This window comes from Haemophilus influenzae, assembly GCF_900475755.1.
Lineage (GTDB): Bacteria > Pseudomonadota > Gammaproteobacteria > Enterobacterales > Pasteurellaceae > Haemophilus > Haemophilus influenzae_D.
Genome location: NZ_LS483411.1, coordinates 692,056 through 807,398 on the forward strand (window position 1 = coordinate 692,056; position 115,343 = coordinate 807,398).

Sequence of the window (115,343 nt, forward strand, 5' to 3'; positions counted from 1 at the left end):
CGTTGCTAATATAGATTGATTAAATTTTTTCATTTGGAACCCTTTGTTATAAATAAAAATTTGGGCAATTGTAAAGCCAGAATCTATTGAGTGCAACTATTTTTATTAGAGCTACGATCAGTTAGCAGGAGTTTTTTGCATTTAATGGATTGTTTTGTTCAATTTTTGTCATTTATGGGGAACAAGAAAAATGATAAAATGTGCCAAAATATTCATATAAGGAAAAGAAAATGACCGTAAAATGCAAAGCAGAAGAATCCTTAACTTGTAGCTGTGTTGATGTAGGCACAATTATTGATGGCTCTGACTGTACCGTAGAAGTACATCAAGTTTATAACACAGAAGCTGATGCCAATGCAGCGCTTGAACGATTAACAAAGAAAGCGCGCAATACAGAAAGCGATCCTTGCGAAATTAAAAGCGAAATCGTGGCAGTTGAAAACGGCGTTCAACTAAATGCTTCTTTCACTTTTAGTTGCCAAGCAGAAGCGATGATTTTTGAACTGGCGAATCGTTAAAAACAATTAAAAATTTGACCGCACTTTTATTGAATTAGAATAGTGGACGTTTTAAAAATACGCACTATGAAAACGATTTTTAAAACGTCCACAAAATTTAATATCCCTCTTCTTGCATATTCGGCAAAAATTCCGCTTGCTGAATACGCTTTACTTCCGTACGAATTGAACCATCTGAATATAGCTCAATTTCACGCCAACCAGGCTGTAAGGTATCAAGAGAAAAATACTGGCAATCAGGTTTAAATTGAATACAAGTTGCTGGCGTTGCCATCACTTGATAACCATTCCATTCACTGTTTACTTCTTGATGAATATGCCCATACAAAATAGCTTTCACATTAGTAAAAGGCGAAAGCACTTCTGCCAATTCGTGAGAATTACGAAGATTATGTTGATCAAGCCATGCGGAATTAGTTGGTAATAAATGATGGTGTAATACAACCAACGTATAGCGTTCAGGATTTTTTTCTAAGGTTTCTTTTAATAAATCGAGTTGATGTTGGCTTAGTTGTCCGTGCGGTACACCGTAAACTTGGCTATCTAACAATACAGCTTGCCAATGTTCGCCCAATAGAAGATGTTTTGCCGCGTTCATTGGTGGTTGATTTAAAAATTCTGCCATTTTAGGCTGAAAATCGTGATTTCCTGGAATCCAAAATACGGGTTTATTGAAAGGCTTCATCATTTCTACAAAACGAGTGTAACCTTCATCACTACTATCCTGCACCAGATCGCCTGTAGCAAGAATCACATCAAATTGGTTATTTTCTTGCTGAATTTCCTTTAATACTTGAGCAAAACTTGCTTGTGTATTTACCCCCAATAATTCCGCACTTTCATCTTTAAATAAATGGGGATCCGTAATTTGTAATAATTTAATAACAGGCTTTTCCGCCTGATAAACAAACGTATTTTTCATTAATGCCCCCTAACTACATTTCCAACTTTGTTGTAACTGAGCATAATTTAATTGAAGCCACTGCAATCCAATCACTGCAATGCCATTATCAATTTTCCCCTCGCACATCCATTGATACGCCTGTTCACGTTTTACTACCTGTACTCGAATATCTTCATTTTCTTCAGCCAAACCGTGAATACCTTTTGCTTGTGAGCTATCCACTTCGCCTGCAAATAAATGAATCCGCTCCACTATGCCACCTGGGCTATCCCACACACTTAAACAATGCGTTAAATTTTTGACTTGAATTCCCGCTTCTTCTTCACTCTCACGCAAAGCAACTTCTTCTGGCTTTTCGCCTTTTTCCACCATACCCGCAATTAGTTCAAGTAACCAAGGCGAACGATTAGATTCTGGATGATAAGCCGCACCAATACGAACTTGTTCGACTAAAATCACAGAATCTTCTTTTGGATCATAAGCGATAACTGCTGAGGCGGCACCTTTAATCAGTAATTCTCGGGTTACGATGCCACTTTGCCCTCCAGCAAAAAGTTTATGTTTAAATTGGATTTGTTTAAGTGTGAAAAAACCTTCATACAAAGTTTGTTCGCCCAATATTTCTATATCTTGTTGGCTAAAATGTTGAATTTCTGACATCTGTTTTCTCCAAAACTGAACGCAAAATCATACGCTTAAAAGACTACAAAAAAATAGAAGGTTTCCACTTTTTGTTGAAAGTTTGAAGTGAGTCACAAAATAAAATACCGTGATAATTTATCAATAATCACGGCATTCTTTTTTCAGAAGTATGTAAGATAATGTTTTACTCCATTTTTACAAAACAGATATTCTACAAAACCTTACTCACAATTTTTCCATCAGCCACTTGAGTTGTAATGAAATCCCCTTGATTGACATCTTTCACACTAACAATGGCTTTACCTTGTGGGTTTTCCGCAATGGAATAACCTCTTGCCAATACTTTCAACGGGCTTAAGCTATCCAGTTTTCCGCATAACGTTGCCAGTTTATTTTGACGCTCCGTCACTTGGCGATTTACGCAAAAATTTAACCGCACTTTTAGCTGCTCTAAGCGTTGTTGATGACGTTGCACTCGATATGGCAATGGATTTTGTTTTAAACGAACAGAAAGTGCGGTGAATTTTTGTTGTGTATTTTCAAACTGACGCAACATTGCAAGTTGCAAGCGATGCGTAAGCTGTGCATTTTTCGCTTGTTGAACACGTAACTGATTCTGTGGATGCTGATTGTGTAATCTTAAGGTTAGCTGTTTCAAACACTGGCTTTTTCGCGTAAATAAACGATCAAATGCCATATCTAAACGTTGCTGTTGATGGCGAAGTTGTTGCAATAATTCATCTTGATTACGACTAACTAACTCAGCCGCTGCGGAAGGGGTCGGCGCACGAAGATCTGCCACAAAATCGGCAATCGTCACATCTGTTTCGTGTCCCACCGCACTGATAATGGGTAAGGTTGAACGAAAAATCGCTCGCGCCACGTTTTCTTCATTAAAACACCAAAGATCTTCTAATGAACCACCACCACGCCCAACAATTAATACATCCACTTCTTGTCGCACATTAGCAAGTTCAATCATTTGCACAATTTCTGCTGTCGCCTCTTTACCTTGAACTGCAGTGGGATAAATAACAACTTTTAAACTTGGATCACGGCGTGCCAAAATATGCAAAATATCTTGCAATGCCGCACCTGTAGAAGAAGTTATAATCCCAACGGCTTTACTAAAGTGCGGTAGATTTTTCTTGAGATTTTGAGCAAACAATCCCTCCGTAGCCAACTTCATTTTTAACGCTTCAAATTGCTGTTGCAATAATCCCTCGCCAGCTGGGTGCATAGAATCAATAATAAGTTGATAATCGCCGCGAGGCTCATATAAACTCACATTGGCACGCACAAGCACTTGCATTCCATTTTGTGGACGAAAAGCAACACGCAAATTTTTCATACGAAACATCGCACAACGCACCTGTGCATTTTTATCTTTCAGCGTTAAATACCAATGCCCAGACACAGGTTGGGTAAAATTGGAAATTTCCCCCGTCAGCCAAATTTGGGAAAAATGCCCCTCCAACATCTGACGTGCGGCAGAGTTGAGTTGAGAGACGGAATAAATATTGTCTGACATATTATTCAATTAACACCCAACCATCATCAACCCAGTTACAAATTGAATCTAACAGCAAATCCATTGAGGTTTTAGGATCTTCGGTTTTATTCACTAAACTTGATAAAAATGCCCAATCTAAACTTTCGCCGTCAGATAAGCGTTTTAATACTTCGCTCTCAATTACATTAAGTTCATCTAACCATTCGCCATTCGCATAAATTCGCAGCGGATTTTCGGTGTAAAGCAATTTACAATTGTTGTCTTGAGAAAGGAACGCGCCATCTTCTTCTAAAATTGACCGCACTTCATCTGGATCGCACATTTCATCAGAAACCAATAACTCATAACGACGAGAACTCACCGCACTTGCCACAGCTTGTTTAAATAACGTATCAAAAGCTTTTGAATTAGCCAATTTATCTAATAAAAGCTGTTTCATTGCTTGAATATTTTCATCTGCCAGTTTACCTGTACGTTGTTCAGATTGGCTTAAACGTAGCGGCAAATCAAATTCACTTAAATTCAAATCAGGATCTTGATGACAGAAACCTTTGCTTACGCTATCAATCAAATTGCTTAAATTTGGATAACGCAAGCCAAAAGAAAAGGTTAAACAATCATCTTCAGCCACGCCATAATGTGCCATACGGGCTGGAATATACAAAATATCGCCTGGATTCATTACTTCATCAATGACTAATTCGCCCATATCATCAAAAATTCGGATCGATTGATTTGGTTTAAATTCAGTGCTTGCATCACACCATTTACCCACTTGCCAACGACGATGACCATAGCCTTGCACTAAAAATACATCATATTCATCATAATGCTTGCCGACAGAGCCACCTTTCGGGGCGTAAGACACCATAATGTCGTCACGTTGCCATTGAGGAATAAAGCCAAATTTGTTCCAAAGTTGCCCTAATTCAGGCGACCATTGCTCCAAATTTTGAACTAATACCGACCATTTTTCTGGTAACTTTTGGAAATCCTTTTCGCTTAAAGGGCTAAAAAAAACTTTCCAATTATCATCAGAAAATGTCTTTACTAAACGAGCAGTAACATCTTCATTTTGTGCAAGTTCAATAATATCTTGTGGCTCAAACTGCCCAACAATTTCAGGTAAACCGTTACGAATTACAAGTGGCTTTTTCTGCCAATAATCACGTAGAAAAATTTCTGGCGTGATATGTTCAGGTAAACAAAAATCAACAGATGAAAGTGCGGTCATTTTTAAGCTCCTTTTTCTTTATTTTTAGCGGCAGCTTGTTCTGCTGCACGTTTACGGCGAATTTCTTTCGGATCAGCAAGTAATGGACGATAAATTTCAATACGATCGCCCTCTTTTAATACATCAGTCAATTTTATTGGACGACTGAAAATCCCAATTTTATTTGTACTCAAATCAATCTCTGGAAATTGGCTTAAAATCCCCGATTGCGTAATCGCCGTTTGCACGGTGATTCCTTCATCAACTTGAAAAGATTTCAAATAATAACGTTCGGGAAAAGCATAAGCGATTTCAATGTTAATCTGATTCATTTTTACTTCTTCATTAAAAAATTTTAACCATTATAACGGAAAAGTGCGGTGACTTTTAATGATAAATCACGTGCAATAAATTACCCCTTTGTTTCCGCCTTATAGATTGAGAATTTAAGGCTTTTTCGCTACAATACGCCACTATTTTTTACATCATCAAATAAAAATGTCAGAAATAAAACTCATTGTTGGTTTAGGCAATCCTGGCGAAAAATATGCCGATACACGCCATAATGCAGGCGAATGGCTTATTGAACGCTTGGCACGTCGTTTTAATGTTTCGCTAAATCCTGAAAATAAATTCTTTGGAAAAACTGTCCGCACTTTATTGAATGGAAAAGAAGTACGCCTTTTAGTGCCAACAACTTTTATGAATTTAAGCGGTAAAGCAGTTGGCGCATTGGCAAGTTTTTATCGTATTAAACCTGAAGAAATTTTGGTTATTCACGATGAACTAGATTTGCCTGCTGGCACAGCAAAACTCAAACAAGGCGGTGGGCATGGAGGGCATAACGGCTTAAAAGATATTGTGGCTCAATTAGGCAATAACAATAATTTCTACCGTTTACGTATTGGCATTGGGCATCCTGGCCATCGTGATTTAGTGGCAGGTTACGTCTTAAATAAACCATCTCCAGCAGATCGCGATGCACTTGAAAAAGTGCTAGATGAAGCCACTGATTGTGTGGAAATGATTTTCAAAGATGGAATGGTCAAAGCGACCAATCGTTTAAACAGTTTTAAAATTTAAAAGTGCGGTTAGTTTTACAACCGTTTTACTCAAAATAAGGGAAAAATTATGGGATTCAAATGTGGTATTGTGGGATTGCCAAATGTGGGCAAATCTACTCTTTTTAACGCACTCACTGAAGCAGGTATTGAAGCCGCAAACTATCCATTCTGTACTATCGAGCCAAATACGGGTGTCGTGCCAATGCCAGATCCGCGTTTAGATGCATTGGCAGAAATCGTTAAACCTGAACGCGTATTACCAACCACGATGGAATTTGTGGACATTGCAGGCTTAGTTGCGGGAGCAAGTAAAGGCGAAGGCCTGGGTAACAAATTCCTCGCTAATATTCGCGAAACCGATGCGATCGGTCACGTCGTACGTTGCTTTGAAAACGACGATATTGTACACGTTGCAGGGAAAATTGACCCACTTGATGATATTGATACCATCAATACCGAATTAGCTTTAGCTGACTTAGACAGCTGTGAACGAGCGATCCAACGTTTACAAAAACGTGCTAAAGGTGGCGACAAAGAGGCTAAATTTGAACTTTCCGTTATGGAAAAAATCCTCCCAGTGCTTGAAAATGCAGGAATGATTCGCTCAGTTGGATTAGACAAAGAAGAATTGCAAGCAATCAAGAGTTACAACTTCTTAACTTTAAAACCAACAATGTATATCGCAAACGTAAATGAAGATGGTTTTGAAAATAATCCATATTTAGATCGCGTTCGTGAAATTGCCGCAAAAGAAGGGGCGGTGGTTGTTCCTGTATGTGCAGCGATTGAATCTGAAATTGCAGAACTTGATGATGAAGAAAAAGTCGAGTTTTTACAAGATTTAGGCATTGAAGAACCGGGATTGAACCGCGTAATTCGTGCGGGTTACGCACTTTTAAATCTTCAAACTTATTTCACTGCTGGCGTAAAAGAAGTACGAGCTTGGACTGTTTCAGTTGGCGCAACCGCACCAAAAGCAGCCGCTGTAATCCACACCGACTTTGAAAAAGGCTTTATCCGAGCAGAAGTTATTGCTTATGAAGACTTTATCCAATTCAACGGTGAAAACGGTGCAAAAGAAGCAGGTAAATGGCGTTTAGAAGGTAAAGATTACATCGTACAAGATGGCGATGTAATGCACTTCCGATTCAACGTGTAAAAATATATAAAAAAATAACCGCACTTTTGACGCATAAATCAAGGTGCGGTTTATATTTTATAAAAGGAATATTATGTCATCTATTAAATATCGTCCAGAAATTGATGGACTACGTGCAATTGCTGTTATTTCAGTCATTATTTATCATCTTAATGAAAACTGGTTATCTGGTGGTTTTCTTGGGGTGGATATTTTCTTTGTTATTTCTGGTTTTCTGATTACGGGTATTATTATCACAGAAATTCAACAGAATTCTTTTTCGTTTAAACAATTTTATACTCGACGTATTAAACGAATTTATCCTGCTTTTATTACAGTGATGGCATTAGTGTCTTTCATTGCGTCTGTTATTTTCATTTATAATGATTTTAATCAATTAAGAAAAACCATTGAATTAGCTACAGCTTTCTTATCTAATTTCTATTTAGGTTTAACACAAGGTTATTTTGATTTAAGCGCAAATGAAAATCCTGTGTTACATATTTGGTCATTAGCCGTAGAAGAACAATACTATCTTATTTTTCCACTTATCCTAATTTTAGCTTATAAAAAATTTAGAGAAATTAAAGTATTATTTATTATAACGCTAATTTTGTTTTTTATTTTACTTGCCACCTCTTTTATTCCAGCTAATTTTTACAAAGAAGTATTGCATCAGCCTAATATTTATTATCTCTCTAACCTAAGATTTCCAGAATTACTTGTAGGATCTTTGTTGGCAATTTATCATAATCTTTCAAACAAGGTTCAATTGAGTAAGCAAGTAAATAATATTCTGGCTATCTTAAGTACATTACTATTATTTTCCTGCTTATTTTTAATGAATAATAATATTGCATATATTCCAGGTATTACTTTAATTCTTCCTTGTATTTTTACAGCATTAATTATTCATACCACATCACAAAATAACATCATTAAATTATGTTTATCTAATAAAGCAATAGTGTTTATTGGGAAAATCTCTTATTCCCTTTATTTATACCATTGGATTTTTATTGCTTTTGCTTATTACATTACTGGAAGCAAGCAGATTCAAGGCATTACAGTTTTAATTGTTGTTATATTAACTATTATTTTTTCTATCACAAGTTATTATTTAATTGAGCAACCTATAAGAAAATCAAAATTAAACTTTAAACAGGCATTTATCTATTTTTATCTAATTCCATCTCTTTTTATTATTGGTTATAACACTTATGAAAGAAAACAGATTAGAAAAGAAAAAGAACATATTGAACAAGATGTTTTATCTGTTAATTTAGAGAATAACTTCCCAACTACAGTTTTAACAATAGGGGATTCTCATGCTGGTCATCTTACTTATTTTTTAAAATATCTTGGTAAGCAAGAAGGATGGAAGTCAACTATTTTAAGCATAACTGATGGGAAGGATTGTTTTGTTTTAGTGGATAAAAGCAATAGAATAACATCTGAGTGTCAAGAGTTATTTGATGAGATTAATTCACCTAAATATAAAGCTATTTTTATTTCTGGATTTTATGATTTAAGAATGGGAGGACAACCTGTTCCAAGATTTAACGCAGAATCAGCTATTATTCCTAACTTCAAAATAAGATTTAGGGAAACAATAAAATTACTTGCTAAATCAAAATCGGTTTATATCTTTGCAAATAACAGTTCTATTAGCAGATCACCTATTCGTGGATATTTACTAGAGAAATATGGACTTGAAAAGTATTTAGAACCAATTCGTAGAATGGGCGATATTGATGCGAGTAACAAAATCATTCACGATTTAATCAAAGATATTCCTAATGTTTATTGGGTAGATGCTCAACAGTATTTACCAAAAGATAGCGTTATGGCAGAAGGAAAATACTTATATGGAGATCAAGATCACTTAACAAATTTTGGTGCTTACTATATGGCAAAAGAATTTAGTAAATATCAACGAGTGATGACACCTGAACAAGTGAAAAAACTCTACGAGTAGAAACTAAAAGCGTTGAGCTATTTGCCCAACGCTTTTTTATATTTACCTAAGTTCATCAACTAACTTCTCACCAATAGGTTTTCGCCATCCAATCAGCAATTCTGGTAGTTTATCTTGAGAACAATCATATTTCCAAACCCATTTAATTAATTCATCCAAAGTGCGTTTACTCGCAACAATTTCAGGGGATAAACCTGCTGGTGTTAAGCTATTCACTTTTTCTTGTAACAATCGAATTGTTTTTTTATAACGAGGATCTTCAGAAATACGTTCAATAGGTTTTGGGTAATCATTAGGCGAAACACGTCTTACTTGAGCAAGTAATTGTAAAATCTTTTTACCACGCACGCGTACTTCATTTTCAGTTAATCCCATTTCCAACATTTCAGATGTATTACGTGGATTATTTTTTGCCACTTTCCAAAGATTATCGGATTTCACAATATAAGAAAGTGCTAAATCACGCTCTATTGCGACGTTTTGTCGCCACTGAGCCAAAATTCTTAAACGAGACAATTCAAATGGATTTAATTTCCAAGCATTTGGAATATCTAAATACGCTTTTTCTGAATCTCGCTCTTGTAATTTATGTGTTTTAGCAAGAGCCAGTTCGCAATCATCTCTTACTGCTTGTTCCCAAGGTGTTTTCGCTAACTCTTTTTCAAGAATATGATAAAGCGGTAACAAATACCAAACATCGCCTGCGGCATACTGAAGTTGAATATCAGAAAGGGGGCGTTTAATCCAATTGGTGCGAGTTGCACCTTTATCGATTTCTACATTTAAGTATTGTTGTGCTAATTTTGCCAAGCCTGCTGATGTGCCCAGCCCAATAAAGCGTGCCATAATTTGCGTATCAATCATTGGGCGTGGAAGCTGATCAAATTCTTGTAAGAAAACCAATAAATCTTCACTACAAGAATGTAAGATTTTTAATACCTTAGGGTTGGATAACAATGCGACAAAAGGCGAAAAATCCGTAATCGCTAAAGGATCAATTAAAGAGACGCGCTCGCCATCATAAAGTTGGATTAATCCCAACTTAGGAAAATAAGTGGAAACACGCATAAATTCAGTATCTAAGGCGACCGCACTTTGCTGCTGAGCCAAATTACAAATTTCCAATAGCGAAGTATTATCCGTAATGACTGTAAAGTGCGGTGGATTTTGACATTCTTTTATCATAGTGATTTTTTATTTGAAAAGAACAAAAATGGGATATTGCTATCCCATTTTGACATTAATGTTTTGGACGTTTTGCGATCTCTTCATCGCGTAAAACCCGACGTAAAATCTTGCCAACATTAGTTTTTGGTAGTTCGTCTCGGAACTCAATTTCTTTTGGCACTTTATAGCCTGTGAGATATTGACGACAATGGTTGCGAAGTTCATCACGAGTTAAACTATCGTCCTTTTTCACCACAAAGATTTTTATCGTTTCGCCAGAAACTGCGTGAGGAACACCAATTGCCACAGCCTCAGCCACTTTGTAATTCAGCATAACGACATCTTCAATTTCATTTGGATAGACATTAAAGCCAGAAACCAAAATCATATCTTTTTTACGATCCACAATGCGTAAACTATATGATTCATCCATAATGACAATATCGCCAGTTGCCATCCAACCGTCTTTTAACACTTCACTGGTTGCTTCAGGTCGTTGCCAATAACCTCGCATTACTTGATCGCCTTTCACCCATAATTCGCCAGCTTCGCCAATTTTTGCATCAGAGCCATCATCTTTAATGATTTTTATATCTGTATTTGGCACTGGCACACCAATAGTGCCATTATGTTTCACAACATTAATCGGACAAGCAGAGATCAATGGCGAACACTCCGTCATTCCATAACCTTCAATGATGTTACAGCCCGTTAATTCGTGCCAACGTGTTGCTACAGACTGTTGAATAGCCATACCACCACCAACAGAAAGTTTCAACGCAGAAAAATCAACTTCTTTGAAATTTTCATTATTTAACAAGGCATTAAATAAGGTATTTACACCAGTGATTGCTTCAAAACGGTATTTTTTCAACTCTTTCACAAATCCTTCAATATCTCTCGGATTAGTAATTAAGATCGCCGTGACGCCTAATTCCAAAAATAATAAGCAGTTTACCGTTAAGGCAAATACGTGATAAAGAGGCAAGGCTAAAATAGCTGAACGAGTGCGAGAATGATCGCCAATAAATGGCTCTGCAATCCATTTTGCTTGGAATACATTGGTTATAATATTTCCGTGCGTCAGCATTGCACCTTTCGCCACGCCTGTTGTGCCGCCTGTGTATTGTAAAAAGGCTAAATCCTCACGCGATATTTCTGGACGAACATATTGGCGATATTTACCAATACTCAATACTTCACGGAATGTTACTGCGTGCGGTAATTTGTATTTCGGCACGAGTTTTTTCACATATTTCACAACAAAATTAACCAAAGTACGTTTACCAAATGAAAGTTGATCGCCCATTCTGGTAAGAATAACGTGTTTGACATTAGTATTGAAAACAACTTTTTCTAAGGTAGAAGCAAAATTTGATACCACGACAATCGCCACCGCACCACTATCTTGCAACTGATGTTCTAATTCTCTCGGTGTATAAAGAGGATTGACATTTACTGCAATTAAGCCAGCACGCAAAATACCAAAAAGTGCGATGGGATATTGCAGTAAATTTGGCATCATTAATGCCACGCGATCGCCACGTTGAAGTTTAAATTCATTTTGCAAATACGCGGCAAATGCACGACTGCGTTCTTCTAATTTACGGAAAGTAAGTACTTGCCCCATATTAATGTAAGCGGGGCGATCTGGATGTTCACGCACTGCTTTGTCGAACATATCCAAAATAGATTCATATTTTGAGGTATCCAAAAATTTTTCAGAACCTTCTGGATAATTTTGAAACCAAATTTTTTCCATTTTTTATCCTAATTTGTTGGAAAATCTTTAAGATTTTATCATTTAATTCAAATAATAGTGAATTTCAGGCTGAACATACCAAGGGCGATGTCTCCATCTAAAAAATCCCCAATCATCGTCTTCATCCCAATCATCTGTTGGATACTCATAGATGGTACTGAGTGTCCAAATACGGTATTTATCCGCTTGAACAACAGGATAAGTATAATCAGCTTGTTCTATTTTGCCTTTCTCTGTTCCTGCTAATTGACCACCCACCGTAATATAGCGTTCTTTTAAATTTTCAGGCTCCACAAAACCGTTGAAATAGACGATAAAGCGACCATCGGATTGAAATTCAACAAATGGTTTACCTGAAATTGATGATACGGGTAAACTTAACACTTCAATTTTTGTTTGATTTGCTAAAACGGTAGTATTGACAATTTTTCCTCCAAGTCGAACCGTTTTACAATGGCAGGTTAAATCCTGAGGAGAAATCTCGCGATAGGAATTAATAGAGAATCGCTCTTTTTCTAACCCTTTTGGTGGTGCAATACAGCCCGTTAATCCGAAACAAAGTGCGGTAAAAAATAAGGTTATTTTTCCTTTCATTTTCTATTCTCCTATTATTTAAACTTATTCACGTCCTGGTAATTTTTTCCAAGTAACCTCGTTTCGCAAATAAATCGGTTTAATCTCTAAAGCTGAAATTGTGCGTTTTTGCAAAAATTCTACTCGCGCAAGTTCTAACATATATAAGGCATTAGGTAATTCTATATCTGAGCCAGTTAGATTTTTTTCAGTAAATTGAGAATAAGCAGCCCAACCAGTCCCAACTCTAAATGCGTTATCATTTTGAAGCTGGTTAATTGCTTGTTCTGGGGAACAAACTTGTTCGCTAATGATTTCTCGCCATTGAAAAAACTCTGCGAAATCTGACCGCACTTTTTCTCTCACTAATTGAGAAAAATAGACTTCATTCATTCTGGCATCAATTGCGGCAACAACATTTTCTGCTTGATGTAATTCAAATGCCGCCTGTGCCATTGCGGTTAAATTTGAAACTGGAATCACAGGTAAACCCGCCCCAAACGCTAAACCTTGTGCAATCCCAGCACCAACACGAACTCCAGTAAAACTACCTGGGCCACGCCCAAAGGCAAGCGCATCAACTTGATTTAAACCGACCCCCGAATTTGCCAAAATTTCATCAATCATAGGCAAAATTCGTTTAGTATGAGTGCGTTGTGCAAGTTCATTAATATGTGTTTTTTCGCCACGATGAAATAAGGCGACTGAACAGGCTTCAGTAGAAGTGTCCAACGCCAATAAAGTTAAATTTTGCATTATTTATTCTCGTTTATTTATTTTGTAAGAATTGTATCACTTTGTTGAGATCACGGGTACGACTTGAGTTAGGTAAACTTTTCAAAAAAGTTTCGCCATAATTCCGCATTACTAATCGATTATCACAAATAATTACAACGCCACGATCTGTAACATCACGAATTAAACGTCCTACGCCTTGTTTCAAGGCAATTACCGCTTCAGGAATTTGAATGTCGTTGAATGGATCGCCACCTTGTAAACGACAATCCTCAATGCGAGCTTTCAACAAAGGTTCATCTGGCGCAGTAAAAGGAAGTTTATCAATAATGACTAAAGAAAGTGCATCGCCGCGTACATCTACACCTTCCCAAAAGCTAGAAGTTGCCACCAAAACGCTATGCGTTTCTTTTATAAATTGCTCGAGTAATTTGCCTTTTGAGGTTTCGCCTTGTAATAAAATCGAAAGATGACTTTTTTCACGGAAGTATTCTGCTAAACCACGCATCATTGAATAAGAAGTGCAAAGAACAAAGCAACGCCCTTTGTTTGCTTCAATCACGGGTAATAACATTTCGCCTAGTGAATTTAATGTATTCACTTGATTAGTATTTGGCAAATATCGAGGCACACAAAGCAAAGATTGTTCAGGATAATTAAAGGGACTATATAAAATTTTTTGTGTCGCGTTTTCAATGCCTAAACGTTGGCAGAAATGATTAAAAGTTCCCCCCACTTCTAATGTCGCAGATGTGAATATCCAAGCGGCTTCTTTCGCTTCAAGCTGAGCACCAAATTTATCTGCTACTGTCAATGGCGTAATATGTAAACCAAACTGGCGACCATTTCCTTCATACCAATAACAATAACCCACAATATTTGTTTCAGATAAACGCTTAAGCTGAATTTTAATGGATTCAACACGCTCAAAAATACTGTCTAAAGTTTGAGAACGACCAAGCGATAATTTAATTACCTCAGCTAAAAAATCTATTTTCTCTTGTAATAATTCAAAGGCTTTTTTCACCGCACTTTGCCTGTAAAGCTCACGCCAATTTCCTCGAACATTACTCCCATTACCCAGTAATAAGCGAAAATCTTGTACAACCTTCAGTAAGGTATCAGATGTTGTGCCAAGCTGTTGCATATCTTTGAGTTCTGTGCGATAGACAATATTAATATCTTTGCATAAATCAAAAAGCTGGCGTGATGTTAAAGATTGACCAAAATATTGACTGGCAATATCTGGTAACTGATGAGCTTCGTCAAAAATAATCACTTCTGCATTTGGAATAAGTTCGCCAAAACCACTTTCTTTCACAGCCATATCTGCAAAAAATAAGTGATGATTAACCACAACCAAATCAGCATTTAATGCTTTTTTACGTGCATTTGCCACATAACATTCTGAATAATTAGGACAATCTGTTCCTAAACAGCTTTCCGCCGTACTCGTCAGTTGTGGAATAATAGGACTATCTTCTGCAAGCTCAATACATTCTGTGAAATCGCCTGTTTTAGTACTATTGTTCCATTTTCGTACTTTACTTAGTTCAGCTAAAACAGACTTATCGCCAAGCACACCTTGAGCAATTACTTGATCTAAACGCTCTAAACAAAGATAGTTTGCTCGACCTTTTAGCAACGCAATTTTTCCCGTGAAATTAAGGGCTTTTTTAATAGCAGGCAGATCTCGATTAAAAAGCTGATCTTGAAGATTTTTAGATCCTGTAGAAATAATGGTTTTTTTACCAAAAACTAAAGCAGGCGCAAGATATGCAAAGGTTTTTCCTGTACCCGTTCCTGCTTCAATAACAAGGGAAGATTTATTTTGAATTGCTTTACCAACAGCATATGCCATTTCAAGTTGTTCAGTTCGAGGACGAAAACCTTTGATATTTTGGCTTAATTCGCCATTTAGTGAGAAAATATTGGCAATTTGATTTTCGTAATCCATTTAGTAAAACATATTTTTAAAGTCAATAACCGTTAAGATTGTCGCATAGAAACGCTAAATATCAAGAATAAAAATACTGCTGGTTTAAGATTACATAGAGGCTATTTTTAAAGAACGGTTATGCTTTGAATGGTTTTTGCTCAATTCAAAAGGTTAAAAATGATTTGCCATTACCTTATCTTTTGCTAGTCAGGCTAAAAGTGCGGTAAAAATTTTGGATGTTTTAAAATGAATAAAATCTTATTGAGTTTTTTCATAGATATCTTGCTTATCCCAAAAACTGGTTCTAGAATACATGGTTTATTGCAATCAATCGGGTAAGAATATGCTGGGAAATTGCTTTTCTTTTCCTGTTCGTGTGTATTATGAAGATACTGATGCAGGTGGTGTGGTGTATCACGCTCGTTATTTGCATTTTTTTGAACGAGCAAGAACAGAATATTTGCGTATATTAAATTTTACGCAACAAACCTTACTAGAGGAACAACAACTCGCATTTGTTGTCAAATCACTCGCCATTGATTATTGCGTGGCAGCAAAATTGGATGATTTACTTATGGTGGAAACAGAAGTTTCAGAGGTAAAAGGGGCTACAATCCTTTTTGAACAGAGACTGATGCGCAACACCCTGATGTTATCAAAGGCTACTGTTAAAGTAGCCTGTGTTGATCTAGGCAAGATGAAACCTGTGGCGCTTCCCAAAGAAGTTAAAGCTGCATTTAATCACTTAAAATAACTTTTCGGAGTATGCAATGACTGCAGAATTGAATTTTTTAGATCTTTTTCTAAAAGCAAGTATTGTTGTGCAACTGGTAATTGTGATTTTGATTTCTTTCTCAATCATATCTTGGGCAATTATCATTCAACGTAGCCGTATTTTAACGAATGCCTTAAAAGAAGCGCATACATTTGAAGATCGTTTTTGGTCAGGAGAAGATTTAAATAAACTTTATGAAGGGCTATCTAATCGTCGCGATGGATTAACGGGAAGCGAACAAATTTTTTGCGTGGGATTTAAAGAATTTTCACGTTTAAAACAAGTAAATCCAGACGCTCCTGAAGCGATTATTAAAGGCACAACGCGCGCGATGAATCTTGCGATGAACCGTGAGATTGAAAGCTTGGAAAATCGAGTTCCATTCTTAGCCACAGTGGCATCTGTTAGCCCTTATATTGGTTTATTTGGTACTGTTTGGGGAATTATGCACGCTTTTATGGCATTAAGTGGTGCAAAACAAGCAACATTACAGATGGTAGCACCAGGTATCGCCGAGGCCTTGATTGCCACTGCAATTGGTTTATTTGCCGCAATTCCAGCGGTAATGGCTTATAACCGTTTAAGCTTACGAGTGAACGCAATTGAGCAAGATTACGTTAACTTTATTGATGAATTTACGACGATTTTACACCGTCAAGCCTTTGGTAAAGCCCCTCACTAAAAATAGGGAAAATTGACCGCACTTTAAAGAAAAAGTGCGGTAAAAATAAGTTAAAATTTTAGAGGAATATATGGCTCGTCGTCAGCGTAAAGCAATTAAATCTGAAATTAATATTGTGCCTTTTTTAGATGTGCTTTTAGTTTTAGTGTTAATTTTTATGGCAACCGCCCCTATTATTAGTCAAAGCGTTCAAGTTGAATTGCCTGATTCTGTGCAAAGCCAAGAGGTTTCTAATGAAGATAAAGTGCCTGTAATTCTTGAAGTGGCAGGCATTGGAAAATATGCGATTTCTATTGGCGGAGAACGTCAAGAAGGTTTAACAGAAGAAATGGTTACTCAATTATCTAGACAGGAATTTGATAAGGATAATAATACGCTATTTTTAGTAGGCGGAGCTAAAGAAGTGCCTTATGAAGAAGTGATTAAGGCATTGAATTTACTTCATCTTGCAGGCATTAAATCTGTAGGTTTAATGACAAATCCCATTTAGCTAAGTAGGTAACACGTGCAAAATAATCGACAAAAGAAAGGAATCAATGCTTTTGCTATTTCTATCCTTTTGCACTTTATCTTGTTTGGCTTATTGATTTTAAGTTCACTTTATCACACCGTTGAAATTATGGGTGGTGGAGAAGGTGAAGGAGATGTAATAGGGGCAGTGATTGTTGATACGGGTACGGCTGCTCAGGAATGGGGGCGTATTCAACAACAAAAAAAAGGGCAAGCGGATAAACAAAAACGCCCAGAACCTGTTGTGGAAGAAAAACCACCTGAGCCTAATCAAGAAGAGATTAAGCATCAACAAGAAGTTCAACGACAAGAAGAGTTAAAACGTCAGCAAGAACAACAACGTCAGCAAGAACAGCAACGTCAGCAAGAAATCAAAAAACAACAAGAGCAAGCTCGTCAAGAAGCGTTGGAAAAACAGAAGCAAGCTGAAGAGGCTAGGGCTAAACAAGCTGCTGAAGCTGCAAAATTAAAAGCAGATGCAGAGGCTAAACGTTTAGCTGCTGCGGCAAAACAAGCTGAAGAAGAGGCTAAAGCGAAAGCAGCAGAAATTGCTGCTCAAAAAGCAAAACAAGAGGCGGAAGCTAAGGCGAAACTAGAAGCCGAAGCCAAGGCAAAAGCCGCTGCTGAAGCTAAAGCAAAGGCTGAAGCTGAGGCAAAAGCGAAAGCAGAAGCTAAAGCAAAGGCTGAAGCTGAGGCAAAAGCAAAAGCTGATGCAGAAGCTAAAGCGAAAGCCGCTGCGGAAGCAAAACGTAAAGCAGATCAAGCAAGCCTAGATGATTTCTTTAACGGCGGGGATGTTGGTGGCGGCAGTGCATCTAAAGGGGGAAACACTAATAAAGGTGGAACTCAAGGTAGCGGTGCTGCACTTGGCTCTGGCGATGGTGGTAAGGTTGGGGATCAATACGCAGGCGTAATTAAGAAAGAGATTCAACGTCGTTTCTTAAAAGATCCAAGTTTTGCAGGAAAGGTTTGTCGTATTAAAATTCAATTAGGTCGAGATGGCACGATCTTGGGCTATCAAAAAATTTCAGGCCCTGATGATATTTGTTCAGCGGCATTAAGTGCGGTGGCTAGAACGAAAAAAGTTCCAGCTGCGCCATCAGATGAAATTTATGAAAAATATAAATCGCCAATTATTGACTTTGATATTCGATAATTCTTTATAAAAATTTATTGTTAAATTTTAAAGGTAACAAAATGAAATTATTAAAACATTTAGTGGGCGTATTCGCGATTATACTTGCTATTACTCATAATGTATTCGCTGGTGATGAAGTACGCATTGTCATTGATGAAGGGGTTGATGGTGCGCGCCCTATAGCTGTCGTACCATTTGTTGGTTCTGCACCAGAAGATATTAGTAAAATTGTTGCAGATGATTTACGTAACAGTGGTAAGTTTAATCCTATTGCAGTGTCTCAAATGCCTCAACACCCAACTTCAGCAGCTGAAGTAAATCCTGAAGCTTGGTCGAATATTGGAATTGACGCAATTGTAATTGGACAAGTGATTCCATCGGGTAACGGTTATAGTATTACTTATCAATTAATTGATACGGTTGGTGCATCAGGTACGCCAGGGGCTGTATTAATGCAAAATAGCTATACGGTGACAAATAAATGGTTACGCTATGGTGCGCATACTGTGAGTGATGAAGTTTTTGAAAAATTAACTGGGATCCGTGGTGCCTTTAGAACTCGTATCGCTTATGTTGTGCAAAAAAATGGCGGTTCGCAACCTTATGAAGTTCGTGTAGCAGATTATGATGGCTATAATCAATTTATCGTCAATCGTAGTGCTCAACCAATTATGTCTCCAGCTTGGTCTCCAGACGGCCAGCGTTTGGCTTATGTATCGTTTGAAAATAAAAAATCACAACTTGTTGTACAGGATTTGAATTCTGGTACGCGTAAAGTAGTGGCATCTTTTCAAGGGCATAATGGCGCGCCAGCCTTTTCGCCAGATGGTTCTCGTTTAGCTTTTGCTTCTTCTCGTGATGGCGTTCTGAATATTTACGTTATGGGAGCAAATGGCGGTACGCCTACTCAATTGACGAGTGGTGCGGGTAATAATACTGAACCAGCGTGGTCGCCAGACGGAAATTCAATTTTATTTACATCCGATAGAAGTGGCTCGCCACAGGTTTATCGAATGGATGCAAACGGTGGTAGCGTAACCGCAGTGGGTGGTCGCGGTAGCGCACAAATTAGTGCAGATGGAAAAACACTTGTGATGATTAATGGTAACAATAATGTAGTTAAACAAGATCTCACAACGGGCGTTTCAGAGGTACTTAGTACATCTTTTCTAGGCGAAAGCCCAAGCCTTTCTCCAAATGGAATTATGATTATTTATAGTTCTACACAGGGCTTAGGAAAGGTGCTACAATTGGTTTCTGCAGATGGTCGCTTTAAGGCGAGCCTTCCAGGAAGTGATGGCCAAGTGAAATTTCCAGCTTGGTCTCCATACTTAACTAAATAAAAAACTCATTTAGGAGAAATCTAATGAACAAATTTGTTAAATCATTATTAGTTGCAGGTTCTGTAGCTGCATTAGCGGCTTGTAGTTCCTCTAACAACGATGCTGCAGGCAATGGTGCTGCTCAAACTTTTGGCGGATACTCTGTTGCTGATCTTCAACAACGTTACAACACCGTATATTTTGGTTTTGATAAATACGACATCACCGGTGAATACGTTCAAATCTTAGATGCGCACGCAGCATATTTAAATGCAACGCCAGCTGCTAAAGTATTAGTAGAAGGTAATACTGATGAACGTGGTACACCAGAATACAACATCGCATTAGGTCAACGTCGTGCAGATGCAGTTAAAGGTTATTTAACTGGTAAAGGTGTTGATGCTGGTAAATTAGGCACAGTATCTTACGGTGAAGAAAAACCTGCAGTATTAGGTCACGATGAAGCTGCATATTCTAAAAACCGTCGTGCAGTGTTAGCGTACTAATTCTTGGTATTTCTAATACTTGAAAAACAGGATCCATTTTTTATTGGATCCTGTTTTGTTTTCATCGTTTGTAATTTAACCAATTAGCTTGAAAGAATGAATTTATTCTTTTGATTCTAAAATAAATGCGTTATCATTAACTCATCGACACAGTGGGTCGTTAGCTCAGTCGGTAGAGCAGCGGACTTTTAATCCGTTGGTCGAAGGTTCGAATCCTTCACGACCCACCACTCTCTGATTTAGTTGTCCAGTTGGGTTGTTAGCTCAGTTGGTAGAGCAGCGGACTCTTAATCCGTCGGTCGAGAGTTCGAGCCTCTCACAACCTACCATTCTTATTTCTATTCTTCATCTCTAATTTAAATTTCTTTAATTTACTTAAATTCTTGACTATTTTTAGCGGTTATTATGGTAGAATATCCCTAAATTTTAGTCGGGCATCATTATGTTGGAAAATATTCGTATTGTTTTAATTGAAACTTCTCATAGCGGTAATATTGGTTCTGCGGCTAGAGCAATGAAAACGATGGGATTGAATCAACTTTGTCTTGTATCGCCAAAATCTATTGACGAGCAATCTTATGCACTTTCTGCAGGTGCGGAGGATATAGTCAAAAATGCAATGATTGTAAATAGTTTTGATGATGCAGTAAAAAATTGTTCGTTAGTTATTGGAACAAGTGCGCGTTTACGTCATTTGCAAAATACCTTAATTGAGCCGAGAGAATGTGCAGATAAAGTGATCGCACATAAAGGCAAGATAGCTATTGTGTTTGGTCGTGAACGTATTGGATTAACCAATGAAGAATTGTTGAAATGTCATTATCATTTGAATATTCCAGCTAATCCTGATTATTCTTCTTTAAATTTAGCAATGGCTGTGCAGTTGGTAAGTTATGAATTGCGTATGGCTTTCTTAGTTCAAAATAATAAGAAAAATTCACTTTCTTTAATAGAGAAAAACTATCCAACAGCAGATCAGTTAGCTTATTTTTTTGACCACACAGAACGTATATATCAATCTCTTGGATTTATTCAAAATCAAGGAGTTATGCGTAAATTAAAGCGTTTATACTATCGTGCGAAATTAGAGAAAAACGAATTAAATATTTTAAATGGCATGCTAAGTGCGGTTGAAAAACGAATTGATTTAACAAATGAGGATAATTGACTCAATTAGTCAGATATGTAAGTATTGCACCATTAATTTTTAGGGATTCTTTATGAAACTTACTTCAAAAGGTCGTTATGCAGTTACAGCCGTTTTGGATATTGCTTTAAATGCAGATGGCGGGCCTGTAAGCCTTGCGGATATTTCTGAACGCCAACATATTTCCTTATCTTATTTAGAGCAACTTTTTGCTAAATTACGTAAAGACGGTTTAGTCAAAAGTGTTCGCGGACCCGGAGGGGGTTATCAGTTAGGGCTACCAAGTGAACAAATTTCTGTAGGAATGATTATTGCAGCAGTAAATGAAAATATTCACGTAACGAAATGTTTGGGGCGTGAAAATTGTAAAAATGGTGTGGAATGTTTAACTCACGAACTTTGGGAAGATTTAAGTTTACGTATTGAAAGTTTTTTAAACGAGATTACCTTAGCTGAGCTGGTAAATAAGCGTAATGTAAAGCGTCAATCTCATCGTGATTTTAACAATTTGTTAGTTAATCAATAAAAAGGATAAGCCGGATATTTTTCAAATAAAAAAAGTGCGGTTATATTTAGCATAATTTAGGAGTGAAAATGAAATTACCTATTTATTTAGACTACGCAGCGACCTGTCCAGTCGATGAACGTGTTGCGAAAAAAATGATGGCGTTTCTAACCATCGATGGCACATTTGGCAATCCAGCCTCTCGCTCACATAAATTTGGTTGGCAAGCAGAAGAAGCTGTTGATATTGCACGTAATCAAATCGCTGATCTCATTGGCGCAGATTCTCGTGAAATTGTCTTTACTTCTGGCGCAACAGAATCTGACAACCTCGCAATTAAAGGTGCGGCACATTTCTATCAAACTAAAGGTAAACACATTATTACCTGTAAAACTGAACATAAAGCAGTGTTAGATACTTGCCGTCAATTAGAAAGAGAAGGTTTTGAAGTAACTTATTTGTCTCCAGAAGCTGATGGTTTAATTGATTTAGAAAAATTCAAAGCTGCGCTTCGTCCAGATACAATTCTAGCTTCAATTATGCACGCTAATAATGAAATTGGTGTGTTACAAGATATTAAAGCTATTGGTGAGCTTTGTCGTGCAAATAAAACAATTTTCCATGTGGATGCAACGCAAAGTGTTGGTAAAGTTGAAATTAATTTGGAAGAATTAGCTGTTGATTTAATGTCGATGTCTAGCCATAAACTTTACGGGCCAAAAGGTATTGGTGCATTGTATGTTCGTCGTAAACCTCGTGTACGTTTAGAGGCGATTATTCATGGTGGTGGTCACGAACGTGGTATGCGTTCAGGTACATTACCTGTTCATCAAATCGTAGGAATGGGAGAGGCATATCGAATTGCAAAAGAAGAAATGGCATCAGAAATGCCGCGCTTAAAAGCACTTCGTGATCGTTTATATAATGGCTTAAAAGATATTGAAGAAACTTATGTAAATGGTTCAATGGAACATCGTTTAGATAGCAATTTAAATATTAGCTTTAACTATGTTGAGGGCGAATCCTTAATGATGGCGTTGCGCGATATTGCAGTATCTTCTGGTTCTGCTTGTACATCTGCTAGTTTAGAGCCATCTTATGTATTGCGCGCACTTGGCTTAAATGATGAATTGGCGCACAGTTCAATTCGTTTCACATTAGGTCGTTATACTACTGAAGAAGAAATTGATTACACAATTAATTTAATGAAAGGTGCGGTAGAAAAACTTCGTGCATTATCGCCATTATGGGATATGTTTAAAGAAGGTATTGATTTAAATACCATTGAGTGGTCTGCTCACTAATATTTAGTTGCCATTATCTGACAATGGCATTTGCTAGAATTGAAAAAAGGAAAGTTAAAATGGCTTATAGCGAAAAAGTAATTGATCATTATGAAAATCCACGTAATGTGGGATCATTAGACAAAAAAGATAGCAATGTTGGTACTGGAATGGTCGGTGCGCCAGCTTGTGGTGATGTTATGCAACTACAAATCAAAGTAGATGATAATGGCATTATTGAAGATGCAAAATTCAAAACTTATGGTTGTGGTTCTGCGATTGCATCTAGTTCATTAATTACTGAGTGGGTAAAAGGCAAATCTTTAGAAGAAGCAGGGGCTATTAAAAATAGCCAAATTGCTGAAGAATTAGAATTACCGCCAGTGAAAGTGCATTGCTCTATTTTAGCAGAAGATGCAATTAAAGCAGCAATTGCTGATTATAAAGCAAAACAAGGCGAATAATGTGAAAAAGTGCGGTCAATTTTGACCGCACTTTTAGCGGTGTTTGGGGGATAGATGGGTATTACATTAACAGAAAAAGCAGCTCAGCGAGTGAAAGCCTTTTTGGATAATCGTGGTAAAGGTATTGGATTACGTTTAGGTGTGAAAACATCAGGTTGTTCTGGCTTAGCTTATGTACTTGAGTTTGTAGATGTTTTAAATTCAGAAGATCAAGTTTTTGAGCAGCACGGTGTTAATATTATTGTCGATCCAAAAAGTCTCGTTTATCTCAATGGCATTGAACTGGATTATGTAAAAGAAGGCCTAAATGAAGGCTTTAAATATAATAATCCAAATGTAAAAGAATCTTGTGGTTGTGGCGAAAGTTTCCACGTTTAAGGTAATAATCTGATGTTAAATCCTTTTCAAATTTTTGATTTACCCGTTGATTTTCAGCTGGATGAAAAAGCACTAAATGCACATTATTTAAAATTACAAAAGGCTCTACATCCAGATAATTTTGTCTCAAGTAGTGCGTTAGAACAACGCGTTGCGATGCAAAAATCAACCGAAGTGAATGATGCCTTAAAAACGTTAAAAGACCCAATTTTGCGAGCTGAAGCGATCATTGCTCTTAATACTGGTGAGCAGTTAGATCTTGAACAAAAAAGCACGCAAGATGTGGCGTTTTTAATGCAACAGTTACAGTGGCGAGAACAATTAGAAGAAGTTGAAAGCCAGCAAGATGAAAGAGCATTAAATGCTTTTGCGAAAGAAATTAAACAAGAAACTCAATTATTATTGACCGCACTTTTTGAGAGTTTGAAATCTCAAGAATGGGCGAGAGCATCTCAATACTGTGATAAATTACGTTTTACCCGTAAACTTTCTGAAGAAATTGAGCGTGTGGAAGAACGAATTTTTGAATTAGATTAAATGTAGGGGCAAATGTAATTTGCCCCTACGAGATGTGAATAAATAACACTATGCAAACTCTTGAACAGCTCACTAGTCCAGAACATTCTGCTTGGATAATCATTTCCCAATGGATTGATAACGCTCGCAATCATTGTGAAGTAATTAAAAAAGATCAATCCAGTGCGGAGCGTGAGCTTTTTACTATGCAAATGCCAACATCCTCGCCAATGGGCGCAGTAATCTATGAAACAGGTGGAATTTTAATTCATTATGGTTGGTTACGTATTTTAGGTTCTGGAAGTTTTAAATTACCGCGTGGCTTGATGGATTGGAATTTCAGTAAATCTTTTAGTGAGTCAGGCGAAAAACCAAAATATTTATTAGTTGCAGATGATGTGATTGGTGGTTATTTTGCGTTAAATGGTGGTTCGTTAGGCGATAATATTGGCAAAATTTATTACTATTCGTCAAAAGATCTTACTTGGCATAATTTAAATTTTACTTACACAGAATTTTTAGCTTGGGCATTGAATGGCGATTTAGAGGCCTTTTATCAAGGACTATTTTGGCAAAATTGGCAAGATGATGTAAAACAATTAGATGGTAATCAAATTTTTGTATTCACGCCTGATTTAAACCAAGACAGAAAAATAGCAATTGATGAACGCCAAAAACAGGAAGTCAATATTGAAACCCATTACCAAGCAAGCTTTGCAGAAAAAAATAAATTTGATTTGGCGTATTCCGCCGCATAACTAGTAGAAAAAAGTATATGGCATTATTACAAATTGCAGAACCCGGACAAACAGCGGCTCCACACCAACATCGTTTGGCGGTAGGAATTGATTTGGGAACAACTAATTCTTTAGTAGCATCTGTGCGTAGTGGAAAATCCGTGATTCTTAATGATGAACAAGATCGTAGTCTTGTACCATCAGTTGTTCATTATGGCGTTGCAGAAAAGAAAGTTGGTTTGGAAGCTTTTGAACAAGCATCACTTGATCCCCAAAATACAGTGATTTCAGTCAAACGCTTAATTGGTCGAAGTCTTGCAGATGTGCAATCTCGTTATCCTAGTTTGCCTTATGAATTTGTAGCAAGTGAAAATGGATTACCTTTAATTGTTACAGCACAAGGGCAGAAAAGTCCAATTGAAGTGTCTTCAGATATTTTGTCGCGTTTAAATCATATTGCCGAACAACGCCTTGGCGGAGAACTTTCTGGTGTTGTGATTACAGTTCCTGCTTATTTTGATGATGCTCAACGTCAAAGCACTAAAGATGCTGCGCGTTTAGTAGGGCTAAATGTATTACGTTTATTGAATGAACCTACTGCAGCTGCACTCGCTTATGGATTAGATAGTGGGCAGGAAGGCATTATTGCGGTTTATGATTTAGGCGGTGGCACATTTGATATTTCAATTTTACGCTTATCAAAAGGTATCTTTGAAGTTTTAGCAACGGGGGGAGACACTGCATTAGGTGGAGATGATTTTGATCATTTAATTGCAGATTGGGTAATAGAACAAACTAAGCTAAAACCACAAACAGCAAATCAACAGCGTGAGTTAATAACCCTTGCTAACCAAGCTAAAATTACTTTGACTAATGAAAAAAGTGCGGTTATTTCTTGGCAAGATTTTTCAGTAGAAATTTCGCGGGAACAATTCAATGAATTAATTTATCCGCTTGTAAAACGTTCATTGCTAACTTGTCGTCGGGCATTGAAAGATGCCAATGTGGAATCCGAAGAAGTGCAAGCGGTGGTAATGGTTGGCGGTTCAACTCGTGTGCCTTATGTAAGAGAACAAGTTGGCGAGTTTTTTGGTAAAACACCATTAACCTCAATCGATCCTGATAAAGTTGTGGCACTTGGTGCTGCAATTCAAGCAGATATTTTAGTCGGGAATAAAACTGATTCTGATATGTTATTGCTTGATGTTGTACCACTTTCTTTAGGCATTGAGACGATGGGCGGATTAGTGGAAAAAATTATTCCACGTAATACAACAATTCCTGTAGCTCGTGCGCAAGAGTTTACTACTTTCAAAGATGGACAAACGGCAATGACTGTTCATGTGCTACAAGGCGAACGAGAGCTAGTGGATGATTGTCGTTCTTTAGGACGCTTTACTCTACGAGGTATTCCGCCAATGGCAGCGGGTGCAGCCCATATTAGAGTGACTTATCAAGTGGATGCAGATGGTTTATTAAGCGTTACAGCGATGGAAAAATCGACAAAAGTACAGTCTTCAATACAAATTAAACCATCTTATGGCTTAACTGATGAAGAAGTAACCGCAATGATTAAATCCTCTTTTGATAATGCGCAAGAAGATTTGCAAGCACGTGAATTAGCCGAGCAGCGTGTGGAAGCAGATCGTGTTATTGAAAGCGTAATTGTTGCGTTACAAGCAGATGGGGCTGAATTGCTTAGCACAGATGAATTTCATCATATTGAAACTGTGTTAAAACAATTAATGGATGTAAAACAAGGTTCAGATCGCGATGCAATTGCACAAGGAATTAAAGCCTTGGATACTGCTACCCAAGAATTTGCAGCACGTCGAATGAATGCATCGATTAATAAAGCTTTGACAGGCAAAAATTTGTCAGATATTGAAAAACCGTAAAACTGCGGTCAGATATTAAATAATTTTGAGGAAAGTATTATGCCAAAAGTGATTTTTTTACCTAATGAAGATTTTTGTCCTGAAGGTATGGTCGTTGATGCTGCAACAGGAGATAACTTATTAGAAGTTGCTCACAATGCGGGAGTAGAAATTCATCATGCTTGTGATGGTTCTTGTGCTTGTACAACTTGCCACGTGATTGTTCGTGAAGGGTTTGATTCTTTAAATGAAACGAGTGATCAAGAAGAAGATATGCTAGATAAGGCTTGGGGATTAGAAATGGATAGCCGTTTATCTTGTCAATGTGTCGTGGGAAATGAAGATCTTGTGGTAGAAATTCCAAAATATAACCTTAATCACGCAAATGAGGCTGCTCACTAATGAAATGGACAGACGCCCAATTAATTGCAGAAGAACTTTACGATCGTAATCCAGATTTAGATCCAAAAACCGTTCGTTTTACTGATTTACATAAATGGATTTGTGAACTTGAAGATTTTGACGATGATCCGAATAAATCAAATGAATCAATTCTTGAGGCTATTTTATTAAAATGGTTAGATGAATTTGAATAATCAGAAATTTGATTGAAAAAATACCCGCACTTTGATGCGGGTATTATTTTTTAAAGGTTGTTTAATTTCATTTTTGCCATTTGTTGTTCTAATTGGCTACCACTTTGTTGTGCTTGCTCAAAGCTGTTTTTCGCCGCAACTTTATCTCCTTTTGCAATTTGGATATCGCCAGTTAAAATCGCTTTGCGAGCATTAAAACTTTCGCCTTTCACTTGGTTTAATGTGCTTAAAGCATTATCTAATTGACCCAATTGAAATTGCACCGCACTTAGACGTAATGCAACAATAGATGTTAATACTTCATCTTGAGATTGGGTTAATGCTTGGTTTAAATTTGCTTCTGCTGCTGAAAAATCTTGTTTTTCAGTGGCTTTTTTCGCTTCATCTAACAAAGCAAAGACAGCGTATGCCGTTTTGCTGTTAGCTTGCACAAATTGTTCTATATTTGCTTTTTTAGCCTGTTCGTCTTGTTGCACAGAATTAATTAAAGCATCATATTGTGCGGAGGCTTGAGCGATTTGTTCTGCTTGGTGGGCTTGCCAATAACGCCATCCAAACATACCGCCCACACCTAAGATAAAGGCGACAATAATTGTTTTGCCATTCTCTTTCCACCACTCTTTCAACTGGTTAATCTCTTGTTCTTCTTCAATGGAATAAGCCATATTTTTCCCCTTTTAAATTAAAATTGAGTTTGAATATAGTCGATTATATTCACTAAATCTAAGGTTTGCTGATCTGCACCACCTTGTAAGTGTTTAACAACGACTTGTTTATTTTGGACTTCGCTTTCGCCGATAACTAATGCTAATGTTGCACCAGATTTATCTGCACGTTTAAATTGTTTTTTAAAATTGCCACCAGAGCAGTGCAACATAGTATTTAAGTGCGGTAATTCTGAGCGTACTTTTTCCGCTAATTCAAAAGCGGCTAATGTTGTGCCTTCGCCTTGATAAACAACATAAATATCCACCGCACTTTTAACAGGAACATTTGGATTAACTTCTTGTACCAACAAGACTAAACGCTCTAATCCCATCGCAAATCCGATGCTTGGCGTTGCGTGTCCGCCAAGTTGTTCCACTAAACCGTCATAACGACCGCCGCCACACACGGTACCTTGTGCACCAAGAGCAGAGGTTACCCACTCAAATACAGTTTTGTTGTAATAATCTAAACCACGCACGAGTTTAGGATTAATTTCATATTGAATATCAACAGCATCTAATAATGAACATAATTGTTCAAAATGCTCACGGCTTTCATCATCTAGATAATCAAGTAATTTTGGCGCGTTATCCAATACTTTTTGTAATTCTGGATTTTTGGTATCCAAAATACGCAATGGATTTTTTACCAAGCGATCTTTTTCTTCATCGCTCATTAAATCTTGATGGTTTTCTAAGAATCCAACCAACGCAGAACGATAATTTGCTCGTGCTTCTAAAGAACCAATAGAGTTAAGTTGAAGTGTAACATATTGATCGATACCTAATGCTTTCCATAAACGATAGGTAAGCATGATTAATTCTGCATCGATTTCTGGATTTGCAATACCGAATACCTCAACACCTGCTTGATGGAATTGACGGTAACGCCCTTTTTGTGGACGTTCATGACGGAACATTGGCCCGATATACCATAAGCGTTGTTCATTATTATAGATCCAACCGTGTTCAATGGCTGCTCGCACACAACCTGCTGTGCCTTCAGGGCGTAAGGTTAATTGTTCATTGTTATCCCAAAATGTGTACATTTCTTTTGAGACAACATCAGTTACTTCGCCGATTGCGCGCGCAAATAATGGCGTGCTTTCTACAATTGGCATACGCACTTCCGAATAGCCATAACTATTTAATACATTGCGTACTTGTGCTTCAATCCATTGCCATAATGGAGATTCTGTTGGGGCGCAATCGTTCATACCACGAATTGCTTGAATTGTTTTTGCCACGAGCTTTCCTTAAATAATTCTGTTTTTTGGATCTTGTCGTGCGATTTTCGCACGAATTTTTGCTTCTAATTGGTTCACTATATCTTCGTTATCAAAACGCTCTTTTTGACGTTCGCCGTCAAGATAATAACCGCTTTTTTTGTTACCACCCGTTACGCCGAGATCGGAGACGAGTGCCTCGCCAGGACCATTCACTACACAGCCGATAATCGATACATCCATTGGTGTAATAATATCTTCAAGGCGTTGTTCTAGTGCATTTACTGTGCCGATCACATCAAATTCTTGGCGAGAACAAGTTGGGCAAGCAATAAAATTAATGCCACGAGAGCGAATTCTTAAAGATTTCAAAATATCAAAACCGACTTTGATTTCCTCTATAGGATCTGCCGCCAAAGAAACGCGCAGCGTATCGCCAATGCCCTCAGCTAATAACATTCCTAAACCCACCGCAGATTTTACTGCACCAGCGCGTGCGCCACCTGCTTCTGTAATGCCTAAATGTAAAGGTTGTTTAATTGCTTTAGCCAGTAAACGATAAGATTCGACCGCTAAGAATACATCGGAGGCTTTTACGCTCACTTTAAATTGGTTGAAATTTAGGCGATCTAAAATTTCTACATGACGTAATGCGGACTCTAATAATGCTTCTGGTGTTGGTTCGCCGTATTTTTCTTGCAGATCTTTTTCCAAAGAGCCAGCGTTTACGCCAATACGAATCGGAATATTTTTGTCACGAGCACAATCAACAACGGCACGGATGCGATCTTCACGACCAATATTGCCAGGATTAATACGTAAACAATCCACGCCATATTCTGCGACTTTTAACGCAATACGATAGTCGAAATGAATATCTGCTACGAGCGGGACATTCACTTGTTGTTTAATTTGTTTAAATGCTTCTGCAGCATCCATTGTTGGAACAGATACACGAACAATATCTGCACCAACACGTTCTAATGATTTAATTTGAGCAACTGTCGCTTCCACATCAGTAGTGCGAGTATTTGTCATTGATTGCACGGCAATCGGTGCATCCCCACCAATTGGTACATTTCCCACATAAATTTTTGTCGATTCACGACGCTTAATAGTTGGCTGAAAAGCTGACATTATTTTTCCTAAGGTTGTGAAAGTTTGAATTTTGCTACGCGACCATCCACTTTAAGAGGATAATTCTCGCCTTTGTAAGTGATGCGCACATTGCTTGGTGCGCCTACAATTAATGAAAATTCATTGCCATTAAAGGTTAATATTTCGCCTTGTTTATATTCTTTTTGTGCTAATACGTGACGGGCGTTATCTTTTACACTAATCCAACTGCTATTTGTCAAAATTTCAATCATTAAATCGCCTTTTGCTATAGGTAACGTTGGAGAAATACTTGGATTTTCGACCGCACTTTGAATGTCTGAAACTGATTTTTCATCGTTTTTGAGTAGTGAAACGCTATTTTCTTGTGCTATTTCTGGTAACACATTATTTGTTATTTCTACTGGTTGTGAGACTGGTGCTGCTGTTTCTGGTGCAGATTTATTACTTTCTTCTGTTGTCACAAGAGCGGTGGCAGGCTGATTGTTTTCGGTAGAGGCAACATAGCTTTGCACTAAATCATCGCGTTCTTGAGTATTTTGTTGATAACTTTGCCACCACCAAAGCCCAGTCATACCAATTACAATCACGAATACTATTGCGGTTAAACGCCCGATCCAACGATTGTGAGAAGAATATTGATTAACGGCACGGGTTGAACGTGCATTTTTCCCTAAATCATTTTTTTCGGTTTCAGCAAAAACAATATTTTCCCACACAGAATCTGGCAAACGTAAGAATTTTGCATAGCTGCGAACATAACCTTTGACAAATATAGAAGGCGTTGATTTTTGAATAAATTCATTATTTTCAAGTTGCTCTAATATAGAAGGGCGTAGCGTGATTTCTTTAGCGACATCTTCAAGAGAAAGATTTAAGGCTTCGCGTGTTTGACGAAAAATCTCACCAGGAGAAAGCACTTGCTCAGTAGTTGGATTCATAAATTTAATCAAATAATTAGGCGGTAAATAAGGGCTAAATTTTAAAGTCCAATACTTGATTTGGCAATGCTTTATTTTAGGCTATTGAATTTTTCCGCACGTTTTCCATCGATTTGACGTAATTTTTCTAATGTTTGCTGATAAATATCCATTTTTTTCGCGGAATAAGCACAAAGCGCGATATTTTCAAATGTATCTGCTTGATGATAATAATTCGGCGAATTAAGGGCTAATTCAAATTGTTGCTGGGCTTGCTCAAATTTCTTTTGACTACATAGAAACGTACCAAAATTATTATGTACATCGCCTTGTTTATGATTAAGTTTTACGGCTATTTCATACTCACGAAAGGCATTTTCTATTTGCCCTTGTTGTTGATAATAATGTGCAAGTGCTGAATGTACGAGATAGTAATTTTTATCGTGTTGAAGTGCTTTGTCTAAATTGATTTTAGCCAGTTGAGGATTATTTTGCTGAAGATAGCTCAAAGCGAGTTCCACTCGCGCTTTGGCGGCAGCTTGATGATCTAAGCTAGACGCAGATTGTGAAACGCAGGCAGAAAAAATGAAAGGGAAAATAACCGCACTTAGTTGTTTACTTATTGTTTGCATTTTTCTCCTTTTAACAGGGGCAGTCGAAATATTTAATATGCTTTAATTTGTATGAAAACATAGGGCATGTGAACTTGATTAATTCACATGCCTAGAATATTAATTAACTTCTGTTACCCCAATATTTTGTCCAAATTGGCGTTTCATTGCCGTACGTTTAGTACGATCGATCACATCTCCAGCTAGCTGTCCGCAAGCCGCATCAATATCATCGCCACGGGTTTTACGGATAATCACGGTAAAGCCATATTCCATTAATGTTTTTTGGAAGCGGTCGATACGCGTATTCGAGCTTTTTGCATAAGGTGCCTCTGGGAACGGATTCCACGGAATTAAATTAATTTTACAAGGTGTATTTTTTAATACTTCTGCAAGTTGATGAGCGTGTTCAATGCCATCATTTACATGATCGAGCATCACATACTCAATCGTCACTTTGCCGTGGTTTGCATTTGATACATTTAAATAACGATTTACTGAGTCAATCAAGGTTTTGATATTATATTTTTTGTTGATTGGCACAATTTCATCACGTAATTCATCATTTGGTGCATGTAATGAAATTGCCAGTGCCACATCGATCATTTTGCTCAAATTATCTAGTGCTGGCACAACCCCAGAAGTTGATAAAGTGACACGACGTTTTGATAAACCGTAAGCAAAGTCATCTAACATAATTTCCATTGCAGGAACAACGTTTGCGACATTTAATAAGGGTTCGCCCATTCCCATCATTACCACATTTGTAATGGGTCTAACGCCAGTTACGCCAAAGTTACCAATAATTTTAGAGGCTCGCCATACTTGACCGATAATTTCTGAAACCGTTAAATTGCGATTAAATCCTTGTTGTGCTGTTGAACAAAATGTACAAGCTAAGGCACAGCCAACTTGGGAAGATACACAAAGCGTCGCGCGATCTGCTTCGGGAATATACACAGTTTCAACTTGCTGCTCGCCCACTTGCATTGCCCATTTTATCGTGCCATCGGCTGAACGCTGTTCAACGGCAACTTCTGGGGCTTTAATTTCTGCAACCGCCTTAAGTTTTTCACGTAATTTTTTATTAATGTTTGTCATATTGTCGAAGTTATCTTCGCCAAAATGATAAATCCATTTAACTAACTGATCTGCTCGAAATGGTTTTTCGCCGAGTTCTTTAAAAAATTCGCGCATTTGTTGGCGCGTTAAATCCATTAGATTAATTTTTTTAGCGGGTGCATCTGATTGCACTGACAATAATTCTGACATTTTAGCCTCGTTATTACACATTGTGGCGATAGCATTGTGCAGGTGTTTTTATCAAAAACTCACAACGAAAAATTCGCAATTAAAAAATGAACGGCGATTGTACAGATTTGTCGCCGCATAATCTAGCGGAATTGAAAAACGATGGAAAATCTTACCGCACTTTTTTGCGATCTAGATCGCAAATATTTTCAATTACAGCGGAAAAAGTGCGGTAAAATATCAGCCTATTTTTTAAGGTGACCAATAATGTTTAAAAAAGCTTTATTTATTTTATCTTTGTGTCCTTCTTTTGCGCTGGCACAGTCTTATGTTGTGTATGATTTTACCCATAATCGAGTGTTGGAAAGCCATGCGCCTGATAGTATTCAGCCTATTGCCTCTGTAACAAAATTAATGACGGCTAATGTATTTTTAGAGAATAATAAAAATCCTAATTGTCGAATCGCAATCACAAAAGAGGATACGGATCGAATTAAAGGTACAGGAACAAAATTACCTAAAAATATTCCTATCTCTTGTAACGAATTATTGAAAGCAATGCTTGTCCATTCTGATAACTATGCTGCCCACGCGCTTTCTCGTGCAGCGGGAATAAGTCGTCGCCAATTTATTAATAAAATGAACGAAAAAGCCCATCAACTTGGCATGTATTCTACTCGTTTTCACGATAGTTCAGGGTTATCTAGCTATAATATTTCCAGCCCGATGGATTTGGTTAAACTCGCTAAATATTCATTAAATAAATCGGACATTAAACGTTTATCTAATCTTAATGCAACTTATATCCAAGCAGGGAAACACAAACTTTATATTAAAAATACTAATAAGTTAGTGCGTGATGAAATCTTTGATGCGGCAGTGAATAAAACGGGCTACATTCAAGAGTCTGGTTATAATCTCGTTTTCATTAATAAACACCTATGCAAAAATGCAACTATTGGCGTAATTAGTTTAAATAACACTTCCTCTGCGTATCGTTCTAGCTTTACTAAAAGCAAATTAGAAAAATTCGGCTGCACAGCATTAAATGGAAGAACAATTCGTGATGTAGCTGGAGAAGCTCAATATGAAGATGGCTATGATGAAGTGGGATTTAATACGCTAATTCAGCAATTATCAAAATAATGTTCATAAACATAAAAAACGCGAGATAACAGTTTGTTTTATCTCGCGTTTTTCATATTTTATTCTCAAAAGGTAAATCTATAATAATTTCAATATTCTAGACTTAATTTGATAAAAAGTCATTCTAATGACAGAAAATACCTTTATTGCTTGTATGATTAAGAAAATTTTTTGTTTTATGCTTTTTTCATAAAAGCAATACATTTTGTATGAAATAATTATAAATAAATTTATCATTTTGATAATCATTTCCATTCCAAAACAACATAAAAAGTAGTACTATTATTTCCGATGAATAATTGTTGTGCTGTTGAACAATTATTCAGGCATTCAATCTATCTTTTTTAAATAAGGACATCTTATGCGAAATTCATTCAAAATTATGACCGCACTTGCACTTGGTTTATTTGCAATGCAAGCTAACGCAAAATTTAAAGTCGTCACCACTTTTACCGTGATTCAAGATATTGCGCAAAATGTGGCAGGCAATGCAGCAACAGTGGAATCTATTACCAAACCAGGTGCTGAAATTCACGAATATGAACCAACGCCAAAAGACATTGTAAAAGCACAATCTGCCGATTTAATTTTATGGAACGGCTTAAATTTGGAACGTTGGTTTGAGCGTTTCTTCCAAAATGTTAAAGATAAACCTGCTGTGGTAGTAACAGAAGGTATTCAACCATTATCTATTTATGAAGGCCCGTATAAAGATGCGCCTAATCCACACGCTTGGATGTCGCCATCTAATGCTTTAATTTATATTGAAAATATTAAGAATGCGTTAGTGAAATACGATCCACAAAATGCAGCTGTGTATGAAAAAAATGCCGCTGACTATGCTCAAAAAATTAAACAACTTGATGAACCGCTTCGTGCAAAATTAGCACAAATTCCTGAAGAGCAACGCTGGCTTGTAACAAGTGAGGGTGCTTTCAGTTATTTGGCGAAAGATTACAATTTAAAAGAAGGTTATTTATGGCCAATCAATGCTGAACAACAAGGCACACCACAACAAGTGCGTAAAGTGATTGATTTAGTTCGTAAAAACAATATTCCTGTTGTGTTTAGTGAAAGTACAATTTCAGCCAAACCTGCACAACAAGTAGCCAAAGAAAGTGGCGCAAAATACGGCGGTGTGTTGTATGTTGATTCACTTTCTGCGAAAAACGGCCCTGTGCCAACTTATATTGATTTGCTTAACGTTACTGTATCAACCATTGTTAAAGGATTCGGAAAATAATGGACTCTTTCTCGACATCAATTTGGGTTAATGATGTAACTGTTCGTTACAACAATGGTCATACTGCAATTCACAATATGACGTTCTCACTCAATAGTGGAACTATTTGTGCATTAGTGGGTGTGAATGGCAGTGGCAAGTCCACATTATTTAAAAGCATAATGGGGCTTGTGAAGCCACAACAAGGTGAAATTAAACTTTGTGATTTGCCAATTTCCCAAGCACTGAAACGTAATTTGGTTGCTTATGTACCACAATCAGAAGAAGTGGACTGGCAATTTCCAGTGTCAGTGTATGATGTCGTGATGATGGGGCGTTATGGGTATATGAATTTTCTTCGTATCCCCAAAGCGATTGATAAACAAAAAGTTCAAGAGGCGATGCAGCGAGTAAATATTGAGCATCTTGCGCATCGTCAAATTGGCGAGTTATCTGGCGGGCAGAAAAAACGCGTGTTTTTAGCCCGCGCTTTAGCACAACAAAGTCCAATTATTTTATTGGATGAACCTTTCACTGGCGTTGATGTGAAAACTGAAAATGCCATAGTTGATCTTCTTCAACAGCTTCGAGAAGAAGGTCATCTGATTCTTGTCTCAACTCATAACTTAGGTTCTGTTCCTGATTTTTGTGATCAAGTGGTAATGATTAATCGCACGGTCATCGCCGCAGGAAAAACAGAAGATACCTTTAACCAACATAATTTGGAAATTGTATTTGGTGGGGTGTTACGTCATATTAAATTATTGGGCGAAAATTTACATAATGATGAAGATAAACGTTCTGTTACCGTCTTAACAGATGATGAAAAAGCCGTTGTATTCTATGGCGAAACTAAGCAAGATCCACCTGCGCCAACAACACAGGATTGCCATTTTGAAGATTGCCCTTATAAAAGTGCGGTTAAAAATAAGAGGGATTAGGTAATGTTAGATTTATTGCTCGAACCTTTTTCCTATGATTATATGCTCAAGGCGATGATTTTGAGTACCGCAGTGGGTGGCATTTGTGCTTTTTTGTCTTCATATTTAATGCTTAAAGGCTGGTCTTTGATTGGCGATGCGCTTTCTCATTCCGTTGTGCCTGGTGTTGCAATTGCCTATGCTTTTGCGTTGCCTTATGCACTTGGTGCATTTTTTGCAGGTATTTTTGCCGCACTTTCTATTCTTTGGATTAAATCCATTTCTAAACTGAAAGAAGATGCCATTATCGGGTTTATTTTCAGTACTTTCTTTGCATTAGGTCTATTGCTCATTTCTTTAAATCCAACCGCAGTAAATGTGCACAATATCATTTTAGGTAATATTTTAGGCATTGCTGATGAAGATATTTACCAAGTCGCAATTATTATCGGTGTTTGTTTAGTATTGCTTTTATTGTTCTGGAAAGACTTATTACTGATCTTTTTTGATGAAACACAGGCAAGAACAGTAGGGCTTTCGCCATTATTTTATAAGGTTTTATTTTTTACTTTATTAAGTGCTTGTGTGGTAGCTGCATTGCAAACTGTGGGTGCTATTTTAGTGATTGCGATGGTTATTACCCCTGGCGCAACGGCATATTTACTCACTGATAAATTCAAAACTTTGTCAATCATCGCTATTATTTTAGGCGCAGTGACAAATTTTGTTGGGGTCTATATTAGCTATTATTTAGACGGTGCCACTGGCGGTGTGATTGTGACATTGCAAACATTATTGTTTTTAGTCGCTTTCTTATTTTCACCAAAATATGGCTTACTCACACGTAATAAAAAGGCGGTAGAAAATGTTTGATTGGCTTTTAGAACCGCTACAATTTGAGTTTATGCAAAATGCCTTATTGACCGCATTGATTGTTTCGATTATCTGTGCATTACTTTCTTGCTATTTAGTCTTGAAAGGTTGGTCATTAATGGGCGATGCAATTTCTCACGCTGTATTACCTGGTATTGTACTCGCTTATTTGGCAGGAATTCCTTTAGCCATTGGTGCATTTTTCTCAGGCATTTTTTGCTCCCTTGGTGTGGGATATTTAAAAGAAAATAGTCGCATAAAAGAAGATACTGCAATGGGCATTGTATTTTCTGGAATGTTTGCCATTGGTCTTGTTATGTTCACCAAAATTCAAACAGAACAGCATTTAACCCATATTTTGTTTGGTAATGTGTTGGGTGTAAGTCATCAAGAGGTTATTCAAAGTGCGGTCATTTCTGCGATAATTTTTTGTCTGATTGTTTTCAAACGTAAAGACTTTCTGCTTTATTGTTTTGACCCAAGCCACGCCCGTGTTGCAGGGCTTTCTCCAAAAGTTTTACATTATGGTTTATTAATTCTACTTGCTTTAACCATTGTAAGCACGATGCAAGTGGTAGGTGTTATTTTGGTGGTGGCAATGTTAATTGCGCCAGGAATTACCGCACTTACGCTTACTAAATCTTTTGATAAAATGCTATGGATTGCTATTGTCAGCTCCATCACATCAAGTCTAATTGGCGTAATATTGAGCTATCATTTTGATGCCTCAACTGGTGCTTGTATCATTCTTCTGCAAGCCGCATTTTTTGTTATAGCGTTAGCTTATAGCAAGATTAGAACAATATGATTTCCTATCTTTTGAAAACGGTGCAAGCTTAATGTTTGTGCCGTTTTTATTCGATGAAATATTCTTTCAACTTCCACAAGGTATTTATTTTATATAAGCCATTCTTTATCTTATTTGATATTCCTAATATTAAATCCTTATAGTAAACCCTCACAAAAATTTTGCTTAAAAGAGAAACATCAAAATTAATAACGATAAACTCAACGCAGTGTACTTTTTAATATCTACTGTTTTAACTATTTTAAAAAAGACTTTAGATTGTTTTATTCGATTTTAGAACAAACAAAAAAGCGAATCTTTCGATTCGCTTTTTTAAGTATGCCTTCTAACAAATAATTAGAAGTAAACGCGTAAACCTACACCAACTGATTTTTCTTTTTCAGTTCTTACTTGACTCTTATTAGCATCCTTTGTAGTTGTTCTAGTTCTAGAGTAAGCACCTTCAATATAGGTTAATACTTGTTTGTGAAGTTTATGATCTATACCGAATAACACTGCGTGTTCACGTTCTTTCTCACCTTGATCTACTTTATGTTCATATTTGAAGTTACCATAGAAATTAGTATCTTCCATTAATTCATATTGGAAACCTGGAGATACGAAATAGCTTTTTTCGTGTTTAGCTTTATACTTTTTAGTTTTTGCATAGCCGCTATCTAGAGAGACTAATAAGCCTAAATCACTAAAACGGTAACCTAAACTAGCTAAAGCACCATTTACTTCTTGTTTTTTACCTTGGTAGTCGTAAGTTGTTGTTGTTGTTGTTGTTGTTGTCTTATCAGTGTCTTTATAATTTGTAAGACCGTAAGCAATAGCTACAATAATGTTGTTAGCATCATATTTTGCACCAACTTGAATTCCGTTACTGACTTCACCTACAGTTACTTCACCAGAGTTCAACCCAATACGAGGAGCCGTCTGTACATCACGTTCTTGTGCTAATAAATAATTAGCGCCTAATACTAAACCATCAATACCATTAAAAGTATAGCCAACGGTGTTACCATTAGTAGGGATATATTTTTTAGAGTTGAGAAGACCATATTCTTTATCTTCTGCGGTTGTAATTTCATCAGCAATAGTTTTTGCGCGACCAAGTTTTACTTCACCGAATGTGTTATTTCCTAAAGTAACATAAGCATATTTGGTTGCAATATCAGCGAAGTGATCTGACTTCTTTTTAGTGTAATCTGAAACAAAACGAGTTTCTAAATAACCTTGTGCATAGAAGCCGTCACCAAGGTTATGCGTTGCTTTAATATGGAAACGTGAACCCTGATTACGTAATGTACCGTGTTGCTGTTTTTGATCATCTTCAGTGCTAGTGCTTTGTTCCGCAATAACGCTTAAACGACCGCCTAATTCTACTTTAGTCCCTTCGTTGTTATAAACAACAACTGCGTTTGCTGCTGAAGCTGCGAATGCACCAACGATTAATGCTGCAAGTGTTTTTTTCATAATTTGTATTCCTTATGCTTGTTTACTATCTATGATTGAACTTTTCTCCAATAGAATTGTCCAATCGCCAAAATAGACGAGCTGCATCTTTGCAAAAAAAATTTTTGATGTCAATACTCCAAAATTTTAATTTTCTTGAAATCTGATCGAGATCACACTTTTCAAATGAATTTGATTGTTTTTTATTCTGTTTTAGGTTTAAGTATTACCTATAAATATTTTAGGTATCGAAAAATATGACGTTATATCAGTTGTATTATTCTTCTATGTACCCCATATCTTCCTCCGTGGGATTTTCTGCCCCTTTTTTTGCTAATTCATCGCAAATTTCATTTTCTCTATGCCCTGCGTGTCCTTTCACCCATTGCCAATTAATTTTATGACGTTGGATGGATTCATCTAAGGCTTTCCACAAATCTTGGTTTTTTACAGGCTTTCCAGAACTTGCTTTCCAATTATTTTTTTTCCAATTAAAGATCCATTTTGTGATGCCATTTTTCATATATTGGCTATCACTATAAAGCGTGATCAAGCAAGGTTCTTTTAATGCATTTAATGCTTCAATGACAGCGCGTAATTCCATTCGATTATTGGTGGTTTTGAAATAACCTTTGGAGAGCATTTTTTCATGTTGTTTATAGCGTAATACGGCGCCAATTCCCCCCGCCCCTGGATTACCTAAGCAAGAGCCATCAGTAAAAATTTCAATCTGTTTTTGCATAACAAAAAGGTTGTTGTGTAGAATGACAAGTATTTTAATGGAAAGAGATAGGTTGAACAAATGATTAATCCCAATCGCCAAATTGTATTAGATACTGAAACTACAGGTATGAATCAGCTTGGCGCGCATTATGAAGGACACTGCATTATTGAAATTGGTGCAGTTGAATTAATAAATCGTCGTTACACAGGTAATAATTTCCATATTTACATTAAGCCAGATCGCTCTGTTGATCCTGATGCGATTAAAGTTCATGGCATAACCGATGAAATGTTAGCGGATAAACCTGAATTCAAAGAAATTGCCCAAGATTTTTTGGATTATATTAATGGTGCGGAATTGCTTATTCATAATGCGCCCTTTGATGTTGGATTTATGGATTATGAATTTCGTAAACTTGACCTCAATGTGAAAACTGACGATATTTGTTTGGTGACAGATACGCTACAAATGGCGCGTCAAATGTATCCTGGAAAACGTAATAATTTGGACGCACTTTGTGATCGTTTAGGTATTGATAATAGCAAACGTACTTTGCACGGTGCGTTACTGGATGCCGAGATCTTGGCGGATGTTTATTTGATGATGACGGGGGGGCAAACAAATTTATTCGATGAAGAAGAATCGATTGAGTCTGAAGTTATCCATGTTGTGCAAGAAACAGTGGCAGAAGAAATAAAAAGTGCGGTAGATTTTGCACACAATTTAAAATTACTTCAACCTACTGATGATGAGCTACAAGCGCATTTAGAATTATTAAAGATGATTAATAAAAAAAGTGGAAATAATTGTCTTTGGGATAAACGATTTGGCAATGACAATGTTCATTAATCGTTTGGAATTTAAGCAGGTAAGTAAAATTTAATAAAAAAAGATTGACGAGATTTGTGTTCATCATTAAGATACGCACCACTTAGCGGAGTGGTAGTTCAGCTGGTTAGAATACCTGCCTGTCACGCAGGGGGTCGCGGGTTCGAGTCCCGTCCATTCCGCCAATTTAAAATTAATATCTTATCTCGGAGTGGTAGTTCAGCTGGTTAGAATACCTGCCTGTCACGCAGGGGGTCGCGGGTTCGAGTCCCGTCCATTCCGCCAATTAAGATAAATAAAGATAGCACCTAATGGTGCTTTTTTGTATCTGAAATTTGCTTCATCCTTGACAAAAATAAAGTAAACTTTTAAGATTTGAAGAACTAGGGAGCTGCATACTCCCTAGTATGTTGTCTTATTAGTAAGCGTGCTGGCTCACTAATAATAAAACGACAACAAGGATAATGAGTTTAATCATTTTCTTATCCTCTTCAAACGTTGCGAAAAAGCGCAACACTCGCTTTCAAGTTGTATTCTTGAAAGCGAGATTATTATAACGTTAAGTTATAGATAAATAAACAGTGTTTAGAAAGCCATAGGATTGTATCCTGTGGCTTTTTCTTTTCTTTATGAAATCATTTTTTACCAATCCTTTAACTTCCGATATAATAGCCGCCATTTTTGACAAAATAAGAGATTTTTTATGGCAACTCCAGTCGTCGCCCTTGTTGGTCGCCCGAATGTGGGAAAATCCACATTATTTAATCGCCTTACTCGTACACGAGATGCGTTAGTCGCTGATTTTCCAGGTTTAACTCGTGATAGAAAATATGGTCACGCACATATTGCTGGCTATGATTTTATTGTTATTGATACTGGCGGTATTGATGGAACGGAAGAGGGCGTAGAAGAAAAAATGGCGGAGCAATCTTTGCTTGCTATTGATGAAGCGGATATTGTTCTTTTCCTTGTGGATGCTCGTGCAGGTTTAACGGCAGCTGATATGGGTATTGCTAATTATTTACGCCAACGTCAAAACAAAATTACTGTGGTGGTGGCAAATAAAACTGATGGTATCGATGCGGATTCTCATTGTGCTGAATTTTATCAGTTAGGTTTAGGGGAAATTGAGCAAATCGCAGCTTCACAAGGCCGTGGTGTCACTCAATTAATGGAACAAGTGCTTGCGCCTTTTGCGGAACAAATGGAAAACGTTGATGAAAATGACCGCACTTCTGAGGAAGAACAAGACGAATGGGAACAAGAATTCGATTTTGATTCAGAAGAAGATACGGCATTAATTGATGATGTGTTAGACGAAGAACTTGAAGAAGAACAAGATAAAAATATCAAAATTGCCATTGTTGGTCGTCCAAATGTGGGTAAATCTACTTTAACCAATCGTATTTTAGGTGAAGATCGTGTGGTGGTTTTTGATATGCCAGGTACGACACGCGATAGTATTTATATTCCAATGGAGCGTGATGGGCAGCAATATACCTTGATTGATACGGCGGGTGTGCGTAAACGCGGTAAGGTGCATTTGGCAGTGGAAAAATTCTCCGTGATTAAAACCTTGCAAGCGATTCAAGATGCTAATGTTGTGTTATTGACTATTGACGCGAGAGAGAACATTTCTGATCAGGATTTATCTTTGCTCGGCTTTATTTTAAATGCAGGTCGTTCTTTAGTGATCGTCGTGAATAAATGGGATGGTTTGGATCAAGATGTGAAAGATCGTGTGAAATCTGAGCTTGATCGTCGTTTAGATTTTATTGATTTTGCTCGCGTGCATTTTATTTCCGCCTTGCACGGCAGTGGTGTAGGTAATCTTTTTGATTCGATTAAAGAAGCCTATGCTTGTGCAACTCAAAAAATGACGACCTCGCTTTTAACTCGTATTTTACAAATGGCAACGGACGAGCACCAACCCCCGATGATTGGCGGTCGTCGAATTAAATTAAAATATGCCCATCCAGGTGGTTATAATCCGCCGATTATAGTGGTTCACGGTAACCAAATGGATAAATTACCAGATTCTTATAAACGTTATTTATCTAATTATTATCGTAAGAGTTTGAAAATTATTGGTTCACCGATTCGTCTTCTTTTCCAAGAAGGCTCAAACCCATTTGCAGGACGCAAAAATAAACTCACTCCGAACCAATTGCGTAAACGTAAACGTTTGATGAAGTTTATTAAGAAAGCGAAACGTTAAATTCGAGATAGATAAAACTTAGACAGATTTAACCGCACTTTTAAAACTCTTTTTGGAGAACTAAAGTGCGGTTATTTTTTTATTTGTTTTGCAGAAGAAAGGTATGGCGATATTTTAAGTGCGTTGTAATAAAAATGATGAAACCGATTAAACCTAATGCTGCGCCCGTATAACCGATTTCGTTTAATCCTAAATAGGTTGTCGCAAGATTTCCAAATAATGCGCCTGCACCAATTCCTGCATTGAAAATTCCCGAGTAAATAGCCGTAGCAATATCGGTTGCATCTGGTGCAAGTTTTAGTACGCGCATTTGTAGGGATAGTCCGATACAAGAAATGCCAATCCCCCAAATAAACACAAGACAGAACATTGCTATCATTGTTTCGGTTGAAAATAACAGGAGTAATAGAGAGAACACTAATAAACCCATTGAAAAAACAATAAATTTTGTCGGCGCAAATCGGTAGAATCTGTTAAATAATAGACTTGCGGCAATACCTGAGAAACCAAAAACTAATAAAACCACAGTGGCAAAATTTGGATCTAAATGCCCTACATCAATCATGAATGGTTCGATATAAGTATAAGCGGTAAAGTGTGCTGAAATGACGATTGCCGTTGTTACATAAAGCCAAAGTAATAATGGGCGTTTTGCAAGCAAGGGTAAACTTGCAATAGAGCCAGCATTTTTACTGGGTAAATTTGGCAATAATCGAATAATTAAAAACATGATGGATAATGCCAGTGCGGCAATGATTCCAAAAGTGACCCGCCAACCGACGAGTTGCCCGACAATGCGTCCAATAGGTAAGCCTAAGATGGTGGCAAGTGCGGTGCCAATAGCGAGCATTCCTAATGCTTGAGTTTTCTTGTGTTTAGGTGCGATGCGCATCACAAGTGAAGCGGTAATTGACCAAAACACTGAATGGGCTAATGCAATACACATTCGAGCGAGAAGTAATATCCAGAAATTCCAAGCAATGACCGATAAAATATGCCCAACGATAAATATAATGAAAAGTTTGATTAGCAGGCTTTTACGTTCCATATTGCCGGTGGCAAGCATGGCTGGTAAAGACATAATTAGCACCGTCCACGCATAAACTGTCATCATTAAACCAGTATTGGCGGTTTGCATATTAAAACTTTGTGCAATATCGCTTAACATTGCAACGGGTACAAATTCTGTAGTATTAAAAATAAATCCTGCGCAAGCCATAATAAACACGCGCCACGATTGAATTTTTTCAGCTTTTAAATATAACGACATTAACGTAACTTTTCTTTAATCGCATCAATTAATTGATGGCGGAATTTTTTCGTAAAATTAATTTTATATTGTGGAGAATTGCAGTTACCAAAAAAATTGATTGGCAGGGTTAAATTTTGATAGCGTTGATCCGTAGAATTTAAATTAATATCCACATTGCATTCCATTCGATTTAAATCAATGATTCCTTTCCCTTGCCCCAAAAGTGCGGGTGTTTTTAATTCAATTTTTTCAGCAATAAGTTGATTTTGTTGGAGAAATAATTGTAAGTGAAATTGTTCAAAGCGAGTGTTTAACTCTTTGTTTTTTAACAAATCATTGTTGTAATTAATCGGGAAATATTGCGCTACCATATCCAATAGATTTACACCAAGAATTTCGCCATTTTGCGCTAAAAAATTTAATTTGCCTTGAATAAGCGAGGAAGATGAAAAGCTGAAATCAAGATCAAAATCAGCGTGTCCACTTAACACTTCTGGCAAATTTAATAGTGCGAACAAGCGTTTAACGGGGAAAGTTTTGCCTGAAAAATTGACCGCACTTTGGTTGCCAATTTGTTGATATTTCAATACAGCTAAACAATCGTTATCGCATTGTGGTTTTATATAGGTCACTATTTGTTGGTGGGCTGTGTGGGTTTCAATATAACCGATAGGCTGATTATTTAGGTTTGCATCTACAAATTGAAGTAGGGCTGATTCTGATGTTGAGAAGTCTAAATTTGCTTTATGGAAAGAAAAATGGAAAGTTTTTGTTTTTCCATAAATAGGTTTATTAAATTCAATGCGAATATGGTTTTCGCCATTCAATATTACTTTTTTTGATAAAAGCTGTTTTAACGAAAAAGGCGAAACCTCTATGGATACATTGGCAGGATTTTGTGTGTTTTGAGTTAATTTGAGCTGTTGAATATTCAGTGAATGAAGTGCGGTATTACCATACAAAAGAGGCAAAAAATTAAATTTAGCTTCAATTTTTTGAGCTGAAAATTGCGTAGTTTTTATATTTTCAAGGGAAAGTGCGGGAGAAAATAATGATAAATTGACGGATTGAACGGCAATGTTTTGTTGTGCCAGTTGTTCACTAATGGAACTTTGCACTCGATAAAGTTGAATATATAAAAAAGAAAAGATCGCCAAAGCGACGATCCCTACGACAAGCACGAACTTTTTCATTGATTATTCCTTGTCTTCGTCAATTCGACTGGCTACCGCACTTTGTTGATTTTTATATTTTGCATCTTTGCGGCTACTGTATGGTCGTTTTGCTTCGCCACTTAATACTTCAAAACTTAACGCACCAATGACCATATTTGGGCGTAATGCTAATGGTAATTTCCCTGAATTATAAAATTCCAGCACGATTTTTCCTTCCCAACCTGGGTCAATGCGGTGTGCTGTGACGTGTACCATTAAGCCTAAACGGGCTAAAGAAGAACGACCATCTAACCAACCGATAATATTGGCGGGTAATTTCACGGATTCAAGTGTTGTTGCTAACGCTAAAGTACCAGGATGCAAGAAAAATGCTTCCCCCTCTGGAATAATAATTTCATCGCTCATTACCGATTCAAGCTGGGCGGATACTTCTTCTTTCGGGCCACTTAAATCAATAAAAGGCGCAGAATGTTCACGAAATACACGGAAAGAATTACCCAAGCGAACATCAATCGTCGCACCGTTGATTTTGTCATTATTTGGACGAGGTGTTAAAGAAATAATGCCATCATCGAGATAGCGTTCAATATCAGTATCGCAAAGACGCATAAGATTTCCTATTTTTGATTCAATAAATGAAGAATTTGAGCTTTTAACATATTGATTGCAATGCGGTTTTTGCCACCGCGAGGAATGACAATATCCGCATATTGTTTAGACGGCTCAATAAATTGTAAGAACATTGGACGCACGGTTGCACGATATTGATCAATCACCGATTGTAGAGAGCGACCACGTTCTTCCATATCGCGTTGTAAACGGCGGATGAAGCAAATATCAAGTGGTGTGTCTACGAATACAGAAATATCGGCTAATTGACGTACTCTTTCGTCTGTGAGCAATAAAATCCCTTCTAAAATTACGATTCGTTTTGGTGTGAAATGCGTTGTTTCGTTGGTGCGAGTATGTTCTACATAGCTATAAACAGGCACATCTACGGCACTGCCATTTTTTAGATTTTTTAAATGTTGGATAAGTAAATCGCGATCCATAGAGTTTGGATGATCGTAATTCGTTTTTACGCGCTCAGTCATTTCTAAATGACTTTGATCTTTATAGTAACTGTCTTCAGTAATGATACCAATTTCTTGGCAGCCTAATTCATTGCAGAGTTCTTTGTGAACGGTGGAAGCGATAGAACTTTTGCCTGATGCAGATGCACCTGTGATGGCGATAATGATACAAGAGGGATTTGACATAATCGTGTTTCGATGTAAGGAAAATTCGTGCAATTATAAAGAAAAGTGCGGTGAATTTCACGTTTATTTTTTTATCCAAATTTCAAAAAGTGTGAGCTTCATCACGGTATTATTTCTATTTTTCAAGTAGGATTCGAGCATCCTATCCAATAAGGAGTATGTATTATGAAATTCAACAAAATTTCTCTTTCTGTTTCTACCGCACTTTTAGCAGCAGGATTGGCTATTTCTGGTTCTGCTAACGCTAAAGGTCGTTTAGTTGTTTACTGTAGTGCCACCAATATTTTGTGCGAAACCACCACGAAAGCGTTCGGCGAAAAATATGATGTGAAAACATCCTTTATTCGTAATGGTTCAGGCAGTACTTTTGCCAAAGTTGAAGCTGAAAAAAATAACCCTCAAGCGGATGTTTGGTTCGGCGGTACTTTTGACCCTCAAGCTCAAGCTGCAGAATTAGGCTTAATTGAGCCTTATAAATCCAAACACATTGATGAAATCGTAGAACGTTTCCGTGATCCTGCGAAAACCAAAGGTCACTATGTTTCCTCAATCTATATGGGAATCTTAGGTTTCGGTGTGAATACTGAACGTTTGGCAAAATTAGGCATTAAAGAAGTGCCAAAATGCTGGAAAGACCTAACAGATCCGCGCTTAAAAGGCGAAGTTCAAATTGCAGACCCTCAAAGTGCGGGTACTGCTTATACCGCATTGGCAACTTTCGTCCAATTATGGGGCGAAAAAGAGGCATTCGATTTCCTAAAAGCGTTACATCCTAATGTTTCTCAATATACCAAATCGGGTATCACGCCATCACGTAACTCTGCGCGTGGCGAAGCGACAATTGGGGTAGGTTTCTTACACGATTATGCTTTAGAAAAACGCAATGGTGCGCCATTAGAATTAGTTGTGCCGTGTGAAGGAACGGGCTATGAATTAGGTGGTGTGAGTATCTTAAAAGGTGCGCGTAATATTGATAATGCAAAATTATTCGTCGATTGGGCGTTATCAAAAGAAGGTCAAGAATTAGCTTGGAAACAAGGGGATTCGTTACAAATCTTAACTAACACGACTGCAGAACAATCGCCAACTGCATTTGATCCAAATAAACTTAAATTAATCAATTATGACTTTGAAAAATACGGTGCAACAGAACAACGCAAAGCCTTAATTGAAAAATGGGTACAAGAAGTTAAATTAGCGAAATAGTTTTCGTGATAATCATAGCCGTGGGTAAGTATACCCACGGCTAATTATCGTAATAGTAGTTCCCCTTTGGGGAACAGCTTTTTACTCCCCGATAGGGGAGTTTCTGTAATTATCCTAGGGCCTACTTACCCTAGGCGAAAGTCGTGTTTTCTTTACTGCGAGGTTGTATGAACGCAAAAAAACTTTCCATAATGCATTCCGCTTATTTTTGGATTATTTTATCCTTGTTGGCGTTTGCGCTTCTGCCCTCCAATGCACTTGATTACGGTTTGTTTGAAAGTACTTCAGATGAATATTTAGAGGCAATGGGTTGGGCTTCTTTCAATTTAACTTGGGCTTGGTTTCTGCCTGTTATTGTGTATGGTGCTTTGCCGTTATTGAGATTGCCACGGCAAACCCAAGCAAAAACAGAGCTATTTTTGACCGCACTTTCTGTACTGTTTATGTTTATCAGTGCGACGCTGTACAAAATTAGTATGGGCTATTCTGTGATTGTGTTGCTTGTGGGATATACCGCATTGGCGACACTTTCATTGGCAAAACTGAAAGTAATGCAAGGGGATAAGTTTATTATTGCTTCTTTACTTTGCATTATTTTGTTGATTTTCTTCTTTATTGTTTATCCAACATTGGCAATTTTCGTTTCAATGTTTTATGACGGCGATACCTTTTCGCCACAGCAAGTGATGCGTATTTTAACGCAGAGCTATATTGTTCGTGTAATTACCAATTCGCTTTTCTTATCAGGCTTTGTGGGCATCGTTTCTACTGTATTTGGTTTAGCCTTTGCACTTTATACCACACGTATCGCTCGTAGAACGGCATTTATCGGAAAAATTTTCTCTATTTTGCCAATTGTTACGCCCCCATTTGTTGTAGGACTTGGGGTTACTTTAATGCTCGGACGTTCTGGTTATGTAACAGAATTTTTAAGTGAATATTTTGGTTTTTCTAGTCATAACTGGCTTTATGGTTTTAATGGGATTGCGATTGCGCAAATTCTCGCATTTACCCCGATTTCTTTTATGATTTTAGACGGTGCATTAAAATCAGTTCATCCTTCTATTGAAGAAGCCTCTTATACGTTGCGTGCTAATCGTTATCAAACTTTCTATCAGATTATTTTTCCGTTACTGCGTCCAGCATTAGCAAATTCTTTCTTAATTGTATTCATTCAATCATTGGCGGACTTTAGTAATCCTTTAGTGTTGGGTGGCAGTTTTGATGTAATTGCCACACAAATTTATTTCTATATTGCGGGTTCACAACTTGATTATGCTTCAGCCAGTACTTTAGGTTCGATGTTGTTAATTTTCTCGTTGGCGATTTTTATCATTCAATATCTTTGGATTGGTAACCGCTCTTATGTCACTGTTTCGGGGAAATCTTATCGTGGAGATGTGCAAGAGCTGCCAAACGGCTTGAAATATACTATCATCGGTATGCTTGGCTTCTGGGTAATCTTTAATATGGCACTTTACGGTAGCATTTTCTATGGAAGCTTCACTGTAAACTGGGGCGTAGATTACACTTTAACCTTGAAAAACTATGCCATGTTATTCGGGCAAGGATTGAGCGATGGGGCGTGGCCGTCACTAATCAATACCTTAATTTATGCAGGTATTGCTGCGCCATTAACCGCATTCTTTGGATTATTAATTGCCTATATTGTGGTGCGTAAAGATTTCCAAGGTAAAAAATCCCTTGAGTTCTTAACCATGCTTTGCTTTGCCGTGCCTGGGACTGTGGCAGGGGTATCTTATATTTTAGCGTTCAACAATGCACCGCTTTATATTACGGGTACGGGCATTATCGTGATTATTTCAATGGTAATGCGTGATTTACCAATTGGTATGCGAGCAGCGATTGCAGGGCTAGGACAACTTGATAAATCCCTTGATGAAGCATCGCTTTCTTTAAAAGGGAGTTCGTGGAAAACATTGTGCTTTATCGTCTTGCCATTATTAAAACCAGCGTTGCTTTCAGCGCTTGTGACTAGTTTCGTTCGTGCAATGACGACAGTAAGTGCAATTATATTCTTAGTGACAGCAGACACTCGCGTTGCTACCGCATATATTTTAAATCGTGTGGAAGACGGAGAATACGGCATCGCAATTGCATACGGTTCTATTTTAATTGTTGTGATGATGGCAATTATTTTATTCTTCGACTGGATTGTAGGCGATACGCGTATCTCTCGTTCTAAAGCGAAAAAAATGAATTAACTCGTTAAGTTGTAGGTAAAAATTATGAGTAATAATGATTTCTTAGTATTAAAAAATATCACAAAAGCATTTGGTAAAGCGGTCGTCATTGATAATTTAGATTTAACGATCAAACGTGGCACGATGGTAACATTGTTAGGGCCATCAGGCTGTGGTAAAACCACCGTATTACGTTTAGTGGCAGGGTTAGAAAATCCAACTTCAGGTCAAATTTTTATTGATGGCGAAGACGTAACAAAATCCTCTATTCAAAATCGAGATATTTGCATTGTCTTCCAATCTTACGCACTTTTCCCGCATATGAGCATTGGCGATAACGTTGGCTACGGCTTAAAAATGCAGGGCATTAGCAAAGAAGAACGCGCCCAACGTGTAAAAGAGGCTTTAGAATTGGTGGATTTAGCAGGCTTTGAAGATCGTTTCGTGGATCAAATTTCGGGTGGGCAACAACAACGTGTCGCATTGGCTCGTGCTTTGGTATTGAAACCAAAAGTCCTATTGTTTGATGAACCATTAAGTAATTTAGATGCAAATTTACGCCGTTCAATGCGTGAAAAAATCCGTGAATTGCAACAACGTTTAGGCATTACCTCGCTTTATGTGACACACGACCAAACAGAGGCCTTTGCGGTATCTGATGAAGTTATCGTTATGCATAAAGGTAAAATTATGCAAAAAGCGCCAGCGAAAGAGCTTTATTTACGACCAAATTCTCTGTTCTTAGCAAACTTTATGGGCGAATCCAGTATTTTCGATGGAAAATTAGAAAATGGCGTGGTGGATATTAATGGCTATCATGTACCTTTAAAAGACGCTGCACAGTTTAATTTACCCGATGGCGAATGCTTAGTTGGTATTCGTCCAGAAGCAATTTATCTTGCTGCAGAGGGCAATGATGCTCAACGTTGCGAGATTAAAAGTGCGGTCTATATGGGCAACCATTGGGAAGTGGTTGCAAACTGGGCAGGAAAAGATTTATTGGTAAATTGTAAACCAGAAGATTTTAATGCCGATTTAAAACAAGCTTATGTCAATTTATCTGATCATGGAATTTTCTTATTGAAGAAAGAGTAGTATGGAATATAAAGAGCGGTGAAATTTCACCGCTCTTTTGAGATTACAATTAAGGGGAAGGATTTTCCCCTTTTTTATTTCTGTTATTAAATCGCCCAACCGGCTGCATAGAATGCAACGAGTACGATTGCAATAATCACAGTGCCTACATTTAAGCGTTTAATATCGCCACTCACAATTCTTCCAATCACTAATGCCGCAAAACCTAACATAATACCAGTTACGATGTTAGCGGTAAGCACGATAAATACTGCGCAGATTAATCCGCTCATCGCGCCAACGAAATCATCGAAATCTAATTTGCTTACGTTACTCAACATTAATAGACCAACGTACATTAATGCTGGGGCAGTTGCGTAGCCTGGCACTAAGAAAGCTAATGGTTGGAAGAAAAGCATTAATAGGAATAACACACCAACAACGATAGCGGTAATACCTGTTTTACCGCCAGCAGCTGTTCCTGCTGCTGACTCAATATAAACGGCAGCTGGTGCTGTACCGAATAAACCTGAGAATAAGCTACTGATTGAGTCTGAAGTTAGGGCTTTACCGCCATTGATAATTTGACCATCCTTATCAAGCAAGTCGGCTTGACCTGCCACTGCACGAATTGTACCAGTCGCGTCAAATACTGCGGTCATCACGAGAGCAAATACCACTGGCAAGATTGCAGGTTGTAATGCGCCTATAAAGTCTAATTGTAAGAAAAGAGAGTTTTCGCCAAAAGTTGGCATTTTGAAAATTTCTCCGCCAAATTTTACATTTGGATCAAAAATTAAACCGACGATAGTAATAGCGATAATGACCCATAAAATACCGCCTTTAATTTTCATTTTTTCAAGACCAATAATTAACGCTAAACCAATTAAGGACATCATTACTGGGAATGAAGTAAAATCGCCTAATTTTACTGGCAAGCCAGCTTGGTTGCTGACAACTAAACCAACGCCGTTTGCCGCAATTAAAAGTAAAAAAAGTCCGATACCAATGCCTGCTCCGTGAGCGATACTGGCTGGTAAATTACGCAAAATCCATGCACGGATACCTGTGGCAGAAATTAAGGTAAACACAACCCCCATTAAGAATACTGCGCCTAGGGCAACAGGAATGGCGACCTTTTGACCGATTACTAAGCTAAATGCTGTAAAAGCAGTAAGAGAAATTGCACAACCAATTGCCATTGGTGCATTTGCCCATAAGCCAATTAAGATAGAGCCTAATCCTGCAACTAAACAGGTGGCAATAAAGACAGATTCCGCAGGAAAACCTGCAGCACCGAGCATATTGGGTACCACAATTACAGAATAAACCATTGCTAAGAACGTGGTTAAACCCGCGATAATTTCTTGACGAACAGTTGAACCACGTTGTTTGAGTTCAAATGTTTTTTCTAAAGTTGGCATAGTGTTCCTTGAAGTTAAGTAAAAAATTGGAAGTAATAAGGTGCGCTATTCTACATCATAAAAATAAGAAGTAAACGTTTGCGTAAGTTTTATTTAGGGGAAAGTGCGGTCAAAATTATGAATAGTTATAAAATAATCTATTTGCTGATTTTCTCTACAAATGAGACTGCGAGTCAGCAGAAAAACTGCTATACTTGTTGCGTTTTTTAACTTGATAAAATGAAGGAAACAAAATGGCTGATTTTAATCAAATTTTAACGCCAGGCGATGTAGATGCTGGCATTATCAATGTAGTAAACGAAATTCCAGAAGGTAGCTGCCATAAAATCGAATGGAATCGTAAAGTTGCGGCATTCCAATTAGATCGTGTTGAGCCAGCAATTTTCGCAAAACCAACTAACTATGGTTTTATTCCACAAACTTTAGATGAAGATGGCGATGAGTTAGATGTGTTATTAATCACTCGCCAACCATTAGCAACGGGTGTATTCCTTGAAGCTAAAGTAATTGGTGTCATGAAATTTGTTGATGATGGCGAAGTGGATGACAAAATCGTTTGTGTTCCAGCAGATGATCGTGATACAGGCAATGCCTACAATTCATTAGCAGATTTACCTGCGAATTTAATTAAACAAATTGAATTCCACTTCAATAACTACAAAGCACTTAAAAAACCAGGTTCAACTAAAGTGACCCATTGGGGCGATGTAGAAGAAGCGAAAGAAGTGATTCGTGAGTCTATTAAACGTTGGAATGAGCGTTAATTAATAAACACATTTGATTGTAAAAGTCCCTGATTCTTTGAGTCGGGGATTTTTTATAATGAGTTTCAAGAATTTAGACAATAAAAAAACACCTTTCGGTACTTGCTTTATTTGTAAGTGGTGGGTCGTGAAGGATTCGAACCTTCGACCAACGGATTAAAAGTCCGCTGCTCTACCGACTGAGCTAACGACCCAATTAGATGATTTTAAAGTAAATTTTAAAACCTTTGGATTGGTGTTTAAATGGTGCCCGAAGCCAGACTTGAACTGGCACGCCTCGAAAGGCGAGGGATTTTAAATCCCTTGTGTCTACCGATTCCACCACTCGGGCAAATTGGAGCGGGAAACGAGGCTCGAACTCGCGACCCCGACCTTGGCAAGGTCGTGCTCTACCAACTGAGCTATTCCCGCATTTATCACTAATCAGCATTGCTGCGTGACAACGGGGCGTATTTTACGGATTTATATATTACTGTCAAACGAAAAAAATAAAAAATATTTTATTTGCTTAAAAATAACTCAAATATAGATGGTTATCATAAAAAATAACTGTGTTTTATTTAAATTTATAATTGAATATTATCTAGCAAGCTTCCTTTTGCTGCTTGTAAATATTGGATCATTGACCATATAGTTAAAATAGCGGCGATATAAAGCAAGATAATTGCTGCTATTTCCATATAGTTGTTATAACGCCATAATAATCCACCTAGTGCTAACATTTGTGCTGTGGTTTTCCATTTTCCCCACCAAGATACTGCAACTTTATTACGTTCTCCAAGTTCAGCCATCCATTCACGTAATGCGGAAATTATAATTTCGCGAGAAATCATAATAATAGCAGGAATCGTAATCCAAAGAGAGTGTTTATATTCAACGATTAGCACTAAGGCTGCAACAACCATTACTTTATCAGCAACAGGATCTAAAAAAGCCCCAAATCTTGTAGTTTGTTTCCATTTACGAGCCAAATAGCCATCAAGCCAATCAGTAACGCCAGCAATAAAGAATATGAATGTAGTAATAAAAGGGGAAGATTCGATAGGTAAATAAAATGCAATCACGAAAAACGGAATCAGAATTACGCGAAACACCGTTAGGAAAATAGGAATATTAAATTTCATAGAAATGAACCGCTCTTGGGGTTAGGGATGCATCTATTCTAAAGTATCTAAGAATATAAAAAAAGCCACATTATGTGGCTTTCTTGTAAATAATTATGGATTAAAGTTTATCTGTGTTTTGTTTTAAGTATTTTGCAACGCCTTCTGGGTTATCTTTCATCCCTTCTTTACCTTTTTCCCATTGTGCTGGGCATACATCACCGTGTTCTTCATGGAATTGTAATGCATCAACCATACGTAACATTTCATCAATGTTACGACCTAATGGAAGATCGTTTACTACTTGGTGACGAACTACGCCATTTTTGTCGATTAAGAATGAAGCACGCAGTGCAACGCCAGCTTCTGGATGTTCAATACCGTATGCTTGAGCAATTTCATGTTTTACGTCTGCTGCTAATGCATATTTAACTTGACCGATACCACCATTTTCAGTTGGAGTGTTACGCCATGCATTGTGAGTGAATTGAGAGTCGATAGAAACACCAACTACTTCTACGTCACGTTTTTTGAACTCTTCATAACGGTGGTCAAATGCGATTAACTCAGAAGGGCAAACAAAGGTAAAGTCTAACGGATAGAAAAAGATTACTGCAGCTTTTCCAGCAATGTGTTTTTTAAAGTTGAAGTTATCAACGATTTCGCCATTGCCTAATACAGCAGATGAAGTAAAATCTGGTGCTTGACGGGTTACTAATACCATAGTCATTATTCCTCTATAAAGTGAAGTTAAAATTTTGCTAAAAAAAATAGCAGTAAGATTCTAATGAAAATGACCGCACTTTTATAGTCGGTTTTGTCTATTGAAGAAATTAATTTAATTTAAAGTAAGGAAATATATGCGAGCAAAATATCATCTTTCAACAACATTTATTCATTCAGGTCGTCAGAAGCGTTTTTCTCAGGGCGCGGTAAATCCTGTATTACAGCGAGCTTCTTCATTAGTATTTGACAGTATTGAAGATAAAAAATATGCAACAAAAAATCGTGCTAAAGGCGAGTTATTTTATGGTCGTCGTGGGACGCTAACACATTTTGCGTTACAAGATTTAATGTGCGAAATGGAGGGGGGAGCAGGCTGTTATCTTTATCCTTGTGGTGCAGCAGCTGTCACTAATTCGATTCTTTCTTTTGTTAAAACTGGCGATCATGTATTGATGAGCGGAGCCACTTATGAGCCAACTCAGGATTTCTGTAATATTGTGCTGAAAAAAATGCAGATCGATACAACTTATTACGATCCACTTATTGGTGCTGATATTGCAACACTTATTCAACCGAATACAAAAGTACTTTTTTTAGAAGCACCGAGTTCTATCACAATGGAAATTCCCGATATTCCGACTATTGTGAAAGCTGCAAGAACGGTGAATCCTAATATTGTGATTATGATTGATAATACTTGGTCGGCAGGTGTTCTATTTAAAGCGTTAGAGCATGACATTGATATTTCTATTCAAGCGGGGACGAAATATTTAGTGGGGCATTCTGATATTATGATTGGTACTGCCGTTGCGAATGCGCGAACTTGGGATCAACTTAGAGAACATTCCTATTTAATGGGGCAAATGGTGGATGCGGATTCTGCTTATACGACTGCTCGTGGTATTCGTACATTGGGTGTACGATTAAAACAACATCAGGAAAGCAGTATTAAAGTAGCAAAATGGTTGAGTGAGCAACCAGAAGTAAAAACGGTGTATCATCCAGCCTTACCAAGTTGCCCCGGTCATAAATTCTTTTTACGTGATTTTAGTGGAAGCAGTGGTTTATTTTCTTTTGAATTAACCCAGCGATTAACCTCAGAGCAAGTATCAAAATTTATGGATCATTTTGAGCTTTTCACTATGGCTTATTCATGGGGAGGGTTTGAGTCTTTGATTCTTTGCAATCAACCAGAAGAAATTGCACATATTCGTCCAAATATTAAACGTAACCTTACGGGTTCATTAATTCGTGTGCATATCGGCTTTGAAGATGTAGATGAATTGATTGTAGATTTAAAAGCTGGATTTGAGCGAATTGCCTAAAAGTGCGGATAAAAAAATGCTTGTTTTACACAGGCGTTTTTTATAGGATTATTTTTGCTCTGAAACTAAACCAATTTGGGAACCGTCAGCAAAATGAATTGAAGTCCCAATAATATCGACTTGAATACTTTTTCCTTGTTGTAAGTGAGGACGAATTTGAGAAAGCACGGTTTCTTCATTGGTTGATAAGGTAACGGTTTCATTTGCTTTCGGTGCAATTGTTTTTCCAAATTGTAATGCGGGAAGATTTGCTATATAGAACGGTTGGTTATTTTCTTTATAAATAGTTAGCCATTGTGCTTCTGAAATTGCTTTATCGCTTAAATTTGTAATTTCATAAGTGATAGAAAAGGATTTTAAATCATCAGTAACAGAAACATTAGTAACTTTTATGTTTGCAACTTTTTGAAATTCTTCATTAGCTTGAGCAACTAATTCATCTATTTTTATTTGTACCTGTTGTTCTGATTGGGTGGTTGCTGGTTGTGCAGCTTCTGTTGTGGGTTGAGCTTTTTCTACAGCAGGTTGAGTTGTTTCTACTGCGGGTTTTTCAGCTTGTTTTTGCTCTTTATCGTTACAAGCGGTTAAGGTAATAGAACTTGCGATGATAGTTGCGAAAAGAAAAGATTTATTAAATTTCATTGTAAATTCCTTCATTATGTTTTATCAGCTAGGTTGTACTCACCTTTAAGGGTTATAATTATAGCTTATGTGGGTCCTTACGACAGTCTTTTCTTTTGAAAGTTCATAGAAGTTGTTTTATCATATTTTTCGTTTTCCTTAATCAACAGAGAAGCACAATGAAACATATTCATATCTTAGGTATTTGTGGCACATTTATGGGCGGTGTGGCGATGATTGCTAAACAAATGGGCTATCACGTAACGGGTTCCGATACTAATGTTTACCCTCCAATGAGCACTTTTTTAGAAGAGCAAGGTATCGAGATTATTCCAAATTATGATGTTGCACAATTACAACCTGCGCCTAACATGGTAATTGTTGGTAATGCGATGAAACGCGGTAATCCTTGCGTAGAATATGTGTTGGAAAATAATTTGAAATATACATCTGGCCCTCAATGGTTACATGATCATTTATTGCGAGATCGTTGGGTATTGGCGGTTTCTGGTACGCATGGAAAAACAACGATAACAGGCATGCTAACTTGGATTCTGGAACAAAATGGTTTAAAACCTGGTTTTTTAATCGGTGGCATTGCGGGTAATTTTGGTATTTCAGCTCGTTTAGGGGACAGTCCTTATTTTGTTATTGAAGCTGATGAATATGATACGGCTTTCTTTGATAAACGTTCAAAATTTGTACATTACAATCCGCGTACACTTATCGTAAATAACATTAGTTTTGATCATGCAGATATTTTTGATGATCTCAAAGCGATCCAACGCCAATTTCATCATATGATTCGCACTATTCCGGCAAGTGGCTTGGTATTAAGTTCGGCGAGTGAACAAAGTGCAAAAGAAACGCTGGCATTGGGATGTTGGTCTCAACAGCAATTTTTAGGCAAAGATAACGAGTGGTTTGCTGAACGTATTACAAATGATGCTTCACATTTTGCGGTCTTCCATTATGGAAAAAAAGTGGCAGAAGTAAAATGGAATGTCGTGGGACAACATAATATGCACAATGCATTAATAGCAATAGCTGCTGCTTATCATACTGGCGTTGCTATTGAAAATGCGTGCAAAGCGTTGGGATCTTTTGTAAATGCTAAACGTCGTTTAGAAATAAAAGGTGAAGTTAATGGCATCACTGTTTATGATGATTTTGCTCATCATCCAGAAGCTATTCTTGCTACGCTAACTGCTTTGCGAGATAAAGTAGGTGGCGGAGTGCGAATTCTTGCCGTGCTTGAGCCTCGTTCTAACACAATGAAAATGGGGGTTCATAAAGATGAAATTGCGCCTGCGCTTGGTCGAGCTGATGCCGTGTTTATGCTTCAACCTGAACAACTTCCTTGGGAAGTGGCAGATATTGCAAACCAATGTGTACAACCTGCTTATTGGCACGCAAATTTGGATCGATTAGTGGATATGATTGTTGCAGAGGCTCAACCTACGGATCATATTTTAGTGATGTCTAACGGCAGTTTTGGTGGCATTCATCAAAAAATTCTTGATAAACTAAAACTGAAATAATAAAAGTGCGGTTAATTTAGAAAATGTTTTTAAATGAACCGCACTTTTTATTTATCTGACTTTAATTTGTAATTCATAAAAAGGAACATTTATACAATGGCTGATCCACATATTAAATCACCGATGGATTTTTTAGATAATCTGACTGTTATTATTTACCGCACTGGTTTTGTGATAGCAGCGTTGGCTGTTCTTACAGTAAGCTGGTATCCAGATTTGTCACTTATATTTATATTAATTGCGGCAACCTGTTGTGCCTCTTCGTTACATATTTATCTCAAATCCTTCCGATTGCTTTTTCAATTTGCTACTTGGATAGGATTACTTTTTTATATTAATCATTATCCTGCTTTGGCTCTTGGTGGTGTGTTACTTACTTTAGGTGGTTTGTGTTTTAAAGAATATTTTTGTTTCCGCGTACCTTTGCTAAATTTACAGCCGATATTTGTGGCTTGCTTGTGGTTTTCATGGGTGTTAAATAATCTTATCGCATTACGCATTTTTTCTATTATTTCTGGCGTATTACTTTTCGTTTTAGCGATACAAAAATGGCGAATGCCTTTGCATTTTGATATTGGAGATAAAACTAAATATCAAATTTAGAAAAGAAAATGACCGCACTTTTATTATGTGCGGTCATTGTTTTTAGAAAGGTTTATTTAGCTAAACATTCCATGTAACTATCTGCGGTAGATTGCAAGAATGTTGCATAAGAATTTTTGCCTAAAGTGACTTTATCGCCAATTGGGTCGAGTTGTCCTACATTGACTTTAGTATTTTTCGCTAAAGACTCGATCACTTTTGGTGTAAATTGAGGCTCTGCGAATAAGCAATTTACTTTATGTTCATCAATTTCTTCTTTAATGTGTGCTAAAGTTTTTGCACCCGGAGCAACTAATGGATTGATGGTAAAGTAACCCGTTTGTTTTAATCCATAAGCATCGTTGAAATAACCATAAGCATCGTGGAAAACGTAGAAACCTTTGTCTTTTACATTCGCCAGTTGTGCTGTGATTTTTTCACTTTGTTCTGCCAAAGTGCGGTTAAAATCTGAAAGATTTTTTGCAATCAAATCTTTTTTGTCTGGGAATTGTGCAGTTAATTTATCCGCTACTTTTTGTGCAACAATTTTGCTGATAGCGGGAGAATACCAAACGTGCCAGTTTGTTGTTAAACCCTCGTGATGATCGTGATCATGATGTTCGTGATCGTGTTTATGGTCGTGATCGTGTTCGTGTTCGTGCTTATGATCATGGTCGAGTTTATGATCATGTTTGTGTTCGTTCTTATGATCGTGATCATGGTCGTGTTTATGATCATGTTTGTGTTCGTGCTTATGGTCATGATCATGATCGCCATCTTCATGGAAATGCTCGTGGTGAGCTTGAATTAATAAAGGTTTAACATCCGCAAGATCGGCAATGGTAATCACTTTTTTACGTTCAATTTGACTAATTGGCTTGTCTAAAAATGAATCAATGTCTTCACCAACCCATACTACTAAATCTGCAGATTTTACTTTTTGAATATCAGATAATTTCAAATTGTAGTCATGCGGAGATGCTCCAGCAGGCACAAGAATTTGTGTGCCAGTTACACCCTCTGCAATAGACGAAACAATAAAGCCCAAAGGTTTTACTGATGCCAATACATCGGCATTTGCCATCATTGGTGCGCTTAAAAGTGCGGTAGAAATGGCACTAATTTTTAAAAGTTTTTTCATATTTCTGTTTCCTTACTTGTTGATAATCATTAGTAAAGGGCAAAAGCCTACGCTCTTTTCTGTAAATTGCAATGATTTTATAGTGAAAAAGGGGGAAAATTTTTCATTTTTAAAGTAAATGGATTTCATTAGATAAAAAATGCACATTCATAGTTAATGTGCATTTTCAAAGGATTAAGATTTCTTCTTGAGTAATTTATCTATTACGCGAGAAACAGCAAAAAAACCAAAAGTTGCAGTTATCATTGTGGCTGCACCAAACCCGTTTGCGCAATTCATTGTGGCTGAAATTGCACAACCTTCAGTCATTTGTGGAAATATTAAAGGTTGTGTTGAAAATACCGCATCGATACTAAATTTGCGTTTTGGATTTTGGCTAAAATTGTAATCCTTGCGTAAAACTGACCGCACTTTAGCAAGGAGCGGATCTTGAATGGTTTTACTCAGATCGGCAATTTGAATTTGGGTTGGATCAGTTTGACCACCAGCACCACCAATAGTAATCACATTAATTTTGTGACGTTTACAATAAGCAATCAGCGACGCTTTAGTTTTCACATTGTCAATAGCATCAATTACGTAGTCATAGCCTCGATTGAGGTAATCTGCTTGATTTTCTGGCGAGATAAAATCATCAATAATATTGACGGTACATTCTGGGTTAATTAATTTTACTCGCTCTGACATCACTTCAGTTTTTAATTTGCCGATTGTGCCGCTCATCGCAGGAAGTTGGCGATTGATATTCGTGACGCAAATATCATCCATATCAATTAATGTGAGTTTGCCAATGCCAGATCGTGCTAAGGCTTCAACAACCCAAGAACCTACGCCGCCAATGCCAATTATGCAAATATGGGCTTGGCGTAAGTGCGCTAAGCCATCGGGTGTATAAAGTCGTCCAATACCGCCGAAACGTTGTTCGTAATTATCTATTCTAGACATTATTGTAATACCCATACTCTACCGTAGTGTTTTGAAAGCCCTGCAATATGTCCTGCTCTAGCACCGATACCACGATATAAGTCAAAGTGATGACCTTTCACTGCACCGCCTACATCAAGTGCAACCATTAAGTGTAATTTGTGTGTGCCAAGCCAGTTTCCATTATTATCAATATCTGGTACTTCGACTAAAAGTACAGAGCCAGATGGGATAACATTGCGATCTGATGCCACTGAAGCCATTGCTACAAGAGGAACGCCCGCAGAGCCTTTCACTTTGCCACTTGGATCATTTTTAAAGAAGACATAAGCTTCATTGCGCTCTAACAAGCTTTGTACACGCGATGGATTACGATTGCCCCACTCTCGAATTGCTTGAATAGACATTTTTTCTTTTGGAATTTCGCCATCTTCCACTAATAAACGCCCGATAGCCGTGTAAGGGAAACCATTTTGTCCTGCGTAAGCAAAATAGTTAAGATTGCCATCGCCAAAATCTACATAACCACTGCCTTGTACCCCAAGTAAAAAGTTTTCCAACATGGAATCGCTATATGCTAACTCTAGTCCTTTCCCCACTAATGCTCCCGCGTAAATTTGCACTCGACTTAGACGTTTTTTCACAGGCATACGATAAATTGGATTTTTAAATTGACCTTGTGGGGTATGACGAGCATAAAGTATAGGCGAATAATAGCCTGTCATCAGTACATTTTGATACCCATCAAATCCACGCATAATTTGCGGATGGATATTAAATTGAGTGAGTTCATTAATATTTGCCCCAGAAAGAACCCAATTTGTAATCTTTTCATAATTGTCGTAAAAATTGGTGGAAAGTTTACTCGAATAATTTTTTATATTGGAAAGCTGTGTTAAAAAATCGCCTTGATTTATTACCGCACTTTGGTTTTCTATGTTGGATACAGGCACAAGCGCTGCTTGCTGATAAGTCCGATTGGTATATTTTGCACCGAATTGTTGAGGATCACTACCATTTAAGGTGGTGGGAATCTGAATGTTTTTTATGTTAGAGGTACAAGACACCAAAAGTGCGGTAATAATTGAGATAGAAAAAGTTTTGAACCAAAATGGTTTACACACCGACATTTTCAATCCTAAAGTAAGCAGAAATAAGGTCGCATACGCTATCAAAATTTACAGAAAACAACCAGTGTTATTTAGTGAAATTGCTTAATAAAACTACACATTGAACATTTTATTAACAAACAATTGATAAAGTTTTGTTTAATTCTTGCAATTAAATTTGAAGCGAGTATAGTACGCCTCATCAGACGCGGGGTGGAGCAGCTTGGTAGCTCGTCGGGCTCATAACCCGAAGGCCGTCGGTTCAAATCCGGCCCCCGCAACCAACAAATTTTGAAGCCCTGATTTAGAAAATCAGGGCTTTTCTTTTTACAGTTTAACTCGCTATGATGATCTCAATTAGATCATCTTTTTCTATGCTATAATCCCTCAAAATTTTCAAAATCGGTACCTAAATGAAACAATTATTTGCAACGACTTCTCGTGGCTTTGAAGAATTATTAAAAGTTGAACTCACTGAACTTGGTGCGCAAGAGGCAAAAGTGGTTCAAGGTGGCGTTCATTATCAAGCTGATGACGAAACTTTATACCGCACTTTGCTTTGGTCACGCCTTGCTTCACGCATTTTATTTCCTTTGATTGAAACCAAGATTTACAGTGATTTGGATCTTTATGCAGCTGTTTCAGGCTTTAATTGGTTAGCGCAATTTGATGAAAGAGTTACATTCTTTGTCGATTTTAATGGAACCAACCAAGAAATTCGTCATACTCAATTTGGTGCGATGCGTGTTAAAGATGGAATTGTCGATTACTTTGAACGTCAAGGTAAAACTCGTCCCGATGTAGATAAAATTCAGCCAGACGTGCGTATCCATGCTTATTTGAATCGTGAAAATTTAGTGATTTCTTTAGATTTAAGTGGGGAAGCATTGCATTTACGAGGCTATCGTGAGGATGCTGGTCAAGCGCCTTTACGTGAAACTCTAGCGGCGGCAATTGTTCTGCGTTCAGGTTGGCAAGCAGGTTCTCCATTAGTGGATCCAATGTGTGGTTCAGGTACGCTTTTAATTGAAGCGGCACAAATGAAAGCCAAAATTGCACCGCAACTTTATCGTTTACATTGGGGATTTGATTTTTGGAAAGCGCATAATCAATCGGCTTGGGAAAAAGTAAAAAATGAAGCGATTGAGTTAGCAGAAGAAAAACAACGTGAAATTCAACCGCACTTTTATGGATTTGACCTCGATCACCGCGTATTAAAAAAGGCGCAAAAGAATGCACAAAATGCAGGTGTTTCACATTTAATTAAATGGCAGCAAGGTGATGTTGCAACGTTGAAAAATCCTGGCGTAAATGAAGTCGGTACGGTTATCTGTAATCCACCTTATGGGGAACGCTTAGGCACAACCCCAGCATTGATCGCGCTCTATTCTGTATTTGGGCAAAGACTTAAAAAAGAATTTTGTGGTTGGAATGTTTCTGTTTTTAGTAGCGAATCCACATTACTTGATTGTTTGAGAATGCGTGCCAGCCGACAGTTTAAAGCCAAAAATGGCCCATTAGATTGTGTGCAGAAGAATTATCAAGTTTCAGAACGAAAATCTGACGAAATTACCGCTGAAAATGAACTAGAATTTAACCGCACTTCGGAGGTTGCAACCGATTTTGCTAATCGATTACAAAAAAATATTAAGAAAATTAGTAAATGGGCAAAGCAACAAGGATTAGACGCTTATCGTTTATATGATGCCGATTTGCCAGAATATAATTTAGCCGTTGATCGTTATGCAGATTACATTGTTGTGCAAGAATATGCAGCACCGAAAAATATTGATGAAAATAAAGCACGTCAGCGTTTGTTAGATGCGGTTACTGCAACTTTGCACGTTACAGGTGTAGAAACGAATAAGTTGATCCTCAAAGTTCGTCAGAAACAAAAAGGTACTAACCAATATGAGAAATTAGCCAATAAAGGCGAATACTTTTATGTGAATGAATATGGCGCGCAGCTTTGGGTAAATTTGACAGATTATTTAGACACGGGCTTATTTTTAGATCACCGTTTAACAAGAAAAATGATTGGAGCGTTGGCAAAAGGTAAAGATTTCTTGAACTTATTTGCTTATACTGGTTCTGCAACTGTTCACGCTGCCCTTGGTGGTGCTAAATCGACAACGACCGTTGATATGTCCAATACTTATCTTAATTGGGCGGAGCAAAATCTTATTTTGAATGATATTGGAGGTAAACAACATAAATTAATTCAAGCAGATTGCCTTCAATGGTTAGAAAAATGTGATCGTCAATTTGATTTGATATTTGTGGATCCACCGACGTTTTCAAATTCTAAACGTATGGAAGACAGTTGGGATGTGCAACGAGATCATGTGAAATTAATGCGCAATTTAAAACGAGTTTTGTCGAATAATGGCACAATTGTTTTCTCGAATAATAAACGTGGATTCAAAATGAATTTAGTTGCGTTGGAAGAATTAGGTTTAAATGCGGTAGAAATTTCGCATAAAACGTTACCTCTAGATTTTGAACGTAATAAACAAATTCATAATTGTTGGATGATTCAACATATATAATAATTTGCCAAGTTGTAAAAATAGTCGAAAAAATAGTGAATTTTAAACAAACTGAATAAAAAACTATCGCTCAAACATTTTTTTTCAAAAAGTGCTAGACAAGATTTTATTAAATCATTAATATACGCCACCGCAACGACGCAGTAACGCGTTCGTAGCTCAGTTGGATAGAGCGTTGGCCTCCGGAGCCAAAGGTCGCAAGTTCGAATCTTGTCGAGCGCGCCAGGTCAGTGCAATAACAACTTTTAATGGTGGCTATAGCTCAGTTGGTAGAGCCCTGGATTGTGATTCCAGTTGTCGTGGGTTCGAATCCCATTAGCCACCCCATCTTATCTTTATAAGATCTGACGGCGAGTAGCGCAGCTTGGTAGCGCAACTGGTTTGGGACCAGTGGGTCGTAGGTTCAAATCCTATCTCGCCGACCACTTTATTTTGCTCTTTAACAATATATCAGACAATCTGTGTGGGCACTTGTTGATTGACTTGTTTTAAAAATATTTTTTAATTTTGAAGTCTTAATAGGTGCTTAACTGAAAATTCATAATTACTTTTTTAAGTAGTGTTTATTTATAGCTAAGCAGTATATTGAGCGATTGAACTTGAATTGAAGAGTTTGATCATGGCTCAGATTGAACGCTGGCGGCAGGCTTAACACATGCAAGTCGAACGGTAGCAGGAGGAAGCTTGCTTTCTTGCTGACGAGTGGCGGACGGGTGAGTAATGCTTGGGAATCTGGCTTATGGAGGGGGATAACGACGGGAAACTGTCGCTAATACCGCGTAGTGTCGAGAGACGAAAGGGTGGGACTTTTAGCCACCTGCCATAGGATGAGCCCAAGTGGGATTAGGTAGTTGGTGGGGTAAAGGCTCACCAAGCCTGCGATCTCTAGCTGGTCTGAGAGGATGACCAGCCACACTGGAACTGAGACACGGTCCAGACTCCTACGGGAGGCAGCAGTGGGGAATATTGCGCAATGGGGGGAACCCTGACGCAGCCATGCCGCGTGAATGAAGAAGGCCTTCGGGTTGTAAAGTTCTTTCGGTATTGAGGAAGGTTGATGTGTTAATAGTACATCAAATTGACGTTAAATACAGAAGAAGCACCGGCTAACTCCGTGCCAGCAGCCGCGGTAATACGGAGGGTGCGAGCGTTAATCGGAATAACTGGGCGTAAAGGGCACGCAGGCGGTTATTTAAGTGAGGTGTGAAAGCCCCGGGCTTAACCTGGGAATTGCATTTCAGACTGGGTAACTAGAGTACTTTAGGGAGGGGTAGAATTCCACGTGTAGCGGTGAAATGCGTAGAGATGTGGAGGAATACCGAAGGCGAAGGCAGCCCCTTGGGAATGTACTGACGCTCATGTGCGAAAGCGTGGGGAGCAAACAGGATTAGATACCCTGGTAGTCCACGCTGTAAACGCTGTCGATTTGGGGGTTGGGGTTTAACTCTGGCGCCCGTAGCTAACGTGATAAATCGACCGCCTGGGGAGTACGGCCGCAAGGTTAAAACTCAAATGAATTGACGGGGGCCCGCACAAGCGGTGGAGCATGTGGTTTAATTCGATGCAACGCGAAGAACCTTACCTACTCTTGACATCCTAAGAAGTTTGCAGAGATGCGAATGTGCCTTCGGGAACTTAGAGACAGGTGCTGCATGGCTGTCGTCAGCTCGTGTTGTGAAATGTTGGGTTAAGTCCCGCAACGAGCGCAACCCTTATCCTTTGTTGCCAGCGATACGGTCGGGAACTCAAAGGAGACTGCCAGTGATAAACTGGAGGAAGGTGGGGATGACGTCAAGTCATCATGGCCCTTACGAGTAGGGCTACACACGTGCTACAATGGCGTATACAGAGGGAAGCGAAGCTGCGAGGTGGAGCGAATCTCATAAAGTACGTCTAAGTCCGGATTGGAGTCTGCAACTCGACTCCATGAAGTCGGAATCGCTAGTAATCGCGAATCAGAATGTCGCGGTGAATACGTTCCCGGGCCTTGTACACACCGCCCGTCACACCATGGGAGTGGGTTGTACCAGAAGTAGATAGCTTAACCTTTAGGAGGGCGTTTACCACGGTATGATTCATGACTGGGGTGAAGTCGTAACAAGGTAACCGTAGGGGAACCTGCGGTTGGATCACCTCCTTACAGAAGACGAGAGACAGCGAGTGCTCACACAGATTGGCTGATAGTTGTAGACAAGATTAAAAGCGAAGCGAAAGTAACGTTGAAAATAAACGTTAAAAGATAAAAAGAAGATAGAGTATCTTTAATTGATGTCCCCATCGTCTAGAGGCCTAGGACATCGCCCTTTCACGGCGGTAACCGGGGTTCGAATCCCCGTGGGGACGCCAATTAAAGATAACTTTGTTAGATTATCTTGTTGTTCTTTAAAAAATTGGAAACAAGCTGAAAACAAGAGATTTTCGAGAGAAAGTCTGAGTAGGCAAGACAGGAAAGTGAGAGGAGGGAACTGAGAAGGAAACTCTAAAAACAAAACCTGTTTTGCATAAAATCTTGATTGAACAAAAGCAATCAAGTGTTTAGTTGAATGAAAATACGCATCAAATTGACCGTACTTTGAAGTGAAAACTTAAAGTGATTGAAAACATTTGAGGTTGTATAGTTAAGTGACTAAGCGTACAAGGTGGATGCCTTGGCAATCAGAGGCGAAGAAGGACGTGCTAATCTGCGAAAAGCTTGGATGAGTCGATAAGAGGCGTTTAATCCAAGATATCCGAATGGGGAAACCCAGTAGATGAAGAATCTACTATCAACAAGTGAATACATAGTTTGTTGAGGCAAACCGGGAGAACTGAAACATCTAAGTACCCCGAGGAAAAGAAATCAACCGAGATTTCGTCAGTAGCGGCGAGCGAAAGCGAAAGAGCCAGTAAGTGATAACAGTATGGTTAGGAGAATGTGTTGGGAAGCACAATCAAAGAGGGTGATAATCCCGTATCTAAAAACCATATTGTGGTACTAAGCTAACGAGAAGTAGGGCGGGACACGTGATATCCTGTTTGAAGAAGGGGGGACCATCCTCCAAGGCTAAATACTCCTGATTGACCGATAGTGAACCAGTACTGTGAAGGAAAGGCGAAAAGAACCCCGGTGAGGGGAGTGAAATAGAACCTGAAACCTTGTACGTACAAGCAGTGGGAGCCCGAAAGGGTGACTGCGTACCTTTTGTATAATGGGTCAGCGACTTATATTTTGTAGCGAGGTTAACCGAATAGGGGAGCCGAAGGGAAACCGAGTCTTAACTGGGCGAATAGTTGCAAGGTATAGACCCGAAACCCGGTGATCTAGCCATGGGCAGGTTGAAGGTTGGGTAACACTAACTGGAGGACCGAACCGACTAATGTTGAAAAATTAGCGGATGACTTGTGGCTGGGGGTGAAAGGCCAATCAAACCGGGAGATAGCTGGTTCTCCCCGAAATCTATTTAGGTAGAGCCTTGAGGTGACACCTTTGGGGGTAGAGCACTGTTTCGGCTAGGGGTCCATCCCGGATTACCAACCCGATGCAAACTACGAATACCAAAGAGTGATACTCAGGAGACACACGGCGGGTGCTAACGTCCGTCGTGGAGAGGGAAACAACCCAGACCGCCAGCTAAGGTCCCCAAGTCTATATTAAGTGGGAAACGAAGTGGGAAGGCTTAGACAGCTAGGATGTTGGCTTAGAAGCAGCCATCATTTAAAGAAAGCGTAATAGCTCACTAGTCGAGTCGGCCTGCGCGGAAGATGTAACGGGGCTGAAATATAGCACCGAAGCTGCGGCATCAGGCGAAAGTCTGTTGGGTAGGGGAGCGTTCTGTAAGCGGATGAAGGTTAATCGAGAGGTTAGCTGGACGTATCAGAAGTGCGAATGCTGACATAAGTAACGATAAAACGGGTGAAAAACCCGTTCGCCGGAAGACCAAGGGTTCCTGTCCAACGTTAATCGGGGCAGGGTGAGTCGGCCCCTAAGGCGAGGCTGAAAAGCGTAGTCGATGGGAAACAGGTTAATATTCCTGTACTTGGTAAAGCTGCGATGTGGGGACGGAGTAGGTTAGGTTATCGCACTGTTGGATATGTGCGTTTAAGTTGGTAGGTGGGAAGTTTAGGCAAATCCGGGCTTCTATTAAACACTGAGAGATGATGACGAGGCTCTACGGAGCTGAAGTAACTGATACCACACTTCCAGGAAAAGCCACTAAGCGACAGGCTTTACTAAACCGTACTGAAAACCGACACAGGTGGTCAGGTAGAGAATACTCAGGCGCTTGAGAGAACTCGGGTGAAGGAACTAGGCAAAATAGCACCGTAACTTCGGGAGAAGGTGCGCCGGCGTAGATTGTAGAGATTTACTCTCGAAGGTTGAACCGGTCGAAGTGACCCGCTGGCTGCAACTGTTTATTAAAAACACAGCACTCTGCAAACACGAAAGTGGAGGTATAGGGTGTGATGCCTGCCCGGTGCTGGAAGGTTAATTGATGGTGTAATCGCAAGAGAAGCACCTGATCGAAGCCCCAGTAAACGGCGGCCGTAACTATAACGGTCCTAAGGTAGCGAAATTCCTTGTCGGGTAAGTTCCGACCTGCACGAATGGCATAATGATGGCCAGGCTGTCTCCACCCGAGACTCAGTGAAATTGAAATCGCCGTGAAGATGCGGTGTACCCGCGGCTAGACGGAAAGACCCCGTGAACCTTTACTATAGCTTGACACTGAACATTGAATTTTGATGTGTAGGATAGGTGGGAGACTAAGAAGTAGTCACGCCAGTGATTATGGAGTCATCCTTGAAATACCACCCTTTAACGTTTGATGTTCTAACGAAGATTGCGGAACGCGGTCTCGGACAGTGTCTGGTGGGTAGTTTGACTGGGGCGGTCTCCTCCCAAAGCGTAACGGAGGAGCACGAAGGTTTGCTAATCACGGTCGGACATCGTGAGGTTAGTGCAATGGTATAAGCAAGCTTAACTGCGAGACAGACAAGTCGAGCAGGTACGAAAGTAGGTCATAGTGATCCGGTGGTTCTGAATGGAAGGGCCATCGCTCAACGGATAAAAGGTACTCCGGGGATAACAGGCTGATACCGCCCAAGAGTTCATATCGACGGCGGTGTTTGGCACCTCGATGTCGGCTCATCACATCCTGGGGCTGAAGTGGGTCCCAAGGGTATGGCTGTTCGCCATTTAAAGTGGTACGCGAGCTGGGTTTAGAACGTCGTGAGACAGTTCGGTCCCTATCTGCCGTGGGCGTAGGAGAATTGGTTGGGGCTGCTCCTAGTACGAGAGGACCGGAGTGGACGCACCACTGGTGTTCCGGTTGTGTCGCCAGACGCATTGCCGGGTAGCTAAGTGCGGAAGAGATAAGTGCTGAAAGCATCTAAGCACGAAACTTGCCAAGAGATGAGTTCTCCCTGTCTTTAAGACAGTAAGGGTTGTTTAAGACGAAGACGTAGATAGGTCTGGTGTGTAAGTGATGTGAGTCATTGAGCTAACAGATACTAATTGCCCGAGAGGCTTAACTATACAACGCTCAAGTGTTTTTGAGAAAAGAGCGAAAGAGAAGAGTAGACAAACAACTTAAATATAGAAGACTTAATAGAAAGGAAAAATAGAAAGAAAATCGAGTTCAGCTTGTTGCCGATAAGAAGAAGAGAGACGAAAAGCGAAAAAAGTGAAGTCGTAAAAGAGAAGAAACAAAGAGAGAAGTTATTAAAGAATTATCCCGGCGGCGATAGTGCGGTGGAACCACCTGAGACCATACCGAACTCAGAAGTGAAACGCTGTAATGCCGATGGTAGTGTGGGGTTTCCCCATGTGAGAGTAGGGCACCGCCGGGTTATCAAATAAAAATCTAAATCACATAAAAAAAGAAGAACCCCAGTCGAAAGGCTGGGGTTTTTTCTATCTTTAAATTTTAAAAAATTAGTAGAACACTCTTTGTGTCTGCCGATATCTCAATAGCAATACTGGGCAGGGATACCTCTTATCCTTACATCAGTACCTTATTTACTAAGATAGAATAAAAAATAATCAATTTGCTCTCATTATAATGAGAGTGTTTATTCCTGTAAAGGAATAAACAAACATCTTGTAAATAATGAACTTAAATCAGGAGAAAAGTGTACGTCGTTTATCTTTTGATGCGGTTGCGCGTGTTGTCGAGAGAGAAAGTGAAGAATGGCATTCTGGCGTTGAGGCACTCAAAGCAAGACATGGTGCATTAATGGATGAATTGTCTCGGATGAAAGATTTTCATTTGTTTAGTTTCAAACCCTCACAAGGGTTATTTGTAAAAGGTTTTGGTCAAGCTTTCCAAGTGAGTAATGATGATTTAGTGAGCTTTGTTTACTTGGTTGAAGGACACCAAGAATAAGTTTTGTCAACTTTTTAGGGTATTTACGTGAGGTTAGGAAAATGCGTACAACAACAGTAAAATTTTCTGCAATTACATTAGCATTATTGAGTTATTGTGGGGTCATTTTGGCGGATAGTCATCAAGAGACGACTGAACTTGATACGATTACCGTTTCTTCTCAACAAGGTGAGATGAATATTAAAGAGAAAAAAGTCGGTGAAACTGTGAAAACGGCGAGTCAATTGAAACGCCAGCAAGTACAGGATAGTCGTGATCTTGTGCGCTATGAAACCGGAGTGACTGTGGTAGAAGCTGGACGTTTTGGTTCGAGCGGTTATGCCATTCGTGGTGTGGATGAGAACCGAGTGGCAATTACAGTAGATGGCTTACATCAAGCAGAAACCCTTTCTTCTCAAGGCTTTAAAGAATTATTCGAAGGTTACGGCAATTTTAACAATACCCGAAATAGTGTGGAAATTGAGACGTTGAAAGTCGCTAAAATCGCGAAAGGTGCTGATTCTGTAAAAGTAGGTAGTGGTTCTTTGGGAGGCGCTGTACTTTTTGAAACAAAAGATGCCAGAGATTTCCTGACTGAAAAAGATTGGCATATCGGCTATAAAGCGGGCTACTCAACGGCAGATAATCAGGGATTAAATGCTGTGACTCTTGCAGGTCGCTATCAAATGTTTGATGCATTGATTATGCATTCTAAGCGACATGGACATGAATTAGAAAATTATGACTAAAATGGCAGAGATATTCAAGGGAAAGAAAGAGAAAAAGCGGATCCTTATACAATTACGAAAGAAAGTACATTAGTGAAATTCTCTTTTTCGCCAACAGAAAATCATCGTTTTACAGTCGCTTCTGATACTTATCTTCAGCATTCCTGCGGACATGATCTTTCATATAATCTTGTTGCAACAACATATATTCAGTTAGATGAGAAAGAATCTCGTCATGCAAATGATTTGACAAAACGTAAAAATGTTTCTTTTACTTATGAAAACTATAGCATAACTCCATTTTGGGATACGCTAAAATTGAGTTATTCACAACAAAAGATCAGAACAAGAGCAAGAACAGAAGATTATTGTGATGGTAATGAAAAATGTGATTCTTATAAAAATCCATTAGGGCTTCAGTTGAAAGATGGCAAAATTGTTGATCCAGAGGGAAATAAGATTACTTTAAAAGGAACAGGATTTAATACAGAAATAGTTGATAAAAATGGTAACCCATTTCCTACGACATCTGGTACTAATAATGCAGCATTTAGTAATAATATTCAGTTAGGACCTAAAGAATTTTGGTTAGATTGTTCTCTTTTTGATTGTACTCAGCCATTTACTGTTTATAACTATTAAAATGGTCAATATACGCCAAAACAAGTTGAGTTATCTGAAGAAATCACTGTCAATGGTAAATTATATAAAACAGCTAAAGAAGAAAGAGGTGTTAGGAACTATTTAATTTTACCTAATTCAAAAGGTTATTTACCATATGATTACAAAGAAAGAGATCTTGATTCAAATACAAAACAAATCAAATCAATTTGGATTTAACAAAAACATTTTCGACTTTTAATATAGAAAATGAATTATTATACGGTGCCATTTATTCACGTACAGAGAAGAAAATGGTTAATAAAGCAGGTTACGATGGGAGAAATCCTACATGGTGGGCTGATAGAATTTTAGGGAATAGTACGAATTGTAACTATAATGGACTGAAATGTCCTCGTCATGAACCTTTAACTTCTTTCTTAATTCCAGTAGAAGCGACAACCAAGTCTCTATATTTTTCAGATAATATCAAATTACACAACATGTTGAGTGTAGATTTAGGTTATCGTTATGACGATATTAAATATCAACCAGAATATATTCCTGGTGTAACACCTAAAATTGCAGATGATATGGTGAAAGGTATTTTTATTCCATTACCTAAAGGAGAAAAAGTTAAAATAGGAAATTATGAAACAACAAAAGCATTGACCCCAGAACAAATTCGTAAGAATGCGGAGGAAAATATTGCTTATATTGCACAAGAAAAACGCTTTAAGAAACATTCTTATTCTCTTGGTGCAACGTTCGATCCTCTGAATTTTTTACGAGTACAAGTAAAATATTCAAAAGGGTTTAGAGCCCCGACTTCAGATGAACTTTATTTTACCTTTAAGCATCCAGATTTTACGATTTTACCGAACCCCGTGTTGAAACCAGAGGAAGCAAAAAATCAAGAGATTGCATTAACAGTGCACGATAATTGGGGATTTGTTAGCACAAGTGTTTTCCAAACAAAGTATCGTCATTTTATTGATTTAGCGTATTTAGGTCCAAGAAATTTATCTAATTCTGTAGGTGGTCAAGCACAAGCAAGAGATTTCCAAGTCTATCAGAATGTAAACGTAGATCGCGCAAAAGTGAAAGGCGTTGAGATTAATTCTCGCTTGAATATTGGTTATTTCTTTGAGAAGTTAGATGGTTTTAATTTAAGTTATAAATTTACTTATCAAAGAGGACGTTTAGATGGTAATAGACCAATGAATGCAATTCAACCAAAAACCTCTGTTATTGGATTAGGGTATGATCATAAAGAGCAGATATTTGGTGCAGACTTATATGTAACCCATGTTAGTGCGGAGAAAGCTAAAGATACTTATAATATGTTTTATAAGGAACAAGGTTATAAAGACAGTGCAATTAGATGGCGTAGTGATGACTATACGTTGGTTGATTTTGTTACTTATGTAAAACCAGTTAAAAATGTGACTTTACAGTTTGGTGTATATAACTTGACTGACCGTAAATATTTAACTTGGGAGTCTGCTCGTTCAATTAAGCCATTTGGGACAAGTAACTTGATTAATCAACAAACAGGTGCAGGTATTAATCGTTTTTATTCACCAGGTAGAAACTATAAATTGAGTGCAGAAATTACGTTTTAATTAAACTAGAGAAAGCCTGTTTAGCAGGCTTTCTTTTTTTGCTCAAAGTTTACGGTGAGTTTTTATAAAGATTTTATTGCTTTTATCCTCATCAATGCTAAAATTCATACTCCTTGTCGTGGCTGAATTAGAGATCGGCTAGCGATGTATGTTTAACTTAATTTTTAGGAGTTATCAAATGTCTCTAAGTACGGAAAAAAAAGCAGCAATCGTTGCTGAGTTTGGTCGTGATGCAAAAGATACTGGTTCATCAGAAGTGCAAATCGCTTTATTAACTGCACAAATCAACCATTTACAAGCTCACTTTGCTGAACATAAAAAAGATCACCATGGTCGTCGTGGTTTATTGCGTATGGTTTCTCGTCGTCGTAAACTTTTAGATTATTTAAAACGTACTAATCTTGAGCTTTACACTTCAACTATCGCTCGTTTAGGTTTACGTCGCTAATTTCGATTAGGATATATACCCTAAAAAAGCCCTCAATATTGAGGGCTTTTTTTGTTATCTTGTATTAATAAAATTTTTATAAAAGTCACCGCACTTTTCTGGAGTTAAATGTAAGTGCGGTCGATTTTAGCAAATTTTATTTCACTTCCTTAAACATGATCTCACTTGGAATTACTGAACCTTGCCAGTAAAGTTCTGAGGCAACTTTTTCGGCTAATTGCATAAACGATTGGGCAATATCGCTTTCAGGTGCGGCGACAACGGGTGATAATCCCGTACGCGAAAGTATGGTAGTGGAACTAAGCTAACCAAAGAATACTAAAATTAGTATAGGGGATTATACCTATTATCTCTACATTCTTTAATGATGTATTTATCTTAATATATCTCCTATATTAAGATAAATTTTCTGTAAATTTTTTTCAAAAAAGTATATTTATGATTAATCTTGTATAATGGACATTATAGTTAGGTTTTGCCTAATTATAGTTATGATAAAGCCCGATTAGATTCAATCGGGCTATTATTTATTCTAAAATTTCTGAGATAGGCTAAATTTGATATTCCTACCTGTTCCAGAAGCCAATTCGCCTAGATAAGGGTTGTATGCTCGATTGAATAAATTATCCACTGTAATCTTAATATTCATACCTTTAATTTTTGCAGGGCTCCAAGAAAGGAATAGGTTATGTAGGCTGTATCCTCTTGAAGCTGGTAATGACCAATATGATGCTTTGGGGTCTCCAGACGATGGCGATCGATCTTGTTTTCTTACAAACTCAGCACGCCAACCTACTGTGAGATAATATTTTGGAACATTGAAACCTAAAGTAGCAGTTGCCTTTCTAGGGGGAATTTCTGCAATCCATGTTGAGGTTTTACCCCATGGGTTTCTTGGTGAGGTGTCACGTTTTCCTTTTACATAAGAATATGTTAGCTCACCAAATAAATAAGTGGATTGATAATAAGCTTCTAACTCTACGCCTTGAATAACATAACCTGGCAAATTACGATAATTTCCAATGATTTTAGGACAAACACTATTATTGGTATCTGCAGCATTGCCTACACAATTAACTCCTCTGGTTTTAAATATTTCATTTTTACCACGGTGGTAAAAATAAGTAGTTCTAAATTGAAAAGCATCATTTTCCTGAAATAGATGATTGAGAGTAATAATTCCACCCACTCTGGTTTGATTAATCATTTCTTTTTCTAAATTTAAAGAGGTTGCAGGCACAGAAGATTGCTTAGATTGCGTCTCATACTGTTCATCAATAACAGGTGCACGCCAAGTTTTACTAAAATTCGTAAATAAACTTAAATAATGATTTACATCATACTTAAGACCTAAATAATAAGACCAACCATTATAATTTTTCTGGCTATAATTATGCCCTGCAGAGATATCATTATATCGTGGCGCTAAATTTTTCTGCCCTATATTATTGATATGGTCATATCTTATCCCTCCTGTAAAGAGGAAATTCTGCCATTTTATTTGATCTTGTAAATAAAATGCTTGTGTATACTGGCGTCCAGAAGGCATATAATAAGGCTGAAAATAGCCATAATTATAGTCCACTTTTTTCACTTTACCTTTATCGTATATTAAAGTATTTCTTGTGTTTTTTAACCATTGTAAACCATACAATAGTTCATGCTCAGAAGTTTTGATATTAAAAGTACTTGTGTTATTTATATCAAAAGTAAGATCTGAATAAGCTATCCAGCTTTGATTACCTAAGCTGCTACCAAATACTGAAGATGCTTCTTTGGGACGCATATCATTTTGTATGGTTTTACTATAGCTGAATTGAGTAGATAAGTTAATCCATGGATTATTTTTAGGTAGGTAGTGGTATTTTAATGTGTAATTTTTATCTTTTTGATCTCGATAAACCAGTTTACGTTTCCAAGCAATATCAGTGCCATAACGCATTATATCATCTGAACTTGGTTTAGGTAAAATATCTCTTTTCGCTGCGAAAGGTTCCCACCCTTTATGAATGCCATAAACACTGGATAAAGTTAATAAATGTTCAGGAGTAATTTGCCAATTTACTTTTATTAATCCAGTTTTTTGATTATTTTTTGAAAAAAGAATTTTGCTATTGTCTGGTCTTTTATAATCGCCAGCATTTCTTACAGAACCAAATAATAATAAATCAATATTTTTTTGTTCATTTTGTAAAACTAGTGCAGTGCTATAAGTTTTTTGGTTATTATTGCTATTATTTCCATACTTTAACAAACCACCTATTTTCTGGTTTTCTTGCAAGAAATCCCTAGCATCCTTAGTTTCAAATTTTACAGTTCCAGCAAAACCACCATTACCATATTGAGGAGAATAATTTCCTTTATCCACAGTTACTTTTCTTAACAATTCGGGTTCAATAAAAATAGAACCCTGTTGGTATTTTTCAAAACTTTTTGTAGCTCCATCTAACTGAACTCTAACATCTTCAGCGTCACCCATTCCATTAATATTTAATGTTTGTCCGCCAGGGCGAAAACCACCTGCCATATTCACACCTGGCAAAATATTAATTAAATTCGCTGCATTGTCAGCTTGTTGTTGTTCGATATTTTTCTGTTTTAATACTGAACGACCAGGTAGTTTATTACTATCCTCGTCAGTGTTCACAATGATAGGTAATAACTCCTCTCTATTAGAATTAGAAGAATTTTGCTTTGCGGTTACATTGAGTTGAATACTTACAAAGGTGACTAATAAAAAGATACGTTTATTAATTATAATATTCATATGCCCCTTAAATCTTAATAATAATTATTTATATTTATTATAAATTTAACGATGATAAAAAACAAGATATTTTTACTTATATAAATTAATTGTAAGATGACGGATAAAAAAGATAAATGTCATAATCTATGAACAATGGATTTAGTTGTAAAAGATGTATTTAAAAATGAATTTCTAGAAAAATAGTGAGTTTACAGATAAAAATACCATATAAATGGTAAAATGACCCATATTTGATCTGCACCCAAAAAATTAGACTAAATCAGCAACTAACTAAGATGCAGATTTTTTATAGCCAAATACAACACTCTTTTCAAACAACAAGTCATCGAATTTTATATTCAAAATGGTAAAAATCATTCACTCATCCGTAAAAATTTTCAACTTGACAGCAGAACATTGCGAGATTAGATTAACCAGTTTAATCATAGTAGAATCAATGGGTTAGCTGTGCTGGGTAAGAAGCGAAATTACTCACTTAAATTTAAACTTAACGTGATACAAACGGTTAAAAATGGGCAATTTTTTGTAGAAACTTCCTGTTTATACTTTGGTATTGCTAATCAGCTTGTTATTATCCGATGGTTACAAGTCTTTGAAAAAAAGTATAAATGGCTTAATACCCAAACATGGAGGTTTCTTAAACATGGAACCTAAATACCTTAAAATTGCCATCCAAACCGAACCACTGAAGATGAACGTTTGAAATATTGGATTTTGGAGCTGGAAGCAAAGAATGTCATTCTAAAAAAGATGAAAGGCATCTTTGGATGATTAAAAACGGAATGTATTACGGTGAACGATTTGAGACGTTTGAAGAACTGGAAAAAACGCTCTAGGAGTATATTTATTATTACACCATGAGCGTATTCAGGATATACTAAAAGGACTAAGTTATGTGAATGATAGAACTCAGTCTTTGAATTAAATAAGTCTAACTTCTTGTGGAAGATCAAAGATACGGGGCATTATTGTTTATACTTTTAGTTCTTCAATTTTTCTCACATTTTCGATAGCTTGATCAGCCTCAATGCGTTGTATAAAAGCTGAAAGTTGAGTTAAGTGGCTGAAATCTATGCCTACTGCTCGACACCAATTTAGCATAATGTAAAGATACGCATCGGCAACTGAAATCGATTCGCCAAAATAGATATGGCTTTCTAAATGTTCATTTGCGACTGCAAGTTGATCTAAAATTTGCTCTACTGATAGCTGGCGAATAGTGTGTGAGAGTGTTTCGTTATCTTTCGCATAGTTTGGTAAACGGAATAGAGGCACAAAAGATTTATGAATATCCGCATTAAAAAATGCTAACCAGCGAGCGGCTTTGGCTTTATCACGTACCGTTTTGCTACCGAATAATTTTGAATTCGGATAAAGTTCATCTAAATAGTGCAAAATTGCTTGATTTTGCGATAGAACTAAATCGCCATCAACTAATACGGGTACTGCCCCGCGTGGATTCAATGATAAAAATTCAGGTGATTTAATTAACTCACGCGTGACAGCTTCAAATTCATAATCCGCATTTTCACGTATTTTTACCCACTCTAATGCCACATGTGGAACAAATGAGCACGCACCAATTAAACCATATAATTTCATAAAATACTCCTGTTGGTTTATGATCTATTGATGGAATTATACTGTTTTATACGAGGAATATCTAATTTATTGAAATTGCTTCTTACTATTTTTTTAATCGTAAAGTGAACTAATAATTTAGTTACTTTGATATATTTTTTAGAGTAATGCCTTAGATATTGATGTCAATTGAAAGATAGATTTTTATGATTTAAGCACGAAAAATAAGGATTGAGGGAGTATAATAATTACATATTTATGAGTATTTGGAATATTTGCTAATTATTTTTGAATTTATAAGATGATAGTATACGGAATGTTAATGGAGTTCATGATATATAGGTGATACCTTTAGAAGACAGAACGTTAGGATACTAAAAAAACCTTGGGACATCCCAAGGTTTTTTAGATTATCATTAAATATAATGAATTATGCACCCAAACGCTCTTTAATACGAGCTGATTTACCTGAACGTGCACGTAAGTAGTAAAGTTTAGCTTTACGTACCGCACCTTTACGTTTAACTGCGATAGAATCTACAGCTGGAGAGTGAGTTTGGAATACGCGCTCAACGCCTACGCCATTAGATACTTTACGTAAAGTGAATGCTGAGTGCAAGCCTCGGTTACGAATTGCAATAACCACGCCTTCGAATGCTTGCAAACGACGTTTGCTACCTTCAACTACCCATACTTTAACTTCTAAAGTATCACCTGGGCGGAAGCTAGGTACATTTTGTTTTAATTGTTCTTGTTCAAGTTGTTTGATAATGTTAGACATTGTTTGATCCTTTATTGATCCTAGATGTAACTGAAACTAACTGTTATGCTCGGCTTGCACCTCTTTTAACAGTTTACGTTGTTCGTCAGTCAGAGCTAGGCTTTCTAAGAGCTCAGGGCGTCGGAGCCACGTTCTTTGTAGCGATTGTTTTAATCGCCATTTCCGAATTTCTTCGTGATGTCCCGACATCAGCACGGACGGTACAGTTAATCCTTCTAACACTTCTGGTCTAGTGTAATGTGGGCAATCTAATAAACCATCTGCAAAAGAATCTTCTTCTGCGGAGGCTTGCTTGCCTAATACACCGGGAATAAAACGTGCAACAGCATCAATTAATGTCATTGCCGGCAATTCCCCACCGGTCAGAACGTAATCGCCAATTGACCATTCTTCATCGATTTCAGTTTGAATCAATCGCTCATCAATACCTTCGTAACGTCCACATACCAAAATCAATTTCTGATTTTGAGCAAGCTCGGTTACGCCGCCTTGATCGAGTTTACGTCCTTGTGGCGAAAGGTAAATCACCTTTGCGCTTTCTCCTGCCGCTGCTTTCGCAGCATGAATCGCATCCCGTAAAGGTTGCACCATCATCAGCATTCCCGGACCACCACCATAAGGACGGTCATCCACGGTTTTATGCTTGTCGAATGTAAAATTTCTAGGATTCCAACATTCTACTTGCAGAAGATTATGTTTTACGGCTCTACCTGTAACCCCAAATTCCGTAATCGCTTTAAACATTTCGGGGAATAATGAAATCACCCCTATCCACATAAAAAGCCTACTACATTACGTTTGTGCATACTTGAGATTAGAAACCAGCGTCCCAATCCACTTCAATTGTTTTCGTGGTGAGATCGACTCTTTTAACTACTTGTTCATACAAGAACGGAATTAACCGCTCTTGTTTTCCAAAAGCATCTTTGGTATTGGCTTTAACCACTAACACATCATTAGAACCTGTTTCCATCATCTCTGTTACCATTCCCATTGTATAACCTTCTAAGTTTACGACTGAACAACCGATTAAATCGTGCCAGTAATAATCGCCCTCTTCCAGTTTTGGGAATACAGATAAATCCACACCAATTTCAATATTCGCTAAAATTTGTGCTGCTTCACGATCATCAACGCCTTTTAATTTAACGATGATTTCGTGATTATGATAACGCCAGTTTTCTAATTCAATTGATTGCCATTCGCCTTTGATTTTTAAAAACCAAGGTTGATAATCAAAAATGCTTTCAGCTTGTTCTGTTGATGAATAAATACGTAACCACCCACGAATACCGTAGGTTGAGCCTAATTTGCCCACAACTTCAATATGTTGTTGTTCCATATTTCTCACCTATCTTCGTTTAAGAACTAAATCAAAAAGCAAAATTATGCTGCTTTTTGAGCTTCTTTTACCAAAGTTGCAACACGATCAGAAAGTGAAGCACCTTGAGCAACCCAGTGATTTACACGCTCAAGATTAATGCGAAGACGTTCTGCGTTACCCTGTGCGATTGGGTTGAAGAAACCTACACGCTCAATGAAGCGACCGTCACGAGGTGAACGGCTGTCAGCTACTACGATTTGATAAAATGGACGTTTTTTAGCTCCGCCACGAGATAAACGAATGGTTACCATAACCTTCCTCTAAATGTTTAATTACTAAAAGAATATTCTCAAATTCGAAAGTTATTTAAGAATATAGCTTACTTTTTTCTCTGTATATATAGACAAAAAGCCTGAGAATTTTATACTTTTCAAGCAAAATTGCAAGTTTTGTGTGCATAAAAGTAGGTTATATTCCTCTTAATTATCATTCACAATTTATTTTATTTTGCGATATAATACGAGGCATTCAGCTGTTTTAGGTTAAATTTACGCGTATAGCGGTATTTTACATTAATAAAATATCAGTTAAATGAGGTTTATTATGAAAATTGGTTTTCATTCTGTGTTAATTGGATTGGCATCATTTATTGGTGTTCAACAAGATGTCATAGCTAATCCATCTTCTCATCAATCAATATCTACTGAATCAGCTGAGGCTTTGAAGCAACAATTTTCAATAGCTTTAGCTAAACAAGACAAACAACAAATTACAAATTTACAAAAAAAACTGACCGCACTTTTTTCTTTACCTCCCCAATTTCTTGATAATCAGATCCAAATAAGCGAAAAAATCCTCACTCGCATTTTTAAAACAGATAAAAATCTCACTCCTAAATTTCTTGATTACTTATATTTTGAGCCGATAAATACTGGCGATGCTAATTTAATTCAGGAAATGAAGAAAAACTTATTGGTATCTTTTTTAGCAAATGAGCAAGCAAAAATTTATATTCGTCAAACAGATAATTCGGAGCAATTTGTTCAGGCTTTAATGGAGCGGGGAGCGAAAGCAGATCAAATTATATTATTGTCTTTGAATGCCAAAGATATATTTCAAAAAATGATTGAACAAATGCGTCAAGATTTTCCTAATCAAACTATTTTTCCGATTACTGAAAATCGTGTAAGTTTGATTACTCCTTCTTCTGAAATTAAGCCTCGCCTTGCTTTAGCAAATATGATGTTCAATCTCCAATTTAAAGGTGTGGAAGTTGATGATTTTTCGTATCTAGATCAACCTCGAGAAAATTTACAGCACAATAATGATGCAATTCGTTACAAAACCTTTCAAGCAATGCTAGAAGGTTTAAATTAATCCCTTATCAACAGGAGTTTTTATGCTTTTATCCAAAAAATCAGCCACCTTTGCACTCAGTGCATTCGCGATGCTTTTCACTAGTGCAGCTCTTGCCAAAGAAGCACCACAAGCTCACAAAGCTGTGGAATTAAGTATTTTGCACATTAATGATCACCATTCTTATTTAGAACCACACGAAACACGGATTAATTTAAATGGTCAGCAAACCAAAGTGGATATTGGTGGTTTTTCTGCTGTCAATGCAAAACTTAACGAATTGGGTAAAAAATACAAAAATCCATTAGTACTGCATGCAGGTGATGCCATTACTGGTACACTTTACTTTACGCTGTTTGGCGGTTCTGCAGATGCTGCAGTGATGAATGCAGGTAATTTCCATTATTTTACTTTGGGTAATCATGAATTTGACGCGGGTAATGAAGGGTTATTAAAACTGCTTGAGCCATTAAAAATCCCTGTGCTTTCAGCTAATGTGATTCCTGATAAAAGTTCAATTTTGTATAACAAATGGAAACCTTACGATATTTTCACAGTGGATGGAGAAAAAATTGCCATTATCGGTTTAGATACCGTGAAGAAAACAGTGAATTCCTCTTCTCCTGGTAAGGATGTGAAGTTCTATGATGAAATTGCTACCGCACAAATTATGGCAAATGCTTTAAAACAACAAGGCATTAATAAAATCATTTTACTTTCACACGCTGGAAGTGAAAAAAATATCGAAATTGCTCAAAAAGTAAATGATATTGACGTTATTGTTACTGGCGATTCACATTATTTATACGGAAATGATGAATTACGTGGTTTAAAATTGCCAGTAATCTATGAATATCCCCTTGAATTTAAAAATCCAAATGGCGAACCAGTATTTGTAATGGAAGGCTGGGCTTATTCTGCTGTTGTGGGTGATTTAGGTGTTAAATTCAGTCCTGAAGGTATTGCGTCTATTACTCGTAAAATTCCTCACGTGTTAATGAGCTCTCATAAACTTCAAGTGAAAAATTCTGAAGGTAAATGGGCTGAATTAGCTGGCGATGAACGTAAAAAAGCACTTGATACTTTAAAATCAATGAAAAGTATTTCACTTGATGATCACGATACGAAAACCGATAAGCTTATTGCTAAATATAAAAGTGAAAAAGATCACTTAGCACAAGAAATTGTGGGCGTCATCACTGGTTCTGCAATGCCAGGTGGTTCAGCAAACCGTATCCCAAATAAAGCAGGTTCAAATCCTGAAGGTTCTATTGCAACACGTTTTATTGCAGAAACAATGTATAACGAACTCAAAACGGTGGATTTAACCATTCAAAATGCAGGTGGTGTGCGTGCAGATATTTTACCAGGCAATGTGACTTTTAATGATGCTTATACTTTCTTACCTTTCGGAAATACGTTATATACCTACAAAATGGAAGGTTCGTTAGTGAAACAAGTGCTTGAAGATGCGATGCAATTTGCTTTAGTTGATGGCTCTACAGGCGCATTCCCTTATGGCGCAGGCATTCGTTATGAAGCGAATGAAACACCAAATGCGGAAGGTAAGCGTTTAGTGAGTGTTGAAGTCTTGAATAAACAAACCCAACAATGGGAACCGATTGATGATAACAAACGTTATCTTGTCGGAACAAATGCTTATGTTGCAGGCGGTAAAGACGGTTACAAAACCTTTGGTAAATTATTTAATGATCCAAAATATGAGGGCGTTGATACCTACTTACCTGATGCAGAAAGTTTCATAAAATTTATGAAAAAACACCCGCACTTTGAGGCTTATACTTCATCAAATGTGAAGTTTAATGCTTCAACTGATGCGTTACCTAAAAAATAAAATTGAAAAATAGGCTAAAAATAGCGCGTACTTAATGCGCTATTTTTGTTATTAGTCTGAGGCTTGAAGACTTCATAGATGATTGAGAATTTTAACTATTCCATATTTAGATGATTTCTCGTAGAAAATAAATTCCCTATAAAGGTTGAAAAATAGGGTAATTTATTGCGATAATCTACCCCATTTTTTGGGAGATCTTTCTATCTTCTGCATTTTTACGCAGTTTATTTTCATTAGAAATGATCGCATTTTATTTCACTTTTATTAGATAAAGAACAATGGCGGAAAAACGTAATATTTTTTTAGTAGGGCCAATGGGGGCGGGTAAAAGCACTATCGGTCGTCAATTAGCACAACAGCTTAATATGGATTTTATTGATTCCGATGCAGTGATTGAAGAGCGTACGGGCGCGGATATTAGCTGGATTTTTGATTTGGAAGGCGAAGACGGCTTCCGCAAACGTGAAGAACGCATTATTAACGAACTCACACAAATGCAAGGTATCGTTCTTTCAACTGGTGGTGGCGCAGTGCTTTCTAAGGAAAGCCGTAACTATTTATCAGCACGCGGTATTGTGATTTATTTAGAAACGACGGTGGAAAAACAATTCCAACGTACTCAACGTGATAAAAAACGTCCATTGCTTCAAGATGCAGAGAATCCTCGTCAAGTATTGGAAGATTTAGCAAAGACTCGCAACCCGTTTTATGAAGAAATTGCGGACATCACGTTGCCAACCGATGAACAAAATGCCAAAGTAATGGTAAATCAAATTGTTGATTTAATTGATAATATGACTGGACTAAATGGTTCGCTTTAAACACACCTAAGGATAAATTATGTTGTGCGTCAATGTGGAATTGCAAGAGCGTCGCTATCCTATTTTAATTGGTAGTGGCTTATTGCAAGATGAACGTAGTTACCCGATTAAACGTGGGGATCGCGTGATGATTGTAACGAATCCCACGGTTGCACAGTTTTATCTTGATACAGTTATCTATGCGTTAGAAAAACGTGGTTGCGTGGTCGATCATGTTTTATTGCCAGATGGCGAAAAATACAAAACACTTGAATCTTTAAACTTAATTTTCACCGCACTTTTGCAAGGTAATCATGGACGAGATACCACGATTATTGCATTGGGAGGCGGCGTAATTGGCGATGTTGCTGGATTTGCTGCGGCAAGTTATCAGCGCGGCGTCCGTTTAATTCAAATTCCAACCACATTGCTTTCACAAGTGGATTCTTCAGTGGGCGGTAAAACGGCGGTTAATCATGAATTAGGCAAAAATATGATTGGCGCGTTCTATCAGCCATCAATGGTTATTATTGATACGCTCACGCTTAATACCCTTCCTAAACGTGAAGTAAACGCGGGGCTTGCCGAAGTTATCAAATACGGTGCCATTTTAGATTACGAATTTTTTGAATGGCTAGAACAACATATTGATGAACTTGTCGCTTTGCATCCTGAGGCACTTCAACATTGTATTTCTCGTTGTTGCCAAATTAAAGCAGATGTGGTCGCGAGAGATGAAACAGAAAAAGGCGATCGTGCATTGCTCAATCTTGGACATACTTTTGGGCATGCCATTGAAACTCATCTAGGTTATGGAAACTGGCTTCATGGAGAAGCTGTTTCAACGGGAATGATGATGGCAGCGGCGCTTTCTGAAGAACTTGGAGATATTTCTATTGCAGATGTGTCTCGCCTTGAAAAATTACTTGCTCGTGCCAATTTGCCCACCGTATCACCGGATACAATGCAGCCAGAAGACTATTTACCGCATATGATGCGTGATAAAAAAGTTCTAGCGGGTAAATTGCGTCTGGTGCTACTCAAATCTCTAGGTCAAGCTTATGTGGCGAATGATACCGATCATACCCTCGTGTTAAATGCAATTCGTCGTTGTACTCAAACGGATTAAGATGTTACGTCCGAAAAAACAATCTTTAAAACCTAAGTTAAAACACCGTCCATTTTTAAAATGGGCGGGGGGAAAATTTCGCTTAACGGACGATATAAATAAAGCCTTTCCAAATAAAAAAAACTGCTTAATTGAGCCATTTGTGGGTGCTGGAGCAGTATTTCTTAATTCTAATTTTGAACGCTATATTTTGGCAGATATCAACCCAGATTTAATCAATCTATTCAATATTATTAAAGAAAATGTAGAGGGGTATATTGAAGCTTGTAAACCGATTTTTTTTGCTGATGATGCCAATACACCCGATTATTACTATGATAAACGTCGTCAATTCAATGCTTCTACGGATCCTTTCGAACGTTCGATTATTTTTTTATATTTGAACCGTTTTGGTTTTAACGGATTATGCCGTTATAACAACAAAAATGAATTTAATGTGCCTTTTGGGGCTTACAAAACTCATTATTTTCCAGAAGATGAATTACGTTATTTTGCGCATAAAGCGCAAAGTGCGGTGTTTTTATGCTGTGATTTTCAAAAAACTTTTGAATTTGCCGATAAAGATTCGGTGATTTATTGCGATCCACCTTATGCTCCGCTACAACAGGATACTAATTTTACTGGTTATGCGGGCAATGAGTTTGGTTTGATACAGCAACGTGCTTTGGCAGATTTAGCGAAATCTATACAAAAAGAAAAACAAATTCCGATATTGATTTCTAATCACGATACTAAATTTACCCGTGAAATTTATAACGGTGCAAAATTTAAACGGGTAAAAGTTCAACGTTCTATTAGTCAGAATTCAGAAAAACGCGTAAAAGTGAAAGAATTGATTGCGATATTTGGTGCTCGTAAATAATAAAAATAAACCGCACTTTTGTTAGTGTTTGGTTAGATGACTGTTTTCTTTAAATCATCCAGCGTATTAAAATTCTCGAAGTTGCCTTCTTCTTGCGCAAAATTTACTGAAATCCCGTCATTTTCTTTCATAAACTGTAAAAGGCGTCGTTCACCCGATGCTAAATAGTGTCGTAATTGTTCTTTTAGTTGAACGGACATTAAACAAAAAACGGGATGTTCACGTTCCTCATCGCAAGCATAAGCAATGAAAGTGCGGTGATTTTCAACCGCACTTTTAAGTTTATCTAAAAGATTAGTTGGGAAAAAAGGCGTATCACAAGGTGTAAAAAGGATGAAGTCGCTTTTTGTCTTTTCTAGGGCTGTTAGCATGCCGCTCAATGGCCCTTGAAAATCGGGCAGTTCATCGGAAAAAACAGGAAAGCCAAATTTTGCATATTCTGTTTGACTTCGGTTAGCGTTAATTGAAATATCATGAACTTGTGGCTGCAAGCGATTAATAACATGTTGAATTAAAGATTGTTTACCTAAAATCTGTAATCCTTTATCTTGCTCGCCCATTCTGCGTGCTTTGCCACCTGCCAAAATTACCGCACTTATTGTAATTGTCATATTTTAATCTATCGTTATTTCAAGTATCATTTGCCTATTTTTTACGATTAAAAAGGAAATAGCAATGAAATGTAAGCGTTTAAATGAAATTTTGGAACTTTTACAGCCTTATTGGTCTAAAGACCCAGATCTGAGCTTAATGGAAATTTTGCAAAAAATTGCCAATGAATCAGGTTTCCAAAAGCCATTACATGAATTAACCGATGAAGTGATTATTTATCAGTTAAAAATGGATGGTACAGATAAACATGAGCCAATTCCTGGTCTCAAAAAAGATTACGAAGAAGATTTTAAAACCGCATTGCTCTGTGCTCGCGGTATCATTAAATAAGAAGGAAAGCAAATGAAAAAAGTATTACTTGCGTTAGGTTTAGGTGTTAGCACGCTTATGTCTGTAAATAGTTTTGCCGCAGATTTACAAGAAGGCAAACAATATGTTCAAGTGAGCCAACAAGCTTCACAACAAAAAGAAGTGATTGAGTTTTTCTCATTCTACTGCCCACATTGTTACGCCTTTGAAATGGAATACAAAATTCCACAACAAGTCGAAGATGCTTTACCAAAAGATGTGAAATTTAAACAATATCATGTAAATTTCTTAGGTCGTCAATCTGAAAACTTAACGCGCGCTTGGGCGTTAGCAATGGCATTAGGCGCAGAAGGTAAAGTAAAGGCTCCATTATTTGAAGCAGCTCAAAAAGATGCCTTGAAATCAATGGATGATATTCGAGCTATTTTCTTATCGAATGGTGTAACCGCCGAGCAATTTGATGGTGGCATTAATAGTTTTGCAGTAAATGGTTTAGTTAATAAACAAGTAAATGCCGCAGAACAATTTAAAGTGCATGGCGTACCTGATTTTTATGTCAATGGTAAATTCCGCGTAAACCCTGAAGGGTTAAATTACGATGATTTCGTGAAAGATTATGTGCAAACCGTAAAAGGTTTATTGCAAAAATAACGAAAAATTGGTTTAATGCCAGCCCTATTTTGTAAATATTAATGAAAGAAGAGAGAATATTATGGCTGCAAGTTTTAGCGTAACGCGTCGTTTCTTTGACGACAAAAACTACCCACGTGGTTTTTCCCGTCACGGTGATTACACAATCAAAGAATCACAGGTGCTTGAGCAATATGGTCAAGCGTTCAAAGCATTGGATTTAGGGGAACGTGAGCCAGCGACTAAAGAAGAAAAAGATTTCGTCGCTTTTTGCCGTGGCGAGCGTGCAGCAGAGACTTTCTTTGAAAAAACTTGGAATAAATATCGCTCTCGTATTAACACTAAAAAACGTGTTTACACCTTATCTGGTGATGTGAGTGAAGCTGCTTCTAGCGGAGATGATTATTCCGGCGAATAAGATACATTAAATAAGGCAGGCGGAAGTCTGCCTTTTGTTTTTGAATAGCTTGTGAAATATCGCGTAATTCACGGCTGATAACTTTATTCTCCTATCTTTGTATGAAAGATTCGTCTTCATACACCCTATGAATACTAATTTCTATGCAATTACCGATTTCTCAATACAACGAACTGCTACAAAAAAAACTTGAAAAATTAACCGCACTTTTGCGTCCTTTCAATGCACCTGATATTCAAGTGTTTGACTCTCCAACAAGTCATTATCGTATGCGTGCGGAGTTTCGTATTTGGCACGAGCAAGATGATTTTTACCATATTATGTTTGATCAAGCGACCTTGCAGCGTTATCGCGTAGATGAATTTCCAATCGCTAGCACACTGATTAATCGAATGATGCAAACCTTATTACCCTTGTTAAAACAACAAGAAGTGCTACACAAAAAATTATTCCAAATTGATTACCTTAGCACCTTGAGTAATAAGATTATTGTGAGCTTGCTTTATCATAAAACACTCACTGAAGAATGGGAAAGTGCGGCTAAAAATCTGAAAGATTTACTCGAAAAGCAAGATTTTAATGTGCAAATAATCGGGCGTGCCAGCAAACAAAAAATCTGCTTAGATCAAGATTATGTAGATGAAATTTTATCTGTGAATGGCAGAAATTATGTTTATCGTCAAGTCGAGAATAGTTTTACCCAGCCAAATGCAACGGTAAACTGCAAAATGCTTGAATGGGCAATTGATTGTACGAAAAATAGTAAAGGGGATTTGTTAGAACTTTACTGCGGAAATGGTAATTTTTCTATCGCACTTGCACAAAATTTCCGTAAGGTATTAGCAACAGAAATCGCCAAACCTTCTGTAGCCGCCGCACAGTTTAATATCGCTGAAAATAAAGTCGATAATTTACAAATTATTCGTATGTCAGCAGAAGAATTTACGCAGGCTATGAATGAGGTTCGAGCCTTTAATCGATTGAAAGGGATCGATTTAAAATCTTATGAATGTAATACCATTTTTGTCGATCCACCTCGTGCAGGGCTTGATCCTGATACAGTGAAACTTGTACAAAATTACGATCGCATTTTGTATATTTCCTGTAATCCACATACGCTGTGCGATAATCTTATTGAACTATCAAAAACGCACCGCATTGAAAAAGCAGCGTTATTTGACCAATTCCCTTATACAGATCATATGGAAAGCGGCGTATGGCTCATTCGCAAGTAGGTATTCAACTAATTTCTGGATCTCCAGAAAAAACATTAGCAGAATTGACCGCACTTTGTGCTGAACACAACATTATTCATGATGAACAAAGCCCACTTGCACTTGTTCAAACCGATGAACGTTTAGAGCTTCGTAAACTAGACGAACCTAAACTCGGGGCGGTTTATGTTGATTTTGTAGGAGGCACAATGGCTCATCGTCGTAAATTTGGTGGCGGACGTGGAGAAGCCGTAGCAAAAGCAGTAGGGATTAAAGGTTCGGCATTGCCAACCATTATTGATGCAACAGCAGGTTTAGGACGTGATGCCTTTGTGCTGGCGTCGATTGGCTGCCAAGTCCGTTTAGTAGAACGTCATCCTATTGTTTTTTTACTTCTACAAGATGGTTTAAATCGTGCTTATCAAGATGAAGAAATCGGCGAGATGTTGCAACAAAATTTGCGCTTGCTAAATATTCATCATATTAATGAACTTGATCCTAATGCTGATTATGCCGATGTGGTTTATCTCGATCCAATGTATCCGCATAAACAAAAATCTGCGCTAGTAAAAAAAGAAATGCGCGTATTCCAGTATTTAGTCGGAGCTGATTTAGATGCTGATGAATTGCTTTTACCTGCACTACAATTAGCTAAAAAACGTGTGGTCGTGAAGCGTCCTGACTATGCAGAATTTCTTGGTGGAAAACAACCGCACTTTAGCCGTGAAACGAAAAATCATCGCTTTGATGTTTATATGGGAGCATCCCAATGCTAAGAGAAAGTGCCGTTGTTATTAGCTATGAAAATGGCATTGCCAAAGTGAAATGCCAATCTCAAAGTGCTTGTGGACAATGTGCTGCCAAAAACAGTTGTGGAACATCAAGCCTTTCCGAATTAAACGGTAAACGTGGCGAGCATATTTTTCATGTGGAAACATTAATGCCATTACGCGAAGGTCAAATTGTTGAAATTGGATTAGAAGAAAAGTCGATGTTGTTGTCCGCATTATTGATGTATGTTGTACCGCTTCTAACTTTACTGATTGCGACGATGTTGTCCGATTGTATCAGCGATAATGAAATCCTGCGTTCCATTTTAATCTTTGGATTAACCGCACTTTCTTTTATTTTTGTAAAATCTTATAGTAGAAAATTAGGGCAACAAACAGAATTTCAGCCTGTTTTATTGCGCATATTATCTTAAGTTTTTTATTCGCTTTTTATTATTTCTGCGATCTAGATCGCAAACTATAAAGCTAGTTGAGTAATTCTCTTTCTATTCCAGCAAAATTTCTCTTTTATTCATCGGAGAAACTATGCTGAATTTATTTAAATTGCCCATTGAAAAAAGCTCTTTAGAGGTTTGGTCAAAACTCAGTGATGATGTGGCAAAAGTTGCTATTCTAGCAATGCCTGTTATACTTTATGGCGAGCAACCGCTTTTCCTAAAAGGATTAAATATTAGTTTTTTGCTCATTATTGCTTATGCTTGTCTTGTGATGGGGCGTAAATTTCGTCAATTAGTGGAGGGGAAATAATATGTGGCTTACTATAGGGCTTGGCATTGTTGCACTTCTTGCTATCGGCGGACTTATTTTTGCCAATTATGTAGCAAAACATTCTTAATTTATTAACCCCGATCTTTCGGGGTTTTCCGTATCTAAAGTGCGGTTATTTTTAAGGTTATTTTTATGAACAATCAGATTCCTTTACTTGGAATTACCGGTTATAGCGGTAGTGGTAAAACAACGTTGTTAGAAAAACTTATCCCAGAACTTATCGCTCGTCACATTCGCGTTTCAGTGATTAAACATAGCCATCACAATATGCAAGTTGATAAAGAAGGCAAAGATAGTTGGCGTATGAAAGAGGTGGGATCATCTCAGGTCATTCTAGCGAATGATGAACGCTGGGCGATCATGACGGAAACACCAAAACCTGTTTCATTGGATTATTTAGCACAACAATTTGACCGCACTTTAACAGATTTAGTGTTGGTGGAAGGCTTTAAACAAGAGCCAATTTCAAAGATTTTGCTCCATCGTCAGGAAATGACAAAACCTTTACCCGAAATTGACGAATATGTAGTGGCGGTTGCGACGAATTATCCCCTTGAAATTGATCGCACTTTGTTGGATATTAACTGCATTCCGCAAATTGCCGATTTTATTGAAAATTGGTTGCACCATTTTCACGGAGCACGATGACTGAATCCAATGCCTATCGCGGTTTAGCTTGGGTAGCAGCAATGGCGCTTTTTATGCAAAGCCTTGATGCCACCATTCTAAATACAGCTTTACCCGCGATATCTTCCGATTTACATAAACCCGCCTTTGAAATGCAAATGGCGATTATTGCTTATTCTTTAGCTGTTGCATTATTTATTCCTCTTACCGCTTGGGCTGCAGCAAAATTTGGAACATTGAGCGTTTTTCGTGGTGCAGTTTTTACGTTTATTTTAGGATCTATCGCTTGTGCTGCTGCGCCTAATTTAGAAAGTTTAATTTTAGCCAGAGTGATTCAGGGGATGGGCGGTGCTTTTATGATGCCCGTTGCACGTTTAGCTATTATTCAAGCGGTACCTAAACAACAATTAGTGAATGCTTGGAATTTAATGGCAACTGCAGGTTTGATCGGGCCAATTCTAGGGCCTATTTTAGGTGGATGGTTAGTCATTCACGCCAGTTGGCACTGGATTTTTTTAATCAATATTCCAATTGGTGTGCTAGGGATTTTGGCATCGGGTAGCGTGATGAACAATATCAAAGGCGAGGCAGAGAAATTAGATTGGACAGGTTTTTTACTCTTTGCATCAGGGCTAGTTGGCATTACGCTTGGTTTGGATTTACTCGGCGAAAGTCAGCATAATTCAAGTGTAACTTATAGCATATTAGTTGTTGGTATTTTATTACTCGTGGCTTATTGTGGTTATGCCAAAAATAATGAAGATGCTATTTTACCTTTATCCCTTTTCCGCACTCGTACATTCAGATTAGGCATTATTGCCAATATTTTTATCCGATTATCTGCATCTGGTGTGCCCTTTTTATTGCCTTTAATGTTTCAATTATCTTTCGGTTATAGTGCGGAAATGTCAGGCTGGCTCTTAGCACCGATTGCGTTAATTTCTGTGATGTTGAAAATATTAATTGGACGAATTTTAAATCGTTGGGGCTATAAAACCACGTTAATTTCATCCGCACTTTTGATGGCAGGTTCTGTGATTTCAATGGCTTGGTTAGATAAACAAAGTTCTCTGACTTGGATCATTTGTAATCTTATGTGGTACGGTGCCTGTATGTCGATAATTTTCACTTCAATTAATACGCTGGTTGTAGGCGATCTTTCAAAACAACAGTCTGGCACAGGCTCTACCGTATTAAGTATTGTGCAGCAAGTGGGGATTGGATTTGGTATTGCTGTGTCATCAATAATCTTAAATCTTTATCGACATTTCTTTAGCACAAATGATGGCTTACAACAGGCATTCAGCTATACTTTTTTAACTTCATCACTTTTTGCAATCGCCTTAGTTTGGTCGCTTATGAAATTACATAAAAATGATGGCGATCATTTACGAAAAATGCCTTAGATTAATTTGTTATAATCCATAGAATTTTTTTATTTAAAAAAAGGGAAATTTGCTTATATCTTATTGATATTTCTTGTTGGTGGAGATAGCTCCATCGTTTAACCATAAATGGTGGGGCATTCCCTGCCTAACATTGAGGTATGCTTATGAAACTAAAAGCAACATTAACTCTCGCCGCTGCAACTCTTGTTTTGGCAGCTTGTGATCAATCTAGTTCGACAAATAAATCTACCGCTCAAACTGAAGCAAAATCCTCGTCAAATAATACTTTTGTTTATTGTACAGCGAAAGCTCCACTGGGATTTAGCCCTGCGTTAATAATTGAAGGTACTTCTTATAATGCAAGTTCACAACAAGTGTATAACCGCTTAGTTGAATTTAAAAAAGGCTCAACGGATATTGAACCAGCTTTAGCTGAAAGCTGGGAAATTAGCGATGATAGCTTAAGTTATACTTTTCATTTGAGAAAAGGGGTTAAATTCCATACAACAAAAGAATTTACCCCGACACGTGATTTTAATGCAGATGATGTTGTATTTTCATTCCAACGTCAGTTAGATCCAAATCATCCATATCACAATGTATCTAAGGGGACTTATCCATATTTCAAAGCAATGAAATTTCCAGAATTGTTGAAGTCAGTGGAGAAAGTAGACGATAACACAATTCGTATTACCTTGAACAAGAAAGATGCGACTTTCTTGGCTAGTCTTGGTATGGATTTTATTTCTATTTATTCTGCAGAATATGCTGATGCAATGCTGAAAGCAGGTAAACCAGAAACGCTTGATAGTCGCCCAGTGGGGACTGGCCCTTTTGTTTTTGTGGATTATAAAACAGATCAGGCGATACAATATGTTGCGAATGAAAATTATTGGAAAGGTAGAACACCTTTAGATCGTTTAGTTATTAGTATTGTGCCTGATGCAACAACACGTTATGCAAAATTACAGGCAGGTACTTGTGATTTAATTTTATTCCCAAATGTAGCGGATTTAGCCAAAATGAAAACAGATCCAAAAGTACAACTTTTGGAACAAAAAGGTTTGAATGTGGCATATATCGCATTTAATACCGAAAAAGCACCGTTTGATAATGTCAAAGTGCGTCAAGCGTTGAATTACGCAGTAGATAAAAAAGCAATTATTGAAGCGGTTTATCAAGGCGCAGGAACATCAGCTAAAAACCCACTTCCTCCAACAATTTGGAGTTATAACGATGAAATCCAAGATTATCCGTACGATCCTGAAAAAGCAAAACAACTTTTAGCTGAAGCGGGTTATCCAAATGGTTTTGAAACTGATTTCTGGATTCAACCTGTTATTCGTGCTTCTAATCCAAATCCAAAACGTATGGCTGAATTAATTATGGCGGATTGGGCGAAAATTGGTGTAAAAACTAACCCAGTAACTTATGAATGGGCTGATTATAGAAAACGAGCAAAAGAGGGAGAATTAACTGCGGGTATCTTTGGTTGGTCTGGTGATAATGGTGATCCTGATAATTTCTTATCCCCATTATTAGGTAGCTCAAATATAGGTAATTCTAATATGGCACGTTTCAATAATTCAGAATTTGATGCTTTACTTAATAAAGCTATTGGATTAACCAATAAGGAAGAACGTGCGGAACTTTATAAACAAGCTCAAGTTATTGTCCATAATCAAGCACCTTGGATTCCAGTTGCCCACTCCGTTGGCTTTGCACCACTTAGTCCTCGAGTAAAAGGTTATGTACAAAGCCCATTCGGCTATGATGCTTTTTATGGTGTGAGTGTTGATGGTAAATAATTCATATTGATTTACTTATTCTAAGCCCTTATTTATAAGGGCTTTTTATTTATCAAAGGATTATTCTGTAAAAAATATGTTAAATCACTTTAACTTGAGTATAATGCTCAGCATTATTTCTATCGGATATGATCCCGTAGAATAATAAAAATTAATTGTTAATATAAGGAATAAAAATGGATTTCAATCGAATTATCACTCATATGAATGATCATCATCAAGATGATATGGTTGCCCTTTGTAAAAAATTTGGTGGCGAAAAGGAAATCACAGATGTGACGTTAGTTAATGTAGATTTTGCTGGTTTAGATTTTAAATATAATGGTGGCAAAACATTACGTGTGGAATTTCCACAACAAGCTGACGAAGGTTCAATTAAACAAGCGATTATCAATCTTTGTGTAGAAAATAAACCAGTTGCAAATTACGATCGTATCAAAGCTAAAATTGATGAATTTCGTCAAGAGTTCAAAAGCTGTGTGCTTGTTACTTTAGATAAAGATGGCTTACCGATGGCGTCTTATGCACCAATTATTTCGCTTGATGGAAAATATTATATTTATATCAGTGCCATTGCAGAGCATTATGACAATTTAAAACGCAATCCAAATCAAGTGGAAGTGATGTTTTTAGAAGATGAAAACAAAGCGAAATCAATTATTGTGCGTACTCGCTTACGTTATAAAGCAAGTGCACGTTTTATTCCTCGCAAAGATCCAATTGTTGAACAAGTCTTAGATAAATTAGCGGAAACGATGAATGATGTAGGCGGAATTAAAACGATTCGTGAATTTACTGATTTTGATTTAGTTGAACTTACATTTGGAACAGGTCGTTTTGTAAGAGGTTTTGGCCAAGCCTATTTAATTGATGCTAATGGGGAAATTTCTCATATTGGCGTCAAAGGCAATCCACATGAAAAAGAAAGCGATAAATAATATTGTCTCTTAATATGTAGATAATAAACATGAGAGTTTCCTTTTTTGTTTAGATTGATTTTGACAGTCATATTCTAAATGGGAATCTCTCACTTTTTATTGTGATTTGTCTGATTAAGACTGATCTTCTGCAGTATAGTTAGATTTTCAGATTCCTATTAATCACAATGGCGTATTTACCTTCTTTATAAGCCATATTTAAAACCCAATATGCTTTATTCTTCACTTTTTAATGAATCTTGGATGTCTAGTTTTATATCCCCTAATCTTGTGTTTTTTAAGGGATTAGCTGCTGATATAATAAAGTATTTTTGAATGAATTTTTGCTTTTTTCAACTCAAATTAGTCTTTGTATCCCTTTCTGGTTTTCTAACCAGTATGTATTGATCGATAAGGCTTGGTAATGACATTCATCAATTTGGCTTCTTTTACTGCTTACTTATTGAAAATTAAGGATTTTTTCGTTGCCTCTTGTTATTTCATGAAAATAAGATTCTATTTTAGTTTTAAATTGATAGTAATTATTCTTTAAAGTAAGTTCATAATTCGCTTTTTTCTCTTTGATTTGTTTTTACGCATTATTTCTAATACATTTGATTGTGCATTTTTCTTCCCAACTAATTTTTTTACACACGTAATGTTATATAAGGCACGTTGCGTTTCAGAATTAAAACCGTGCCTTAAGTTTTTTCTATCTACAAAGATTGATTATTACAATCCTATCTTATTGATAAATTTAATAAAAATATCATTAAAGGATTAAGGCTAAATTCGTTTCATAATTTGCTCTATTCTATTATCAACAGGAATACTTTGTTCAAAAGAGCGATATTTTTCAACCAATTAAGATGATAATTACCAAAGAATTTAAAGTGTTTACTCCTAACATAACGGCAGTCAAGATAAGAAAAACAATATCAAGGAAATTGTTTTTTTATTATGGGGTATAGGGCTAAGGAAGTTTATAAATCATTGAAAAACTAAAGATATTCATATAATTTTCAAAATTATGATATTGAGGATATATTGATCATAAATTTAGGAGAAAGTTTAATCTTGTTAGTTTCTTAAGACCTATGATTTATATTTGAGTTTGAAAGTGTTAGAATGCTGAAATTTTTATTTGAGAGTTTTTAAAAAATGATGAAAGAAAATATTAATGATTTTCTCAATACCATTTTAAAAGGTGATTGTATTGAGAAATTAAAAACAATTCCGAATGAAAGTATTGATTTAATCTTTGCGGATCCACCTTATTTTATGCAGACAGAAGGCAAATTATTACGAACTAACGGAGATGAATTTTCAGGTGTTGATGATGAGTGGGATAAATTCAATGATTTTGTAGAATATGACTCCTTTTGTGAATTATGGTTAAAAGAATGCAAAAGAATCCTTAAATCAACCGGGTCTATTTGGGTTATCGGTTCGTTTCAGAATATTTATAGAATCGGCTATATTATGCAAAATTTGGATTTTTGGATTTTAAATGATGTGATTTGGAATAAAACGAATCCAGTACCAAACTTTGGCGGTACAAGGTTTTGTAATGCTCACGAGACTATGCTATGGTGTTCGAAATGTAAAAAAAATAAATTTACTTTTAATTATAAAACAATGAAGCATTTAAACCAAGAAAAGCAAGAACGGAGTGTTTGGTCGTTATCATTGTGTACAGGTAAAGAGAGAATTAAAGACGAAGAAGGCAAAAAAGCCCATTCTACTCAAAAGCCAGAGTCGTTGCTTTACAAGGTAATTTTATCATCTTCAAAGCCAAATGATGTAGTGTTAGACCCATTTTTTGGGACTGGTACAACTGGGGCGGTGGCGAAAGCATTGGGACGGAATTATATAGGAATCGAGCGAGAACAAAAATACATTGATGTAGCCGAAAAAAGACTCCGAGAAATCAAGCCAAACCCTAATGATATTGAATTACTTTCTTTGGAAATAAAGCCCCCAAAAGTGCCAATGAAAACGCTTATTGAAGCCGATTTTTTGAGAGTGGGGCAAACTTTGTTTGATAAAAATGAAAATGCAATTTGTATTGTTACACAAGACGGCAATGTAAAAGACAATGAAGAAACCTTATCAATACATAAAATGAGTGCCAAATACCTAAATAAAACGAATAATAATGGCTGGGATTATTTTTATTTATTTAGAAATAATAATTTTATTACCCTTGATAGTTTAAGATATGAATACACTAACCAATAAGGCAAATCCTATGAATGATGAAATTTCCGACCTAATAAACCAAGCGGTTTCTAATATTTTAATCAATAGTAGTAGTGAAAACAAACTAAAAAAATTGATTAAAACGCATGATGTAAAAATTCATTTTGTACCGAGAAATTACCGTATTTTTGGCGGAATTTTGCAAAGTATGAACATTCAATTTGGTAATTTTTTAGAAGAATTTATGACTCTTCTAATAAAATCTGATGGGCGTTATGATATTTTGGAAGAATACAGTGGTAAAAAAAGTAATAAATTTCAATTGTCTACAAGTAATGACAATCGAATTGACCAATTCATAAGTTTTTGTCAGCGTAGTGACTCAATTAATCTCGATGAAGAATTTCCAAAACTTCTAAATGAAGTAAAAAATGATAATGATACAAATCTTTCTTCAATTAGCCACGATATTGACATTTTATTTAGAAATAAAGAAACTGGCGTTATTTATTATTTAGAAGTGAAATACAATGACGACCACGACACAGGAAAATTTGTTGATATAAACAGAAAATTTATTAAAACATACGCTTATTTGGTGCGTGAATTTCCAAACACAGAAATTAAACCAATACTTTTCTTTTTCAATAACAAGAAAATGAAAGGGAATATTTATGTTCCAGAAAATACTAATATTAGGCGTGGTAAATCGTTTTTTGATGAATTTTTAAAAATCAAATATGAAGATGTTGACTCGTATATACGAAACCTTTCAGAAAGTCCCGATAATATTAAAGCCTTTGATGATTTATACAGAAAAATAATGGCTATGAAATAGAGGAAACAAAAATACTCATATTTTAATTAATGAAAATTTTGTAGTGTCCTAAAAAGGTTCTATAAAAAATTCCAAACAAAAAGTAGCGAGAATAATGTGTATTTGAGTTTTAAATACATAATTTATCGTTTATTACTATTACGGCAACAGTATCTCAAAATTATTTGTCATTCGTCATTGGATTAGAATGCGGTAAGCTAAAGTTGTTATTTTCCCACATAGCTGTTTTATCACATTAAGGTTTTTAATATTGGTTTTATCTACATTAATGCTTGTCATTGGAGTAAAAGTTAGAAAAACAAAATTTAGATTTAGCTCCTTTTCCAAGAGACATACTTTATTTTTATTAAGGACAAGGTTTACTCACCATAATTTCGATAACTTGTCTGTCGATATGTTGCATACTTTTTGATGCAATAGCGCAGAGATTATCAATGGTTCGATCAAGATCATGTTCGACAATCCCTTCGTTGCCCGTAACGTGGGTTTCATCCATTGCCATAAGTACTGATTTATAGCCCGAGGCAACGCTGGTGGAGACTTTCATTGCACAGCTATTGGCTGCGCCATCACAGATAATGCCACTAATATCGCCAATCATGCTACAGATACCCATACTAGCTGTTTCAAATTTGCCAGTGAGTAAATAAGCAATACCAGCACAACTTCCCATTGATGCCGTAGTTACAGTACAAAGAGCGGAGAGTTTTGGCAATTTACTATGAATATAAATAGCCATTAAGTGGGATAAGAAAAGTGCGCGGATTCGTTTTTCTTCACTTACTTTGAGATAATCTGCAACGACAACAACAGGCATCGTTGCCGCAATACCTTGATTGCCTGAACCAGAATTGCTCATCGCTGGCAAGGTTGCGCCGCCCATTCTTGCATCTGATGCGGCTGTGGTTTCAATCATAATTTTGCTTAGCAAATCATCAGAAATTAAACCACTACCTACTTGTTTTCTCAACGTGCGACCAATATGCAAGCCATAATTTTCTCGCAAACCTTCATCTGAAAGTGCTCGATTAAGCTCTGCAGCTTGACGAATAAAACGAATTTTTTCTAATTCAACAGCATTGGAAAATTCAAAAATCTCTCGTGCAGTAATTTGTTTGAAGACTTCATAGGGATCGCAATTGGTACACTCACTAATTTTTGTTCAAGCATATTTTTGGCGGCAGTAACTTGCTCTGGCGTAATATGTTTTAATACTTCCAAACCGCCATCTGGATTACCGCCTAATGCGCCAATTGCCGCAGCTATGGGCAATCTCACCATACCTGTTCCAGGCACGGCAACGCCCAATCCATTTTTCATTAAGTTAGGAGATACTTTGGCTTCAATGTGTTCAGGTTTTTTGCCTAAATATTTCGCTGTTGTAGCAGATGCGAACGCAAGAGAAATCGGTTCGGTACAGCCTAAGGCTGGCACAACATCATTTTTAACGATTTGGAGTAATGGTTTTTCAATTTCGTTAAGTCTTTCTAAATTCATTCTTACTTATCCAATTAATGCGCTTCATCCCAATTTTGACCTACACCGACTTCTACGATCAACGGAACAACTAATTCCGCTGCATCTTCCATTTGTTGTTTAATTTGTTCACGGAAAAACTCGACTTTTTCTGACCGCACTTCAAACACTAATTCATCGTGTACTTGCATAATCATTTCAATGTCGGGATCGTGATAGATTACTTCATCAAGTTTAATCATCGCTCGTTTAATAATATCCGCAGCTGTGCCTTGCATCGGTGCATTTATCGCTACGCGTTCTGCCCCTTTACGACGCATTGCGTTGCTAGAATTGATATCAGGTAAATATAAACGGCGACCAAATAACGTTTCCACATAGCCTTGTGCTTTCGCTTTTTCACGGATATCGGTCATAAATTGCTGTACACTCGGATAGCGTTGGAAATATAAATCCATGTATTTTTTTGCATCAGGACGGGAAATACCTAGTTGGCGTGAGAGTCCAAAGGCGGACATTCCATAAATTAAGCCGAAATTAATTGCTTTAGCATTGCGACGTTGCTCGCTGGTGACTTCATCTAATGATACACCGAAGATTTCAGCAGCCGTGGAGCGATGAATATCCTTGCCTTGAGAGAAGGCGTTAATTAAGCCTTGATCGCCAGAAAGATGTGCCATAATGCGTAGCTCAATTTGAGAATAGTCAGCGGCGACAATAGAATAACCTTCACGTGCGATAAATGCTTGTCGAATACGACGACCTTCTTCATTCCGAATTGGGATATTTTGTAAGTTTGGATCACTTGATGATAAACGTCCTGTCGCCGTGACCGCTTGATGATAAGAGGTATGCACTCGGCCTGTTTGTGAATTGACCATTTGAGGCAGTTTATCCGTGTAAGTGGATTTAAGTTTACTCAACCCACGATGTTCGACCAAAATTTTGGGTAATTCGTGGCTATAGGCTAATTCTTCCAATACTTCTTCATTCGTTGATGGCGCACCTTTTGGCGTTTTTTGTAAAATAGGTAGGCCAAGTTTATCGAACAAAATTTCTTGTAATTGTTTGGTGGAAGCCAAATTAAATGGCTGACCTGCTAATTCGTAAGCTTGTTCTTCAAGTGCGGTTAATCTTGTGGCAATTTCGTTAGATTGCATAAAGAGGGCATTACTATCAATCAAAACGCCTGTACGTTCCATGCGAGAAAGCACATGAAGTAATGGTAATTCCATTGTTTTATACAATTCAACAAGCGTTGGTTCTTGTTGCAATTTCAACCACAGTGCTTGTTGTAATTTCATTGTCACATCAGCATCTTCTGCTGCGTATTCAGTGGCTTGTTCTAATGGAATTTGATTAAATGTAAGCTGACTTTTTCCTTTTCCAGCGATGCTTTCAAATGCGATAGTTTCATGACCTAAATAACGTTTGGCTAAATCGTCCATATTATGACGACCCGTACTATTTAGCGTATAAGAAAGCAACATCGTATCAAATTCAACACCTTGTAATTCAATGCCATGACGGGCAAAAATGCTTTCATCAAATTTAATATTTTGTCCAATTTTGTGAATATTAGGATTTTCTAAAATGGGTTTGATAGCCGCAAGTGCGGTCGATTTTTCGAGTGTTTTTGGCGCATCCAAATAATCCAATTGCAATGGTAAATAAGCGGCTTCGCCATTTTCAAGAGCAAAAGATATACCCACTAAATTAGCAGACATATAATCGAGGCTATCTGTTTCAGTATCCACTGCAATGAGTTTTGCTGTATTGAGTTTTTCAATCCAGCGTGTTAAATCCGCTTGAGTGAGTAAGGTTTCATATTTAGTACGATCAATTTGAATTTTAGGCGTATTTTCTACCGCACTTTGATCTAGTGATGTCGCCTGAAACTGATTGATTTTCACTGGTTGTTCAGCAGTTTGAGTAAGGGAATCTGAGCCATTCATCACTTCATTAAGCCAGCGTTTAAATTCGTAGCGAGCAAAATATTCAATAAGTTGATCCTTTTGGCTTTCTCCAAGCAACAATTCATCTGTTGTCACGTTAAGTTCAACATCCGTTTTGATGGTTGCCAACGTATAAGAAAGATCGGCATTAGTTTTTTCTGCCAATAATTTTTCGCCTAGTTTTTTCGCCCCTCGAATTGGCAATTCTGCTACTTTTTCAAGATTGGCATAAATTTCAGCCATACTCCCGATGCCTTGTAGTAAACCCAGTGCGGTTTTTTCGCCAACGCCAGCAACGCCTGGAATGTTATCTGCACTATCGCCCATAAGTGCTAGATAATCAATGATAAGTTCAGGTGGAATACCGTATTTTTCAATCACACCCTCGCGATCTAACAGGCTGTTATTCATAGTGTTGATGAGCATAATATTGTCATCAATTAACTGTGCCATATCTTTATCGCCAGTACTAATAAGCACTTTTTTACCCAAACGAGAGGCTTGTAGTGCGAGTGTGCCGATCACATCATCTGCTTCAACACCTTCCACTACTAAAAGCGGAATGCCTAATGCGCGAATCATATCGTGCAAAGGTTGAATTTGTTTGCGTAAATCATCGGGCATTGGGGGGCGATGAGATTTATATTGTTCAAACATTTCATCACGAAATGTTTTCCCTTTTGCATCAAAAACAACAGCTATATGAGTGGGTTGAACTTGTGAGATGAGGCTTTTTAGCATATTTAAAACGCCATACATCGCACCCGTTGGCTCACCTGCGGCGTTAGTTAAAGGAGGAAAGGCATGAAATGCACGATATAAATAAGAAGAACCATCCACTAGCACAAGCGGATTTGTTGCAATTTGGGCCATAAAAATCTCGTTTTAAACTGAAAAAATGTGGGCATTATAACGTAATTTATGATGATGAGCGAATGGCGGATTCAATGTAAAATTTGTGACGAACGTTTTTTGCTATGGCATAATATCAGCAACTCAAATATTTAATTTAAGGAAATCAAATGTCGTTAAAATTGGTCGAAATTTTAGTTTTGGGTCAGGTCTTACGTTTAAATGTGCCAGTTGAACAAGAAGAATTATTGCGTCAAGCTGCGCGCAATTTAGATATATTGGTTTCCGAAATGAAAGAAAAGACAGGTCTTATTCAGCTTGATCGTGTGCTTTCTATTGTGGCACTCAATTTGAGTTTTGAATTAAGCCAAGAAAAAAATAAAACCGCTCAAATTGAAAATGTATTGAGAACTCGAATTCAACAATTAGATCATTCATTAGAAAATATTAGAGTTACAAAAGAACCGCGTTAAATTAATGATCAAATTAGAGTAATTTTGTCGTTTTATAATCAACTCGTTAAAATTGACAAATAAATGCTAGTCAATGCCGAGAATTTGGGCTAGTATAAACCCATAAGAATTACCTAGAGTGTTCGTCAGTAGGCTATGTCCCTGAGCCGATACTTTAAATCTTATAAATTGGTTTCCTATCGTTGGTGTGTAGGCTTAACCTTTGACTCGTTCATTGGGCTAAGAAACCTGAAAACGGTATCAACTGATTTCCTTGAACCGTCGGGTTCAAGGACTATTGCCCACAGCGGCACTCTGGGTCCTATCTTCTCTTTCCATTTCTATGAATACTCAAAAACGCCAGCAAATCCGCAATGAAATCCGAAAAATACGTGCAAATTTAACTGCACTTCAACAGCAACAAGCTGAACAATCAGTTACTCAACAGGCGTTAAATCTTATCGAGCAACGACAAGCCACAAACATTGCATTATATTTTTCTTTTGATGGTGAAATTTCTACGAAAGCGTTAATCCAATCTCTTTGGATACAAAACAAAAATGTGTATTTACCTGTTTTACATCCTTTTACTAAACATCATTTATTGTTTTTACGCTATTTACCCGATACGCCAATGAAACAAAATCAGTTTGGTATTTGGGAGCCAAAGCTGAATGTTCAAAATGTTTTGCCATTAAATGAACTGGATATTTTATTTACGCCGTTGGTCGCCTTTGATACACAAGGAAATCGCCTAGGAATGGGCGGTGGGTTTTATGATCGCACGTTGCAGAATTGGCAAAATAAGCCTTTTATTCCAGTTGGTTTAGCGCATCAATGTCAGCAAGTAGAAAATCTTCCCACTGAGCATTGGGATGCCCCACTATTCGATATTTTGGTAGGTTAAAACCTATCATCAAATTTTTATTGATAGATAAAATCAAAAATATTTCAATTTTTCTCTTGAAATTTATCCAACCGAGCTTACTTAGTTTATGCGAATGGCGAAAGACGAAACTCAATTAAGGAAAGCGTATGAACATTGAAAAATTTACGACAAAATTCCAAGAAGCGTTAAGCGAAGCACAATCACTTGCTATCGGAAAAGATAATCAATTTATTGAACCCGTGCATTTATTGACCGCACTTTTAAATCAACAGGGCGGCTCTATTGCGCCAATTTTGACAGCAAGTGGTGTAAATGTGGCGTTATTGCGTAATGAATTGAAGACGGAACTAAATAAATTACCACAGGTTATTGGCAATGGCGGAGATGTGCAACTTTCACGTCAGCTCATTAATTTACTTAATCTATGTGATAAATTCGCACAGCAAAACCAAGATAAATTTATTTCGAGCGAATTGTTTTTGCTTGCAGCTTTAGAAGAACGAGGAACGATCAGCGATATTTTGAAAAAGTGCGGTGCAAAAAAAGAACAAATTTCGCAAGCCATTCAACATATTCGAGGGGGGCAAAACGTGAACGATCAAAATGCAGAAGAAAGCAGACAAGCATTAGAAAAATATACGATTGATTTAACCGCTCGTGCAGAAAGTGGCAAACTTGATCCTGTGATTGGGCGTGATGAAGAAATTCGTCGAGCCATTCAAGTATTACAACGTCGTACCAAAAACAACCCAGTGTTAATTGGTGAACCAGGTGTGGGGAAAACAGCGATTGTCGAAGGCTTGGCACAACGTATCGTAAATGGCGAAGTGCCAGAGGGTTTGAAAAATAAACGTGTGCTTTCATTAGATATGGGCGCATTGATTGCTGGTGCAAAATATCGTGGAGAATTTGAAGAACGTTTAAAATCGGTGCTCAATGAACTTTCTAAAGAAGAAGGTCGCGTTATCCTCTTTATTGATGAAATTCATACTATGGTCGGCGCAGGTAAAACCGATGGTGCGATGGACGCAGGTAACTTATTGAAACCAAGTTTGGCACGAGGCGAATTACATTGCGTGGGTGCAACCACTCTAGATGAATATCGTCAATATATCGAAAAAGATGCCGCACTTGAACGTCGTTTCCAAAAAGTCTTTGTGGACGAACCAAGTGTGGAAGATACCATTGCGATCTTACGTGGTTTGAAAGAACGTTATGAAATTCATCATCACGTGGATATTACTGACCCTGCGATTGTCGCAGCGGCAACGCTTTCACACCGTTATATTTCTGATCGTCAGTTACCAGATAAAGCGATTGATTTGATCGATGAAGCAGCGTCCAGCATTCGTATGGAAATAGATTCTAAACCTGAACCGCTTGATCGTCTTGAACGTCGAATTATCCAATTAAAATTGGAGCAACAAGCGTTACAAAAAGAAGAAGACGAAGCAAGTCGCAAACGTTTAGAAATGTTAGAGAAAGAATTGGCTGAAAAAGAACGTGAATATGCTGAACTTGAAGAAGTGTGGAAATCTGAAAAAGCAACGCTTTCTGGTTCTCAACATATTAAACAAGAACTAGATACTGCAAAAACCGAACTAGAACAAGCTCGTCGTGCGGGGGATTTAGCTAAAATGTCTGAGTTGCAATATGGCCGCATTCCTGCGCTTGAAAAACAACTCGAGCAAGCTGAAACCAGCGAAGGAAAAGAAATGACGCTTTTACGCTATCGCGTCACAGACGAAGAAATCGCAGAAGTGCTTTCTAAAGCCACTGGCATCCCAGTATCAAAAATGATGGAGGGCGAGAAAGAAAAACTCTTACGTATGGAAGATGAACTACATAAACGAGTGATTGGTCAAGAAGAAGCGGTTGATGCTGTCGCTAATGCAATTCGTCGTAGTCGTGCTGGTCTTTCCGATCCTAATCGCCCAATTGGTTCTTTCTTGTTCCTAGGGCCAACAGGTGTAGGTAAAACAGAGCTTTGTAAAACTCTAGCTAAATTCCTCTTTGATAGTGAAGATGCAATGGTGCGCATTGATATGTCAGAGTTTATGGAAAAACATAGCGTATCTCGTTTAGTCGGAGCGCCTCCAGGCTATGTCGGCTATGAAGAAGGCGGTTATTTAACTGAAGCTGTTCGCCGTCGTCCGTATTCGGTGATTTTGCTCGATGAAGTTGAAAAAGCCCATACGGATGTGTTCAACATCTTGTTGCAAGTGCTAGATGATGGTCGTTTAACTGACGGACAAGGCAGAACCGTAGATTTTCGTAACACGGTTGTGATTATGACCTCTAACTTAGGTTCTGATTTAATCCAAGGTAACAAAGAGGAAAGCTATAGCGAAATGAAGGCCTTAGTGATGTCTGTAGTAGGCCAACATTTCCGCCCAGAATTTATCAACCGTATTGACGAAACCGTGGTATTCCATCCACTTGGTAAAGAGAATATCCGTGCGATTGCAAGCATCCAATTAGAACGTTTAGCAAAACGTATGGAAACTCGTGGCTACGAATTGGTATTTACCGATGCTTTATTAGATTTTATTGGCGAAGTTGGCTATGACCCAATTTATGGCGCACGTCCATTGAAACGCGCCATTCAACAAGAAATTGAAAATAGCTTGGCGCAACAAATTCTATCTGGTGCGTTGTTACCGAGTAAGGTTGTTACTATTGATTATGTCAATTCAGAAGTTCAAGCGAGACAATAAGCATTACAAAAGTGCGGTAAAATTTACCGCACTTTTTTATGAACCTAAACGCTGACGTACAATTTCAAATAAACATACCCCTGTTGCGACAGATACATTTAATGATGAAACTGAACCAGCCATTGGAATGCTAATCAGTTGATCGCAATGTTCACGTGTTAAACGACGCATTCCTTCGCCTTCAGCTCCCATAACAAGTGCTAGTGACCCTGTCAGTTTGCTTTGATAAATGGTTTCAGTTGCTTCGCCAGCAGTGCCAACCACCCAAATATTATGGTTTTGCTGTAAATCGCGTAGTGTGCGAGAAAGATTGGTTACACGAATTAACGGCACAGTTTCTGCTGCACCGCAAGCAACTTTACGCGCGATAGATGTTAATTGTGCCGATTTATCTTTCGGTACGATCACTGCCACTACGCCCGCTGCATCAGCTGTTCGCAAACAAGCTCCCAAGTTGTGTGGATCAGTCACGCCATCTAAAACTAATAAAAGCGGGTTTTGTTTATTGGCAAGAATTTCATCAAGATCATTTTCATTAAGTTCTTTTGCTGCTTGTACTCGAGCAATAACACCTTGATGAACTTCGCCATCGGCTTTTTTATCAAGAGTTTGGCGATTAACAAATTGCACACCAATTCCTAGGGAATAAAGTTCGTTTAAGAGTGGCTGTAGGCGTTTATCTTCACGTCCTTTAAGTACGAAAACTTCAATTAGACGCTCTGGCGAATGGGTTAAAATACTATTAACAGCATGAATGCCGTAGATTTGTTCTGACATAAATTTCTCTTTTTTTATTTGAATTTTTAATTCATTCTTAAAATAGGAAGTGAATTATTTTCGTTTTCTAGATGTTTTCTTAGAAACTTCTTTCTTTTTTACCGCACTTTTTCGTTTCTGGGATGTTTTAGACGGTAGTTCTTTAAAGACTTTCTTGGCTTTTTCTTTCGCGGTTTTTCCAGCATGACGAGGCTTACGTTCACTCCCCATCAGAGAGAAATCGACCATTTTATTTTCTAAATGTACCGCTTCAACTTTGATGCGAACTTTATCGCCTAAGCGATATTGCATTCCGCTATTTTCGCCAATTAAACGCTGTTTTGTTGCATCGAATTGGTAATAATCGTTTTCTAAAGTCGAAATATGGACTAAACCATCGATGAATAAATCATCTAAGCGTATAAATAAACCAAATCCCGTCACAGATGAAATAACACCGCTAAATTCTTCGCCAATATGATCTTGCATATATTCACATTTTAGCCAATCTGCCACTTCACGAGTGGCGTCGTCAGCACGGCGTTCCGTCATTGAACAATGATTGCCAAGTAAATCCATTTCATCAAAAGAGTAATGATAACCGCCAGTATCCGTTGTTTTACGTTTTGCGCCTTGTTCTTTAGCGAGTAAATATTTGATGCCTCGATGAAGTGTTAAGTCTGGATAACGGCGAATTGGCGAAGTAAAGTGTGCATACTCTTCCAAAGCCAAACCAAAGTGTCCAATATTGTCAGCATGATAGACAGCTTGGCTTAAAGAGCGGAGCAACATTGTTTGAATAAGTTCATGATCAGGTCGTTCCTTAACTTTTTCTAAGAGAGCAGCATAGTCTTTTGTGGTTGGTTTTAAGCCACCTTCTAAAGTTAAACCAAACTCACTTAAGAAAGTGCGGAACGATGTTAATTTTTCTTCGCTCGGGGTGGCATGAATGCGATATAACGCAGGCTCTTTATGTTTTTCCATAAAATTAGCAGCTGCGATATTCGCAAGAATCATACATTCCTCAATGATTTTGTGGGCATCGTTACGAACAACGGGTTCAATACGCTCAATTCTCCCCATTGCATTAAAAATAAACTTAGTTTCAATGGTTTCAAAATCGATGGCACCACGTTGTTTTCGGGCATTAAGTAATGCTTTATAGAGATGATGCAATTCTTCTAAATGTGGAATAAGTCCTTGATAACGAGTGCGTAATTCTTCATCGCCTTCAAGCATTTTGGCTACTTTGGTATAAGTGAGGCGGGCGTGAGAATTCATCACCGCTTCATAAAAGCGATAATCTGTGAGCTTACCTTTAGCTGAAATTTGCATCTCACACACCATACATAAACGATCCACTTGTGGGTTAAGAGAGCATAAGCCGTTCGATAAAATTTCAGGTAGCATTGGTACAACTCGGTTCGGAAAATAAACTGAGTTACCACGATTATGCGCTTCTACATCCAAAGCGGAACGTAAACGTACGTAATAACTGACATCCGCAATCGCTACCCAAAGTTTCCAGCCTTTGCCATGTTTTTCACAATAAACAGCATCATCAAAATCCCGCGCATCTTCGCCATCAATGGTAACAAGCGGTAAATGACGTAAATCCACACGACCTTTTTTGGCTTCTTCTGGGACTTCTTCAGTGAATTTTTTTACGTATTTTTCCACCGCACTTGGAAACTTATGGGGAATATCGTGGTTACGCAAGGCGATTTCCACTTCCATTCCTTTCGCCATATTATCGCCTAGGATTTCAGTAATTACGCCAATTGGCTGGTTAAAACTAGCAGAGCGTTCTTGCAATTCGACAACCACAACTTGCCCCATTCGTGCGCCATTACGATGTTCATTTGGCACGAGAATATCACGACCAATTCTGCTGTCATCAGGCACCACATAGCTGAAACCGTTTTCTAAGAAAAAGCGACCCACAATTTGTTTTTTACGGCTTTCTAATACGCGCACAATTCGCACTTCACGGCGACCACGACGATCTAATCCAGCAGGTTGCGCTAAGACAAAATCTCCATGCATGACTCTTTGCATTTGATGGTTCGGAATGAATAAATCATCTTTTTTGCCATCGACCTGTAAAAAACCAAAACCTTCGCGATGACCAATTACCGTACCTTTAAATAAATCTAATTTTTCTGGTAAGGCATAGCGTTTACGTTTAGTGAACACTAATTGCCCATCATTTTCCATCGCGCGTAATCGGCGACGCATCGCTTCTATTTGATCTTCATTTCGAATGGAAAGTGCGGTCAAAATTTCATCCCGATTCATTGGCGCATTATTGTCTCGAATAACGCTTAAAATAAATTCACGGCTCGGGATTGGATTGCCGTATTTTTCCAATTCTCGTTTGTAATGAGGATCTTGGTTGATTAAGTTTTTACGTTTTTTTGTCATTATTTTTTACAGTTTTAAAAAGTGCGGAGAGTTTGACACTGTAAGGGGGATAATGCAAGATGGGGGATAGGTTTATTTATCGGCAAAACCAATGAACTTTTAACGTACATATAAAACAATGCCTTTCTTTTTTATTTTCTGTTAGAATGACTGCCCTCAATTATTTTCTTGACAAAGGAGCAAAACAATGAAAATCATTAAGCAAGCAAAATAGTCTAACCCGCCTTTCTTTAATCACTCTACTTATTTCCACATCTTTTTATTCTGTTCAGTCTTTTTCACAAGATCTAAAATGGATCGCTACTTATGGTATGGTGCGCGATGGTGGATATAATGTTGCCATTGGAGATGGTAGTAAAGTAACTAATTCTACAGAAAGTGGAGCTAAACCATCCATTGGAGCAGTTGCTATCGGTGGAGATACTCACGTAAAAAGCATAGGTTCTTTAGCTATAGGCTATGGGGCTAAATCTGGATCAGATGGTCAAAAAGGAAAATTTAGTACTGCTATTGGTATAAATTCTAATTCAGAAAAGGGAGGTGTTGCAGTTGGTCATTATGCTGAAGCTTTCGCGTATAGGTCTATTGCAATTGGTTCTTTATCTACAAGTAAAGATGGAGACTATTCGATAGCTTTTGGTGTACATAGCTTGGTGGAAAAATTAGAAAAAGGTAAAAATAACAATAAAATCGGCAAAAATATTGATATTAATGCAAGTGGAACTACGACAAAAATTGACATGGCTCACGATAGTGAGCAGAATTTAATTGATAAATATGGTCAAACTTACGGTGCGATGGCACTAGGATTTAGATCTTCTTCACACAATCTTTTTGCCAGTTCATTTGGGGCGTTTTCTACAGCCACAGCTATTGAAAGTCTAGCAGTCGGCGACAGCAGCCAATCAACGGGCTACCGCAGTGCTACTTTTGGCAGCCACAGCAGGGCTTTGGCAGAAGAAAGTTTGGCATTAGGTTATGAAACTCGGGCAAATGCTTATGGTTCTGTTGCTTTAGGTGCAGAGTCTGTGGCGAATGAAGAAAATACCGTATCAGTGGGTTCTGATACATTGAAACGGAAAATCGTTAATGTCGCCGATGGCACAGAAGATTATGATGCAGTAAATGTCCGTCAGTTAAACCGCTTAAGCAAACGTGTAAACCGCGTCGGCGCAAGTGCTGCGGTGTTGGCTTCATTAAAACCTGCACAATTAGGCGAAGATGATAAATTTGCGTTGTATTTGCCGATGTTGGTATGGCGTACGAGATCTTTTCTTTACGTTTTTTACGCCAAGTAGTAAATGATGCCTTGTTGCCTTTACAGGCATTTGCTAATGGTTGTAAGCGTAAACCTCAAGCAGGTTCCTTATTAATTTGGCAAGAAGGGGGGGGAATTTAAACACACGGGGCATGTGGCAATTATCACTGAGGTGTTGCCTGATAGGGTTCGAATCGCCGAGCAAAATGTGATTCATTCTCGCTTGCCAAGTGGTCAGCAATGGACGCGTGAATTGCCGATGATTGTTTCAGAACAAGGTTATTTTCTACAAGATACTTTTGATGATACTAAAATTCTTGGTTGGATGATTCAAACGAACGATACTGAATTTTCAGAACCCCAACCTTTCCCAAAATCAACCGCACTTCTGTTACAAGCCCATTATATTAACAATCACGGTCAATTTAGTGGGAAATGGCTAAATGAAAATAAGCCATTTTATTCCCTAATCATCGTTATTTGTTAGAGGCAAGTTTTCATCTCGCGCCAAATTTAATTCAAAATGGCTATGTGCAAAAACCAATTGCAGGTCGTCGGGGAGATAATGTTAAACTTATTGGCAAAAATAATGCCACTTTAGGTGTCACAAAGGGTAAATTTGGCAAACAAGAAAACATTTATCAACAACTTTGGTGCTTACCACAAGTGGAAGAGCAATACTTGCAAGTTTGTACTTTTACCGTGGGAGGGCATTATGGCAGCACTTGCCTACGCTCTGATTCTAGTCGAGTGATTGTAGGCAATAGTGATATGCAACCATTGAGAGTGTTGAAAGATAAATAAAACACTTTGTGAGATTAAGAATGGGTTTTATGCAATGCTTTTCCAATAAAAATGCTTGCAACTAACATTACTAAAGTCGGAACCAACCAAGCCATTCCTTCAGATGAAAGAGGGAAGTGTTTCAATAATGAATTGATGCTTTCTGGTAACATTTTAACGTTATTTAAGCTGTCACATAAACTAAAACAAACCGTAACGAGCAATGTACTATTGTATGTAAATTTTATTGATGGAAGTTTTTTTCGTAAGAATTGCAATAAAACAAGCACAATAGCTACTGGGTAAATTAATAACAAGGCTGGGATCGTTATGCGAAGTAGATCCGTTAAACCATATTGTGAAACAGTGATTGTTATCGCGGTAAAAAGGGCGATCCAAAATGGATAGGAAAAGCGAGAGGAAAATTTTGCGAAATAATCAGCAGATGCGCTAGTTACACCAACAAGTGTTGTTAAGCTCGCTAATACAATAATACCAGCCATAATCCAAGTCCCAGCTGAACCGAATAAGACATTTACATAACGAGAGAAAATTTGTCCACCATTCATTGCCCCTTCTGCAACTGCAGCACTGGTTGCACCTAGATAGAAAAGCGAAAAATATAAACTGGCGAGTAAAATGACAGAAACAAATCCTGCTGAAATGGTGTATTTCACAATATCTTTGGTTTTTGTCACATTTTTCGCTGATAATGCTCGGGCGACAATTCCACCAAAAGCAATGGCTGCAAGTACATCCATGGTTTGATAACCACTGGTTAAGCCGATTAATAAAGAATGGCTATTTTCATAAGCATTACTTGGCGCTTGAATTTCAGATAAAGGCGAAATAAATACGGTAATTGCTACAGCAATAAGTAACACTAATAAAGCGGGTGTCATAAATTTACCCACGCTTGAAATGATCGTATTTGGGCTAATCATAAAGCCCATCGCGATTAAGTTAAAAATGAGTGAGAATACAAAACGAACATTCGCATTATTTTCTGTTAAGTCTAAAGGCAACCACGCCATTTCATAAGCAACATTAGTGATGCGGGGCATTGCAAAGGTAGAGCCAATGGTTAAATAAAGTATAACGAGGAAACCTGTGCCAGCCCATTTTGGTAAATCTTTAGTAAGTTCTTCGCCACGACCTAAAATCGCTACCACAACAAGCGTAATAAATGGCATTAAAACGCCAGTTAAAACAAAGCCTAAGGAAGCACTCATCCAATGTTGTCCTGAGAAAAATCCTTCCATAGGCGGAAAAATGATATTACCCGCACCTAAAAATAAGGCGAAGATCATCATTCCTAAAACGATAATATCTTTACGTGAAAACATAATTTTTGACTCTAAAAATAAAAAGGCCTGCATTCTACTACAAAGTAGATAAAATCCCTATTGCGTAAAATTAAAAATGTGAATTTTGTCACAATATATGGCATTTTATCGACAATTCGCTAAAAATCCCGACAAAATCTAC

99 protein-coding genes, 12 tRNA genes, 3 rRNA genes, 1 other RNA gene and 6 pseudogenes (1 of these 121 running past the window's edge) are annotated in these 115,343 nt (G+C 37.5%); 75 read left to right on the plus strand and 46 right to left on the minus strand.

What is annotated here, in order from left to right; genetic code table 11:
* A protein-coding gene (locus DQN24_RS03495; RefSeq protein ID WP_041175378.1) for a porin crosses the window boundary here: on the minus strand, positions 1–33 show its beginning. Its footprint begins 1,317 nt before the window's first position; the window shows 33 of its 1,350 coding nt (coding positions 1–33); it begins with the start codon at positions 31–33; its stop codon lies off the left edge, out of view.
* A gap of 197 nt (positions 34–230) precedes the next feature.
* Between DQN24_RS03495 and DQN24_RS03500 the strand changes: the two genes are divergently transcribed.
* Positions 231–518 (plus strand): YfcZ/YiiS family protein, encoded by a 288-nt coding sequence (locus DQN24_RS03500; protein ID WP_021035670.1) that lies wholly within the window; start codon positions 231–233, stop codon positions 516–518.
* A 97-nt stretch (positions 519–615) separates the two neighbouring features.
* On the opposite strand, the gene cpdA is transcribed toward DQN24_RS03500, so the two are convergent.
* From cpdA to DQN24_RS03525, 5 genes are all read right to left on the minus strand, one after another.
* On the minus strand, positions 616–1,440 hold the full coding sequence (gene cpdA / locus DQN24_RS03505) for a 3',5'-cyclic-AMP phosphodiesterase (RefSeq protein WP_111695405.1): 825 nt from the start codon (positions 1,438–1,440) through the stop codon (positions 616–618).
* A gap of 9 nt (positions 1,441–1,449) precedes the next feature.
* A complete protein-coding gene (nudF, locus tag DQN24_RS03510; RefSeq protein WP_021035668.1) occupies positions 1,450–2,082 on the minus strand; it encodes an ADP-ribose diphosphatase in 633 nt (210 codons plus the stop codon).
* Between the two features lie 193 nt (positions 2,083–2,275).
* Complete coding sequence (xseA, locus tag DQN24_RS03515) at positions 2,276–3,595, minus strand: exodeoxyribonuclease VII large subunit (RefSeq protein WP_111695406.1); 1,320 nt, start codon at positions 3,593–3,595, stop codon at positions 2,276–2,278.
* 1 nt (position 3,596) lies between these two features.
* Positions 3,597–4,811, minus strand: a complete 1,215-nt coding sequence (locus tag DQN24_RS03520) for a cupin domain-containing protein (protein WP_021035666.1) — start codon at positions 4,809–4,811, stop codon at positions 3,597–3,599.
* Between the two features lie 2 nt (positions 4,812–4,813).
* Complete coding sequence (locus DQN24_RS03525) at positions 4,814–5,122, minus strand: RnfH family protein (RefSeq protein ID WP_005652202.1); 309 nt, start codon at positions 5,120–5,122, stop codon at positions 4,814–4,816.
* Between the two features lie 166 nt (positions 5,123–5,288).
* Between DQN24_RS03525 and pth the strand changes: the two genes are divergently transcribed.
* From pth to DQN24_RS03540, 3 genes are all read left to right on the plus strand, one after another.
* Positions 5,289–5,873 carry an aminoacyl-tRNA hydrolase gene (pth, locus tag DQN24_RS03530; RefSeq protein WP_005652204.1) on the plus strand — a complete coding sequence of 195 codons (585 nt, stop codon included), beginning with the start codon at positions 5,289–5,291 and terminating at the stop codon, positions 5,871–5,873.
* 48 nt (positions 5,874–5,921) lie between these two features.
* A complete protein-coding gene (ychF, locus tag DQN24_RS03535; protein WP_021035665.1) occupies positions 5,922–7,013 on the plus strand; it encodes a redox-regulated ATPase YchF in 1,092 nt (363 codons plus the stop codon).
* 73 nt (positions 7,014–7,086) lie between these two features.
* Positions 7,087–8,970 carry an acyltransferase family protein gene (locus DQN24_RS03540; protein ID WP_111695407.1) on the plus strand — a complete coding sequence of 628 codons (1,884 nt, stop codon included), beginning with the start codon at positions 7,087–7,089 and terminating at the stop codon, positions 8,968–8,970.
* Between the two features lie 42 nt (positions 8,971–9,012).
* Here DQN24_RS03540 and rnd read toward each other — a convergent pair whose 3' ends face one another.
* The 5 genes from rnd to DQN24_RS03565 are packed head-to-tail and all read right to left on the minus strand — an operon-like array spanning position 9,013 to position 15,164.
* Positions 9,013–10,155, minus strand: a complete 1,143-nt coding sequence (gene rnd / locus DQN24_RS03545) for a ribonuclease D (protein WP_021035663.1) — start codon at positions 10,153–10,155, stop codon at positions 9,013–9,015.
* A gap of 55 nt (positions 10,156–10,210) precedes the next feature.
* Positions 10,211–11,899: a long-chain-fatty-acid--CoA ligase FadD gene (gene fadD / locus DQN24_RS03550; protein WP_021035662.1), complete on the minus strand. Its 1,689-nt coding sequence runs from the start codon at positions 11,897–11,899 to the stop codon at positions 10,211–10,213.
* 42 nt (positions 11,900–11,941) lie between these two features.
* On the minus strand, positions 11,942–12,493 hold the full coding sequence (locus DQN24_RS03555) for a Slp family lipoprotein (protein ID WP_021035661.1): 552 nt from the start codon (positions 12,491–12,493) through the stop codon (positions 11,942–11,944).
* 24 nt (positions 12,494–12,517) lie between these two features.
* The gene (tsaB, locus tag DQN24_RS03560) at positions 12,518–13,228 is read right to left on the minus strand and encodes a tRNA (adenosine(37)-N6)-threonylcarbamoyltransferase complex dimerization subunit type 1 TsaB (RefSeq protein ID WP_021035660.1); all 711 of its coding nucleotides are present in this window, start codon (positions 13,226–13,228) and stop codon (positions 12,518–12,520) included.
* A 13-nt stretch (positions 13,229–13,241) separates the two neighbouring features.
* Positions 13,242–15,164: an ATP-dependent DNA helicase gene (locus DQN24_RS03565; RefSeq protein ID WP_021035659.1), complete on the minus strand. Its 1,923-nt coding sequence runs from the start codon at positions 15,162–15,164 to the stop codon at positions 13,242–13,244.
* A 325-nt stretch (positions 15,165–15,489) separates the two neighbouring features.
* Between DQN24_RS03565 and ybgC the strand changes: the two genes are divergently transcribed.
* The 18 genes from ybgC to iscX all read left to right on the plus strand — a co-directional run bounded on the left by ybgC (position 15,490) and on the right by iscX (position 27,582).
* Positions 15,490–15,900: a tol-pal system-associated acyl-CoA thioesterase gene (ybgC, locus tag DQN24_RS03570; protein WP_005656389.1), complete on the plus strand. Its 411-nt coding sequence runs from the start codon at positions 15,490–15,492 to the stop codon at positions 15,898–15,900.
* Between the two features lie 16 nt (positions 15,901–15,916).
* Positions 15,917–16,603 (plus strand): protein TolQ, encoded by a 687-nt coding sequence (gene tolQ, locus DQN24_RS03575; protein ID WP_050949013.1) that lies wholly within the window; start codon positions 15,917–15,919, stop codon positions 16,601–16,603.
* Positions 16,604–16,673: 70 nt separating this feature from the next.
* Complete coding sequence (tolR, locus tag DQN24_RS03580; RefSeq protein ID WP_005649190.1) at positions 16,674–17,093, plus strand: colicin uptake protein TolR; 420 nt, start codon at positions 16,674–16,676, stop codon at positions 17,091–17,093.
* 15 nt (positions 17,094–17,108) lie between these two features.
* Positions 17,109–18,269, plus strand: a complete 1,161-nt coding sequence (tolA, locus tag DQN24_RS03585; RefSeq protein WP_111695408.1) for a cell envelope integrity protein TolA — start codon at positions 17,109–17,111, stop codon at positions 18,267–18,269.
* A gap of 41 nt (positions 18,270–18,310) precedes the next feature.
* Positions 18,311–19,594 carry a Tol-Pal system beta propeller repeat protein TolB gene (tolB, locus tag DQN24_RS03590; protein WP_041175377.1) on the plus strand — a complete coding sequence of 428 codons (1,284 nt, stop codon included), beginning with the start codon at positions 18,311–18,313 and terminating at the stop codon, positions 19,592–19,594.
* A 23-nt stretch (positions 19,595–19,617) separates the two neighbouring features.
* The gene (gene pal, locus DQN24_RS03595) at positions 19,618–20,079 is read left to right on the plus strand and encodes a peptidoglycan-associated lipoprotein Pal (protein ID WP_005669131.1); all 462 of its coding nucleotides are present in this window, start codon (positions 19,618–19,620) and stop codon (positions 20,077–20,079) included.
* Positions 20,080–20,233: 154 nt separating this feature from the next.
* Positions 20,234–20,309, plus strand: a tRNA-Lys gene (locus DQN24_RS03600).
* A 23-nt stretch (positions 20,310–20,332) separates the two neighbouring features.
* Positions 20,333–20,408: transfer RNA gene (locus DQN24_RS03605), tRNA-Lys, on the plus strand.
* 113 nt (positions 20,409–20,521) lie between these two features.
* Positions 20,522–21,247 (plus strand): tRNA (cytosine(32)/uridine(32)-2'-O)-methyltransferase TrmJ, encoded by a 726-nt coding sequence (gene trmJ / locus DQN24_RS03610; protein ID WP_050847278.1) that lies wholly within the window; start codon positions 20,522–20,524, stop codon positions 21,245–21,247.
* Between the two features lie 52 nt (positions 21,248–21,299).
* Entirely contained in the window at positions 21,300–21,752 is a 453-nt protein-coding gene (gene iscR / locus DQN24_RS03615; RefSeq protein ID WP_005659892.1) for a Fe-S cluster assembly transcriptional regulator IscR, read from the plus strand.
* 68 nt (positions 21,753–21,820) lie between these two features.
* A complete protein-coding gene (locus tag DQN24_RS03620; protein WP_021035653.1) occupies positions 21,821–23,035 on the plus strand; it encodes an IscS subfamily cysteine desulfurase in 1,215 nt (404 codons plus the stop codon).
* A 59-nt stretch (positions 23,036–23,094) separates the two neighbouring features.
* Positions 23,095–23,478, plus strand: a complete 384-nt coding sequence (gene iscU, locus DQN24_RS03625; RefSeq protein WP_013527472.1) for a Fe-S cluster assembly scaffold IscU — start codon at positions 23,095–23,097, stop codon at positions 23,476–23,478.
* Positions 23,479–23,532: 54 nt separating this feature from the next.
* Positions 23,533–23,856: an iron-sulfur cluster assembly protein IscA gene (gene iscA / locus DQN24_RS03630; protein ID WP_005649164.1), complete on the plus strand. Its 324-nt coding sequence runs from the start codon at positions 23,533–23,535 to the stop codon at positions 23,854–23,856.
* 12 nt (positions 23,857–23,868) lie between these two features.
* A complete protein-coding gene (gene hscB / locus DQN24_RS03635) occupies positions 23,869–24,393 on the plus strand; it encodes a Fe-S protein assembly co-chaperone HscB (protein WP_021035651.1) in 525 nt (174 codons plus the stop codon).
* Positions 24,394–24,443: 50 nt separating this feature from the next.
* On the plus strand, positions 24,444–25,130 hold the full coding sequence (locus tag DQN24_RS03640) for a DUF2625 domain-containing protein (RefSeq protein ID WP_021035650.1): 687 nt from the start codon (positions 24,444–24,446) through the stop codon (positions 25,128–25,130).
* 17 nt (positions 25,131–25,147) lie between these two features.
* A complete protein-coding gene (hscA, locus tag DQN24_RS03645; RefSeq protein WP_021035649.1) occupies positions 25,148–27,007 on the plus strand; it encodes a Fe-S protein assembly chaperone HscA in 1,860 nt (619 codons plus the stop codon).
* A gap of 39 nt (positions 27,008–27,046) precedes the next feature.
* A complete protein-coding gene (gene fdx / locus DQN24_RS03650; RefSeq protein WP_005656373.1) occupies positions 27,047–27,388 on the plus strand; it encodes an ISC system 2Fe-2S type ferredoxin in 342 nt (113 codons plus the stop codon).
* Positions 27,388–27,582, plus strand: a complete 195-nt coding sequence (iscX, locus tag DQN24_RS03655) for a Fe-S cluster assembly protein IscX (protein ID WP_005659903.1) — start codon at positions 27,388–27,390, stop codon at positions 27,580–27,582. The genes fdx and iscX overlap by 1 nt, the downstream gene beginning before the upstream one ends.
* A 50-nt stretch (positions 27,583–27,632) precedes the next feature.
* On the opposite strand, the gene DQN24_RS03660 is transcribed toward iscX, so the two are convergent.
* The 6 genes from DQN24_RS03660 to DQN24_RS03685 form a co-directional block, all read right to left on the minus strand.
* On the minus strand, positions 27,633–28,247 hold the full coding sequence (locus DQN24_RS03660; protein WP_005691752.1) for a YfgM family protein: 615 nt from the start codon (positions 28,245–28,247) through the stop codon (positions 27,633–27,635).
* A 17-nt stretch (positions 28,248–28,264) separates the two neighbouring features.
* Positions 28,265–29,536, minus strand: coding sequence for a histidine--tRNA ligase (hisS, locus tag DQN24_RS03665; RefSeq protein WP_021035648.1), 1,272 nt, complete (start codon positions 29,534–29,536; stop codon positions 28,265–28,267).
* A gap of 9 nt (positions 29,537–29,545) precedes the next feature.
* Positions 29,546–30,652, minus strand: a complete 1,107-nt coding sequence (gene ispG / locus DQN24_RS03670; RefSeq protein WP_021035647.1) for a flavodoxin-dependent (E)-4-hydroxy-3-methylbut-2-enyl-diphosphate synthase — start codon at positions 30,650–30,652, stop codon at positions 29,546–29,548.
* Between the two features lie 8 nt (positions 30,653–30,660).
* Entirely contained in the window at positions 30,661–31,572 is a 912-nt protein-coding gene (locus DQN24_RS03675) for a RodZ domain-containing protein (RefSeq protein ID WP_042599460.1), read from the minus strand.
* Between the two features lie 71 nt (positions 31,573–31,643).
* Positions 31,644–32,183 carry a type IV pilus biogenesis/stability protein PilW gene (gene pilW / locus DQN24_RS03680; protein WP_005649140.1) on the minus strand — a complete coding sequence of 180 codons (540 nt, stop codon included), beginning with the start codon at positions 32,181–32,183 and terminating at the stop codon, positions 31,644–31,646.
* A 99-nt stretch (positions 32,184–32,282) separates the two neighbouring features.
* Positions 32,283–33,434 carry a bifunctional tRNA (adenosine(37)-C2)-methyltransferase TrmG/ribosomal RNA large subunit methyltransferase RlmN gene (locus DQN24_RS03685; RefSeq protein WP_042599461.1) on the minus strand — a complete coding sequence of 384 codons (1,152 nt, stop codon included), beginning with the start codon at positions 33,432–33,434 and terminating at the stop codon, positions 32,283–32,285.
* 246 nt (positions 33,435–33,680) lie between these two features.
* Here DQN24_RS03685 and DQN24_RS03690 point away from each other — a divergent pair, with 246 nt between their 5' ends.
* From DQN24_RS03690 to DQN24_RS03710, 5 genes are all read left to right on the plus strand, one after another.
* Positions 33,681–34,559: a D-alanyl-D-alanine carboxypeptidase family protein gene (locus tag DQN24_RS03690; RefSeq protein ID WP_005669102.1), complete on the plus strand. Its 879-nt coding sequence runs from the start codon at positions 33,681–33,683 to the stop codon at positions 34,557–34,559.
* 361 nt (positions 34,560–34,920) lie between these two features.
* Positions 34,921–35,802, plus strand: coding sequence for a metal ABC transporter substrate-binding protein (locus tag DQN24_RS03695; protein ID WP_005669100.1), 882 nt, complete (start codon positions 34,921–34,923; stop codon positions 35,800–35,802).
* Positions 35,802–36,722 (plus strand): ATP-binding cassette domain-containing protein, encoded by a 921-nt coding sequence (locus DQN24_RS03700; RefSeq protein ID WP_005669098.1) that lies wholly within the window; start codon positions 35,802–35,804, stop codon positions 36,720–36,722. Before DQN24_RS03695 ends, DQN24_RS03700 begins: the two co-directional genes overlap by 1 nt.
* A 3-nt stretch (positions 36,723–36,725) precedes the next feature.
* Positions 36,726–37,574: a metal ABC transporter permease gene (locus DQN24_RS03705; protein ID WP_021035645.1), complete on the plus strand. Its 849-nt coding sequence runs from the start codon at positions 36,726–36,728 to the stop codon at positions 37,572–37,574.
* Positions 37,567–38,382 (plus strand): metal ABC transporter permease, encoded by an 816-nt coding sequence (locus tag DQN24_RS03710; RefSeq protein WP_111695409.1) that lies wholly within the window; start codon positions 37,567–37,569, stop codon positions 38,380–38,382. Before DQN24_RS03705 ends, DQN24_RS03710 begins: the two co-directional genes overlap by 8 nt.
* A gap of 336 nt (positions 38,383–38,718) precedes the next feature.
* Here the strand turns inward: DQN24_RS03710 and DQN24_RS03715 are convergent, their stop codons facing one another.
* Together DQN24_RS03715 and rnhA are read right to left on the minus strand one after the other, a co-directional pair.
* Positions 38,719–39,840, minus strand: coding sequence for a porin (locus tag DQN24_RS03715; protein WP_111695410.1), 1,122 nt, complete (start codon positions 39,838–39,840; stop codon positions 38,719–38,721).
* A 256-nt stretch (positions 39,841–40,096) separates the two neighbouring features.
* On the minus strand, positions 40,097–40,561 hold the full coding sequence (gene rnhA, locus DQN24_RS03720) for a ribonuclease HI (RefSeq protein ID WP_021035642.1): 465 nt from the start codon (positions 40,559–40,561) through the stop codon (positions 40,097–40,099).
* 60 nt (positions 40,562–40,621) lie between these two features.
* Here rnhA and dnaQ point away from each other — a divergent pair, with 60 nt between their 5' ends.
* The 4 genes from dnaQ to der all read left to right on the plus strand — a co-directional run bounded on the left by dnaQ (position 40,622) and on the right by der (position 43,589).
* The gene (gene dnaQ, locus DQN24_RS03725; RefSeq protein ID WP_050949021.1) at positions 40,622–41,392 is read left to right on the plus strand and encodes a DNA polymerase III subunit epsilon; all 771 of its coding nucleotides are present in this window, start codon (positions 40,622–40,624) and stop codon (positions 41,390–41,392) included.
* An 87-nt stretch (positions 41,393–41,479) separates the two neighbouring features.
* Positions 41,480–41,556, plus strand: a tRNA-Asp gene (locus tag DQN24_RS03730).
* A gap of 23 nt (positions 41,557–41,579) precedes the next feature.
* Positions 41,580–41,656 (plus strand) — tRNA-Asp (locus tag DQN24_RS03735).
* Positions 41,657–42,074: 418 nt separating this feature from the next.
* Positions 42,075–43,589: a ribosome biogenesis GTPase Der gene (der, locus tag DQN24_RS03740; protein WP_111695411.1), complete on the plus strand. Its 1,515-nt coding sequence runs from the start codon at positions 42,075–42,077 to the stop codon at positions 43,587–43,589.
* 79 nt (positions 43,590–43,668) lie between these two features.
* Here the strand turns inward: der and DQN24_RS03745 are convergent, their stop codons facing one another.
* Genes DQN24_RS03745 through udk form a run of 4 tightly spaced genes read right to left on the minus strand, consistent with a single transcriptional unit; the run spans position 43,669 to position 47,275 of the window.
* On the minus strand, positions 43,669–44,859 hold the full coding sequence (locus DQN24_RS03745) for a sugar transporter (RefSeq protein ID WP_111695412.1): 1,191 nt from the start codon (positions 44,857–44,859) through the stop codon (positions 43,669–43,671).
* Entirely contained in the window at positions 44,859–46,034 is a 1,176-nt protein-coding gene (locus DQN24_RS03750) for an AsmA-like C-terminal region-containing protein (RefSeq protein ID WP_111695413.1), read from the minus strand. Before DQN24_RS03750 ends, DQN24_RS03745 begins: the two co-directional genes overlap by 1 nt.
* A gap of 3 nt (positions 46,035–46,037) precedes the next feature.
* A complete protein-coding gene (gene dcd / locus DQN24_RS03755) occupies positions 46,038–46,625 on the minus strand; it encodes a dCTP deaminase (protein WP_005660907.1) in 588 nt (195 codons plus the stop codon).
* An 8-nt stretch (positions 46,626–46,633) separates the two neighbouring features.
* Complete coding sequence (gene udk, locus DQN24_RS03760) at positions 46,634–47,275, minus strand: uridine kinase (RefSeq protein WP_005654445.1); 642 nt, start codon at positions 47,273–47,275, stop codon at positions 46,634–46,636.
* 165 nt (positions 47,276–47,440) lie between these two features.
* On the opposite strand from udk, the gene DQN24_RS03765 reads away from it, so the two are divergent.
* The 3 genes from DQN24_RS03765 (at position 47,441) to fbpC (ending at position 51,780) form a co-directional block, all read left to right on the plus strand.
* Positions 47,441–48,481, plus strand: coding sequence for an ABC transporter substrate-binding protein (locus DQN24_RS03765; protein WP_021035636.1), 1,041 nt, complete (start codon positions 47,441–47,443; stop codon positions 48,479–48,481).
* A 167-nt stretch (positions 48,482–48,648) separates the two neighbouring features.
* Positions 48,649–50,706 (plus strand): ABC transporter permease, encoded by a 2,058-nt coding sequence (locus DQN24_RS03770; protein ID WP_054249411.1) that lies wholly within the window; start codon positions 48,649–48,651, stop codon positions 50,704–50,706.
* 24 nt (positions 50,707–50,730) lie between these two features.
* Positions 50,731–51,780, plus strand: coding sequence for a ferric ABC transporter ATP-binding protein (fbpC, locus tag DQN24_RS03775; RefSeq protein ID WP_021035634.1), 1,050 nt, complete (start codon positions 50,731–50,733; stop codon positions 51,778–51,780).
* A gap of 86 nt (positions 51,781–51,866) precedes the next feature.
* Here the strand turns inward: fbpC and DQN24_RS03780 are convergent, their stop codons facing one another.
* On the minus strand, positions 51,867–53,183 hold the full coding sequence (locus tag DQN24_RS03780; RefSeq protein ID WP_021035633.1) for an NCS2 family permease: 1,317 nt from the start codon (positions 53,181–53,183) through the stop codon (positions 51,867–51,869).
* Between the two features lie 233 nt (positions 53,184–53,416).
* Here DQN24_RS03780 and DQN24_RS03785 point away from each other — a divergent pair, with 233 nt between their 5' ends.
* Complete coding sequence (locus DQN24_RS03785) at positions 53,417–53,947, plus strand: inorganic diphosphatase (protein ID WP_005630160.1); 531 nt, start codon at positions 53,417–53,419, stop codon at positions 53,945–53,947.
* Between the two features lie 118 nt (positions 53,948–54,065).
* Here DQN24_RS03785 and DQN24_RS03790 read toward each other — a convergent pair.
* The 5 genes from DQN24_RS03790 to DQN24_RS03810 form a co-directional block, all read right to left on the minus strand.
* A tRNA-Lys gene (locus DQN24_RS03790) sits at positions 54,066–54,141 on the minus strand.
* A gap of 50 nt (positions 54,142–54,191) precedes the next feature.
* A tRNA-Leu gene (locus DQN24_RS03795) sits at positions 54,192–54,278 on the minus strand.
* A 4-nt stretch (positions 54,279–54,282) separates the two neighbouring features.
* Positions 54,283–54,358, minus strand: a tRNA-Gly gene (locus tag DQN24_RS03800).
* 155 nt (positions 54,359–54,513) lie between these two features.
* On the minus strand, positions 54,514–55,071 hold the full coding sequence (gene pgsA / locus DQN24_RS03805) for a CDP-diacylglycerol--glycerol-3-phosphate 3-phosphatidyltransferase (protein WP_005692834.1): 558 nt from the start codon (positions 55,069–55,071) through the stop codon (positions 54,514–54,516).
* A gap of 100 nt (positions 55,072–55,171) precedes the next feature.
* Positions 55,172–55,774, minus strand: coding sequence for a peroxiredoxin C (locus DQN24_RS03810; RefSeq protein WP_021035632.1), 603 nt, complete (start codon positions 55,772–55,774; stop codon positions 55,172–55,174).
* 136 nt (positions 55,775–55,910) lie between these two features.
* On the opposite strand from DQN24_RS03810, the gene metC reads away from it, so the two are divergent.
* Positions 55,911–57,101 carry a cystathionine beta-lyase gene (gene metC, locus DQN24_RS03815; protein WP_021035631.1) on the plus strand — a complete coding sequence of 397 codons (1,191 nt, stop codon included), beginning with the start codon at positions 55,911–55,913 and terminating at the stop codon, positions 57,099–57,101.
* Positions 57,102–57,149: 48 nt separating this feature from the next.
* Here metC and DQN24_RS03820 read toward each other — a convergent pair whose 3' ends face one another.
* The gene (locus DQN24_RS03820) at positions 57,150–57,743 is read right to left on the minus strand and encodes a hypothetical protein (protein ID WP_041175375.1); all 594 of its coding nucleotides are present in this window, start codon (positions 57,741–57,743) and stop codon (positions 57,150–57,152) included.
* 158 nt (positions 57,744–57,901) lie between these two features.
* Between DQN24_RS03820 and mpl the strand changes: the two genes are divergently transcribed.
* The gene (gene mpl / locus DQN24_RS03825) at positions 57,902–59,263 is read left to right on the plus strand and encodes a UDP-N-acetylmuramate:L-alanyl-gamma-D-glutamyl-meso-diaminopimelate ligase (RefSeq protein WP_021035629.1); all 1,362 of its coding nucleotides are present in this window, start codon (positions 57,902–57,904) and stop codon (positions 59,261–59,263) included.
* 96 nt (positions 59,264–59,359) lie between these two features.
* Positions 59,360–59,866, plus strand: coding sequence for a DUF2301 domain-containing membrane protein (locus DQN24_RS03830; RefSeq protein ID WP_111695414.1), 507 nt, complete (start codon positions 59,360–59,362; stop codon positions 59,864–59,866).
* A 52-nt stretch (positions 59,867–59,918) separates the two neighbouring features.
* Here the strand turns inward: DQN24_RS03830 and znuA are convergent, their stop codons facing one another.
* The 3 genes from znuA to mltA form a co-directional block, all read right to left on the minus strand.
* Positions 59,919–60,986 (minus strand): zinc ABC transporter substrate-binding protein ZnuA, encoded by a 1,068-nt coding sequence (gene znuA / locus DQN24_RS03835; RefSeq protein ID WP_111695415.1) that lies wholly within the window; start codon positions 60,984–60,986, stop codon positions 59,919–59,921.
* A 174-nt stretch (positions 60,987–61,160) separates the two neighbouring features.
* Positions 61,161–61,931: a tRNA cyclic N6-threonylcarbamoyladenosine(37) synthase TcdA gene (gene tcdA, locus DQN24_RS03840; protein ID WP_050949038.1), complete on the minus strand. Its 771-nt coding sequence runs from the start codon at positions 61,929–61,931 to the stop codon at positions 61,161–61,163.
* Positions 61,931–63,040, minus strand: a complete 1,110-nt coding sequence (mltA, locus tag DQN24_RS03845) for a murein transglycosylase A (RefSeq protein WP_050848245.1) — start codon at positions 63,038–63,040, stop codon at positions 61,931–61,933. The genes tcdA and mltA overlap by 1 nt, the downstream gene beginning before the upstream one ends.
* A gap of 186 nt (positions 63,041–63,226) precedes the next feature.
* On the opposite strand from mltA, the gene DQN24_RS03850 reads away from it, so the two are divergent.
* From DQN24_RS03850 to rpsO, 12 genes and pseudogenes are all read left to right on the plus strand, one after another.
* Positions 63,227–63,303: transfer RNA gene (locus DQN24_RS03850), tRNA-Met, on the plus strand.
* 129 nt (positions 63,304–63,432) lie between these two features.
* Positions 63,433–65,568 (plus strand): bifunctional 23S rRNA (guanine(2069)-N(7))-methyltransferase RlmK/23S rRNA (guanine(2445)-N(2))-methyltransferase RlmL, encoded by a 2,136-nt coding sequence (gene rlmKL, locus DQN24_RS03855; protein ID WP_111695416.1) that lies wholly within the window; start codon positions 63,433–63,435, stop codon positions 65,566–65,568.
* A gap of 148 nt (positions 65,569–65,716) precedes the next feature.
* Positions 65,717–65,793: transfer RNA gene (locus tag DQN24_RS03860), tRNA-Arg, on the plus strand.
* Between the two features lie 26 nt (positions 65,794–65,819).
* Positions 65,820–65,895 (plus strand) — tRNA-His (locus tag DQN24_RS03865).
* Between the two features lie 21 nt (positions 65,896–65,916).
* Positions 65,917–65,993, plus strand: a tRNA-Pro gene (locus DQN24_RS03870).
* 176 nt (positions 65,994–66,169) lie between these two features.
* Positions 66,170–67,708: ribosomal RNA gene (locus DQN24_RS03875) — 16S ribosomal RNA — on the plus strand.
* 130 nt (positions 67,709–67,838) lie between these two features.
* Positions 67,839–67,914: transfer RNA gene (locus DQN24_RS03880), tRNA-Glu, on the plus strand.
* A gap of 270 nt (positions 67,915–68,184) precedes the next feature.
* Positions 68,185–71,083 (plus strand): 23S ribosomal RNA (locus tag DQN24_RS03885).
* A 198-nt stretch (positions 71,084–71,281) separates the two neighbouring features.
* Positions 71,282–71,397: ribosomal RNA gene (rrf, locus tag DQN24_RS03890) — 5S ribosomal RNA — on the plus strand.
* Together the 16S, 23S and 5S rRNA genes with 4 tRNA genes alongside form the textbook arrangement of a ribosomal RNA operon.
* A 287-nt stretch (positions 71,398–71,684) precedes the next feature.
* Positions 71,685–71,933: pseudogene (locus DQN24_RS03895) on the plus strand (heme utilization protein HutZ); the annotation flags it as partial.
* Positions 71,934–71,974: 41 nt separating this feature from the next.
* Positions 71,975–74,865, plus strand: a pseudogene (locus DQN24_RS03900) (TonB-dependent hemoglobin/transferrin/lactoferrin family receptor).
* A gap of 178 nt (positions 74,866–75,043) precedes the next feature.
* A complete protein-coding gene (rpsO, locus tag DQN24_RS03905; protein ID WP_021035622.1) occupies positions 75,044–75,313 on the plus strand; it encodes a 30S ribosomal protein S15 in 270 nt (89 codons plus the stop codon).
* A gap of 136 nt (positions 75,314–75,449) precedes the next feature.
* On the opposite strand, the pseudogene DQN24_RS03910 reads toward rpsO, so the two are convergent.
* Both DQN24_RS03910 and DQN24_RS03915 read right to left on the minus strand, forming a co-directional pair.
* Positions 75,450–75,587 (minus strand): annotated as a pseudogene (locus tag DQN24_RS03910) (iron-sulfur cluster carrier protein ApbC); the annotation flags it as partial.
* 258 nt (positions 75,588–75,845) lie between these two features.
* A complete protein-coding gene (locus DQN24_RS03915; RefSeq protein ID WP_111695417.1) occupies positions 75,846–78,080 on the minus strand; it encodes a TonB-dependent hemoglobin/transferrin/lactoferrin family receptor in 2,235 nt (744 codons plus the stop codon).
* A 291-nt stretch (positions 78,081–78,371) separates the two neighbouring features.
* Between DQN24_RS03915 and DQN24_RS09075 the strand changes: the two are divergent.
* Positions 78,372–78,836, plus strand: a pseudogene (locus DQN24_RS09075) (IS3 family transposase); the annotation flags it as partial.
* Between the two features lie 219 nt (positions 78,837–79,055).
* On the opposite strand, the gene DQN24_RS03925 reads toward DQN24_RS09075, so the two are convergent.
* The 5 genes from DQN24_RS03925 to rpsP all read right to left on the minus strand — a co-directional run bounded on the left by DQN24_RS03925 (position 79,056) and on the right by rpsP (position 82,080).
* Positions 79,056–79,685 (minus strand): glutathione S-transferase family protein, encoded by a 630-nt coding sequence (locus DQN24_RS03925; RefSeq protein ID WP_021035620.1) that lies wholly within the window; start codon positions 79,683–79,685, stop codon positions 79,056–79,058.
* Between the two features lie 409 nt (positions 79,686–80,094).
* Positions 80,095–80,445, minus strand: a complete 351-nt coding sequence (gene rplS, locus DQN24_RS03930; RefSeq protein ID WP_021035619.1) for a 50S ribosomal protein L19 — start codon at positions 80,443–80,445, stop codon at positions 80,095–80,097.
* A 36-nt stretch (positions 80,446–80,481) separates the two neighbouring features.
* Positions 80,482–81,222, minus strand: coding sequence for a tRNA (guanosine(37)-N1)-methyltransferase TrmD (trmD, locus tag DQN24_RS03935; protein ID WP_021035618.1), 741 nt, complete (start codon positions 81,220–81,222; stop codon positions 80,482–80,484).
* Between the two features lie 37 nt (positions 81,223–81,259).
* Positions 81,260–81,787: a ribosome maturation factor RimM gene (gene rimM, locus DQN24_RS03940; RefSeq protein ID WP_021035617.1), complete on the minus strand. Its 528-nt coding sequence runs from the start codon at positions 81,785–81,787 to the stop codon at positions 81,260–81,262.
* A 44-nt stretch (positions 81,788–81,831) separates the two neighbouring features.
* Positions 81,832–82,080 (minus strand): 30S ribosomal protein S16, encoded by a 249-nt coding sequence (rpsP, locus tag DQN24_RS03945; RefSeq protein WP_021035616.1) that lies wholly within the window; start codon positions 82,078–82,080, stop codon positions 81,832–81,834.
* A gap of 292 nt (positions 82,081–82,372) precedes the next feature.
* Here rpsP and DQN24_RS03950 point away from each other — a divergent pair, with 292 nt between their 5' ends.
* The 5 genes from DQN24_RS03950 to DQN24_RS03970 all read left to right on the plus strand — a co-directional run bounded on the left by DQN24_RS03950 (position 82,373) and on the right by DQN24_RS03970 (position 87,771).
* The gene (locus DQN24_RS03950) at positions 82,373–83,146 is read left to right on the plus strand and encodes a hypothetical protein (RefSeq protein ID WP_021035615.1); all 774 of its coding nucleotides are present in this window, start codon (positions 82,373–82,375) and stop codon (positions 83,144–83,146) included.
* Positions 83,147–83,168: 22 nt separating this feature from the next.
* On the plus strand, positions 83,169–84,980 hold the full coding sequence (gene nadN, locus DQN24_RS03955; protein ID WP_111695418.1) for an NAD nucleotidase: 1,812 nt from the start codon (positions 83,169–83,171) through the stop codon (positions 84,978–84,980).
* A 278-nt stretch (positions 84,981–85,258) separates the two neighbouring features.
* Positions 85,259–85,801, plus strand: a complete 543-nt coding sequence (gene aroK / locus DQN24_RS03960) for a shikimate kinase AroK (RefSeq protein ID WP_021035613.1) — start codon at positions 85,259–85,261, stop codon at positions 85,799–85,801.
* A 19-nt stretch (positions 85,802–85,820) separates the two neighbouring features.
* Positions 85,821–86,909, plus strand: coding sequence for a 3-dehydroquinate synthase (gene aroB, locus DQN24_RS03965; protein ID WP_005626439.1), 1,089 nt, complete (start codon positions 85,821–85,823; stop codon positions 86,907–86,909).
* A 1-nt stretch (position 86,910) separates the two neighbouring features.
* Positions 86,911–87,771: a Dam family site-specific DNA-(adenine-N6)-methyltransferase gene (locus tag DQN24_RS03970; RefSeq protein ID WP_021035612.1), complete on the plus strand. Its 861-nt coding sequence runs from the start codon at positions 86,911–86,913 to the stop codon at positions 87,769–87,771.
* A gap of 32 nt (positions 87,772–87,803) precedes the next feature.
* Here the strand turns inward: DQN24_RS03970 and mobA are convergent, their stop codons facing one another.
* Positions 87,804–88,382, minus strand: coding sequence for a molybdenum cofactor guanylyltransferase MobA (gene mobA / locus DQN24_RS03975; protein WP_021035611.1), 579 nt, complete (start codon positions 88,380–88,382; stop codon positions 87,804–87,806).
* A gap of 64 nt (positions 88,383–88,446) precedes the next feature.
* Between mobA and DQN24_RS03980 the strand changes: the two genes are divergently transcribed.
* The 13 genes from DQN24_RS03980 (at position 88,447) to DQN24_RS04040 (ending at position 100,293) form a co-directional block, all read left to right on the plus strand.
* Positions 88,447–88,713 (plus strand): YihD family protein, encoded by a 267-nt coding sequence (locus DQN24_RS03980; RefSeq protein ID WP_021035610.1) that lies wholly within the window; start codon positions 88,447–88,449, stop codon positions 88,711–88,713.
* A gap of 12 nt (positions 88,714–88,725) precedes the next feature.
* Positions 88,726–89,343: a thiol:disulfide interchange protein DsbA gene (dsbA, locus tag DQN24_RS03985; RefSeq protein WP_021035609.1), complete on the plus strand. Its 618-nt coding sequence runs from the start codon at positions 88,726–88,728 to the stop codon at positions 89,341–89,343.
* A 61-nt stretch (positions 89,344–89,404) separates the two neighbouring features.
* Positions 89,405–89,740 carry a DUF413 domain-containing protein gene (locus DQN24_RS03990; RefSeq protein ID WP_050847672.1) on the plus strand — a complete coding sequence of 112 codons (336 nt, stop codon included), beginning with the start codon at positions 89,405–89,407 and terminating at the stop codon, positions 89,738–89,740.
* Between the two features lie 143 nt (positions 89,741–89,883).
* Positions 89,884–90,975, plus strand: a complete 1,092-nt coding sequence (gene trmA, locus DQN24_RS03995; protein WP_111695419.1) for a tRNA (uridine(54)-C5)-methyltransferase TrmA — start codon at positions 89,884–89,886, stop codon at positions 90,973–90,975.
* On the plus strand, positions 90,957–91,730 hold the full coding sequence (locus DQN24_RS04000; protein ID WP_111695420.1) for a class I SAM-dependent methyltransferase: 774 nt from the start codon (positions 90,957–90,959) through the stop codon (positions 91,728–91,730). The genes trmA and DQN24_RS04000 overlap by 19 nt, the downstream gene beginning before the upstream one ends.
* Entirely contained in the window at positions 91,724–92,158 is a 435-nt protein-coding gene (locus tag DQN24_RS04005) for a SoxR reducing system RseC family protein (RefSeq protein WP_111695421.1), read from the plus strand. The genes DQN24_RS04000 and DQN24_RS04005 overlap by 7 nt, the downstream gene beginning before the upstream one ends.
* A gap of 112 nt (positions 92,159–92,270) precedes the next feature.
* Complete coding sequence (locus tag DQN24_RS04010; protein WP_021035604.1) at positions 92,271–92,492, plus strand: hypothetical protein; 222 nt, start codon at positions 92,271–92,273, stop codon at positions 92,490–92,492.
* Positions 92,493–92,645: 153 nt separating this feature from the next.
* Positions 92,646–93,161 carry a molybdopterin-guanine dinucleotide biosynthesis protein MobB gene (gene mobB, locus DQN24_RS04015; protein WP_005652476.1) on the plus strand — a complete coding sequence of 172 codons (516 nt, stop codon included), beginning with the start codon at positions 92,646–92,648 and terminating at the stop codon, positions 93,159–93,161.
* Positions 93,158–94,546 (plus strand): MDR family MFS transporter, encoded by a 1,389-nt coding sequence (locus DQN24_RS04020; RefSeq protein ID WP_111695422.1) that lies wholly within the window; start codon positions 93,158–93,160, stop codon positions 94,544–94,546. The genes mobB and DQN24_RS04020 overlap by 4 nt, the downstream gene beginning before the upstream one ends.
* 146 nt (positions 94,547–94,692) lie before the next feature.
* Positions 94,693–96,336, plus strand: a complete 1,644-nt coding sequence (locus DQN24_RS04025) for an ABC transporter substrate-binding protein (RefSeq protein ID WP_050847678.1) — start codon at positions 94,693–94,695, stop codon at positions 96,334–96,336.
* A 176-nt stretch (positions 96,337–96,512) separates the two neighbouring features.
* Positions 96,513–97,274 (plus strand): HugZ family heme oxygenase, encoded by a 762-nt coding sequence (locus DQN24_RS04030; protein WP_021035600.1) that lies wholly within the window; start codon positions 96,513–96,515, stop codon positions 97,272–97,274.
* A gap of 1,140 nt (positions 97,275–98,414) precedes the next feature.
* Positions 98,415–99,494, plus strand: coding sequence for a DNA-methyltransferase (locus DQN24_RS04035; protein ID WP_021035599.1), 1,080 nt, complete (start codon positions 98,415–98,417; stop codon positions 99,492–99,494).
* A 10-nt stretch (positions 99,495–99,504) separates the two neighbouring features.
* Entirely contained in the window at positions 99,505–100,293 is a 789-nt protein-coding gene (locus tag DQN24_RS04040) for a HinfI family type II restriction enzyme (RefSeq protein ID WP_021035598.1), read from the plus strand.
* Positions 100,294–100,639: 346 nt separating this feature from the next.
* Here DQN24_RS04040 and DQN24_RS04045 read toward each other — a convergent pair.
* Both DQN24_RS04045 and polA read right to left on the minus strand, forming a co-directional pair.
* A pseudogene (locus DQN24_RS04045) lies at positions 100,640–101,790 on the minus strand (serine dehydratase subunit alpha family protein).
* Between the two features lie 14 nt (positions 101,791–101,804).
* On the minus strand, positions 101,805–104,597 hold the full coding sequence (gene polA / locus DQN24_RS04050) for a DNA polymerase I (RefSeq protein WP_111695423.1): 2,793 nt from the start codon (positions 104,595–104,597) through the stop codon (positions 101,805–101,807).
* A gap of 149 nt (positions 104,598–104,746) precedes the next feature.
* Here polA and DQN24_RS04055 point away from each other — a divergent pair, with 149 nt between their 5' ends.
* The 4 genes from DQN24_RS04055 (at position 104,747) to clpB (ending at position 108,634) form a co-directional block, all read left to right on the plus strand.
* Positions 104,747–105,049: a cell division protein ZapA gene (locus DQN24_RS04055; RefSeq protein ID WP_021035596.1), complete on the plus strand. Its 303-nt coding sequence runs from the start codon at positions 104,747–104,749 to the stop codon at positions 105,047–105,049.
* 107 nt (positions 105,050–105,156) lie between these two features.
* Positions 105,157–105,354: non-coding RNA, 6S RNA (gene ssrS, locus DQN24_RS04060), on the plus strand.
* Between the two features lie 17 nt (positions 105,355–105,371).
* Positions 105,372–105,935, plus strand: coding sequence for a 5-formyltetrahydrofolate cyclo-ligase (locus tag DQN24_RS04065; RefSeq protein WP_021035595.1), 564 nt, complete (start codon positions 105,372–105,374; stop codon positions 105,933–105,935).
* A gap of 128 nt (positions 105,936–106,063) precedes the next feature.
* Positions 106,064–108,634, plus strand: coding sequence for an ATP-dependent chaperone ClpB (gene clpB / locus DQN24_RS04070; RefSeq protein ID WP_021035594.1), 2,571 nt, complete (start codon positions 106,064–106,066; stop codon positions 108,632–108,634).
* A 36-nt stretch (positions 108,635–108,670) separates the two neighbouring features.
* Here the strand turns inward: clpB and rlmB are convergent, their stop codons facing one another.
* Positions 108,671–109,411: a 23S rRNA (guanosine(2251)-2'-O)-methyltransferase RlmB gene (rlmB, locus tag DQN24_RS04075; protein WP_111695424.1), complete on the minus strand. Its 741-nt coding sequence runs from the start codon at positions 109,409–109,411 to the stop codon at positions 108,671–108,673.
* A 54-nt stretch (positions 109,412–109,465) separates the two neighbouring features.
* On the minus strand, positions 109,466–111,814 hold the full coding sequence (gene rnr / locus DQN24_RS04080; protein ID WP_111695425.1) for a ribonuclease R: 2,349 nt from the start codon (positions 111,812–111,814) through the stop codon (positions 109,466–109,468).
* A gap of 311 nt (positions 111,815–112,125) precedes the next feature.
* Between rnr and DQN24_RS09225 the strand changes: the two genes are divergently transcribed.
* Both DQN24_RS09225 and DQN24_RS09080 read left to right on the plus strand, forming a co-directional pair.
* A complete protein-coding gene (locus DQN24_RS09225; protein WP_021035591.1) occupies positions 112,126–113,112 on the plus strand; it encodes an autotransporter adhesin in 987 nt (328 codons plus the stop codon).
* Positions 113,049–113,876 (plus strand): annotated as a pseudogene (locus tag DQN24_RS09080) (glutathionylspermidine synthase family protein); the annotation flags it as partial. The gene DQN24_RS09225 and the pseudogene DQN24_RS09080, both read left to right, overlap by 64 nt.
* Positions 113,877–113,890: 14 nt before the next feature.
* Here DQN24_RS09080 and brnQ read toward each other — a convergent pair.
* Entirely contained in the window at positions 113,891–115,201 is a 1,311-nt protein-coding gene (gene brnQ, locus DQN24_RS04100) for a branched-chain amino acid transport system II carrier protein (protein WP_111695740.1), read from the minus strand.
* Positions 115,202–115,343: the final 142 nt, after the last annotated feature.

What these genes read in the sequence shown, in the direction of transcription:
- xseA (WP_111695406.1), bottom strand. Translation starts at nt 3,595, where the DNA reads ATGTCAGACAATATTTATTCCGTCTCTCAACTCAACTCTGCCGCACGT.
- DQN24_RS03765 (WP_021035636.1), top strand. Translation starts at nt 47,441, where the DNA reads ATGAAATTCAACAAAATTTCTCTTTCTGTTTCTACCGCACTTTTAGCA.
- polA (WP_111695423.1), bottom strand. Translation starts at nt 104,597, where the DNA reads ATGGCCCAAATTGCAACAAATCCGCTTGTGCTAGTGGATGGTTCTTCT.
- DQN24_RS04000 (WP_111695420.1), top strand. Translation starts at nt 90,957, where the DNA reads ATGGCTCATTCGCAAGTAGGTATTCAACTAATTTCTGGATCTCCAGAA.
- rpsP (WP_021035616.1), bottom strand. Translation starts at nt 82,080, where the DNA reads ATGGTAACCATTCGTTTATCTCGTGGCGGAGCTAAAAAACGTCCATTT.
- nadN (WP_111695418.1), top strand. Translation starts at nt 83,169, where the DNA reads ATGCTTTTATCCAAAAAATCAGCCACCTTTGCACTCAGTGCATTCGCG.
- DQN24_RS03695 (WP_005669100.1), top strand. Translation starts at nt 34,921, where the DNA reads ATGCGAAATTCATTCAAAATTATGACCGCACTTGCACTTGGTTTATTT.
- DQN24_RS03675 (WP_042599460.1), bottom strand. Translation starts at nt 31,572, where the DNA reads ATGAATCCAACTACTGAGCAAGTGCTTTCTCCTGGTGAGATTTTTCGT.
- clpB (WP_021035594.1), top strand. Translation starts at nt 106,064, where the DNA reads ATGAACATTGAAAAATTTACGACAAAATTCCAAGAAGCGTTAAGCGAA.
- dcd (WP_005660907.1), bottom strand. Translation starts at nt 46,625, where the DNA reads ATGCGTCTTTGCGATACTGATATTGAACGCTATCTCGATGATGGCATT.
- mltA (WP_050848245.1), bottom strand. Translation starts at nt 63,040, where the DNA reads ATGTCGGTGTGTAAACCATTTTGGTTCAAAACTTTTTCTATCTCAATT.
- fadD (WP_021035662.1), bottom strand. Translation starts at nt 11,899, where the DNA reads ATGGAAAAAATTTGGTTTCAAAATTATCCAGAAGGTTCTGAAAAATTT.
- DQN24_RS03785 (WP_005630160.1), top strand. Translation starts at nt 53,417, where the DNA reads ATGGCTGATTTTAATCAAATTTTAACGCCAGGCGATGTAGATGCTGGC.
- brnQ (WP_111695740.1), bottom strand. Translation starts at nt 115,201, where the DNA reads ATGTTTTCACGTAAAGATATTATCGTTTTAGGAATGATGATCTTCGCC.
- DQN24_RS03660 (WP_005691752.1), bottom strand. Translation starts at nt 28,247, where the DNA reads ATGGCTTATTCCATTGAAGAAGAACAAGAGATTAACCAGTTGAAAGAG.
- DQN24_RS03640 (WP_021035650.1), top strand. Translation starts at nt 24,444, where the DNA reads ATGCAAACTCTTGAACAGCTCACTAGTCCAGAACATTCTGCTTGGATA.
- rpsO (WP_021035622.1), top strand. Translation starts at nt 75,044, where the DNA reads ATGTCTCTAAGTACGGAAAAAAAAGCAGCAATCGTTGCTGAGTTTGGT.
- hscA (WP_021035649.1), top strand. Translation starts at nt 25,148, where the DNA reads ATGGCATTATTACAAATTGCAGAACCCGGACAAACAGCGGCTCCACAC.
- DQN24_RS04040 (WP_021035598.1), top strand. Translation starts at nt 99,505, where the DNA reads ATGAATGATGAAATTTCCGACCTAATAAACCAAGCGGTTTCTAATATT.
- cpdA (WP_111695405.1), bottom strand. Translation starts at nt 1,440, where the DNA reads ATGAAAAATACGTTTGTTTATCAGGCGGAAAAGCCTGTTATTAAATTA.
- tolB (WP_041175377.1), top strand. Translation starts at nt 18,311, where the DNA reads ATGAAATTATTAAAACATTTAGTGGGCGTATTCGCGATTATACTTGCT.
- pal (WP_005669131.1), top strand. Translation starts at nt 19,618, where the DNA reads ATGAACAAATTTGTTAAATCATTATTAGTTGCAGGTTCTGTAGCTGCA.
- DQN24_RS03990 (WP_050847672.1), top strand. Translation starts at nt 89,405, where the DNA reads ATGGCTGCAAGTTTTAGCGTAACGCGTCGTTTCTTTGACGACAAAAAC.
- tcdA (WP_050949038.1), bottom strand. Translation starts at nt 61,931, where the DNA reads ATGTCTAGAATAGATAATTACGAACAACGTTTCGGCGGTATTGGACGA.
- DQN24_RS03500 (WP_021035670.1), top strand. Translation starts at nt 231, where the DNA reads ATGACCGTAAAATGCAAAGCAGAAGAATCCTTAACTTGTAGCTGTGTT.
- aroB (WP_005626439.1), top strand. Translation starts at nt 85,821, where the DNA reads ATGTTGTGCGTCAATGTGGAATTGCAAGAGCGTCGCTATCCTATTTTA.
- DQN24_RS03520 (WP_021035666.1), bottom strand. Translation starts at nt 4,811, where the DNA reads ATGACCGCACTTTCATCTGTTGATTTTTGTTTACCTGAACATATCACG.
- trmD (WP_021035618.1), bottom strand. Translation starts at nt 81,222, where the DNA reads ATGTGGATAGGGGTGATTTCATTATTCCCCGAAATGTTTAAAGCGATT.
- trmJ (WP_050847278.1), top strand. Translation starts at nt 20,522, where the DNA reads ATGTTGGAAAATATTCGTATTGTTTTAATTGAAACTTCTCATAGCGGT.
- mobB (WP_005652476.1), top strand. Translation starts at nt 92,646, where the DNA reads ATGAACAATCAGATTCCTTTACTTGGAATTACCGGTTATAGCGGTAGT.
- DQN24_RS04030 (WP_021035600.1), top strand. Translation starts at nt 96,513, where the DNA reads ATGGATTTCAATCGAATTATCACTCATATGAATGATCATCATCAAGAT.
- iscU (WP_013527472.1), top strand. Translation starts at nt 23,095, where the DNA reads ATGGCTTATAGCGAAAAAGTAATTGATCATTATGAAAATCCACGTAAT.
- fbpC (WP_021035634.1), top strand. Translation starts at nt 50,731, where the DNA reads ATGAGTAATAATGATTTCTTAGTATTAAAAAATATCACAAAAGCATTT.
- DQN24_RS03555 (WP_021035661.1), bottom strand. Translation starts at nt 12,493, where the DNA reads ATGAAAGGAAAAATAACCTTATTTTTTACCGCACTTTGTTTCGGATTA.
- mobA (WP_021035611.1), bottom strand. Translation starts at nt 88,382, where the DNA reads ATGACAATTACAATAAGTGCGGTAATTTTGGCAGGTGGCAAAGCACGC.
- DQN24_RS03750 (WP_111695413.1), bottom strand. Translation starts at nt 46,034, where the DNA reads ATGAAAAAGTTCGTGCTTGTCGTAGGGATCGTCGCTTTGGCGATCTTT.
- DQN24_RS04055 (WP_021035596.1), top strand. Translation starts at nt 104,747, where the DNA reads ATGTCGTTAAAATTGGTCGAAATTTTAGTTTTGGGTCAGGTCTTACGT.
- pgsA (WP_005692834.1), bottom strand. Translation starts at nt 55,071, where the DNA reads ATGAAATTTAATATTCCTATTTTCCTAACGGTGTTTCGCGTAATTCTG.
- DQN24_RS04005 (WP_111695421.1), top strand. Translation starts at nt 91,724, where the DNA reads ATGCTAAGAGAAAGTGCCGTTGTTATTAGCTATGAAAATGGCATTGCC.
- rlmKL (WP_111695416.1), top strand. Translation starts at nt 63,433, where the DNA reads ATGAAACAATTATTTGCAACGACTTCTCGTGGCTTTGAAGAATTATTA.
- DQN24_RS03980 (WP_021035610.1), top strand. Translation starts at nt 88,447, where the DNA reads ATGAAATGTAAGCGTTTAAATGAAATTTTGGAACTTTTACAGCCTTAT.
- pth (WP_005652204.1), top strand. Translation starts at nt 5,289, where the DNA reads ATGTCAGAAATAAAACTCATTGTTGGTTTAGGCAATCCTGGCGAAAAA.
- rnr (WP_111695425.1), bottom strand. Translation starts at nt 111,814, where the DNA reads ATGACAAAAAAACGTAAAAACTTAATCAACCAAGATCCTCATTACAAA.
- DQN24_RS03780 (WP_021035633.1), bottom strand. Translation starts at nt 53,183, where the DNA reads ATGCCAACTTTAGAAAAAACATTTGAACTCAAACAACGTGGTTCAACT.
- DQN24_RS03620 (WP_021035653.1), top strand. Translation starts at nt 21,821, where the DNA reads ATGAAATTACCTATTTATTTAGACTACGCAGCGACCTGTCCAGTCGAT.
- aroK (WP_021035613.1), top strand. Translation starts at nt 85,259, where the DNA reads ATGGCGGAAAAACGTAATATTTTTTTAGTAGGGCCAATGGGGGCGGGT.
- dsbA (WP_021035609.1), top strand. Translation starts at nt 88,726, where the DNA reads ATGAAAAAAGTATTACTTGCGTTAGGTTTAGGTGTTAGCACGCTTATG.
- DQN24_RS03685 (WP_042599461.1), bottom strand. Translation starts at nt 33,434, where the DNA reads ATGTCAGAATTATTGTCAGTGCAATCAGATGCACCCGCTAAAAAAATT.
- rimM (WP_021035617.1), bottom strand. Translation starts at nt 81,787, where the DNA reads ATGGAACAACAACATATTGAAGTTGTGGGCAAATTAGGCTCAACCTAC.
- rnhA (WP_021035642.1), bottom strand. Translation starts at nt 40,561, where the DNA reads ATGCAAAAACAGATTGAAATTTTTACTGATGGCTCTTGCTTAGGTAAT.
- iscA (WP_005649164.1), top strand. Translation starts at nt 23,533, where the DNA reads ATGGGTATTACATTAACAGAAAAAGCAGCTCAGCGAGTGAAAGCCTTT.
- DQN24_RS03525 (WP_005652202.1), bottom strand. Translation starts at nt 5,122, where the DNA reads ATGAATCAGATTAACATTGAAATCGCTTATGCTTTTCCCGAACGTTAT.
- DQN24_RS03565 (WP_021035659.1), bottom strand. Translation starts at nt 15,164, where the DNA reads ATGGATTACGAAAATCAAATTGCCAATATTTTCTCACTAAATGGCGAA.
- trmA (WP_111695419.1), top strand. Translation starts at nt 89,884, where the DNA reads ATGCAATTACCGATTTCTCAATACAACGAACTGCTACAAAAAAAACTT.
- tolR (WP_005649190.1), top strand. Translation starts at nt 16,674, where the DNA reads ATGGCTCGTCGTCAGCGTAAAGCAATTAAATCTGAAATTAATATTGTG.
- DQN24_RS09225 (WP_021035591.1), top strand. Translation starts at nt 112,126, where the DNA reads ATGGTGCGCGATGGTGGATATAATGTTGCCATTGGAGATGGTAGTAAA.
- DQN24_RS03715 (WP_111695410.1), bottom strand. Translation starts at nt 39,840, where the DNA reads ATGAAAAAAACACTTGCAGCATTAATCGTTGGTGCATTCGCAGCTTCA.
- DQN24_RS03925 (WP_021035620.1), bottom strand. Translation starts at nt 79,685, where the DNA reads ATGAAATTATATGGTTTAATTGGTGCGTGCTCATTTGTTCCACATGTG.
- DQN24_RS03810 (WP_021035632.1), bottom strand. Translation starts at nt 55,774, where the DNA reads ATGGTATTAGTAACCCGTCAAGCACCAGATTTTACTTCATCTGCTGTA.
- DQN24_RS03770 (WP_054249411.1), top strand. Translation starts at nt 48,649, where the DNA reads ATGAACGCAAAAAAACTTTCCATAATGCATTCCGCTTATTTTTGGATT.
- DQN24_RS03950 (WP_021035615.1), top strand. Translation starts at nt 82,373, where the DNA reads ATGAAAATTGGTTTTCATTCTGTGTTAATTGGATTGGCATCATTTATT.
- DQN24_RS03710 (WP_111695409.1), top strand. Translation starts at nt 37,567, where the DNA reads ATGTTTGATTGGCTTTTAGAACCGCTACAATTTGAGTTTATGCAAAAT.
- DQN24_RS03540 (WP_111695407.1), top strand. Translation starts at nt 7,087, where the DNA reads ATGTCATCTATTAAATATCGTCCAGAAATTGATGGACTACGTGCAATT.
- DQN24_RS04065 (WP_021035595.1), top strand. Translation starts at nt 105,372, where the DNA reads ATGAATACTCAAAAACGCCAGCAAATCCGCAATGAAATCCGAAAAATA.
- DQN24_RS03830 (WP_111695414.1), top strand. Translation starts at nt 59,360, where the DNA reads ATGGCTGATCCACATATTAAATCACCGATGGATTTTTTAGATAATCTG.
- DQN24_RS03915 (WP_111695417.1), bottom strand. Translation starts at nt 78,080, where the DNA reads ATGAATATTATAATTAATAAACGTATCTTTTTATTAGTCACCTTTGTA.
- tolQ (WP_050949013.1), top strand. Translation starts at nt 15,917, where the DNA reads ATGACTGCAGAATTGAATTTTTTAGATCTTTTTCTAAAAGCAAGTATT.
- DQN24_RS03700 (WP_005669098.1), top strand. Translation starts at nt 35,802, where the DNA reads ATGGACTCTTTCTCGACATCAATTTGGGTTAATGATGTAACTGTTCGT.
- rlmB (WP_111695424.1), bottom strand. Translation starts at nt 109,411, where the DNA reads ATGTCAGAACAAATCTACGGCATTCATGCTGTTAATAGTATTTTAACC.
- mpl (WP_021035629.1), top strand. Translation starts at nt 57,902, where the DNA reads ATGAAACATATTCATATCTTAGGTATTTGTGGCACATTTATGGGCGGT.
- hscB (WP_021035651.1), top strand. Translation starts at nt 23,869, where the DNA reads ATGTTAAATCCTTTTCAAATTTTTGATTTACCCGTTGATTTTCAGCTG.
- DQN24_RS03705 (WP_021035645.1), top strand. Translation starts at nt 36,726, where the DNA reads ATGTTAGATTTATTGCTCGAACCTTTTTCCTATGATTATATGCTCAAG.
- iscX (WP_005659903.1), top strand. Translation starts at nt 27,388, where the DNA reads ATGAAATGGACAGACGCCCAATTAATTGCAGAAGAACTTTACGATCGT.
- ybgC (WP_005656389.1), top strand. Translation starts at nt 15,490, where the DNA reads ATGCTGGGAAATTGCTTTTCTTTTCCTGTTCGTGTGTATTATGAAGAT.
- DQN24_RS03970 (WP_021035612.1), top strand. Translation starts at nt 86,911, where the DNA reads ATGTTACGTCCGAAAAAACAATCTTTAAAACCTAAGTTAAAACACCGT.
- nudF (WP_021035668.1), bottom strand. Translation starts at nt 2,082, where the DNA reads ATGTCAGAAATTCAACATTTTAGCCAACAAGATATAGAAATATTGGGC.
- pilW (WP_005649140.1), bottom strand. Translation starts at nt 32,183, where the DNA reads ATGCAAACAATAAGTAAACAACTAAGTGCGGTTATTTTCCCTTTCATT.
- rnd (WP_021035663.1), bottom strand. Translation starts at nt 10,155, where the DNA reads ATGATAAAAGAATGTCAAAATCCACCGCACTTTACAGTCATTACGGAT.
- ispG (WP_021035647.1), bottom strand. Translation starts at nt 30,652, where the DNA reads ATGTCAGCTTTTCAGCCAACTATTAAGCGTCGTGAATCGACAAAAATT.
- tsaB (WP_021035660.1), bottom strand. Translation starts at nt 13,228, where the DNA reads ATGCAAAATTTAACTTTATTGGCGTTGGACACTTCTACTGAAGCCTGT.
- der (WP_111695411.1), top strand. Translation starts at nt 42,075, where the DNA reads ATGGCAACTCCAGTCGTCGCCCTTGTTGGTCGCCCGAATGTGGGAAAA.
- DQN24_RS04025 (WP_050847678.1), top strand. Translation starts at nt 94,693, where the DNA reads ATGAAACTAAAAGCAACATTAACTCTCGCCGCTGCAACTCTTGTTTTG.
- DQN24_RS04010 (WP_021035604.1), top strand. Translation starts at nt 92,271, where the DNA reads ATGCTGAATTTATTTAAATTGCCCATTGAAAAAAGCTCTTTAGAGGTT.
- ychF (WP_021035665.1), top strand. Translation starts at nt 5,922, where the DNA reads ATGGGATTCAAATGTGGTATTGTGGGATTGCCAAATGTGGGCAAATCT.
- DQN24_RS03745 (WP_111695412.1), bottom strand. Translation starts at nt 44,859, where the DNA reads ATGTCGTTATATTTAAAAGCTGAAAAAATTCAATCGTGGCGCGTGTTT.
- DQN24_RS03820 (WP_041175375.1), bottom strand. Translation starts at nt 57,743, where the DNA reads ATGAAATTTAATAAATCTTTTCTTTTCGCAACTATCATCGCAAGTTCT.
- DQN24_RS03690 (WP_005669102.1), top strand. Translation starts at nt 33,681, where the DNA reads ATGTTTAAAAAAGCTTTATTTATTTTATCTTTGTGTCCTTCTTTTGCG.
- rplS (WP_021035619.1), bottom strand. Translation starts at nt 80,445, where the DNA reads ATGTCTAACATTATCAAACAACTTGAACAAGAACAATTAAAACAAAAT.
- znuA (WP_111695415.1), bottom strand. Translation starts at nt 60,986, where the DNA reads ATGAAAAAACTTTTAAAAATTAGTGCCATTTCTACCGCACTTTTAAGC.
- udk (WP_005654445.1), bottom strand. Translation starts at nt 47,275, where the DNA reads ATGTCAAATCCCTCTTGTATCATTATCGCCATCACAGGTGCATCTGCA.
- fdx (WP_005656373.1), top strand. Translation starts at nt 27,047, where the DNA reads ATGCCAAAAGTGATTTTTTTACCTAATGAAGATTTTTGTCCTGAAGGT.
- metC (WP_021035631.1), top strand. Translation starts at nt 55,911, where the DNA reads ATGCGAGCAAAATATCATCTTTCAACAACATTTATTCATTCAGGTCGT.
- DQN24_RS04020 (WP_111695422.1), top strand. Translation starts at nt 93,158, where the DNA reads ATGACTGAATCCAATGCCTATCGCGGTTTAGCTTGGGTAGCAGCAATG.
- iscR (WP_005659892.1), top strand. Translation starts at nt 21,300, where the DNA reads ATGAAACTTACTTCAAAAGGTCGTTATGCAGTTACAGCCGTTTTGGAT.
- DQN24_RS04035 (WP_021035599.1), top strand. Translation starts at nt 98,415, where the DNA reads ATGATGAAAGAAAATATTAATGATTTTCTCAATACCATTTTAAAAGGT.
- dnaQ (WP_050949021.1), top strand. Translation starts at nt 40,622, where the DNA reads ATGATTAATCCCAATCGCCAAATTGTATTAGATACTGAAACTACAGGT.